The organism is Olsenella sp. AGMB03486, assembly GCF_040884255.1.
Classification (GTDB): domain Bacteria; phylum Actinomycetota; class Coriobacteriia; order Coriobacteriales; family Atopobiaceae; genus Olsenella_L; species Olsenella_L kribbiana.
The window spans coordinates 1-87574 of sequence record NZ_JBEVTM010000010.1; the positions used below are offsets into that span (position 1 = coordinate 1).

The 87574-nt window shown below is 60.7% G+C and carries 84 protein-coding genes, 1 tRNA gene and 3 pseudogenes; 60 read left to right on the plus strand and 28 right to left on the minus strand.

Features of this window, described 5'->3' with window-relative positions:
* Positions 1–148: 148 nt before the first annotated feature.
* Positions 149–1144 (plus strand): annotated as a pseudogene (locus tag ABVS03_RS06330) (IS5 family transposase).
* A 217-nt stretch (positions 1145–1361) separates the two neighbouring features.
* Here ABVS03_RS06330 and ABVS03_RS06335 read toward each other — a convergent pair.
* The 3 genes from ABVS03_RS06335 to ABVS03_RS06345 form a co-directional block, all read right to left on the minus strand.
* Positions 1362–3191, minus strand: a complete 1830-nt coding sequence (locus ABVS03_RS06335) for an elongator complex protein 3 (RefSeq protein WP_368018455.1) — start codon at positions 3189–3191, stop codon at positions 1362–1364.
* Positions 3192–3264: 73 nt separating this feature from the next.
* Complete coding sequence (locus tag ABVS03_RS06340) at positions 3265–3597, minus strand: hypothetical protein (protein ID WP_368018456.1); 333 nt, start codon at positions 3595–3597, stop codon at positions 3265–3267.
* Between the two features lie 114 nt (positions 3598–3711).
* Positions 3712–5079, minus strand: a complete 1368-nt coding sequence (locus ABVS03_RS06345) for a dicarboxylate/amino acid:cation symporter (RefSeq protein ID WP_368018457.1) — start codon at positions 5077–5079, stop codon at positions 3712–3714.
* 354 nt (positions 5080–5433) lie between these two features.
* Between ABVS03_RS06345 and ABVS03_RS06350 the strand changes: the two genes are divergently transcribed.
* The gene (locus ABVS03_RS06350; RefSeq protein WP_368018458.1) at positions 5434–5850 is read left to right on the plus strand and encodes a family 43 glycosylhydrolase; all 417 of its coding nucleotides are present in this window, start codon (positions 5434–5436) and stop codon (positions 5848–5850) included.
* Positions 5843–6130: a hypothetical protein gene (locus ABVS03_RS06355; protein WP_368018459.1), complete on the plus strand. Its 288-nt coding sequence runs from the start codon at positions 5843–5845 to the stop codon at positions 6128–6130. Before ABVS03_RS06350 ends, ABVS03_RS06355 begins: the two co-directional genes overlap by 8 nt.
* Here the strand turns inward: ABVS03_RS06355 and ABVS03_RS06360 are convergent.
* On the minus strand, positions 6066–6494 hold the full coding sequence (locus ABVS03_RS06360) for an iron chaperone (protein WP_368018460.1): 429 nt from the start codon (positions 6492–6494) through the stop codon (positions 6066–6068). The two genes, ABVS03_RS06355 and ABVS03_RS06360, sit on opposite strands and share 65 nt — an antisense overlap.
* Positions 6495–6542: 48 nt before the next feature.
* Positions 6543–7055 carry a nitroreductase family protein gene (locus ABVS03_RS06365; RefSeq protein ID WP_368018461.1) on the minus strand — a complete coding sequence of 171 codons (513 nt, stop codon included), beginning with the start codon at positions 7053–7055 and terminating at the stop codon, positions 6543–6545.
* Between the two features lie 216 nt (positions 7056–7271).
* Between ABVS03_RS06365 and ABVS03_RS06370 the strand changes: the two genes are divergently transcribed.
* Complete coding sequence (locus ABVS03_RS06370) at positions 7272–7610, plus strand: hypothetical protein (RefSeq protein WP_368018462.1); 339 nt, start codon at positions 7272–7274, stop codon at positions 7608–7610.
* Positions 7607–8410: a class I SAM-dependent methyltransferase gene (locus ABVS03_RS06375; protein WP_368018463.1), complete on the plus strand. Its 804-nt coding sequence runs from the start codon at positions 7607–7609 to the stop codon at positions 8408–8410. The genes ABVS03_RS06370 and ABVS03_RS06375 overlap by 4 nt, the downstream gene beginning before the upstream one ends.
* A 125-nt stretch (positions 8411–8535) precedes the next feature.
* On the opposite strand, the gene ABVS03_RS06380 is transcribed toward ABVS03_RS06375, so the two are convergent.
* The gene (locus tag ABVS03_RS06380; protein WP_368018464.1) at positions 8536–9750 is read right to left on the minus strand and encodes an NADP-dependent isocitrate dehydrogenase; all 1215 of its coding nucleotides are present in this window, start codon (positions 9748–9750) and stop codon (positions 8536–8538) included.
* A 162-nt stretch (positions 9751–9912) separates the two neighbouring features.
* Here ABVS03_RS06380 and ABVS03_RS06385 point away from each other — a divergent pair, with 162 nt between their 5' ends.
* Positions 9913–10389 (plus strand): hypothetical protein, encoded by a 477-nt coding sequence (locus ABVS03_RS06385; protein ID WP_368018465.1) that lies wholly within the window; start codon positions 9913–9915, stop codon positions 10387–10389.
* Between the two features lie 30 nt (positions 10390–10419).
* Positions 10420–12324 (plus strand): hypothetical protein, encoded by a 1905-nt coding sequence (locus tag ABVS03_RS06390; protein WP_368018466.1) that lies wholly within the window; start codon positions 10420–10422, stop codon positions 12322–12324.
* Between the two features lie 70 nt (positions 12325–12394).
* Here the strand turns inward: ABVS03_RS06390 and ABVS03_RS06395 are convergent, their stop codons facing one another.
* Positions 12395–12706 carry a hypothetical protein gene (locus ABVS03_RS06395; RefSeq protein WP_368018467.1) on the minus strand — a complete coding sequence of 104 codons (312 nt, stop codon included), beginning with the start codon at positions 12704–12706 and terminating at the stop codon, positions 12395–12397.
* A 551-nt stretch (positions 12707–13257) separates the two neighbouring features.
* On the opposite strand from ABVS03_RS06395, the gene ABVS03_RS06400 reads away from it, so the two are divergent.
* On the plus strand, positions 13258–15240 hold the full coding sequence (locus tag ABVS03_RS06400) for a heavy metal translocating P-type ATPase (RefSeq protein WP_368018468.1): 1983 nt from the start codon (positions 13258–13260) through the stop codon (positions 15238–15240).
* 844 nt (positions 15241–16084) lie between these two features.
* Here ABVS03_RS06400 and ABVS03_RS06405 read toward each other — a convergent pair.
* The 4 genes from ABVS03_RS06405 to ABVS03_RS06420 form a co-directional block, all read right to left on the minus strand.
* On the minus strand, positions 16085–17338 hold the full coding sequence (locus ABVS03_RS06405) for an ATP-binding protein (protein WP_368018469.1): 1254 nt from the start codon (positions 17336–17338) through the stop codon (positions 16085–16087).
* A 231-nt stretch (positions 17339–17569) separates the two neighbouring features.
* Positions 17570–18421, minus strand: coding sequence for a tRNA (guanosine(46)-N(7))-methyltransferase TrmB (locus tag ABVS03_RS06410; RefSeq protein WP_368018470.1), 852 nt, complete (start codon positions 18419–18421; stop codon positions 17570–17572).
* Between the two features lie 143 nt (positions 18422–18564).
* Entirely contained in the window at positions 18565–20241 is a 1677-nt protein-coding gene (locus ABVS03_RS06415) for a putative manganese-dependent inorganic diphosphatase (protein ID WP_368018471.1), read from the minus strand.
* A gap of 223 nt (positions 20242–20464) precedes the next feature.
* Positions 20465–21475, minus strand: a complete 1011-nt coding sequence (locus ABVS03_RS06420; RefSeq protein WP_368018472.1) for an asparaginase — start codon at positions 21473–21475, stop codon at positions 20465–20467.
* 177 nt (positions 21476–21652) lie between these two features.
* Here ABVS03_RS06420 and ettA point away from each other — a divergent pair, with 177 nt between their 5' ends.
* Positions 21653–23332, plus strand: coding sequence for an energy-dependent translational throttle protein EttA (ettA, locus tag ABVS03_RS06425; protein ID WP_368018473.1), 1680 nt, complete (start codon positions 21653–21655; stop codon positions 23330–23332).
* A 77-nt stretch (positions 23333–23409) separates the two neighbouring features.
* On the opposite strand, the gene ABVS03_RS06430 is transcribed toward ettA, so the two are convergent.
* Positions 23410–24840 (minus strand): glycoside hydrolase family 32 protein, encoded by a 1431-nt coding sequence (locus ABVS03_RS06430; RefSeq protein ID WP_368018474.1) that lies wholly within the window; start codon positions 24838–24840, stop codon positions 23410–23412.
* Between the two features lie 169 nt (positions 24841–25009).
* On the opposite strand from ABVS03_RS06430, the gene ABVS03_RS06435 reads away from it, so the two are divergent.
* Together ABVS03_RS06435 and ABVS03_RS06440 are read left to right on the plus strand one after the other, a co-directional pair.
* Entirely contained in the window at positions 25010–25996 is a 987-nt protein-coding gene (locus tag ABVS03_RS06435) for a LacI family DNA-binding transcriptional regulator (RefSeq protein WP_368018475.1), read from the plus strand.
* A gap of 215 nt (positions 25997–26211) precedes the next feature.
* Positions 26212–27630 (plus strand): PTS transporter subunit EIIC, encoded by a 1419-nt coding sequence (locus ABVS03_RS06440; RefSeq protein WP_368018476.1) that lies wholly within the window; start codon positions 26212–26214, stop codon positions 27628–27630.
* 100 nt (positions 27631–27730) lie between these two features.
* Here ABVS03_RS06440 and ABVS03_RS06445 read toward each other — a convergent pair whose 3' ends face one another.
* The 3 genes from ABVS03_RS06445 to larA form a co-directional block, all read right to left on the minus strand.
* Positions 27731–30319, minus strand: a complete 2589-nt coding sequence (locus ABVS03_RS06445; protein WP_368018477.1) for a DEAD/DEAH box helicase — start codon at positions 30317–30319, stop codon at positions 27731–27733.
* A gap of 85 nt (positions 30320–30404) precedes the next feature.
* Positions 30405–30812 carry a helix-turn-helix transcriptional regulator gene (locus tag ABVS03_RS06450; RefSeq protein WP_330971679.1) on the minus strand — a complete coding sequence of 136 codons (408 nt, stop codon included), beginning with the start codon at positions 30810–30812 and terminating at the stop codon, positions 30405–30407.
* Positions 30813–31038: 226 nt separating this feature from the next.
* Positions 31039–32292 (minus strand): nickel-dependent lactate racemase, encoded by a 1254-nt coding sequence (gene larA / locus ABVS03_RS06455; protein ID WP_368018478.1) that lies wholly within the window; start codon positions 32290–32292, stop codon positions 31039–31041.
* 174 nt (positions 32293–32466) lie between these two features.
* On the opposite strand from larA, the gene ABVS03_RS06460 reads away from it, so the two are divergent.
* Positions 32467–33330, plus strand: a complete 864-nt coding sequence (locus ABVS03_RS06460; RefSeq protein ID WP_368018479.1) for an HAD family hydrolase — start codon at positions 32467–32469, stop codon at positions 33328–33330.
* A 16-nt stretch (positions 33331–33346) separates the two neighbouring features.
* On the opposite strand, the gene ABVS03_RS06465 is transcribed toward ABVS03_RS06460, so the two are convergent.
* Positions 33347–33832 (minus strand): N-acetyltransferase family protein, encoded by a 486-nt coding sequence (locus ABVS03_RS06465; protein WP_368018480.1) that lies wholly within the window; start codon positions 33830–33832, stop codon positions 33347–33349.
* A 9-nt stretch (positions 33833–33841) separates the two neighbouring features.
* Positions 33842–34303, minus strand: coding sequence for a PH domain-containing protein (locus tag ABVS03_RS06470; RefSeq protein WP_368018481.1), 462 nt, complete (start codon positions 34301–34303; stop codon positions 33842–33844).
* A gap of 150 nt (positions 34304–34453) precedes the next feature.
* Here ABVS03_RS06470 and ABVS03_RS06475 point away from each other — a divergent pair, with 150 nt between their 5' ends.
* The 4 genes from ABVS03_RS06475 to ABVS03_RS06490 are packed head-to-tail and all read left to right on the plus strand — an operon-like array spanning position 34454 to position 39108.
* Positions 34454–35638 carry a hypothetical protein gene (locus tag ABVS03_RS06475; protein ID WP_368018482.1) on the plus strand — a complete coding sequence of 395 codons (1185 nt, stop codon included), beginning with the start codon at positions 34454–34456 and terminating at the stop codon, positions 35636–35638.
* Between the two features lie 6 nt (positions 35639–35644).
* Positions 35645–37255: a VWA-like domain-containing protein gene (locus ABVS03_RS06480; protein WP_368018483.1), complete on the plus strand. Its 1611-nt coding sequence runs from the start codon at positions 35645–35647 to the stop codon at positions 37253–37255.
* Positions 37256–37261: 6 nt separating this feature from the next.
* A complete protein-coding gene (locus ABVS03_RS06485) occupies positions 37262–38788 on the plus strand; it encodes an AAA family ATPase (RefSeq protein ID WP_368018484.1) in 1527 nt (508 codons plus the stop codon).
* The gene (locus ABVS03_RS06490; protein ID WP_368018485.1) at positions 38785–39108 is read left to right on the plus strand and encodes a hypothetical protein; all 324 of its coding nucleotides are present in this window, start codon (positions 38785–38787) and stop codon (positions 39106–39108) included. Before ABVS03_RS06485 ends, ABVS03_RS06490 begins: the two co-directional genes overlap by 4 nt.
* A gap of 103 nt (positions 39109–39211) precedes the next feature.
* On the opposite strand, the gene pyrE is transcribed toward ABVS03_RS06490, so the two are convergent.
* Positions 39212–39877, minus strand: a complete 666-nt coding sequence (gene pyrE / locus ABVS03_RS06495; protein WP_330971670.1) for an orotate phosphoribosyltransferase — start codon at positions 39875–39877, stop codon at positions 39212–39214.
* A 74-nt stretch (positions 39878–39951) separates the two neighbouring features.
* A complete protein-coding gene (locus tag ABVS03_RS06500; protein WP_368018486.1) occupies positions 39952–40833 on the minus strand; it encodes a DegV family protein in 882 nt (293 codons plus the stop codon).
* Between the two features lie 212 nt (positions 40834–41045).
* Here ABVS03_RS06500 and nhaA point away from each other — a divergent pair, with 212 nt between their 5' ends.
* A complete protein-coding gene (nhaA, locus tag ABVS03_RS06505) occupies positions 41046–42506 on the plus strand; it encodes a Na+/H+ antiporter NhaA (RefSeq protein WP_330971668.1) in 1461 nt (486 codons plus the stop codon).
* 89 nt (positions 42507–42595) lie between these two features.
* Here nhaA and ABVS03_RS06510 read toward each other — a convergent pair whose 3' ends face one another.
* The gene (locus tag ABVS03_RS06510) at positions 42596–42904 is read right to left on the minus strand and encodes a hypothetical protein (RefSeq protein ID WP_330971667.1); all 309 of its coding nucleotides are present in this window, start codon (positions 42902–42904) and stop codon (positions 42596–42598) included.
* 119 nt (positions 42905–43023) lie between these two features.
* Between ABVS03_RS06510 and ABVS03_RS06515 the strand changes: the two genes are divergently transcribed.
* The 27 genes from ABVS03_RS06515 to ABVS03_RS06645 all read left to right on the plus strand — a co-directional run bounded on the left by ABVS03_RS06515 (position 43024) and on the right by ABVS03_RS06645 (position 70841).
* Entirely contained in the window at positions 43024–44310 is a 1287-nt protein-coding gene (locus tag ABVS03_RS06515; RefSeq protein WP_368018487.1) for an aminotransferase class I/II-fold pyridoxal phosphate-dependent enzyme, read from the plus strand.
* Positions 44311–44480: 170 nt separating this feature from the next.
* Positions 44481–45407 (plus strand): tetratricopeptide repeat protein, encoded by a 927-nt coding sequence (locus tag ABVS03_RS06520; protein WP_368018488.1) that lies wholly within the window; start codon positions 44481–44483, stop codon positions 45405–45407.
* A 30-nt stretch (positions 45408–45437) separates the two neighbouring features.
* Positions 45438–45749, plus strand: coding sequence for an STAS domain-containing protein (locus ABVS03_RS06525; protein WP_368018489.1), 312 nt, complete (start codon positions 45438–45440; stop codon positions 45747–45749).
* A 43-nt stretch (positions 45750–45792) separates the two neighbouring features.
* On the plus strand, positions 45793–46431 hold the full coding sequence (locus ABVS03_RS06530) for a twin-arginine translocase TatA/TatE family subunit (RefSeq protein ID WP_368018490.1): 639 nt from the start codon (positions 45793–45795) through the stop codon (positions 46429–46431).
* 2 nt (positions 46432–46433) lie between these two features.
* Positions 46434–47225 (plus strand): twin-arginine translocase subunit TatC, encoded by a 792-nt coding sequence (gene tatC, locus ABVS03_RS06535; RefSeq protein WP_330971662.1) that lies wholly within the window; start codon positions 46434–46436, stop codon positions 47223–47225.
* A gap of 9 nt (positions 47226–47234) precedes the next feature.
* Positions 47235–49811 carry a DNA topoisomerase I gene (locus ABVS03_RS06540; protein ID WP_368018517.1) on the plus strand — a complete coding sequence of 859 codons (2577 nt, stop codon included), beginning with the start codon at positions 47235–47237 and terminating at the stop codon, positions 49809–49811.
* A 1-nt stretch (position 49812) separates the two neighbouring features.
* Positions 49813–50454, plus strand: a complete 642-nt coding sequence (gene tmk, locus ABVS03_RS06545; RefSeq protein WP_330971661.1) for a dTMP kinase — start codon at positions 49813–49815, stop codon at positions 50452–50454.
* Positions 50447–51571 carry an ATP-binding protein gene (locus tag ABVS03_RS06550; RefSeq protein ID WP_368018491.1) on the plus strand — a complete coding sequence of 375 codons (1125 nt, stop codon included), beginning with the start codon at positions 50447–50449 and terminating at the stop codon, positions 51569–51571. Before tmk ends, ABVS03_RS06550 begins: the two co-directional genes overlap by 8 nt.
* Complete coding sequence (gene ricT / locus ABVS03_RS06555) at positions 51568–53154, plus strand: regulatory iron-sulfur-containing complex subunit RicT (RefSeq protein WP_368018492.1); 1587 nt, start codon at positions 51568–51570, stop codon at positions 53152–53154. Before ABVS03_RS06550 ends, ricT begins: the two co-directional genes overlap by 4 nt.
* A gap of 129 nt (positions 53155–53283) precedes the next feature.
* On the plus strand, positions 53284–54612 hold the full coding sequence (gene dinB / locus ABVS03_RS06560) for a DNA polymerase IV (protein WP_368018493.1): 1329 nt from the start codon (positions 53284–53286) through the stop codon (positions 54610–54612).
* Between the two features lie 15 nt (positions 54613–54627).
* The gene (locus ABVS03_RS06565; RefSeq protein WP_330971657.1) at positions 54628–54894 is read left to right on the plus strand and encodes a hypothetical protein; all 267 of its coding nucleotides are present in this window, start codon (positions 54628–54630) and stop codon (positions 54892–54894) included.
* A gap of 37 nt (positions 54895–54931) precedes the next feature.
* Complete coding sequence (locus tag ABVS03_RS06570) at positions 54932–55357, plus strand: 6-carboxytetrahydropterin synthase (protein ID WP_330971656.1); 426 nt, start codon at positions 54932–54934, stop codon at positions 55355–55357.
* Positions 55358–55458: 101 nt separating this feature from the next.
* Complete coding sequence (locus ABVS03_RS06575; protein ID WP_368018494.1) at positions 55459–56511, plus strand: glycoside hydrolase family 5 protein; 1053 nt, start codon at positions 55459–55461, stop codon at positions 56509–56511.
* Entirely contained in the window at positions 56511–57374 is an 864-nt protein-coding gene (gene rsmI / locus ABVS03_RS06580; RefSeq protein ID WP_368018495.1) for a 16S rRNA (cytidine(1402)-2'-O)-methyltransferase, read from the plus strand. Before ABVS03_RS06575 ends, rsmI begins: the two co-directional genes overlap by 1 nt.
* 231 nt (positions 57375–57605) lie before the next feature.
* Positions 57606–58625: a hypothetical protein gene (locus ABVS03_RS06585; protein ID WP_368018496.1), complete on the plus strand. Its 1020-nt coding sequence runs from the start codon at positions 57606–57608 to the stop codon at positions 58623–58625.
* Between the two features lie 36 nt (positions 58626–58661).
* Positions 58662–60344 carry a methionine--tRNA ligase gene (metG, locus tag ABVS03_RS06590; RefSeq protein ID WP_368018497.1) on the plus strand — a complete coding sequence of 561 codons (1683 nt, stop codon included), beginning with the start codon at positions 58662–58664 and terminating at the stop codon, positions 60342–60344.
* Between the two features lie 4 nt (positions 60345–60348).
* Positions 60349–61281, plus strand: a complete 933-nt coding sequence (gene rsmA, locus ABVS03_RS06595) for a 16S rRNA (adenine(1518)-N(6)/adenine(1519)-N(6))-dimethyltransferase RsmA (protein WP_330971651.1) — start codon at positions 60349–60351, stop codon at positions 61279–61281.
* Positions 61268–62275 (plus strand): TatD family hydrolase, encoded by a 1008-nt coding sequence (locus ABVS03_RS06600; RefSeq protein WP_368018498.1) that lies wholly within the window; start codon positions 61268–61270, stop codon positions 62273–62275. The genes rsmA and ABVS03_RS06600 overlap by 14 nt, the downstream gene beginning before the upstream one ends.
* Positions 62276–62341: 66 nt before the next feature.
* Positions 62342–63109, plus strand: a complete 768-nt coding sequence (locus ABVS03_RS06605; RefSeq protein WP_368018499.1) for a ComF family protein — start codon at positions 62342–62344, stop codon at positions 63107–63109.
* A 36-nt stretch (positions 63110–63145) separates the two neighbouring features.
* On the plus strand, positions 63146–63811 hold the full coding sequence (locus ABVS03_RS06610; RefSeq protein ID WP_330971648.1) for an aspartate/glutamate racemase family protein: 666 nt from the start codon (positions 63146–63148) through the stop codon (positions 63809–63811).
* Positions 63812–64260: 449 nt separating this feature from the next.
* Complete coding sequence (locus ABVS03_RS06615; RefSeq protein ID WP_368018500.1) at positions 64261–65178, plus strand: substrate-binding periplasmic protein; 918 nt, start codon at positions 64261–64263, stop codon at positions 65176–65178.
* A gap of 127 nt (positions 65179–65305) precedes the next feature.
* The gene (gene raiA / locus ABVS03_RS06620) at positions 65306–65896 is read left to right on the plus strand and encodes a ribosome-associated translation inhibitor RaiA (RefSeq protein ID WP_330971646.1); all 591 of its coding nucleotides are present in this window, start codon (positions 65306–65308) and stop codon (positions 65894–65896) included.
* Positions 65886–66962, plus strand: coding sequence for a DegV family protein (locus tag ABVS03_RS06625; RefSeq protein WP_368018501.1), 1077 nt, complete (start codon positions 65886–65888; stop codon positions 66960–66962). Before raiA ends, ABVS03_RS06625 begins: the two co-directional genes overlap by 11 nt.
* A gap of 18 nt (positions 66963–66980) precedes the next feature.
* Positions 66981–68018: an NAD(P)-dependent oxidoreductase gene (locus tag ABVS03_RS06630; RefSeq protein WP_330971644.1), complete on the plus strand. Its 1038-nt coding sequence runs from the start codon at positions 66981–66983 to the stop codon at positions 68016–68018.
* Positions 68019–68079: 61 nt separating this feature from the next.
* Entirely contained in the window at positions 68080–68655 is a 576-nt protein-coding gene (locus ABVS03_RS06635; protein ID WP_368018502.1) for a hypothetical protein, read from the plus strand.
* A 2-nt stretch (positions 68656–68657) separates the two neighbouring features.
* Positions 68658–69569 (plus strand): hypothetical protein, encoded by a 912-nt coding sequence (locus ABVS03_RS06640; protein ID WP_330971642.1) that lies wholly within the window; start codon positions 68658–68660, stop codon positions 69567–69569.
* Between the two features lie 81 nt (positions 69570–69650).
* Entirely contained in the window at positions 69651–70841 is a 1191-nt protein-coding gene (locus tag ABVS03_RS06645; RefSeq protein WP_368018503.1) for a 2-thiouracil desulfurase family protein, read from the plus strand.
* A gap of 236 nt (positions 70842–71077) precedes the next feature.
* Here the strand turns inward: ABVS03_RS06645 and ABVS03_RS06650 are convergent, their stop codons facing one another.
* Positions 71078–71416: a mannonate dehydratase gene (locus ABVS03_RS06650; protein ID WP_368018518.1), complete on the minus strand. Its 339-nt coding sequence runs from the start codon at positions 71414–71416 to the stop codon at positions 71078–71080.
* Between ABVS03_RS06650 and ABVS03_RS06655 the strand changes: the two genes are divergently transcribed.
* From ABVS03_RS06655 to ABVS03_RS06680, 6 genes are all read left to right on the plus strand, one after another.
* Positions 71318–71875, plus strand: coding sequence for a hypothetical protein (locus ABVS03_RS06655; RefSeq protein WP_368018521.1), 558 nt, complete (start codon positions 71318–71320; stop codon positions 71873–71875). The two genes, ABVS03_RS06650 and ABVS03_RS06655, sit on opposite strands and share 99 nt — an antisense overlap.
* A gap of 354 nt (positions 71876–72229) precedes the next feature.
* A tRNA-Thr gene (locus tag ABVS03_RS06660) sits at positions 72230–72305 on the plus strand.
* 240 nt (positions 72306–72545) lie between these two features.
* On the plus strand, positions 72546–73253 hold the full coding sequence (locus tag ABVS03_RS06665; RefSeq protein ID WP_368018504.1) for a YoaK family protein: 708 nt from the start codon (positions 72546–72548) through the stop codon (positions 73251–73253).
* A gap of 386 nt (positions 73254–73639) precedes the next feature.
* Positions 73640–74494: an alpha/beta hydrolase gene (locus ABVS03_RS06670; RefSeq protein WP_368018505.1), complete on the plus strand. Its 855-nt coding sequence runs from the start codon at positions 73640–73642 to the stop codon at positions 74492–74494.
* Between the two features lie 104 nt (positions 74495–74598).
* Positions 74599–74847 carry a hypothetical protein gene (locus ABVS03_RS06675; protein WP_368018506.1) on the plus strand — a complete coding sequence of 83 codons (249 nt, stop codon included), beginning with the start codon at positions 74599–74601 and terminating at the stop codon, positions 74845–74847.
* Positions 74840–74977, plus strand: a complete 138-nt coding sequence (locus tag ABVS03_RS06680) for a hypothetical protein (protein ID WP_368018507.1) — start codon at positions 74840–74842, stop codon at positions 74975–74977. Before ABVS03_RS06675 ends, ABVS03_RS06680 begins: the two co-directional genes overlap by 8 nt.
* On the opposite strand, the gene ABVS03_RS06685 is transcribed toward ABVS03_RS06680, so the two are convergent.
* Positions 74974–75534, minus strand: coding sequence for an RNA 2'-phosphotransferase (locus ABVS03_RS06685; RefSeq protein ID WP_368018508.1), 561 nt, complete (start codon positions 75532–75534; stop codon positions 74974–74976). The genes ABVS03_RS06680 and ABVS03_RS06685 overlap by 4 nt on opposite strands.
* Positions 75535–75662: 128 nt before the next feature.
* Here ABVS03_RS06685 and ABVS03_RS06690 point away from each other — a divergent pair, with 128 nt between their 5' ends.
* Positions 75663–76346: an alpha/beta hydrolase-fold protein gene (locus tag ABVS03_RS06690; RefSeq protein ID WP_368018509.1), complete on the plus strand. Its 684-nt coding sequence runs from the start codon at positions 75663–75665 to the stop codon at positions 76344–76346.
* Positions 76347–76423: 77 nt separating this feature from the next.
* Here ABVS03_RS06690 and ABVS03_RS06695 read toward each other — a convergent pair whose 3' ends face one another.
* The 3 genes from ABVS03_RS06695 to ABVS03_RS06705 form a co-directional block, all read right to left on the minus strand.
* Positions 76424–77089, minus strand: a complete 666-nt coding sequence (locus ABVS03_RS06695) for a class I SAM-dependent methyltransferase (protein ID WP_368018510.1) — start codon at positions 77087–77089, stop codon at positions 76424–76426.
* A 321-nt stretch (positions 77090–77410) separates the two neighbouring features.
* Positions 77411–78253, minus strand: a complete 843-nt coding sequence (locus tag ABVS03_RS06700) for a divalent metal cation transporter (protein ID WP_368018519.1) — start codon at positions 78251–78253, stop codon at positions 77411–77413.
* Entirely contained in the window at positions 78160–78474 is a 315-nt protein-coding gene (locus ABVS03_RS06705) for a hypothetical protein (RefSeq protein WP_330971729.1), read from the minus strand. Before ABVS03_RS06705 ends, ABVS03_RS06700 begins: the two co-directional genes overlap by 94 nt.
* 153 nt (positions 78475–78627) lie before the next feature.
* Between ABVS03_RS06705 and ABVS03_RS06710 the strand changes: the two genes are divergently transcribed.
* A complete protein-coding gene (locus ABVS03_RS06710; RefSeq protein ID WP_368018511.1) occupies positions 78628–79326 on the plus strand; it encodes a DUF3793 family protein in 699 nt (232 codons plus the stop codon).
* A 93-nt stretch (positions 79327–79419) separates the two neighbouring features.
* On the opposite strand, the gene ABVS03_RS06715 is transcribed toward ABVS03_RS06710, so the two are convergent.
* The gene (locus tag ABVS03_RS06715) at positions 79420–79626 is read right to left on the minus strand and encodes a twin-arginine translocase TatA/TatE family subunit (protein WP_330971603.1); all 207 of its coding nucleotides are present in this window, start codon (positions 79624–79626) and stop codon (positions 79420–79422) included.
* A gap of 294 nt (positions 79627–79920) precedes the next feature.
* On the opposite strand from ABVS03_RS06715, the gene ABVS03_RS06720 reads away from it, so the two are divergent.
* A complete protein-coding gene (locus ABVS03_RS06720) occupies positions 79921–80817 on the plus strand; it encodes a hypothetical protein (protein ID WP_330971602.1) in 897 nt (298 codons plus the stop codon).
* Here ABVS03_RS06720 and ABVS03_RS06725 read toward each other — a convergent pair.
* Entirely contained in the window at positions 80798–81094 is a 297-nt protein-coding gene (locus tag ABVS03_RS06725; RefSeq protein WP_368018520.1) for a M20/M25/M40 family metallo-hydrolase, read from the minus strand. The genes ABVS03_RS06720 and ABVS03_RS06725 overlap by 20 nt on opposite strands.
* Between ABVS03_RS06725 and ABVS03_RS06730 the strand changes: the two genes are divergently transcribed.
* Positions 80982–81410, plus strand: coding sequence for a hypothetical protein (locus ABVS03_RS06730; RefSeq protein ID WP_368018522.1), 429 nt, complete (start codon positions 80982–80984; stop codon positions 81408–81410). The genes ABVS03_RS06725 and ABVS03_RS06730 overlap by 113 nt on opposite strands.
* A gap of 91 nt (positions 81411–81501) precedes the next feature.
* Here the strand turns inward: ABVS03_RS06730 and ABVS03_RS06735 are convergent, their stop codons facing one another.
* The gene (locus ABVS03_RS06735) at positions 81502–82155 is read right to left on the minus strand and encodes a transcriptional regulator (protein WP_368018512.1); all 654 of its coding nucleotides are present in this window, start codon (positions 82153–82155) and stop codon (positions 81502–81504) included.
* Between the two features lie 164 nt (positions 82156–82319).
* Between ABVS03_RS06735 and ABVS03_RS06740 the strand changes: the two are divergent.
* The 6 genes and pseudogenes from ABVS03_RS06740 to ABVS03_RS06765 form a co-directional block, all read left to right on the plus strand.
* Positions 82320–84046: pseudogene (locus ABVS03_RS06740) on the plus strand (molybdopterin cofactor-binding domain-containing protein); the annotation flags it as partial.
* 223 nt (positions 84047–84269) lie between these two features.
* On the plus strand, positions 84270–85220 hold the full coding sequence (locus ABVS03_RS06745; RefSeq protein WP_368018513.1) for a 3-hydroxyacyl-CoA dehydrogenase: 951 nt from the start codon (positions 84270–84272) through the stop codon (positions 85218–85220).
* A 180-nt stretch (positions 85221–85400) separates the two neighbouring features.
* Positions 85401–86033, plus strand: a pseudogene (locus tag ABVS03_RS06750) (diaminopropionate ammonia-lyase); the annotation flags it as partial.
* Positions 86034–86155: 122 nt separating this feature from the next.
* The gene (locus ABVS03_RS06755; protein WP_368018514.1) at positions 86156–86785 is read left to right on the plus strand and encodes an AraC family transcriptional regulator ligand-binding domain-containing protein; all 630 of its coding nucleotides are present in this window, start codon (positions 86156–86158) and stop codon (positions 86783–86785) included.
* A complete protein-coding gene (locus tag ABVS03_RS06760; protein WP_368018515.1) occupies positions 86782–87012 on the plus strand; it encodes a helix-turn-helix domain-containing protein in 231 nt (76 codons plus the stop codon). The genes ABVS03_RS06755 and ABVS03_RS06760 overlap by 4 nt, the downstream gene beginning before the upstream one ends.
* 101 nt (positions 87013–87113) lie before the next feature.
* Positions 87114–87574, plus strand: a 461-nt coding sequence (locus ABVS03_RS06765) for a GAF domain-containing protein (protein ID WP_368018516.1), incomplete at its 3' end; no start/stop codon positions are given.

Here is an 87574-nt window from a genome sequence, read left to right on the forward strand (position 1 = left end):
GGAAACGATGATTAATGCAGCCCGGCCGAGACGCACCTCCCGAGCTGCACGGCGGGCGGCAGATCCGGCCCGAGCCTGCATATAAGGCCCTCTACCTGCGCATATGCTATAATAGGAGCATGCATGGCAGCGTGGCTGGGAGGCAGGCATGGGCAGCCAGATGAGCTTCGGGGACCTGGAGTCGCAGGGGCAGAGGAGGAAGACCAGGCGGGAGGAGTTCCTCGAGCGGATGGACGCGATCGTGCCATGGGACAGGTGGTGAGCCCTGGTGAAGCCCAGCTACCATTCCCAGGCGCGCGGCAGGCATGTGCGCGGCGCGGAGACGATGCTCAGGATGTACCTGCTCCAGGTGATGTTCGGCCTTTCCGACGAGGGGACAGAGGATGCCGTCCTGGATTCGCGGGCGATGCAGCGCTTCATGCGCCTCGACCTCATGCGGGAGCAGGTGCCGGACGCGACGACCCTCGCGAAGTTCCGCCATGCCCTCGAGAGGGAGGGGCTCGGCAGGGTCATGCTCCGCGATCTCGATGCCCAGCTCGAGGAGGCGGGGATCATGATGCGGGGCGGCTCCATCGTGGATGCCACCTTCATCGAGGCGCCGAGCTCCACGAAGAACAGGGGCCACGCACGCGATCCCGAGGCGCACCAGTCCAAGAAGGGCAAGAACTGGCATTTCGGATACAAGGCGCATATCGGCGTCGATGCCGGCAGCGGCCTCGTGCATACCGTGGAGACGACCGCCGCAAACGTGTCCGACGTGTCCATGGCGCATGCCCTCGTGAGGGAGGACGACGCGTCCTGCTATGCGGACTCCGGCTACACGGGCGTGGCGAAGCGCCCCGAAGTCGCCTCCGATCCCCACCTCTCCTCGATGCGCTGGACCGTCGCCAGGAAGCCCTCCACCATAAAGGGCCTGGACTGCACGCTTTCGGCAGAGAAGGGCATAGAGTCGAGGAAGGCGTCGGTGCGCTCCAAGGTGGAGCATCCCTTCCTCATCGTGAAGCGCCGGTTCGGGCACCTGAAGACGCGCTACAGGGGGACCGGGAAGAACTCCTGCATGCTCTGCGTATCCTTCGCCCTCGCGAACCTGGCCATGTGCATCTCCGCAGGCAGGTCCCTCGCCTCCCGGCCCGAAGCTGCCTGAGAGGCTCCGCTCCGTCTGGCTGCATGCACGGCGCCGGCAGGGCGGCCGGGGAAAGGCGGCCTCTGCCCGGGCCGGACGGGGGCCCTGCCCCCATGCCCGGCAGCGTCAGCGTTGGCAGCCGGGCTGCTGCGGCGCCGGAAGGGCATTAATCATCGTTTCCCTAGCAGAAATGGTCCCCGCAGCGTGCATGCTGTGGGGACCTTGCTTTGGATGGATGCTATTCCACAGAGATTCTCTGGTAGAGCCCTGCATCGTCGAAGCCGAGCATGCGGTAGTATTCACGGGTGCCAACAGCGCTCACGACATTGAGCCACTCATATCCGGCGTCATGTGCAATCTCTTCGGCGCGTTTCACAAGGGCACGGCCCAGACCTTGGTGCTGGGCTGCGGCATCGGTCCTGCCGAGATGCGCCGCCTGTCCATAGACATGCACCTCGCGGATCATGGCTTCGCCTGGACCAGTTGGCAGAGCTGCTGCATCTGTTCCGAGGATGCCTTCTTTGAGTCTCTTCCATTTCGGAAGCGACAGGCGCAGGAATCCCGCAATGTGCCCATCGGGCGTGACCCACTGGAGGAAGTGCTCTTCGGTGCCAAGCGTCTCGTAGGCAACATCGTCCAGGGAAAGCGTCGAGAGGTCTACCTCGCGCCCAGCAATCTCGCGGAAGCGGATATCGTGCACAAGTCCCGCCTCGCCTGCAGAGATGATTTTCTGCTCTACCATCTGGCGCAGATTCGTCTTCTTGTTGCCGGCCATGATATCGTCTGCTGAGATGTCGCGAATCATGCGGCTGATGCGCACATAGGGAGGGGTCGCGAGCGTGTCTGCGACCAGCACATGCAGAAGCTCCTCTTCGGTGTAGGGACGCCATCTGCCTTCTTCGTATTCCTTCACAAGGGCAGTTCCTGCCACAAGGGCGCAGGGGTAGAGCTTGATCTCATCGGGCAGGAAGAGCGGATCTTCGACAAAGGCCCTAAAGTCCTCGATGTCTTCTTGAGGTGTCGATCCTTCGAGGTTCACCATCAGGTGCGTATGGATCTTGAAGCCGAAGAGGCGGATCAGGAGCATCGCGCGGGCGATCTCTTCGGTCGTCGTTGCACGGCGATTGATATCGAGGATGTCCTGGCGGGTGGACTGGATGCCAATCTGCACCTTCGTGCAGCCAAGCGCACGGAAGGAGTGCAGGGCCTCTGGCGTGATGGTATCGGGCCTTGTCTCGATCACAAGGCCGACCATGCGGTGCGCGGCGTGCTCGTTTGCCTTCTGGACAGCATGCAGCTCGCCTTCAGTGGCAGACATCCAGGAGAGCTGGGCTTCCTTTGTCCCATAGAGCTTCTGCCAGGCTGTGTTGTAGGTCTCCTCTCCCTGCCAGACACGCTCCTGCTCAGGTGCGACGAAGCGCTCGAGGGCGGCGTCCGAGTTCATATAGCCGAGGTTACGGTAGCGCTGGTAGCGGCGGCGGAGCGCCTCTTCGGGTGCGGGCCATTCGTTCAGAGCACGGAAGAGCTCGCACACGAACCAGAGCTGGTAAGCCTTGGGATAGTCGCTCCAGGTGCCGCCGAGGACGATGAGCTCGACCTTGTCGGTCGCATGCCCCATCTGCTCCAGGGCCTTGAGGCGCAGTGCCACCTGAAGATACGGGTCGAAGAAGTTCTGCTCTGCCCTCTGGCAGGCCGGCTCGTGGCAGAGATAGCTTTTCGGCATCCTCAGGTCTGCCGGACAGTAGAGGCAGTTCGAGGAACAGGGCCAGGGACGGGTGATCACGGTGATTGTGGCGACACCCGACGCGGTGCGCCTTGGCTTCATCTGGAGGCTTGCATGGAGGCGTGCCTTGAGGGCAGTGTCAACCTGCCAGCTTGCCCAGAGCTCGGGCCTCTCTTCCTCGATCCTGATGCAGGCAGGAAGAAGGCTCCTCTTGCTGAAGCGCTGGCTCCCAGGAAGCTCCCTGCTGTGGCGGCGCATGATGCGGTCCAGCTCGGCCGGGGATAAGGGGCGCTCGCCGGGAATGGCACGCAGGTGCTCGATTATGTCATGTATCAGCTCTTCCATGGCTCTGCATTATAGAGGGGAAGAGGGGAGCAGAAGGGAGCGGCTGTGTGCTTCCATCCTGAAAGCGGATGAGCTATCGCCCGAAGAGCGAGCCGTTGTACTTCACGATGGCACGGCAAGCAAGAACGATTGCGACAAGCATGGCTGCGACAAGGACGAAGCCGGAGATGTCGGCGAGAGGTGCCGGCAGCATGAGGGCAGGGCCCAGGAGCATGACCAAGATGCCTGTGGCGGCAAGCCAGCGTCCGCTCTCGAGCGCAAGCGCCGGACGTGCTTCTTCAGGCACGTTCACCGTATGGTAGCTGTGGAGCAGACGTACCGATCCTGTCTTCATCTGCCAGAGAGCCATGCCCAGGATGAGGGCCCCGACGATGATGCTGACGATGCATCCTGCTGTGACTTCCATCGCGGCCTCCCTGAGCAGACGTCTGAATGGAGAAGATTCTAACGGAAAAAGCGCACAGGGGCAGATGCCTCTGTGCGCCTCAGGAGAGGAGACAAAGATCCGAGTCGCTGGACCTTATGCGGCAGCCTCTGCCTTCTTGTTCGAAGGAAGGCTGTAGGCTTCGCCGCCGTTGTAGACCCCTTCGTCGACGAGGCTTTCGGTGCGGGCAACGATTAGCGATGCCTCGGCAGCGCCGACGACGTTCGTGGCGGTACGGCCCATATCGACGATGGAGGAGATGGGGGCGACGAGGGCAATCGTCTCGACGGGAAGGCCGAGGGCGGCAAGCAGGGCGGTCGCCGTGATCGTGGCAGTGCCCGGCACGCCGACCGTGCCGATGGAAACGACGAGGGTGAGCAGGACAAGCAGGACGTACTGGCCCGGCGTGAAGGCGGTGCCAGTGGCGTTCAGGGCAAAGAGGGCGACGAGCGTCGGCCACATGCCAGCGCAGCCGGGCATGCCGAGGTTGGCACCAAGGCCGGCCGTAAAGGAAGCCACGTCCTCATCCACGCCGAGGTTCTTGGTAAGCGAGGAGACGGTGACAGGAATCGTGCCGACAGAGCTCTGCGTCGTAAAGGCGGTCACGGCCGCAGGGGCGATGCCACGAAAGAAGCGGGCGGGATTGAGCTTGCCGATGAAGGCGACGAAGGCAGATTCGACGCCGAAGAACTGGATTGCGAGGATCACATAGGCGACGACAAGGACGCCGACCAGGGGCAGGAGCGTCGCGACATCGGCACGGCCCACGGCACGGCCGATGAGGGAGACGACAGCGTACGGCGTGAAGGAGACGATCCAGCTCACGGCGTTGCCGAGGACGGAGTTCGTGGCATCGACGAAGGCCTTGAACGGCTTCACGTCCACTGCCTTCTCGGACGGCGCCTCCTTCTGCTTCTGAACGAGGCGGTTGTAGGCGGCAGCGACGATCAGAGCAAAGACGATGATGGGGACGACGGCGTTGTTCGTCCAGGAAGTGGCGAGGTTCTGCGGGAAGAGGCCGACGATCGTGTCTGTGACGGACGGCACGGTCTTTGCGTCGTAGCTCACAGCGTCAAGCGAGAAGCCCTGGCCGATGTGGAGCGGCAGCGCGATGAGGAGCGTGAGCAGCGTTGCCGTCAGCGTGTTGAGGAGCAGGAACAGGACGGACTTCCAGCCGATGGCCTTGATGTGCACAAGGTCGGAGAGGTTCGTGATCGACGCGATGATCGAGAAGAAGAGCAGCGGCACGACCATTGCGGAGATAACGTTCGCATAGATGGTGCCGACGAGGGCGTAGTAGGTGTAGGATCCGCCGAAGACAAGGCCGAGCACGACGCCCAGGCCGGTTGCCAGAAGGACGCGTGCGCCGAAGCCCCACTGGAAGCGCCGTTTCAGGACAGCAAGCAGCGCGAAGAAGGCTGCGGCGACAATGAGGGCGGCAAAGGCCGATGCATCGAATTCCATATCAGGTTCCTTTCTGCGTCAATAAAAAAATGGGCAGGTCCATAAGGGCCTGCCCGAAAGAGCCAATCTGTGTATGCCAGCAGCTAGCGCCGACATCGCACAGAGGTCCCGGACAGGCACCTGTCACAGCACATGCACATCGAGCTCTTCATGATGCTACGTGCGTTAAGCATGGTGTGTCTCCTCTCCGGATCTCTCAATTCCTACTGAACTGCTTAGTGTTACACAGTAAAGCGCTTCTGCCCATGGATTGCAAGAACAAATTCCGAGCAGCGTGATAGGAATTGCAGAGGGCCAGGAATCTCCATTTCTGATGGCGGGAGGTGTCCGCTGCCTTGACGGCGACCGGGCTGTGTGGCGCCAGAAAGAGCTGCTCTCTCGGCGCATGCGAAAAGTAGACAGACGTCAGTCGTCTCATGGCCGGAACCAGGCCAAGCAGAAACGGCCAGCGTTGGCTGTGCGCCCGATATCCGCTCTATCGATGGCTTCTTCTATCTGTGTGCCTCGTCCGTTCGGAAGGACGGCGATTTCTGCCGCACGGAAGATCCGCTGACGAAGCCCTTCGAGCGCATTGCCGGAAGCTTCAAGTTCTGGGATCCCGACCTTTTCCAGGATGATGACGGGAAGCTGTATCTCTATTGGGTCAGCTCGAACCATGAGCCAATTTATGGGGTGGAACTCGACCCTGATGCCATGCAGCCGGTCTGCGAGAAGCAGGGCCTGATCTTTCCGGACTCGGTCGAGGGCCGTACCTGCTGCGCTTGTGCGTAGCCATGGGCCTCTCACATGGGGCGCCGATGCTGCCCAGGCAGGCTGCCATGCTGTGGCAATCGAAGAGGCTGCCGGCGTGGCACGCGACACGGAGCTTCTCTCTGCGCCCCAGTATCTGCTCGACAAGCACTATCTGCGCAAGCATGGACCGAACGCATGCTATGGGCAGGGCGGCCGGAGCTGGGCAGCGGGCCTCAAGGCGGTGCCGATCTCCTCTAAGCCTTTTCTTCGGGCCCGGCCTGCCGCTCTTCTTCGAGGCACCAGAGGGCAATGCGTGTGACAAGGTCGGCATCGATTGCGCCGTAGGGAATCCGGATGCTGCCTTTGCTCGAGGCATATCTGCCGTCCAGCTCGTCCTTGAAGTGACGGACGGCAGCATCCCCCGGATAGAGCCCGATATGGTGCTTGGCGGCGGCGAAGTGGATGAGATTGTGTTCCTGCCATAAGGTGGGCATGCTCCAGGAGATCCTCTCCTCGGCGTCGGGCAGCGCCCTTCTCAGAATGCCGCGCATCTGCTCGAGCTCCGGACGTATGTCCTCTGGCTGCCGGGCAAGGTATTCATCGACGCTCAGGGGCTTTTCGCCGCACCAGTGGGACTGGTTCGTGCGGGCGAATGTCCGTCCGCATTTCGGGCATGTCCACATCGGCTGCTCCTTTCACATGCTCGATGCCGGCGTCAGCACCGGATTTCCCTAGAGCCGCGTGACGGTCTCGGAGAGCTCCTTGCGCGCGCTGTGGTTGGGAAGCGGGCGCGTGCCCTCGGCGGCATAGCCCAGATCGATTGCGCAGAGGACCTTCTCGTTCTCCGGCAGTCCGAAGATACGCGCGGCCTCTTCGGGATTGAGGCGGTTCACCCAGCAGGAGTCGACGCCCTCGGCTGCAGCCGCAAGAATCATGTGTGTCGCCACGATGCTCGCATCCTCTACGCCTGAGGTGCGCTCGCTTCCGGGGTAGGTATAGACATTGCTGCTGTCGAACGCGACGAGAAGGACGGTCGGCGCTCCATAGCGGCAGGGGGTGAGGCTATCGAGCTTCTCGAGGGCCTCTTTGGATTGCAGCACGTAGATGTGCTGCTCCTGCAGGTTCTTTGCGGTCGGCGCCACGCGTCCTGCTTCGAGGATCTGCGTGAGCTTGTCCTCCTCAACGGTGCGGCTGCTGTACTTCTTGCAGGAATAGCGGTTCTTGATCGTGTCAGTGAATTCCATGGGCAATCCTTTTCGTGCTGGGCGGGCCCGTGCGGGCGCTTATGCCCAGTGTAGCGGCATTCCAGGTGTGCAGCAGGAAGCGTGCGGCAGGAGCGCAGAAGATGCCGCCTACAGTGCCAGGCCATGAGACAGCACGTTCTTTGCAGTTCTTGGAAGTCCGCCTCGGGGCGGGCTGGCATAATGGAGCAGGCCAGAAACCAGAAAGGGGCCAGGCATATGGATCTTGAAGAGGTCGAGGAGCGCTCCTGCGCTCTGAGAAGGCGCTATCACGAGCTCGAGAGGGAGCTCCACGGCTCGGTGTGGAGCATCGAGGAGGATACGCTTGCCTTCCTGACCGATGCCGGCATCGTCGGACGCCTTGCGATGGACCATGAAGGGCGCTGGCCCAGCGCCGAGGCAGACAGGCTCCCTGCCAAGATAGGCGAGTGTGTCTGGTGGCTTGCCGTGCTGGCAGAGCGCATGGACCTCGATTTCGAAGACTGTGTCGACGGCTTTCTGGCAGAGCGGGAAGAGGCGCTGCTGAACGCATCGGACAGAAGCGGCCGGGACGTATGAGCGAAGGCTCTCCCGCCCAAAGCCAAGCCGATCTGGCAACCGCCAGACGCCTGGTGGAGCTGACCGAGGCGTTCTATGCACAGGAAGCGCAGTCTTTCTCCCAGACAAGAAGGGCTGCCTGGGAAGGCTGGAGAAAGATCTTCAGCCTGCTGGCTGCCGAAGGCAAGCCGTCGCTTTCCGTGACCGATGTGGCTTCAGGCAATGGACGCTTCGGCCGTGCGCTGGCAGAGGCGCTTCCTCAGGTCCGCATCCGCTATCAGGCCATCGACTCCTGTGCGCCGCTGATGGACGAGGTGCCAGGCTGGCCTGCTTCGATCGAAGCTGCCTGCTTCGAGCGAGATCTCATCGCGCCGCTCCTCGAGGGAGCAAAAGCCCTTCCTTCTGGCATCGAGCCGGCAGACCTTCTCTGCTGCTTCGGCTTCCTGCACCATGTGCCGGATGAGAGGCTGCGCCTGCGTTTTGTGCAGGAGCTGGTGGATGCCACGGCAGCAGGCGGCATCGTCACGCTTGCCCTCTGGCGCTTTGCGGACAGCCCTGCTGGGGCACAGAAGGCGGAGGCAGCGACACGGAGAGCCTGCCAGGAGCTTGGAATTGCCCGGGATGCGCTGGAGCCGGGGGACTATCTTCTGGGCTGGCAGGGAAAGCCGGGTGTCTGGCGCTACTGCCATAGCTTTGCGGAACATGAAGCGCAGGAGCTCGTCCATGCGCTTGGAGGTCAGGCCTCTGTTGTGGCCTCATATCTGGCCGACGGGAAGACCCATGACCAGAACCGCTACCTCGTGCTCAGGAAGAGGGCGTAAGGCGCAGATGCCATGCGGGCTCTGCCAGCCTTCCCAGTGTGCGCCCGATGCATGCAGGAAGGAAACAGGTCCGCTGCAGCGGCTGCGCAGCGGACCTGTGAATGCTTGAGCTCAGGGGCAAGCCATCAGGCTTCGAGCAGCTTCTCGAGCTCCTGGCGGACAGCGACGATGAAGCCTGCCGTATCGAGCGTCTGAGGGTTCGGGAGCTTCGTGATGCGGGCGAGATCTCCTGTCATCCTGCCGGACTCGATCGTGGCGAGCGTTGCCTTCTCGAGCTTGTCTGCAAAGTCTGCAAGGGCAGGGGTGCCATCGAGCTCGGCACGCTTCCTCAGAGCGCCCGTCCAGGCAAAGATCGTGGCGACAGAGTTCGTCGAGGTCGTCTCGCCCTTGAGATACTTGTAGTAGTGGCGCTGCACCGTGCCGTGCGCTGCCTCGTACTCGAAGTAGCCATGCGGGCTCACGAGCACTGATGTCATGAGCGCCAGGCTGCCAAAGGCGCTCGAGAGCATGTCGCTCATCACGTCGCCGTCGTAGTTCTTGCAGGCCCAGACAAAGCCGCCCTCGCTCTTCATGATGCGTGCCACGACGTCGTCGATCAAGGTGTAGAAGTAGGTGAGGCCTGCCTCCTCGAAGCGCTCCTTGTACTCCTTCTCATAGACATCGGCGAAGATGTCCTTGAAGCGGTGGTCATAGGTCTTCGAGATCGTGTCCTTCGTCGCAAACCAGAGGTCCTGGTGTACTGACAGGGCATAGGAGAAGCAGGAGCGTGCGAAGCTCGTGATCGACGAGTCGAGGTTGTGCATGCCTTCGACGACGCCTGGCTCCGTGAACTCATGGACGAGCGTGCGGGTTTCGGTGCCATCTGCTGCCGTATAGACAAGCTCGACCTTGCCCGGTCCCGGGATGCGCATTTCGGCGTCGCGGTAGACATCGCCGTAGGCGTGACGGGCAATCGTGATCGGCTTCTTCCAGTTGGAAACGACAGGCTCGATGCCCTTCACGATGATGGGGGCACGGAAGACCGTGCCGTCGAGCATGGCGCGGATCGTGCCGTTCGGGCTTTTCCACATCTTGTGGAGGTCGTACTCCTTCACGCGGGCTGCGTTCGGCGTGATTGTCGCGCACTTGACGGCGACGCCCAGGCGCTTCGTTGCTTCTGCTGCATCGATCGTGACCTGGTCTTCGGTCTCATCCCTGTGCTTCAGGCCCAGGTCGTAGTACTCAGTCTTCAGGTCCACGAACGGATCCAGGAGCTCGTCCTTGATGAGCTGCCAGATGATGCGGGTCATCTCGTCGCCGTCCATCTCGACAAGCGGCGTCTTCATCTCGATCTTTGCCATGTTCTCTCCTTCGAGGGGATGTTCAAGCCATAACTCAAGATTGCATCTCTTCCAGTCTAGATGCTCCTATCTCTTGGGCTGAAAATGGATACGCACTGTAAACGAAGGCAGCGGAGGCATCAGGTATGCTTGAAGGGTCAATGAGCAGCCAAGGAGCGCAGCATGTCGGATATCCTTTCCTATCTCGCAGAGCCTGAGACCGTCGTCGTGTTCGATATCGATGGGGTGCTTGCACCCTATGAGTTCGGCGAGCTTTCTCATGCGGCCTGCCTCGACGGAGACTGGAAGACCTATGTGCTTGAAGAGCACCCCTATGCCCATATCCGCCCTGTCCCTCAGATCCAGCGCTTCATCGAGAAGAAGGGGTGCACACGCGTCTTTGCCTGCTCGGTCGCAGAAGACTATGAGGAGGAAGGGAAGCGCGATTTCGTCGTTGCGAACTACGGTCTTCCTGCCGACCACGTGAAGCTCGTCCGGAGCAAGAGCGACAAGGTGGCGGAGCTCAGAGCCTTGGCAAAAGAGTTCTGCGCGTCCGAGCGGCGCGTCGCTCTTGTCGAGGACACCGTGAAGACGCTCGACGAGGTTGCCAGAAAGACCGGATGCACGACCGTCCATGTCTCGTCCTTCTTCTTTGCATAGAACGCTGATCCGTACGAGAAAGGTACGCCAATGATTCTCGACCGAAGCGAACTCAAGCTCTTCCATGCTGCCATGGCCCTCATCGAGTTCGAGGGGAACAAGCGGCTCCATATCGTGCCATACAGCATCAAGTACGAGCCTCCTGCACCGGATGATGAGGCAGAGCTCCTCGATGCTATCTTCCATTCGCCTGAGGTGCTCAAGGACATCGCGGAGCATCTTCCGCCCCAGACGCCGCGCAAGGTCGCAGACCTTATCCAGAGCTGGCAGCATCCGCTGACAGGCAAGTTCACGGTCGTACAGCTTGGGCCAGAACCGCTCTTCCTTGGCTTCGATCGCGCTTTCGCCGTCGCAGGCATCACCCATTCGATTGCAAGCGTGGTGGGCAAGTTCCCGGCTGCGGTCGATACGGTGCTTCTGCCTTTCGGCCGTTTCATTGTCTACGACGCCTATCTCCAGACCTACGACATGGGCTTTTCGGAACGCATGAAGGCCATGTTTGCTGATGAGGCAGCACGCTGCAAGAAGGAGGGGCTTATCGTCCGGGATGGGCGCGAGCTTGCAAAGAACGCGGAGAGCTGGATGGAAGATGCCCACCGCCATCTCGAGGAGCATGAGAGGCATCAGAAAGAGCTTGAAGAGAAAGATGAGATGCCGGAAGGCTGCCACAGAGGTGCGCTTGCCGGACTCTCTCCTGACGAGCGCGAGCGTGCTGCGAAAGCCGCAAGCGATGCTGCCTTCGACAGGGCGGATGCCTCCTCTGCTGACAAGCTGCGCATGAAGCTCCTCGGAAAGCTATCGAAGAAGGGCCAGCCGGTGCATGCCCTTGCAGAGCAGCTTTCCTGCCTCAGCAAGGCCCGCCTCCAGGAGCTTGGACGCGCACTGGACCTCACACGCCTCTCGAAGCTCAGGAAGGACGAGCTGGTGCAGCTCGTGGCAGAAGCGCTCGAGCAGAACCCGCGCTTTGATGAGGTGCTCTCCATCTGCTTTCCGGAGGAGTTCAGGGCAGTGCGCGATGCAGTGGCTGCGGGCGGCGTGAAGGAATTCGATCTCGAGGATCCCAGAGAGCTTCATGCTGCGTGCCGCATGCCGGAGCTTGTCGGTCTTGGCATGCTCTTCGTCTCGGGCACGAAGGCGAGCTTTGCCCTCTCCGACCTGTTCATGTCTCAGGCGTCATCGCTTGACTGGGATGGAATCGAAGCGCGGGTGCAGCAGGGACAGCGGATCTTCGACCATATCGGTGCTGCGGTCTATCTCAGAGGCATCATGCTGGCTCTCGATGCGAATGACGAGTTCGGCGAGGGCCTTTCCAGCAACAAGGTGATCGATATCATTGCCCGCTATATGCAGGCAGGCTACGCAGGATTTGCAATCATGTCGTTCGAAGGAGATCCAGATGAGCTCTATCTGGTGGATGGCTCCCTCTGCGACAGCTGCTATCCGCCTGATGGGGACAGCGAATGGACGGAAGGCCTTCTGCTCGACCAGGAGATGAATCCTCTGATAGAGGACATCCTGGACGGCCAGCAGGGCAAAGAGCCCCGGCCGCTTCCAGAAGGTGTCGAGAATGATGCAGATGTCGAGGAATGGATGCTCAGGATTCCTGAGGTCCAGGAGCTCAGGAGCTATCTCGACGCCCATGTGCCAGACGATGCAGATGACTATTTCTTCGCGGACGATGTGATAGAGGAGTTCCTCTACGATATGCGCTTCGGCATGCCTGGCACGAATTCCATCCAGCACTACCTGAATATCCTTGATGAATACGGATTCGTCCCGACCGAGGCGGTGCTTACGCAGCTCCTGAACAGGATCATGAAGATGATGAATGCGGTGCCGATCTGGCCGAACAATGGCTGGTCGCCGATTGAGCTGTTCCACCGCAATCCGGAAAAGGACTCAGACATTCAGATAGATACGACGCGGATCGTTTGATGGGAATGCGGGCAGGAGACAGAAGGGCTTGTCTCCTGCCCGCTCTGCCTTACTCGAGGATTGTCTCTGCCTACCGCTTCATGCGCTCTTGGAGCTCTTCGCTCATGCCGTCAAGGTCTTCGAGCGTGATCGTTCCTTCGGCAAGAAGCTCGTGGAGCACATTGTCCATGGTCGAGCGCGAGAGGGTGCATTCCACGCATGCCATCCTCCGGTCCTTCCTGATGCGCCCGTCGAGCTTCCAGAAGCGCTCGGATGCTGGCTTGGAATCATCAGACAGGATTTCCTGGTACTCATGGCAGAGCCGCCCCATTGCCTGCGCCTGCCATTGGGAAAGCAGCTTCCGGAAGAGCTTCCAGTCCGATTCCTTCACGCCTCCTGACATTATCCCTCCTCTCTTTCATCTGGTACGAGCCAGCCAAGATGCTGCTCGACCAGAAGCCTCAGCGATGCTGTGCCCTCCTCATACCCTGGCACTGTCTCATGCAGAAGTTCGGGCAGGTCTTTTCGGCCAAGGGATTTGGGCTGGCGTGTTACCGCTTCCGAGCAGGCTAGGGCTTTGCCGGAGCATGGATAAGATCACGAAGCCATCTGCCGCGGGTGCCCCTTCTTGCCAGTGCCTTGCATGCTATGGAGAAACTGTCCAGAAGAGAAGCCTTGTCTTTCTCGTGTTCCTGACCCGTATGGACGAGCTGTGGTCCTGCTGTTTCTGCAGGAATCCATGCATGGTCTGCATGAGCTCCTTGCTCGTTTCCGACCATTCGGAGCTGATGTGTCGCCAGAGCAGAAAATGTGGCTCGGCTTTCATTGACCGCTGAATCGGCATTTTCTATACTTCTTCTTGAACATATGAGCAGACATTCATATGCACAGGAAAGAGATGGTGCCAAAGGGCACTGGGCCGGGAAAGCCATGCTTTCCAGAAAGGAGAGGGCCATGGGATGCAGCTGCTGCGGACATGACGCTCACGACCACGACGAAGACGAGAAGAAGCCCTGCTCGTGCTGCGAGGCAGAAGAGGAGGACGAGGACGACGATGATGAGGACCCAGCTGTCCTCAAGAAGAAGATCCTGATTTCGGCCATCCTTCTTGTCGCTGCGGCCATCGTGACCAGGGTCTGGGAGTTCCCGCTTCTGGTCCAGTTCATCTTCTTCCTGCCGTCCTACCTTGTCGCTGGAGGGTCTGTCCTCAAGGAGGCAGGGGAGAACATCGCAGAGGGCCATCCCTTCGACGAGGACTTCCTTATGACAGTCGCTACGGTCGGAGCGCTTCTGATCGGCTTCATTCCGGGTGGCGAGCCCATGTTCGCCGAAGCCGTCTTCGTGATGCTCTTCTTCCAGGTAGGAGAGCTCTTCGAGGGGATTGCGGAAGGCAACTCGCGTCGCTCGATCTCCCAGCTCATGGATATCCGCCCCGACACGGCCAATGTCGAGAGGGATGGCGAGGTCAAGGTCGTCGACCCTGATGATGTCGAGGTCGGCGAGACCATCGTGATCCGTCCGGGCGAGAAGGTGCCGATGGACGGCGTCATCCTCGAGGGCTCCTCGAGTCTGAACACGGTTGCCATCACGGGCGAATCCGCTCCGCGTGATGTCATCCCCGGCGACGCTATCATCTCGGGCTGCGTCAATGTGTCGGGAGTCCTGCGCGTCAAGGTCACGAAGGCCTTCGGCGAGTCGACGGCGGCAAAGATCTTGGACCTCGTCGAGCATGCAGGACAGAGCAAGTCGCGCTCCGAGAACTTCATCACCCGCTTCGCGAAAGTCTATACGCCGATTGTCGTCTATGCTGCCATCGCTGTCGCGTTCCTGCCGCCCCTCTTCTCGGGCGACTTCGGCGCGAACTTCGCGACGTGGCTCCTGCGTGCCTTGACGTTCCTCGTCGTCTCCTGCCCCTGCGCGCTCGTGCTCTCCGTGCCGCTTACCTTCTTCGGCGGCATCGGCGGCGCTTCGAAGCAGGGCATCCTGATCAAGGGCTCCACCTTCATGGATGCGCTTGCGACGGCTGACACGATCGTGTTCGACAAGACGGGCACGCTCACGAAGGGCACATTCGTCGTGAGCGCCGTGCACCCTGACAAAGTGGATGAGAAGGAGCTCCTGCATCTGGCAGCGCATGTCGAGCAGTTCTCGACGCACCCCATCGCGGCAGCCCTGCGCTCTGCCTTCCCGTGCGTCGGCGACGGCTGCGAGATCAAGGACACGACCGAGATTGCCGGCCAGGGCATCGTGGCCACGGTCGCAGGCAAGAGGGTTGCGGTCGGCAATACCCGTCTCATGGACGCCGAAGGTGCGAAGTGGCATGTGTGCGAGCATGACATGGGAACGTGCATCCATGTTGCAATCGACCATAGGTATGCGGGACATATCGTGATCTCCGACGAGGTCAAGCCAGATGCAGCAGAAGCCATCCGCGACATGAAGGCAGAAGGCGTCCACAAGACCGTCATGCTCACGGGCGACCGCGAGGAAGTGGCGCATGATGTGGCTACAGAGCTCGGGCTCGATGAGTACCGGAGCGGCCTTCTTCCGCAGGACAAGGTTGCCGAGGTGGAGAAGCTCCTCTCTGCGAAGCCGGAAGGCACCTCGCTTGCCTTCGTCGGTGACGGCATCAACGACGCGCCGGTGCTTGCCCGTGCCGATGTGGGCATCGCGATGGGCGCTCTCGGCTCTGACGCTGCCATCGAGGCGGCAGATGTCGTCCTTATGGATGACAAGCCGTCGAAGGTCGCCCTTGCCATCCGCATCGCACGGCGGACCATCAAGATTGCGCGCGAAAACATCGTCTTCGCGATTGCCGTGAAGATCGCGATCCTCATCCTTGCTCTTTTCGGTCTCGCCCCGATGTGGCTTGCCGTCTTCGGCGACGTGGGCGTGATGGTGCTCTGCGTCCTCAATGCGACCAGGGCCCTGAAGTAGCACAGAGATCCTAGCCGCAAGATGCCCGCCCTGCTGCTCTGGCAGGGCGGGCATTGTCTTGCCGCTTCTCCATTTATTGAAAGTGGCATAGGTGCCGGTATCGCTCGATGGCAGACATCGGTGAATCTGCTGGCATGCGGAGCAGCTCTGGCAGCTTGGTTGCTTCTATTTCACAAAAGCAGAACAAGTGCCGCTTTCGTGAAACGAAGCCCAGAGGACACTTGCCTTCAGGCAGAAAGGTACAGGGAGGGCACAGCGGTGCATGAAGCTGGTCTTGCGTCCGTCCTGCTAGCCCACAGAGCATCCATTGCCGTAGTCTGTCCCACGAAGAGGAGCATGTGCCAGTCTATGCAGCTCGGCCTTGACGTTTCTTTCTCTTTCTTTCTCACATGGGGAAAGAAAGAGAAAGATAGAAGCATGGTGCGATTCGAGAACCAAGGCACCGAATTCAAGCAGGAATATACGCCGTCAATATAGAAGGAGGTCGTAGTCCTCATCAATGCTGCCGGTGGCACCGCAAGGACGCAGCGATGAAGACGCTTCCCCCGATGGGCGATAGCAATGGTTGTCCATCTGGTGCTGGCGGTTCTTGAGACGGTCTCGCCGCTGCCGGTGTCGGCCTGTATTGCGAGGCTGTTCAGCATGGATCCGTGCGCGTCCCTGCTCCGTCATGAACGTGCTGCGGCTATGGCAAGAACGCTGCCTCTGTTCTGAGAATCCGTTTGAAGATGGTCGATGGAAGCATATCTTGTGTCCACCCTGTCCTCTTGACGGGGCGGACACTGTTTATCTCGATGCCACTTCACGAAACTGGCACGTGTACCAGTTTCGATAAATGAAATCCCTATCTCTCAAGGCTCTTCTCATCCAGCAGGAAATCGAGCACGTTCATGAAAGTGATTCCTTGCTCATCATGCCACGTCTTGGTCGGCGTCCCTACAAGAATGATCTTGCGGAAGGAGTCCGGCACTCTTACAAGGGAAGCCTCTTCCTGATGACGTTTCTCCTCGTCAGGCAGTGCGTAGGCTGACTGAATGTAGTACTTGCTGCTGCCCCGGGTGGCGACGAAATCTATTTCAAGCTGCTTGCGTTCCAGAATGCCTGCATCATTTCGTTCGCGCACGGGAACGACGCCGACATCTACAAGCATTCCTCTCGAACGCAGTTCGTTGAAGATGATGTTTTCCATCAGATGAGTCTCTTCGACCTGTCTGAAGCCAAGGCGTGCATTGCGAAGCCCTACGTCCTCGAAATAGTATTTCTTGGGAGAACCGATATAGTGACGTCCTTTTACATCGAAGCGGACTGCCTCTTCAATCAGGAATGAATCTTCGAGATACCCGATGTATGCCTGCACGGTGCTCGGACTGAGTGTTGATCCATGGACACTCCTGAACGTCGCTGCAATCTTGGTGGGATTGGTAAGCGAGCCAACGGAAGAGGCAAGCACGTCTACAAGCTCATCGAGCTCGACGTTGTTCTTGATTCGGTTGTGGTCGAGGATGTCTTTGAGGTACGTCTCGGTGAAAAGTGCCTGCAGATAGGATGCTTTCTGCTCATCCGTCTGCATGGTAGCTGCCAGCGGCATCCCGCCGTACATGAGGTATTCCGCCCAGGCATCATATCTGTTTCCGCTATAGGTCTGCATGAACTCGGAGAAGCTCAGTGGCTGAATTCGTACTTCATCACCGCGGCCACGGAATTCGGTAATCACATCGCTTGAAAGGAACTTTGAATTGCTGCCGGTGACATATACATCGATGTTGTCGATGTGCAGCAAGGAATTGAGGACTTCCTCGAAGCTATCGAGCATCTGCACCTCATCGAGCAGAAGGTAATAGAAACCTTCTCCCTGCATCTGCTCCTTTGCCCAGGACAGGAAGTAATCAGGGTTGCGGAATGCTGCATTCTCGCGCATATCGAATGCCATCTCGACAATGTGGTCTTGAGGAATGCCTTGATCGATGAGCCAGTTCCGGAAGAGTTTGAAGACTAGGTATGATTTGCCGCATCGGCGGGCACCGGTTATCACCTTGATCATGCCGTTGTGCATGCGGACCTGCAGACGTTTGAGGTACCGGTCTCTTCTGATTTCCATCCGTGCCTTATTTCATAAAAGTGGAACATGTGCCAGTTACGATAAATATACCTCATAACAGGAACATATGGGCAAGCTGAATGCCTGACGATAACAAAGATGCCTATTTAATGAAAACGGTATATGCGCCACTATTGCAAAATGGGAATCTATGACATTGCCTGGTCAAGGCAAAGCCCGCATCGGAAGCGTTCCGGTGCGGGCTTCGGGCAATGATTGCTGCCAGTTCAGCTACCTGTTGTGCACGTAGTAGCCTTCGCCGTGCTTCTTCTTGTAGTCCTTCATGTTCCTGACCGTGTTCTCCATGCCATACGGCACGTAGTCCATATTCTCCAGGTCATGGGGCAGGTATCTCGAGAGCGAGAGCTCCGCGGTCTGCACAGGATTGGTGGGTGCCGGATCTTCCGGGATGGCGCAGAGGCCCAGGACCTTCGCGCCCTGTGCCGTGAGCCTCTCCTCATAGCCTGTCACCGGCTCGTCGGGAAGCTTGCTTCTCGTATCGTCTGTCTTCCAGACGAGGCGGTAGTTCGCAAGCGGCAACTGCGTGAGCGTGAAGTCGAAGAAGGGCTGGGAGTCGGTCTTGAGGACGATCGGGGCGCCGGGAGCAAGGACACGGCGGTAGTCCATGAGGCGGTCCAGGATCGTGAGGCGGTATTCGGCGAAGCGCTTCTTCGGGAAGGGTGTCGGGAAGTTGATGTGGATGCAGGAGAGCTCGCCTTCTCCAAAGAACTCAGGCACATCGTTTCCCATGCCAGGCACGAAGAGGGCGTTGGGGAGCTTCTCTTCCAAGGCAAGCTGCGCGGCATAGGCGATGCAGACAGGCTCGGTGTCGATGCCGATATAGAGCGTGTCAGGGTGCACCTTTGCCATCCCGCAGGCAAAGGCGCCCTTGCCGCAGCCGAGGTCGAGCTCTACCTTGCTGAAGCGCCCAAGTCCGCTCTCGTCGAGCGGATGGCAGGCTTCTGCCCATCTGCCGGCATATTTCCGGGGCTCGGTCTCGATTGCGTCGGCATATTTAGCAAGCCGTTCCTCGAGCACGAAGTGCTTGGGCATGCGGGCATGGACCTTGTGAAGCTTGTGCATGGGACTCCTTGGCTGGAACGTGATTTTCCTTCTGCATGCTAATGCATGGAGGAGTGCCTGAGCTTCTTGTTCCTGAACGTACAGAGAAAGAACCCCGCAGCGGCTGCTGCGGGGTTCTGGTGTGGCATATGGGAATGCGGCAGCTACTCGCCGTCTTCCTCCTGCATGGCCTGGAGCGTGCTCATGAGGGCAGGGATGACCTGCTTCTTGCGGGAGACGACGCCCGGAAGCGTGGCGATGCCGTCAACGGGCTTCACGTCGAAGGCACGGGAGACGATGGCCTCGGTGTTCGGGCCGGAGTAGAGGAGCTCCGTCGTCTGGGACTTCACGTCCGTGAACATGTAGAACACCATCGGGATATCGTTGGCGGAGGCGCCATCCGGCAGGTACGGTCCGACAAGGGCCTCTGCGGCCTTCCTCGATCCTTCTGTCATGAATGAGCCCTGGCCGACGCCGAAGCGGACATGGCCGCGGCTGAAGACCTTGAAGTCGGAGCCGAAGACTTCCTCTGCCGTGCGGCCCGTGAGGTCGGCACCGGCATCGAACATCTGGTCAGCATACGTGTCGATATCGACACCGGCGATCTTTGCGAGCTCCTTGCCCACATAGACGTCCCTCGGCGTGCAGGTCGGGGAGCGGAAGGCGAGCGTGTCGGAGAGGATGGCAGAGAGCATGAGGCCAGCGATGTTGGCCGGGATATCGATGCCCTTCTCCTGGTAGATGTCGTAGACGATCGTGCAGGTGCAGCCCACCGGGACATTCCTGAAGTAGGCAGGGGCCTCGGTCTCGATCGTGCCGATGCGGTGATGGTCGATGATCTCCATGATCGTGGCCTGCTCGAGGCCGTCGACCGCCTGGCTGCGCTCGTTGTGGTCGACGAGGATCACATGCTTCTTGCGCGCAGAGAGGAGGTTGGAGCTCGAGACCATGCCGGAGTAGCAGCCGTCCTCGTCGAGGACCGGGAAGTAGCGGTGGCGGGAGGAGGACATTGCCTTGCGGGCGTCATCGACGGTCGTGTTCACGCTGAAGCGCAGGACCTTGTCGGCCGGAAGCATCTTGGCGCGGACCGGGATGGACATGGAGACGAGGCGTGCGGCTGCATAGGTGTCATACGGCGTCGTGATGATGGCGCAGCTGTTTGCCGCTGCTGCCTGCTGTACGACATGGCTCACCTGGGCGCCGTTGCAGATGATGAGAAGGCCGATGCCAGATTCGACGGCGAAGCGCTGGGTCTCGTAGCGGTTCGTGACGAGCACGATGTCGCCCGGCTCGATGAGGCCTTCCATCATCTCAGGGGAGGTGCCGACGCGCACGTTGCCCTGGGTCACTTCTCCCTCGGGGTCGCCGAGCACGAGCTCGCCCTTGAGCGTTTCGACGATGTTGGCATACTTCGTCTTCGCATTGCTCACAACCTGCGTGTCGAAGATGTCCATGTTCGCGTTGGCGATATCCTTGACAGCGATGATGCCGAGCATCTTCTTCTCGTCGTCCGTGATGCAGAGGGTATCGACCTTGCCCGTGCCCATCGTGTTCCAGGCAGCGAACAGCGACATCTCGGAGTCGATGCCAGGCACCTTCTGGTAGGAGATGTCCTTGATCTGCGGACGCACGCTCGTGATCAGAGGCGGCTCCTCGAAGCCGAAGTGATCGAGCACGAAGGCGGTCTCGCGGTTTACGGCTCCGGCGCGGCGTGCTTCGTAGTACGTATCTCCGAGCTGGTTCTTGAGGTAGGCGTAGGAGATAGCGGAACAGATGCTGTCCGTATCCGGATGGAGGTGGCCGATTACATTGACCTTGCGGATGGTCTCGGGTTCGGACATGTGCGTGACTCCTTGTCATCTTGTGCGGAGCGGGTAGGCAGATGGCATATGCTCAGCCCTGCTCTGCTGCTTTCCAGAAGGCACATGATTCAAGGCTCAGTATATGTGTGTGCTCCATTGTTAGCACCAACTGCCCGCGAGCGGGTCGGCGTGCGTCCCAAATGGATGAGGAAGGACCAATTATCACAACTTGTTCATGCAGAACGTGCATCTGTTAAGGGGCTTAGGCAGCAGGCGTCCGGTCGTGGTTGATCTCCTGATAGAAGAGCTGCGCGATCTCTTCGGTCGAGGTTCCCGTGCCCAGGGCCCACATCGTCTTTGCGACAAGCGCCTCTGTCGTCATGTCCCCGCCGAGCAATATTCCTGGTCGGTCCTGGAATGCATGGCCAACCTCGTAGACGCCGAGGTCGAGCCCCTCTTCGGGTACCTGGGTCGTGAGCACGCAGGTCCTGCCGGACGCTACCCAGGAAAAGATCGCTTCCTGGAAGGCGCCTCCGTCGTAGTCGGGGATGCCGCCGATGCCGAAGGTCTCCAAGATCACAGCGTCGTAGTCGCGCTCGAGAAGATGGAAGATCGAAGGCCTGAGCTCGGGCGTGAGCTTCAAGACGAGCACACGCTCGTCGAGCGCGAAGTAGCGCCTGAGGTGGAGCCCCTCCTTCGAGGCGGGCTTTGCAAGGCCGCTCCAGATGACCCGGTTCTGCCGGATGTAGGCAAGTGTCGGATAGTTCATGCTCGTGAAGGCGTTGTAGCTCATCGTGCGCTGCTTGTGGGCACGCGTGCCGGCGATGGCCTTGCCATTGAAGACGATCGTGACCTCTCGGGCCGAGTCGTCTGTGGCAAAGAGGACGGACTGGTAGAGGTTGAGCTTTGCATCCGTGAAGGGCGCTGCCATCGGCTGCTGGGAGCCGGTGAGCACGATCGGCTTCGGCGAGTCCTCAAGCAGATAGGAGAGCGCTGCTGCCGTGTATGCCATCGTGTCGGTCCCGTGCAGCACGACGAACCCGTCATACTCCTCGTAGTGCGCAGCTATCGTGTCTGCAATCTGGAGCCAGTCGCGCGGGCGCATGTTCGTGCTGTCTATGTTCATGGGCTGCACGATATCGAGCTCTGCCAGCTCTGCGAGCTGCGGGACACGCTCGACGAGCTCTGTGCCCGTGAGTCCCGGGGCAAGTCCCGTGTCGTGGGGGAGCGAGGCGATGGTGCCGCCGGTCGCGACGATGAGTATGCGCTTCATAGCATCCTTTCTGGTAGAGCCGGGCCCATTCTAGCGGGTTTGCTTCCCTCTTGCGTGCCTTCTGCGCATTCGGGAGCAGACGCTTCGGGCTGGATGTATGGCTCCCGTACAATGAAATGGATATCGATAGACAAGGGAGCGGTGCGCTCCTCAGAACCGGAAGGACGTGATGGTCCTGTGGCAGAGTTCATCTACCAGATGCATCAGGCCCGCAAGGCATTCCAGGGTAAGGTCATCCTGGACGACGTGACGATGGGATTCTTCCCTGGCGCCAAGATCGGCGTCGTCGGCCCGAATGGCATGGGCAAGTCCACGCTCCTGAAGATCATGGCAGGGCTCGAGGACGTGTCTGCCGGCGAGGCGCGCCTGACGCCGGGCTACACGGTGGGACTTCTTGAGCAGGAGCCGCCGCTCGACGAAGACAAGACCGTGATCGAGAACATCAAGATGGCATACGGCGACCTGCTCGGAAAGATCGACCGCTTCAACCAGATCGGCGAGGAGATGGCGTCGCCTGATGCCGACTTCGATTCTCTGATGGCCGAGATGGGACGCCTCCAGGACGAGATCGACGCGGCGAATGGCTGGGACCTCGAAAGCCAGCTCTCGCAGGCTATGGATGCCCTCCAGTGCCCCGATCCAGACGAGCCGGTCACGCATCTCTCCGGCGGCGAGAGAAGGCGTGTCGCCCTCTGCAGGCTCCTTCTCGAGGCACCGGACCTGCTGCTTCTCGACGAGCCGACAAACCACCTCGATGCCGAGTCTGTCCTCTGGCTCGAGCAGTACCTCAAAAACTATCCAGGAGCAGTCCTCGCCGTCACGCATGACCGCTACTTCCTGGACGACGTCGCCGAGTGGATCTGCGAGGTCGACCGTGGCACGCTCTATCCCTACAAGGGCAACTACTCGACCTACCTCGAGACGAAGGCAGCCCGCCTCGAGATGGAAGGCAAGCAGAACGCGAAGCGCGCCAAGAAGATGAAGAGCGAGCTCCAGTGGGTGCGCTCCGGCGCGAAGGCCCGCCAGGCCAAGAGCAAGGCACGTCTTGCTGCCTACGAGCAGATGGAGGCAGAGTCCAAGAACATCCGCACCGTCGACTTCACGGAGATCCATATCCCGGCAGGCCCGCGCCTCGGCTCCAAGGTCCTCGAGGCCACGCACCTCTCGAAGTCCTTCGGCGACCGTGTGCTGATCGACGATCTTACCTTCAGCCTTCCCCGGAATGGCATTGTCGGCGTGATCGGTCCGAACGGCGTCGGCAAGTCCACGCTCTTCAAGATGATCGTCGGGCAGGAGCAGCCTACAGGGGGCTCGCTCGAGCTCGGCGAGACCGTGAAGCTCTCCTATGTCGACCAGATGCGCGCAGGCATCGATCCTGACAAGAATGTCTGGGAGGTCGTGTCCGATGGCAACGACACGATCATCGTCGGCGAGACCGAGGTGCCGAGCCGTGCCTATGTGAGCGCCTTCGGCTTCAAGGGCCAGGACCAGCAGAAGCGTGCCGGCGTCCTTTCGGGCGGCGAGAGGAACCGCCTGAATCTTGCATTGACGCTTCGCCAGGGCGGAAACCTGCTCCTGCTCGACGAGCCGACAAACGACCTCGATACGGAGACCCTGGAATCTCTCGAAGAGGCGCTCCAGGAGTTTGCTGGCTGTGCTGTCATCACGAGCCACGACCGCTGGTTCATGGACCGTGTCGCGACGCACATCCTTGCCTGGGAGGGCACGGATGAAAATCCGGGTGCCTGGTACTGGTTCGAGGGCAACTTCGAGGCCTACCAGGAGAACCGCGAGAAGAGGCTCGGGCCTGACGCCTCGCGCCCGCACCGCATCCACCGCAAGCTCACGCGCGACTAGGCGTCGAGGACAGCTTCAAGAATGAAGAAGGCCGGCATCTGGAGGGATGCCGGCCTTTGCGCGTCTCTGGACAGAATCTAGAAGGAGAGGCTCCAGAAGGTGGTCGTGACCTCGGGTGCTGCATCCACGATGAAGGAATGCTGCTTCGGATAGAAGCGCGTCGAGAACGTGTATGGGACGCCTTCGAGGAAGACCTCGACAGAAGAGGCGTCCGTGACGATGCGCAGGCCTGAGAGCTCAGGAAGCTCTTCGAAGCGCTCGCACCTCCCGGCACCGACAGAGTCCATGGCGGGATCTTCGAATGCCATCCTGAACACATGCCCGTCCCAGGAGAGCCTGAGCTCATGGGCAATGGTTGCCGTGAAGGGATGATTTGCATTCTCGATCTCGCAGTCGAAGGCAGGGGTGCCCATATCGACGAAGGAGCCCTCAGCAGACTGCTCATCGGTGCGGTGCTCTGCGAGCTCGCGGACAGGCTTCTGGACGACCTGGCCATCCTCGAAGGAAATCTCGCGGGGCAGCGTGAAGCAGTGCTGCCAGCCGTCAGCGATCGTGAGGTTCGTGATATCGGGCGTATCGGGCATGCCCATCCAGCCGATCAGGATGCGGCGTCCGTCATCTGCCGCAAACGTCTGCGGCGCATAGAAGTCGAAGCCGGCGTCCCAGAGCGTGAAGCCCGAGAACGAGGGATCTTCCTGGATGGGGGCGGAGAGCTCGAAGAAGCCGGACTGGTAGACATTGCGCCTGTCCCAGGCACCGCCGGAAAGGCCCTGCGGCGAGGTCGAGAGGATATGGTGGGTCTCGCCGGCCTTGTCTGTGAGATCGAAGTAGTCGGGGCACTCCCACATGAAGCCGAAGGGTTCAGGCGTCGTGAGGCGCGCCTCAAGCGTCCAGCGTTCGAGGTCGTCTGCGTGGAAGAGGAGGATCTCTCCGACATCGTCGGAGCGCCTTGCGCCCTGCACCATCCAGAAGCCTGAATCGTCCTGCCAGACTTTGGGGTCGCGCACATGGCAGGTGTCGTCTTCGGGGTAGTCAGAGTTTCTCATCACGACATGCTTCGGCCCGAAATGGAGGCCATCTGTCGTGACGGTGTGGATCGTGTTCGCCTCGCGGCCCGTGCGGATGTAGTCGTAGCCATCCCGGTCTTCGAGCTTCACGTTGCCGGTATAGAAGATATGGATGCCGTCAGGCTGGACAAGCGCGCTTCCCGAATAGACGCCCGAGACATCGGATGGCTGGTCGGGGTAGAGAGGGCAGCCTTCATAGTGCCACTGGAGCAGGTCGGTGCTTGTCTGGTAGCCCCAGCACTTGACGCCGCCGTTCACATCGAAGGGTGCGTACTGGAAATAGGCACGGTAGCGGCCCTGATACTGGCAGAGGCCGTTGGGGTCGTTCAGCCAGCCCACGGGAGGCATCAAGTGGAAGAGCTCGCCCCATTCGCCGTGCGTGGCGCCCTGCTCCTTCTCCTGGCGCAGCCTGTCGAGATCGCGTTCAAGTGCAGTAGACATGCGGACACTCTCCTTGCGTCGGACCAATGCTCATGACCGTTCACCCACACTATAGTGAAATCGTTCTCATATTTCTATGAAAATGTGGTACGTATCTTGCAAGCGGATTGTTCCGGCGCAGGTGCCTTCAGGACATAGAATGGACGCTCGGAACGGTGCGGGAGGACATGTGGATATCAACACGATCGCGAAGATGGCGGGGGTTTCCCGCGCCACGGTGTCGCGCTACTTCAACAATGGCTATGTCTCGGAAGAGAAGCGCCGAACGATTGCGAAGGTCGTCGAGCAGACGGGATACGTCCCTTCCCAGCAGGCGCAGACGCTGCGTACCGGCAAGACGAACCTCGTCGGCGTGATACTGCCGAAGGTGAACTCGTATGCCGTCGGCCGGATGCTGGCAGGCATTTCCCTCTCCTTTGCCGATACGCCCTACCAGATGCTTCTGGCAGACACGAACAACAACAAGGACGCCGAGGTGTCATATCTTCAGCTCTTCGCGAACAGGAACCAGGTCGACGGCCTCATCTTCATTGCTACCGTCTTCGACCAGGCCCATCTCGATGCGATAGCGGCCTTGAAGTGCCCGCTTGTCGTGCTCGGGCAGGACCTCGAGGGGCACACGTCTGTCTACAACGACGACTACCGCTCCATGTACTGGCTCGTCAGGAAGGTCCTGAAGCATGGAGAGCATCCAGCCTATATCGGCGTTCTCGAAGAGGACGAATCCGCAGGCAAGGGCCGTCACAGAGGCTTTCTCGATGCCTGCCGGGATGCCGGGGTCGAGGTGCCGCCCCAAGCGCAGACCGTGAGCGCCTTCACGCTCGATTCGGGCTATCTGTGCGCGGAGGAGATCTTCGATGCCTACCCTGAGTGCGACACGCTCGTCTGTGCCTCTGACAACATCGCATATGGCGCAATGACGTGCGCAAAGGAGTACGGGAAGCGCGTGCCGGAAGATGTGCAGATCACAGGCGTGGGCGATGGGGACCTGTCACGCGTCGTCACGCCGACGCTCACGACGATCCATCATCACTACAAGACGGCTGGCAGGGAAGCCGCCCGCATCCTGCTCCAGGCCATGCAGGGAGCCCCCGAAGTCTCGCGCGAGATTCGCATGGGCTACGACATCCAGATCCGCAATTCCACCCGCTCCTAGGGTTAACGTTCTCAGGATTCATAGGACAGATCAGGGCTCCTCACGACCGGTTTTCCGCTCAAGATGCCGTCTGCCGAAGAAAAGCTACCGTTTGCCCCCGTCATTCAAGAAGCTCTGGTGTTTTTTCTGTTTGTGCGGTTTCATATCTGTGTGAGAACGATTTCACAAACGTACTCAATCAATTGGGGATAGGGAAGAAGAGAAGGGAAGCACGCATGGCTCTTGATTACGCACAAGCTGCCAAGGAGGCCCTCGAGGCCGTCGGCGGCAAAGACAACATCGTGTCTGCCGCCCACTGTGCAACGCGTCTGCGTCTGGTCATCGCCGACAATGACAAGATCGACAAGGACAAGCTCGAGAATGCCGTCGGTGCCAAGGGCAACTTCGAGGCATCCGGCCAGCTCCAGATCATCTATGGCACGGGCACGGTCGACAAGGTCTACGACGAGTTCATCAAGCAGTCCGGCGTGAGCGCCGCTTCGAAGGCAGAGGCGAAGGAAGCGGCAGCCAAGCAGGGCAACGCCTTCCAGCGTGCCATCAAGGTCCTCTCCGACGTCTTCGTGCCGATCATCCCGGCCATCGTCGCATCCGGCATGCTCATGGGCGTGATGTCTGCCATCCAGTACATGGGTACGCCTGTCGCAGACGGCGGCGCCGGCTTCTTCGCGCTCGACACCACCTCCGTCTGGTGGCGCATCGCATCGCTGATCAACGCCTGCGCACTCGGCAACCTCCAGATCCTCCTCGGCTTCTCTGCGGCCACGGTCTTCGGCGGCAACCCCTACCTCGGAGCATCGCTCGGCGCCCTGCTCATCAGCTCCGACTTCATCAATGCCTATAGCGCCTCCACGGCAATCGCGAACGGCACGATGATCACCCTCGATGTCATCCCCGGCGTCTACTCGATCGACTGGGTCGGCTATCAGGGCCATGTCATCCCCATCCTCGTCGGCGTCTGGATCCTCTGCTTCTTCGAGAAGCGTCTCCACAAGGCCGTCCCCGAGATGTTCGACCTGTTCGTGACGCCGCTCGTCTCTGTCTCCCTTGCTGCCTACATCACGATCCTCTTCATCGGCCCGATCTTCGTCTGGCTCGAGAATGCAATCCTCGGCCTGCTCATGTGGCTGCTCTCCGTGCCTCTGGGCATCGGCTATATCGTTATCGGCCTTATCTACTCCCCGTCTGTCGTCACCGGCCTGCACCAGATGTACACCGCAATCGATGTCTCCATGCTCGCCCAGTACGGCGTCACCTACTGGCTGCCGATCGCAAGCGCTGCCAACATCTCCCAGGGCGGTGCCTGCCTGGCTGTCGCCCTGCGCACGAAGTCCGAGAAGACGAAGTCCCTCGCCGTTCCTTCCGGCATCTCCTGCCTCCTCGGCATCACCGAGCCTGCCATCTTCGGCGTCAACCTCCCGAAGATGAAGCCGTTCGTCTGCGGCATGATCGGTTCTGCATGCGGCGCTCTCTGCTGCTTCATCTTCCACCTCGCCGCATCCGGCACGGGCGTCACGGGCATCTTCGGCATCCTGCTCTGCATCACGCAGCCTGTCCAGTACATCATCATGTTCGCTGTCGCCTTCGGCGTTGCCTTCGGACTCACCTCGGCCATCTACCGGGAGGAAGAGGCCTAAGGCCAGCAGTTTCCTACCAGAACGTACGCATGGAAGAGCCGCTGTCCCAGAAGGGGCAGCGGCTCTTCTGCTGTCTTTGGGCATGCGTGCCGATGAGGGCCTATCCTTCCTGGAGCAGGTCCTCGATGAAGCCGACCTTGTAGGCCCTGAAGCGGACCTCTCCTTCCTCCTGCGTGAGGTCGAGGTCTACATCGGCGAGGATGCCGAAGTCGTGGTCGCCTTCGGTGTCGCTGAATATCTGATGGACCTGCCAGATGTGGTCGGACTTCTCCCTGTCCTCTGAGAGCTCGAAGAACTTCGAGGAGTGGGCATCTGCATCGAGGAGGATGTCCTCGTGCTGCTCGTGGTAGCTTTCGAGGATGCGTCGCCATACGACCTCGCGATAGCCGTAGTCGGCATCGAGCGCTCCCAGCGCTTCGGCGTCTCCTGCCTGGGCCAGGCGCACCCGCTGCCAGAGCGCATTGCGCACGAGCAGCGTGAGGCCGCGCCGGTCGTGGACAATCTCGTCCGGGGCCTCGGGAGCCTCCTCTTCGGGAAGTGCTCCTGATGCCTCCCATTCGTCGAAGAGGGAGGAGTCGATGGAGCGGACCATGAGACCAAGCCAGCTGATGATGTCCTTGAGATAGTCGTCGCGCTTGTCGAGCGGCACGGTGCGGTCAAGCGCACGGTAGGCCTCGGAGAGGTAGCGCAAGAGCGTGCCTTCGGAGCGGGCGATGTTGTAGCGCTGGATGTAGCTCTTGAAGTCGGAGGCAGATTCGATCATGTCGCGCAGGACGCTCTTCGGCGAGAGCTCGTAGTCGGCAGCCCAGGGGACCTTCTTGCAGTACTCGGCAAAGGCCTGGGAGAGGAGGTCTTCGAGAGGCTTCGGGTAGGTCACTTCCTGGACGCGCTCCATGCGCTCTTCGTACTCGATGCCGTCGGCCTTCATCTCGGCGATGGCGTGTGCCCTTGCTTCGCGCTCCTGGGCACGGAGAATCTGGTGCGGGTCTTCGAGCGTCGCCTCGACCATCGAGATGAGGTCCATATCGTAGGTGGGAGATTCGGGATCCAGGAGCTCGAGCGCTGCGAGCAGGAACGGCGAGAGCGGCTGGTCGAGTGCAAAGTCGTCCGGCAGGTCGACAAGCGTCGAGTAGGAATCATGGCCGTCTTCTGTGGTGCAGGTGATGACACCGGCATCGAGCAGCGTTGCGAAGATCTCGTCGGTACGCTCCGAGAGCTTCTCCTTCTGCTCTGCTGTCTGGGCAGAATCCTCGACGAGCTTGTGCATGCGCGCAAGGGCATCTCCGCCCTGCTCTATCTCTGCGAGCACCATGGAGTTCGTGATCCTGAGATGCGGCACGAGCGTCTCGGGCTCTGCGTCGATGAGACGCTTGAACGTCTGCTCGTTCCAGCCGACAAAGCCTTCAGGAGGTGTCTTCGTCTTGATCTTGCGGGCCTTCTTCGGGTCGCCTCCAGCCTTGAGGAGCGCGCGTGCCTTCTCGATGTCGTATTCGGTCGCCTCGGCGAGGACGACGCCTTCCGTATCGAAGCCGGAACGTCCGGCACGGCCTGCAATCTGGTGGAACTCGCGGGCATTGAGCCGGCGCATGCGGCGTCCATCGAACTTCGTGAGCTGTGTCAGAAGCACGGTATGGATCGGGACATTGATGCCGACACCGAGGGTGTCGGTGCCGCAGATGACAGGAAGAAGGCCCTGCTGCGCAAGCTTCTCCACAAGGAGACGGTATCTCGGGAGCATGCCGGCATGGTGGACGCCGACGCCACAGAGCAGAAGCCGCTTCAGCGCCTTGCCGAAGTTCGTCGTGAAGCGGGTGCCCTTGATAGCATCCTTCACGGCATCCCTCTGCTCCTTCGTGCTGACGCCGTAGCTCGCAAGTGCCTGGGCGCTCTTGAAGGCAGCATCCTGGGCGAAGTGCACGATATAGAGCGGCGCATCGCCGCTCTTGAGGGCAAGCTCGACGGTGGCTTCGAGTGCTGTGTCCACGAACTGGTAGTGGAGAGGCACGGGACGCGGGGCATTGGCTATAACGTCGACGGTGCGTCCGGTCAGGTCCTCGATCTTGTCGTGGATTGCCGTCACATCGCCGAGCGTCGCGCTCATGAGGAGGAAGTGGACATGGGGCAGGGTCAAGAGCGGCACCTGCCAGGCCCAGCCACGGTCGCGGTCGGCATAGAAGTGGAACTCGTCCATCGCGGCATAGCCGATATCGGCGTCCTCGCCGAAGCGCAGGGCATCCTGTGCGAGGATCTCTGCCGTGCAGCAGATGATCGGCGCCTCGGGATTGATCACGGTATCGCCCGTGATCATGCCGACATTGTCCTTCCCGAAGATATCGACCATCTGGAAGAACTTCTCAGAGACAAGCGCCTTGATAGGGGCGGTGTAGTAGCTCCGCTCTCCAGCGCATAATGCCATGAAGCACATGCCGAGTGCCACCATGGACTTGCCGGAGCCTGTGGGCGTGCCCAGGATCACATGGTCGCCTGCGGCAATATCGAGCAGGGCCTCTTCCTGGTGAGGCCAGAGCTCCATGCCACGGGATTCGACCCAGGAAAGGAAGGTCTCGAGGGATTCATCGGTCGGGATATGGGGGTCTTCTTGCGACCAGTCAGGTCCGAGCCTGCCGAGAGAGCCAGGTCCGTTCGGTCCTTCATCGGCCTCTTCGACCGGAATATTCATGTCAGACATCAGGGGTGTTGCAGCTCCTTGGATGGAATAGATTTGTTCAGCCCTTCCATTCTAAGGGGTCTGGAGTCTGCCGGTGGGGGACAGCCTAGTCCTTGTGGCGCTTCTCGAACTTCTGCGGGTGCTTGGCATGGCGGAGAAGGATGTTCTTCACATCCGCCTGCACGACAAGGTCGTTGTCGAGATAGAGGTCGATGATTTCTTCGGCCTCAGGTTTCACGACCCTCAGAATGCCCGGGAGATCCCCCTCTTTGCTGTATCCAAGGATATCGTTCGGTGTGCAGCCCAGCAGCTCGGCAGCTTTCACGAGCTGGCTTGCATTCATATCACGGCGGCCGGCTTCCCAGTGCTCCACTTCTCCTTTGGTGACACCGATATAGTCCCCGAGCTGCGTCGTGGAGAGGTTGCGAGCTTTCCTGATTTCACGCAGATTGTTCGGTTGCTTCGCCGGGGCGATCGGCTCCTTCTTGTCTTCCTGTGCCCCGCCTTCTGCCATGTCCGCTCCTGTACCGAATCTGGAATTTCAATCACAGAAGACCAGAAATGATGAGCGAACGCCAGAACAAAAGCCTACGCAGAGTAGGCAAACGCATAAATATGCTGCAAAGCCTACGCAAAGTAGGCATATGAATAGGAGAGGTGGCAAGAAAGAGCAGCCGCATGAAAAGCCGCTCCGGACTGAGAATCCAGAGCGGCCGCATTCGTTGCCTTGAATGGTGTGGCTAGAGGCGCATGAGCGGGAGGGTCGAGCCTCCGTGAGGCATAACGAGGATGCGGGGTGCGCGTCCAAGCTCACGGAGCGTCTTTGCACGCGCTGCATCGAGCGCCTCCTGTGCTGTTGCAAATGGTGTCATGAACGCAGCTCTGACCTCGGCATCCGGCATGTCGGAGACAAGATAGATGTTGCAGCGCTCCTCTATCTGGGCCACGGCTGCTGCCTTGTGGCCACCGAGCACGAACGTATTCTTGAGGCGCTCCACCACCTCATGAGGAGTCGCTGCTTCACGCATCCACTGCTCGAAGGTCGGCTGGCCGAAGCCTTCCTGACAGGAACCCACGAGCACGATCGTCCCGCCGTCGCGCACCGGGTGCTTCGCGTTGTCGAGCGCCTTCTGGAGCTGGTAGAGATTGAGATCCTTCGGAGACCCTCCCTGGGAGACGACCACGATGTCTGCCTCCTCGTGGAGTTCGCACCCGTAGAGATCGTCGAGATGGTGGCAGGCATCGCGCTGGGCAGCCACGAAGTCTCCTGCTGCGGCATAGACGATGTGCCTGTCCTCGTCGAGGACGACATTCACGATGAAATCGAGGCCGACCATGCGGCAGGCTTCCTCGAGATCGAGCCTTACGGGGCTCTCCATGTTGCCAGCGTGGGCTTCTGGGCTAAGCATCAAGGAATGGTTTGCCTGGATGGCTTCGAAGGTGGAGCAGCCCGGCATGATGGCCTTGGCGCCGCCCGAGTAGCCGGCAAAGTAGTGGTACTCCACATTGCCGAGGCCGACCCTCACATCGGCGTCTGCGACCTCTTCGATAATGTCGACCGGGGTGCCCGCCTTGGTCGTGCCGAAGTGCCTGAAGGACGTGCTGCCGTTCACGACAGCGAGCTTTCCCTTCCAGGGACCCATGATGTGGGCAAGCTCTTCCTCGGTCTGGGGCCTGTGGGAGCCAAGCGCTATTGCGACAAAGACATCCTTGTCGGGGATGCCTGCCTCGTGGAGCTCCTGCATGACGGGAGTGAGGAGCTCGGGCGTGGGGCAGGGGCGGGTGCAGTCGCTTGCGATGAGGCAGACCTTCTGTCCTGGATGGACGATGTCCTTGAGGCGAGCTGTGCCGACAGGGGAGGAAAGGGCGTCTCTCACAAGCCCTTCGCCGGGCTTTTCTGCCTCGACCGCATTGGCATGCATCACCTCGATGAGCTCTGCATCATCTATCTCTATGGTCTGGCTGCGCGTGCCGATTCCGAGCTCCGTCCTCATGCCTCATCCCTTCTGTCCTGTTTCGACCAGCATACAGGCCGATCCTGAGGCTGTCCTGGTGGATGCGCTGTGAGTTTACAGAATGCTTGCCAGGCCCTGCGTGAAACGGGGCCTGTGGCCTCGCTACAATGCAGGAAGAACAAGACCATAAGAAGCTTTCCGAAGGAGACATCCGTGATACGCCTTGCCCTCTCCGATATGGACAACACCCTCATTCCCTTCGGGAACCCGCATGTCTCGAAGCGCACGCTCGAGGCGATTGCGGATGCACGGGCGGCAGGCGTCGAGTTCGGCCCTTCCACGGGACGCGACTATCATGAGCTGCTGCGCTTTTTCCAGGGCGATGCCTCTGCCTTCCAGACAGGGGTCATGTCGAGCGGCAAGAAGGTCATGATCGACGGCGAGATCGTCTCGCTGTCCCTGATCGAACATGATCCGCTCGAGCGCATGGCCGAGATGCTCAAGAGCGTGCCGGATGTATTCCTCGTGGCCTATCCGGCAGATACCGATATGACGAATCCGGTCTGGGTCATTGCGGCAGACCCCGAGCAGGTGCCGGTATACCAGGAGCGCTTCAAGTTCACGCCGCAGATGGCTGAGCAGGTGCCGGAGGTGCCGCTCATCGCAGCGACGCTTGCCGCCACATCGGGACGCCCTGCCTGCCGCTTCATCGATACGAAGCTCAGCCCCGCCTTTCCCGAGTTCGATATCGTCTCGCCGACGCCCAACTGGTACGATATCGTGCCCCACGGCGTGAGCAAGGCATCGGGCCTCCATGTCCTGATGGACAAGCTTGGACTTTCCGACGAGGAAGTCGTCGTCTTCGGCGACGCCGCAAACGATGTGCCTGTCTTCCGCGAGGTCACGAACTCTGTCGCCGTCGCGAATGCGACGAAGGAAGTGGCAGCGCTTGCCCGCTACCATATCGGTGCCTGCGCAGATGACGGGGTAGCTGTGGCGCTCGAGGATATCGCGCAGGCTGCAGAGAGAAACACCCTCCCCGAGTTCATGCTCGAAGAGGATGCTCGCAGGAACTGAAGCTTGGCGCCTGAAGCTAGAGGATGTGCTCCATACCGATGAGGTAGGGCTTGAGGCCCAGGTGCTCGTAGAAGCCTTCTGCCTTCGGGTTGCAGGACCAGACATGGAGCGTCACGCGGTAGCAGCCCTGCTCTTTCGCGTAGGCACAGACTGCCTCCCAGAGATGCTCTCCAACATGCTGGCCGCGGCAGCGCTCGTTCACGCAGAGGTCGTCGAGGTAGAGCTCGCGGTCCTGGCGCATGTTGGGGGCGCTGGTCAGATCCTGGAGCTCGCAGAAGGCATGGCCCAGAAGCTCATGGGTGCCTTCCTGCCTGTTTTCGTCCACCGCGACGAAGATGGGATGTGCAGGGTCCTTGATAAGTGCCTTGAGCTCATCTTCCGCATACTTCCTCGTATCCGGGATGAAGAGGTCGGGACGTCCTTCTGCATGGACATTGCAGACCTGGATCAGGAGCTCCATGATTCCTTCGATATCCTCTTCGGTGGCGCGGCGTATCTGCATGTGCTTCTCCTAACGGTCTGACAGGGCAATGAGCTCGGTGTGGTCCATCACGGAATCGACGAAGGCGTCGAAGTTCGTGCTCGACTCGTGGAAGGTCCTGGGGTGCCCTCCAAGGACGAGCTCGAGCGCATGGGACTTCTCGCGTATATCATAGGCCACGATCTCGTCCCAGCTGTAGGATCTTGTGCGCTTGAGGCAGTTCGTATAGGACACACCCTCATCTCTGACTTCGAGCCTTCTGTTGAAGTAGTTGAGGACCTGGATGAGCGCCATGACCTCGAAGGCGCAGACAAGCGGGATGCCGATCCAGCGGATCCAGACAAGCCAGACCGAGCTCGAGAACAGCGGGAAGAGAAGAAGCCAGATCGTGACGGCGCCTGAGGCAGCGACACCTAGCGCCCACATGAGATTCGAGCGCACGCGCTCGGTCACGACGACAGCTGCTCCTGTGCTTTCGCTCGCTTCTGCCATGTGTCCATGCTTCCTTTCTTCGCCACTCATCCGACTCTTCCTCATGAGGATGCCCATGAGCGGGTATCACTATCCAAGGACTTTGGGATTGGCTACCATTCTACAGAAGGCAGCGTCTGCCGCACCAAGCGGCTTGAAATGGGGTTGGATATGGAACTCTCCGTGGAGAAGAGGCACTACAAGCGCCTTGCAGCAGAGCTTCGCATGGCATTGGTGTCGGGCACGGATGAGGAGGCTCTCTCTGCCATCAAGGAGCTCGTGCCGCTGCGCAGCTATGCCACGCCGAAGGAGCTTGTCGACTTTCTCGAGCGTGCCTGCGTCTGGGCGTCGCGGGAGGTTGTCGATGCAATCATCGCAGATCTCGGTCCCATCCCGTACTGCGGCTGGGCACTTGCCCTGGCCCTTCGCTGCGACCGTGAGGACATCGCCTATGACCTCAAGGCACGCCGCGTGAACCTGCTCGAAGATCCAGAGATTCCCGAGAGCCTTCCTGAGCGCTCGCTCCTGATTCACGACCTGACGCGTGGCGACATGACGGGGTCCTCTCCCAAGCTCTTCGAAGATCCGCAGGGACGCTCGGTCACCTCTGAGATCTTCCGTACCTTCGGGCCATCCGAGGAGCTGGTCGGCGCAGACTACTCGCGCGGCACTGATGTGAGACGTTCCTGCGAGCTTGTGGCGAAGCTTGCAAACGACCAGAGCTTCATTCCCGTCGTCTTCGACGATATCTTCCGCGCGGCGCTTGCCTGCGCCTCGCGTGCCTATGCCTATCCGGCCTCCTATGTGCCGGGCACGGCAGAGTCCTGCCTCGAGCTGGCAGATGCCCTGCTCGAGCTCTGGCGCCAGCATCTTGGCGGCACGGAGCGCATACCGGAGCTCCTGGGCCGCATGGTCGTCCCGAACCAGGATGAGCGCCTGATTGTCTGGATCTGCGAAAAGGCGCCGGAAGTCTTCTATGACAGGCTGTGCTCGCAGAGCTGGCTCAAGAAGAATGTCGGGCTCGTGCGCCGCATGGTAGCACACCTCACACCGGGGACGGAGTACCAGAATGGGGTGCTCCTCTCTGTGCTTGCAGGAGGCGCCTGCTTCGACCAGCTCGAAGATCTCCTTGGCTGGCAGAATACCTATACGCCCGCAAACCTCGACCGCGCCATCGATGCAGCATCCGAGGCGGGGCATGCAGAGATTGCAGCCTGGCTTCTGACGCTTCGGCAGGACCTTTCCGATACGGCCAAGTCTGTCGAGGATGCAAAGGCCGAAGAGGAGCCCGAGCAGAAAGAGGCGCCTCAGGACGACGAGGGCGATCTCGGCGACCTTTCGGATCTTCTCCTGTAGGCTGCCATGGCAGATGCGATGGAGGGGCTCACCCCGGAAGAGAAGGCAGCCTTCGAAGAGGCGGAACAGAAGACACACGAGCGCTACGAGCTTGCGCGCAAGGTCGTCGACCTGGCTGAAGGCCTCGTCGTGAGCGACAGCCATTTCCTTGCTCCTGCCATAGGCCAGCTCAAGAGCGATATCTCGCCTGCCCTCATGATCGAGCCGTTCGCGACGGATGGCCAGACGCTCTACATCGAGCCGACACGCGTGCTTGCGACGTTCGCGAAGACAAGGAAGCCTCCGATTCACGATATCGTGCATGTCCTCATGCACTGCATCCTGATGCATCCTTTCGTCGATGACCGCGTGGAGCGCTTCCCCTGGGACCTTGCCTCTGACATCATCGCCGAGAGCCTGGCCGCCGAGATCTGCGGTGCCCGTGAAGGGGACAGGGGCGAGGCCATCTCGGTCGTGCTCGAGCACCTGAAGAAGGACCTCCATGGGCCACTTTCCACAGACAGGCTCTATAGGGCGCTGCGCCGGGGCTACTACCACGACCTCATGAGTGCCTGGGGATCCATCTTCCATGTGGACAACCATGACCTCTGGTATGCAGCCCCTGCCTCATCTCCTGAAAACGGGGGACAGCAGAAGGAAGGCTCCTCCTCCCATGCACCGACAGAGTACGAGGAGCGCCATGCCCCCAACCAGGGTTCGGGAGAGGAGCGCGAAGGCAGCGCACGGAAGACCCGGCAGCAGTCACAGCAGGCTTCAGGGAATGGCGGCGAAGCGGAGAACGAGGCGCTTGTGCGCCAAGCAGGCGGCCTCGGCGAGCGTGAGCGCGAGCATGAGCGAGACAAGTGGCAGCAGGTCGCAAAGTCCATCAATGTGGACCTCCATACGCTCTCGCGCGAGCGCGGAGAGCAGCTCGGCGACCTCACGAACGAGCTCGAGATCAGGACGCACCGTCCCCAGGACTTCCGCGAGTTCCTGCGCAAGTTTGCCGTGATGCAGGAATCCCTGCATACATCGGACGACGAGTTCGACTATGTCTTCTATACGTATGGGCTTGCGCTCTACGGCAACGTCCCTCTGATCGAGCCGCTCGAATATCGCGACGAGAAGAGGATTCGGGAGTTTGCGATCGTGCTCGACACGTCGGGCTCTGTCGCAGGGGACACGATCCAGCGCTTCGTGGACACGGCCTTCGATGTGCTGCATGCCGACTCGACCTTCACGGAGCGCACGAACATCCACATCATCGAGGCGGATGCCGGCGTCGAGTCCGATACGAAGATCTCGACACCCGAAGATCTTGCGAAATGGTCAGACCATGTCACGGTCAAGGGCTTCGGCGGCACCGACTTCCGCCCTGCCTTCGACTACATCGACAGGCTCATCCGCGAAGGCGAGTTCCGCCACCTCGACGGGATGGTCTATTTCACGGATGGCTTCGGCACGTATCCGAAGAGGAAGCCTCCTTATAAATGTGCCTTCATCTTCTACGATGAGAGCTACCGCAAGGAAAGCGTTCCGCCCTGGGCCATACAGCTTGTGCTGCCGCCAGAGGAGCTCGAACGTGAATCTGACGAATCGGAAAGCTACCGTGCCCAGAAGGCCGAGAAGCGAGGATAGGGAAGCATGAACATCAAGACAGCGACAGAGCAGATCAAGGGCGCCGTGCGTGCGTATCTCGCAAAGGACGAGAACGGGCTCTATCTGATCCCGCCCCAGATGCAGCGCCCTCTCATCATGATGGGCCCTCCGGGCATCGGCAAGACCGCTATCGTCTCGGAGGTCGCAGAGGAGCTCGGCGTCAACTTCGTCTCGTACTCGATGACGCACCACACGAGGCAGTCGGCACTGGGACTTCCCTATATCGCCGATGCGACGTATGGCGGGAAGGGGTACAAAGTCTCGCGCTACACGATGTCCGAGATCATTGCAGCCACCTATGACGCAATCGAGCGCACAGGCATTCCTGAGGGCATCATCTTCCTCGACGAGGTCAACTGCGTGAGCGAGACGCTCGCTCCCGCCATGCTCCAGTTCCTGCAGTACAAGACGTTCGGCCAGCACAAGCTGCCTGTCGGCTGGGTCATCGTGACGGCCGGCAATCCGCCTGAGTACAACAGGAGCGCCCGCGAGTTCGATGCCGCCATGCTCGACCGCATGAAAAGGATCGACATCGAGCCCGACCTCGATGTCTGGATGGACTATGCGACAACGCACGGCGTGCATCCTGCCATCCTCACGTACCTCACAAACAAGCCGCAGAACTTCTACCATGTCCATGCGGGCGTGGAGAGCACAAGCATCGTGACGGCCCGTGGCTGGGAAGACCTCTCCCGCATGATCCTGGCCTACGAGCATGAGGGACTTTCTGTCGACCTCAACCTGATTGCCCAGTATCTCCAGGACCAGGAGATCGCAGAGGACTTCAGCCTCTATCTCGAGCTCTTCGAGAAGTACCAGGACGATTACCAGGTCTCCGCGATCCTTTCGGGCGCTGCTGGCGAGGAGCTGAAAGACCGTGCAAAGGAGGCACCGTTCGACGAGCGAGTCGCCCTCGTGAACCTGCTGCTCGATGTGCTCCTGGGCGATGTGCACCGCCTGGCTGCAAGGAAGAAGGCGCTCCTCGAGGTGCGCCAGATTCTGGCAAAGCTCAAGGAGGCCGATTCCGGCGTGTCGCTCCTGGCATCGCTCACAGCACAGGAGAACGAGTGCCAGCTCGAGCTCAGGCGCCTTGTCGCATCCGGCTTTGCCTCGGGTGCCCGCCAGATGGCAGAGGCGAAGAAAGGGGAGATTCTCGAGGCCATCAGGAAGGCAGTCGCCCGCGCCGTCGCACAGGCAGGAGGCTCTCTCAGCCAGGAGGATGCCTACAATGCGGCCAAGGAGAGCTTCAACGCGATGGTGCGCGACCTCGGCGCTGGCTCGAAGGAGTTCGTCTCGAAGATCGACTGTGCAATCGACTTCGTGAACGATGCCTACGGCGACTCCCAGGAGATGCTGATATTCATGACACGCCTGGCGGTGGATCCAGACTTCATGCACTTCGTGGCGGAGCACGGCTCGAAGAAGTTCGTGGAGCACAGCCGCGGCCTCATGTTCCATGACAGGAGTACGCAGCTTCTGAACGAGGTAGACAAGCTGGAGGGACTTGCGTGAGCGAAAACGAGAGCCATACCCTGGCAGACGATCTGGCAAAGTCGGGCTACAAGATGTCCGAGGCGCTCGAAGAGGCGCTTGGGAGCAGCCAGAAGGACGAAGCGTCTGAATCGTCTGTCCACACCTTTGGGAGCATGAAGGAGCCCGAAGGGAAGAAGGACGCAGACGAAGACCCGACCCAGACGGATTTCTTCTGTGCGATGAATGCCTACCGCGCAGCGAGGAAGTCAGGCGATGAGCAGGCCATGCGCGAAGCGGAGGAGCATCTGCGATCCGTCGTGCGCTCAGAGCTCACGGAGTCGGAAGGCTGCGGCTGCTAGGCAGTGCCCGTGCCGCACTGGAGATACATATGAGGAGGCGCCCCAGGAGATGCGTTCCTGGGGCGCCTTCGCTGTGGGCGCAAGGAGAAGGGAAGCTCTTCTGCTATTCCTTGGCGCCGTACTGTGCATAGTAGGCATCGAGCGCCTTGTCGAGCTCGGGCGTGATGAGGGTGCCGGTCAGCGCCTCGCGGACATCTTTCATGCTCACGATGCTGGCGACAGGGAAGCCATAGCGTTCCTGGATCTCGTCCTGGGCGCTCTTGACGCCGCCCTTGCCGACCTCCATGCGGTTCAGGGAGACGATGAGGCCCTTCACATCCACATCGGCAGCAGCCTTGAGCTTCGGGTAGGTCTCGTCGATGGACTTGCCGGAGGTCGTGACATCCTCGACGATCACGACACGGTCGCCGTCCTTCAGGGATGCTCCGAGGAAGTTGCCCTTGTCGGCACCATGGTCCTTGGCCTCCTTGCGGTCAGCGCAGTAGGCGACCTCCTTGCCATACAGCTCGTCCAAGGCGATGGCGGTGACGACGGCCAGAGGAATGCCCTTGTAGGCGGGACCGAACACGACATCGAAGTCGAGGCCGAAGTTGTCGTGGATGGCCTTCGCATAGAAGCGTCCCAGCTCATGGAGCTGGGCGCCTGTCACATAGGCACCGGCATTCATGAAGAAGGGGGATTGGCGCCCGCTCTTCAGGGTGAAGCTGCCGAACTTGAGCACGTGGCTGTCTACCATAAAGTCGATGAATTCGCGCTGATAGTCTTCCATGAATGCCTTCCTCGCTTGCACTTCCTGCCATGTCCTGTCCATTGTCTCACATATGGAGCTCTGTGCATCCTGTGCTACCGGGCAGGGTCCTCCTCCGTTGCCGGTATCACGGAGACGCCGACAAGCTCAGGTCCGGTGTGGATCAGAAGGTCGGGGGAGATGAGCGTGCGCTGGATGTCAGGAAGCGCGTTGGGGACAGCTGCTCTGAGCTTCTCCTCCATTTCGTCGAAGACATCGAGGGCATTCGTGCAGCAGATGCCGAGACGGACCTTCTCGAAGAAGACGGACCATTCGCGGGCAAGCTTCACCTCTGTCGCAAGAGCCTTCTCCCAGCCGCGGGCCTTCTTGACCGCGAAGTAGTAGCCCTGCTTGTCGCAGCTGATGACAGGCTTGATGTTGAGCATCGAGCCAAGACGGTAGGTCGCCTCGTTGATGCGGCCGCCCTTGCGCAGATACTCGAGCGTCTTGCAGCTGAAGAAGACACGGGTGTTCTCGGCGGCTTTCGTGAGGCGCGCTTCGAGCTCTTCGAAGGGCACGCCTGACTCGATGAGCTCGACCGCACGCTGCACGACCATGCCGGCAGCAAGGCCGATGTTCTTCGTGTCGATGCAGACGATCGGGAAATCGTCCATCATATGGGCTACGAGCTCGGCCGTCTGGAAGGTTGCAGAAAGGCCCGAGGAGATCGTCACGATCACAGCCTTCTCGTAGCCGTCCGCCTTCGCCTGCTCGAGCGCCTGGCGTATTGCCTCGGGTGTCGGAAGCGACGTCGTCGGTATCTCGTCTTTGAAGCGCTCGATCACCTCGTCCGCCGTGATATCGACACCGCTCTGGTAGCTTGTGCCATCGGAATAGTTGATGCGCAGCGGCACGACCCTCACGTCGTGTGCATGCACGAATGCTTCGGGAGTATCGGTTCCACTGTCGCACAGGACCGCAATACGCTGGTCGTTCACGGATGCCTCCGATGATTGCAGGTTATTGCTTGGTTCCTACCCGTTCCTGGGACGCGCTTGCCTGGCAGCTGCATCGCATGGAGCTGCTATGAAATGTACACCTTATGGACAGGCTAGCCTGCACCGACACCTGTCCCTTTCTTCAAGCGGTTCCGGTAAGGTATATATGTGTATATGACAATCAGTATCGGATACCGCATATGGAGGCGAACATGGCCGAAGAGAAGCTGGATCAGACACGGCAGAACGAATCAACTGCTTTTTCCCAGGATGGGTCCCTGCCCGAGGCGCTGTCTCCTGTCATAGAGGAAGAGCAGGTCCTGCGCCGCCTCGGCGTCAGGAGCGCATTCCGGGAGATCACGTCGAACAGCACGATTGCCGCTGGCGCCATGGTCATCTGTGCCCTTCTGGCCGTGCTCGTTGCGAATACGCCTGCCTACGAGGTGGTGGAGTCGGCGCTCAGGTGGCCGGTCGAGATACGTCTCGGCAGCTTCGTGGGCGAGCTCTCGCTCGAAGGCTTCGTGAACGACTTTCTGATGGCAATATTCTTCCTCGAGGTCGGCATCGAGCTCAAATACGAGATGACGGTAGGGGAGCTTGCAAATCCCCGTCAGGCTGCCGTGCCGATGCTTGCAGCGGTTGGCGGCGTCGCCTGCCCTGCGCTCATCTATCTTGCCTTCAATGCGCAGGGCGGCGCTCCCCATGGCTGGGCTGTGCCGATCGCAACCGACATTGCCTTCGCGCTCGGCGTCATGTCTCTTGCAGGAGATCGCATCGCTGTCTCGACGAAGGTCTTCTTCCAGACGCTTGCTATTGCAGACGATATCCTCGCAATCGTCGTGATTGCCCTCTTCTATGGGCAGTCGCCCGATATTGCCTGGTGCGCAGCTTCCGCTATCGTCGTGCTGGTCCTCATGGCACTCAACCATGCAAAGGTCTACTCGGTGAAGCCCTACCTGATTGTCGGCCTCGTGCTGTGGTTTTGCATGTACAACTCCGGCATCCATGCCACCCTTGCTGGCGTCATCCTTGCCTTCACGCTTCCCGGCAAGAGTGACATCCGCCTCTCGAGTCTGGGAGACTGGCTCTCGCAGGAGTCGGCAGCGCTTGATGATGTATACGACGATGAGTCCCACATCCTTGGCCAGCATGACTTCACGGAGCATGCCTACATCGCAGAGCGCGTCCTCCATCATGCGACGCCGCCCCTGCGCCGTGTCGAGCGCTACTTCTCCGTCTTCACGAACTTCTTCATCCTGCCGGTCTTCGCGTTCGTGAATGCCCAGGTGCGTCTTGTCGGTGTCGATATGGCAGCCGTGCTTGCAGGCTCGGTCACGCGCGGCGCCTACTTCGGTGCGGTCCTCGGGAAGCCCTTGGGCATCATCCTCGTGACGCTCGTGCTCGTGAAGCTCGGCTTCGCGAAGCTTCCCCGCGGCATGGATGTGAAGCAGGCCATCACGATGGGACTTATGGGCGGCGTCGGCTTCACGATGTCGATTCTGATCTCCGGCCTTGCCTTCGCAGATGCACAGGAGCAGCTCGAGGCCAAGTGCGCCATCCTTGCCGCTTCCGTGACATCGGCGCTTCTGGGTCTTGCCTTCATCCACATCGCCGATGCGGTCACGAAGGGAAGGAAGAAGGAGCCCGACAAGGCCTCCGAGAGAGCCTCATAGATAGAGATGCTCATGCAGAAGGGGCGCACCGGTACAGCCGGATGCGCCCTTCGCTTTCTCTTCTGATGGCAAGAGATATATATGCAGGCCTACTCCACGGTGCCGTACGTGTAGCCCCAGCCATGTGCCGTGATGATGGAGTTCAGCTGGTCGCAGAGGCGTGCCCGCTTGTAGGAGCCCGAAGGCAGGAGCTCCAAGACCTCCATGAGGTCGGGGCCAAGGTCGTCCACCTCGCCTCGCGTGATCACATCGATGCTCGAGACGGAGCCGCTCATGTTGCCCTGGTAGAGCTCGTCTACCAGGTGCTGCAGCTCGCCGTATTCATCCGAGCGCTCGTTCGTGCGGAGCGTCTTGTGTGTGCTGTGGCCCCTGTGCGGGGCAGATGCATGGTTTCTCATATGTGACATGATAGCAAGGAGGATGCATCTGTCATCCAGAATGCACCTATACTTGAAAAGCATGCATCACGTGCAGGGAGGTGCAGGACTCCCTGTGCAGCAACGATGAGGGAGGCCTCATGGGCAACGTATATGAAAGCATGGAGACCGAAGAGCTCGACCGCACCATCGCGGAGCTCGAGCAGGAGGTTGAAGATCTCAAGGCGCAGGGGCTTGCGCTCGATATGACGCGTGGCAAGCCGTCGCCCGAGCAGACTGACCTCTCCCGTCCGATGCTCGACCTCGTGAATTCCCATTCCGATCTGATGGATGGCACGCTCCAGGTGAACAACTACGGAGGTCCGGATGGCCTGCCGTCGGCACGTCGCCTTGCGGCCGACTACCTTGGCGTCGATCCTGCCAATGTCGTCGTTATCGGCTCTTCGAGCCTGAACCTCATGCACGACGTTGTCTGCCACGCCTATACGCACGGCATCGCAGGGAACAAGCCTTGGTGCGAGCAGGGCAAGGTCAAGTTCCTCTGCCCGTCTCCGGGATATGACCGCCACTTCAAGGTCACGGCTTACTACGGAATCGAGAACGTGCCGGTTCCCCTGAAGGAAGACGGCCCCGACATGGACATGGTGCGCCGCCTCGTCGAGGGCGACCCGACGGTCAAGGGCATCTGGTGCGTGCCGAAGTACGAGAACCCGACCGGCATCACGTACTCGGACGAGGTTGTCCGTGCCTTCGCGAACCTCCATCCGGCGGCACCCGACTTCCGCATCTTCTGGGACAATGCCTATGCCGTGCACGACTTCTACGAGGAGGGGGACCATCTCCTCAACATCTTCGAGGCCATGGCAGAGGCAGGCACGACCGACCTCGTCTACGAGTTCGGCTCCACGGCCAAGATCACGTTCCCGTCGAATGGCATCGCCTTCATGACAGCATCTCCTGCCGACATGGCAGAGATCCGCGAGGCCTTCTCCGTCATGCGCGTCTCGCCGGAGAAGATCTCCCAGTATGCCCACGTGCTGTTCCTGAAGGACATGAAGACCATCCACGAGCACATGATGAAGCATGCTGCCATCGTCCGTCCGCGCTTCGAGCTCGTCGAGTCGAAGCTCACGGAGGGCCTCTCCGACCTCGGCGTCGCGACATGGACCCATCCGCGTGGCGGCTACTTCGTCTCCTTCGATGGCCCCAAGGGCTCGGCCACAAGGATCGTGTCGCTCTGCGCAGAGATCGGCGTGAAGCTCACGGCAGCTGGTGCCACCTGGCCGTATGGACACGACCCCTATGACACGAACATCCGCATCGCCCCGACGTTCCCGAAGATCGAGGACCTCGGCCGTGCGCTCGATGTCTTTGTCGTTGCCGTGAAGCTCGTCTCGGCACGCCTTGCCCGCGAAGCGCGCGCATAGCTCTCCGGAGAATCTTCACACTCTTTGGCACCTCCCGCACAACCTGCGGGAGGTGTTACTTTAATATGGGTGTTCCATCAACAATTGCTGGATGGCAGCAAACATAGTATGTATGGCGGACGTATGATGGCTGTCTTGGACAGCGTCGTATGATGCTTGGGAGCCATGCAATGAAGAAGGAGCTCGTCGCAATGCCGAAGAAGACACAGGGAAGCGCACGCAAGGCCAAGGGTGCTGCTACGTCTGCCACGCAGAAGACGTCGCAGAAGAGCGCTCCGGCCGCAAAGAGCGCGAAGAAGTCGAAGGGCGCGCACTGGAAGCCCGGAGAGCCTGTGAGCCTGCCGGTCCGCATTGTCCTCATCGTCTTCATCGTCCTCATGGCGCTCTCCATGATGCTGCCGTCGCTCACCTATCTGGCAGCGGGAAATTCGAGCGCAGACTCCCAGGACAGCTCCCAGACGTCCGATACATCTTCCGACAGCTCGGACTCCTCGTCTGACGACAGCTCCGCCGACGCAATCGATTCACGCTACCAGGCGCTTGTCGACGCGCAGCAGAAGAAGCTCGATTCCGACCCCAATAATCTTGCTGCTCTTCTCAACATGGGCAATGACTATATGAAGTGGGGTGTCGCGCTCCTGCAGGCGAGCTCGGCAGATGCCGACACGAGCCATGCCTACGACGTGCTCGACAATGCTGTCGCCACCTATGACAAGTATCTGGCACTCAACGACTCCTCTGCCGTGAAGGTCGACCGGGCGCTCTGCCAGTACTATGCAGGCGACACGGACGATGCGATCTCCTCGCTCGAGGCACTCACGCAGGAAGATCCGAACTATGGTCCCGCCTGGGCGAATCTCGGCATGCTCTATCAGGTGAAAGGCAGCACGGACTCCGCGAAGAACGCCTACAACAAGGCGATTGCCGTCGAGCCGAATGACGAGTACGGCTCGAAGTCGTTCGCGCAGCAGCAGCTCTCGTCCATCGCCGCCTCCGAATCCTCGTCGTCTTCGAGCTCGAGCTCCACATCTTCGTCTTCGTCGACGTCGACGGGCCTCTCGAACACGCTCTCGAACGAGTCGGGCACCGGCCTCTAAGGAATTCATCCAGGAGAAAGGAAATCTCTCATGGCACTCTCTATAGAAACATCCACGCAGGAAGGCGTGGCCAAGGTCAGCGTGACGGGCGAAGTCGACGTCTCGAATGCACCTGAGCTCAGGCAGGCCCTCGAGGCCGCCCTTGCTTCCGGCGCCAAAGAGGTCGCTGTCGCAATGGAGAACGTCCCCTATATCGACTCCACCGGCATCGGCGTGCTTGTGGGAGCGGCACACGCTGCAAAGGATGCAGACGTGCGCTTCACGATCGTCCGCCCGCAGCGCAATGTCTCGCGCGTGCTTGCGCTTCTCGGCGTGAACGGCGAGCTCAATGTCACGGAGTAGGTCTGTTCTCTTGTTCGATCCGGCGTTTATGGAGGTATGACGCGTGTTTGGCATAAGTGAAACCGAGCTTGCGCTGATCTTGATCTTCGCATTCCTCATCTTCGGGCCTGACAAGCTGCCGGGCATGGGACGCACGGTCGGCCGTGCGATCCGCCAGTTCCGCGATGCTCAGGACAGCGTGACGAAGGTCGTGCAGTCCGAGATCGTCGACCCGATCAACTCGGGCATGAACGAGCCGGCCGCGAAGAAGCGTGCCGAGCAGGCAAAGGCTGCCCAGGCCGAGGATGCAGATATCGAAGGTGCCGAGGGTGCAGAAGCCGTTGCTTCTGCAAAGAAGCCCGAGACCTTTGCCGAGCGCAAGGCTCGTCTCGAGGCAGAGCGCAAGGCCAAGGAGTCTGCTGCTGCCGACGAGAAGAAGCAGGCTGCCTTCGACGAGAACGAGAAGGACGAGGTCGGCGAGTCCTTTGCTGGCGCCGATTCCGACGAGGATCTGCCTGAAGGCGAGGATGAGGCTCCGAAGGAGCCCGATCTCGCTGCGCTCTATGCCATGACGCCCAAAGACCATAAGGCAGAGAAGGCCGAGACGCCTTCCGAGCCTGCCAAGGCCGATGAGGCTCCTGCTTCCGCAACTGCAGAGGCAGCGCCTGCTGCATCTGCCGCCGATTCTGGAAAGGAGGAGTAGGGATGCCTATCGGACCAGCGCGCATGCCGCTCTTCGACCATCTCGGAGAGCTTCGCCGCCGTCTCACCATCATCGTCGTATCCGTGCTTGCCACGGCCGTCATCATCTATTTCGCGACGCCGACCTTGATTGAGTTCATGCTCGATCCTCTGCGCGACATCCTCGGCGACGACGCGAAGCTCCAGGTCCTCACGGTCCTCGGCGGCTTCACGATCCGCTTCAAGGTCGCGTTCTTCTTCGGCACGATCATCTGCACGCCGATCATCATCTGGGAGCTCATGGCATTCTTCCTCCCGGCACTGAAGGAGAAGGAGCGCAAGTGGGTCATCCCGACCGTCGCAGCACTTGTGATCCTCTTCTTCCTCGGCATGATCTTCTGCTACTTCGTGATCGAGAAGGCGGCCTTCGGCTGGCTCATCCAGCAGACCAATGACTTCGCCTCGGCTATCTACAACGCAGAGGACTATCTCGACATCTTCATGAAGCTCGAGATCGGCTTCGGCATCGCCTTCGAGATTCCACTGGTGATCTTCTATCTGTCCATCCTGCACATCGTGCCGTACGCGACGTTCCGCGCCCAGTGGCGCTACATCTACGTCGGCCTCATGACGCTCTCCGGCATCGTCACGCCGGATGCAAGCCCGGTCACGATGCTGCTCATGTTCGCAGCGCTCATCGGCCTCTACGAGATCGCTCTGGCCATCGCCCGCCAGGTCATCACTGCACGCGATGGCAAGGAAGCCCTCAAGTGGACACGCGAGGACTATGAGGAGCACGAGTTCGACAAGGAATAGGTGAAGAGCTTGAAACTCGTTATCACCGAGAAGAATGATGCAGCCACGCAGATTGCGCGGCTGCTTTCCGAATCTGGCAAGCCCAAGGCAGACAAGGTGTATTCGACGCCTATCTATCGCTTCCAGCATGACGGGGAGGAGTGGGTGACCATAGGCCTGCGTGGCCACATCATGGCTCCCGACTTCCCGCCTGAGCTCAAATACAGCAAGAAGGAGGGCTGGTACGGTCTCACCGAAGACGGCGAGCACCTGCCGGCCCATCTGCCTGATACGCTTGCCAAGCCGCCTTTCAAGAAGAAGAAGCCGTTTTTGGAGGACGGCGTGGACGTGAAGGGCTGGAAGATTCCGGCCCTGCCATATCTTGTCTGGTCGCCGATCGAGAAGAAGCCGGCAGAGAAGGAGATCATCCGCTCGCTCAAGAACCTCGCGAAGAAGGCCGACTCCATCGTGATCGCCACGGACTTCGACCGCGAGGGCGAGCTCATCGGCTCCGATGCCCTGCGCCAGGTGCGCCAGGTCGCCCCTGATACGCCGGCGCTTCGCGCCCGCTATTCTGCCTTCACGAAGGCAGAGATCGACCATGCCTTCACGCATCTCGTCGAGCTTGACCAGGATCTGGCCGACGCCGGCGAGAGCCGCCAGTATATCGACCTCATCTGGGGCGCAGCTCTCACGCGCTACCTCACGGTCGCACGCTTCGGCGGCCTCGGCAACACCCGCTCGGCCGGACGTGTCCAGACGCCGACCTTGGCGCTCGTCGTCGAGCGCGAACGGGAGCGCCAGGCCTTCGTGCCGAAGGACTACTGGGTCATCTCGGGCGAGCTGTCGAAGGACAAGGATTCCTTCAAGGTCGTGCATACGACGTCGCGCTTCTGGGACAAGGACAAGGCCGATGCTGCCTTTGCCGCCGTGAAGGATGCCAAGCACGCAACGGTCACGAGCATCGAGAAGAAGTCGCGCACCGTGCATGCGCCGGCCCCCTTCAATACCACCTCCATGCAGGCGGCTGCTGCCGCAGAGGGCATAGCGCCCGGACGTGCGATGAGGATTGCCGAGTCGCTCTACATGAAGGGCCTCATCTCGTATCCGCGTGTCGATAATACGGTCTATCCGAAGTCGCTCGATCTCAAGGAATGCGTGAGGACCTTGAAGGCTGTGCCGCAGTATGCACCGGTCTGCGACAGGCTCCTCGCACAGCCGAAGCTCGTCGCGACCCGCGGCAAGCAGGAGACAACGGACCACCCGCCCATCTATCCGACAGCCGCTGCAGACCCAGGAGACCTCCAGCCTGCCGACTGGAAGCTCTACAACCTGATTGCACGCCGCTTCCTCGCCACCCTCATGCAGCCGGCCACGATCGAAGGCACGAAGCTTGTGTTCTCGATCGAGGGAGAGCCGTTCCAGGCAACGGGAGACGTGCTCGTGAAGCCGGGCTTCCGTGCCATCTATCCTTACGGCATGAAGAAGGACGAGCAGCTCCCGCAGCTTCAAGAAGGCGATGTCTGCGACGTCGAGTCGCTCTCTATGGACGCAAAGCAGACGGAGCCGCCTGCCCGCTACAGCCAGGGCAAGCTCATCCAGGAGATGGAGAAGGCAGGTCTCGGCACGAAGTCGACACGTGCCTCCATCATCGACCGCCTCTTCGAGGTCAAGTATCTCAAGAACAACCCGATCGAGCCCTCCCAGCTCGGCATGGCCGTCATCGAGGCCCTGCACACCTATGCGCCGCACATCACGACGCCGGAGATGACAAGCGAGCTCGAGCAGGACATGAACGAGGTTGCCGAGGGCCGCGAGACCCAGCGCGAGGTTGTGGACCATTCCCGTGCCCTGCTCTCGGGCATGCTCGATGCCCTGATCGATCATACGGAAGACCTCGGCAATGCAATCGCCGATGCGGTCACAGCCGATGCGAAGATCGGCGTCTGCCCGAAGTGCGGACACGACCTCGTCGTGAAGACGTCTGCCAAGACGCGTTCGAGCTTCGTCGGCTGCACGAACTGGCCGGACTGCGATGTCACCTACCCTCTGCCGAAGGGAAGGATCGAGCCGATCGAGGGCGAGGCAGGCGTGTGCCCTGAGTGCGGCGCTCCCCGCATCAAGGTGCATCCATTCAGGAGTCGTGCCTACGAGATGTGCGTGAACCCGAAGTGCCCGACGAACTTCGAGCCGGATGTCGTCGTCGGCGAGTGTCCGGCCTGCAAGGCAGCAGGCAAGGATGCCAAGCTCATCGCACACAAGTCGGAGAAGACCGGCAAGCGCTTCATCCGCTGCGAGAACTACGACGAGTGCGGGACGAGCTATCCGCTCCCTGCCCGTGGCAAGCTCGAGGCGACAGGCGAGACCTGCCTTGCCTGCGGAGCGCCGCTTGTCGTCGTGCATACTGCCCGTGGTCCCTGGAAGCTCTGCCCGAATCCTGCCTGCCCGGAAAACGAGAAGAAGGCAGCGGCGAGAACGGCTGGAAGGGGCGGCAGCAGGACAAGGAGCGCCTCTGCGAGAAGCACTGCCTCGAAGTCCTCTGCCAAGAAGGCGCCGGCCAGAAAGACGGCTGCCAAGAAGGCCACCCGCAAGAAGGCGGCAGAGTAGCATGGGCGCATTCATCAGCTTCGAAGGCATCGACGGCTGCGGCAAGTCGACGCAGGCGCAGATTCTCGCACATACGCTCGAGGCAGCAGGCTTCGAGGTCGTGCTCACGCGCGAGCCGGGCGGAACGAAGATTTCCGAGAAGATCCGCCAGATCCTCCTCGATCCGGAGAACGGCGAGATGGCAGATGGCTGCGAGCTCATGCTCTACGAGGCATCGAGGGCGCAGCTCGTGTCCGAGTGCCTCCGTCCTGCCCTTGCACGCGGTGCCTGGGTCATCTGCGACCGCTATGCGGACTCGACCTTTGCCTACCAGTCAGCCGGCAGGAAGATCGCTCCCGAGACTGTGAAGCGTGCCAATGAGCTCGGCACGCTCGGGCTTCAGCCCGACCTCACGATCCTGCTCGATATGGACCCGGTGCATGCGCTTGCCCGCGCCACGAAGGGCGGTGCCGACCGCCTTGAGGCTGAAGGCATCGCATTCCAGCAGAAGGTCCGCGAGGGCTATCTGGCCCTGGCGAAGGAGGAGCCGGAGCGCATCCGGTGGGTGGATGCTGAAGGGACAGAGGATGCCTGCGCAGAGAGATGCCGGGCAGTGCTTCTGCACGCCTTCCCCGAGCTTGGAAGACGTGGCCTCCATGTCTGAGAAGCTGAGCACGCCTGCAGCGCTTGCTGCGCTCGAGATGCAGGATGCGGTCAGGGACTTCCTTGCACGCTCCGTCACAGAGGGCCATATCACGCATGCCTACCTCTTCTGCGGAGCCCCGGGCTGCGGCATGGAGGAGGCAGCCACGGCGCTTGCCGAGTGCCTTGTCTGCCCGAACGGAGGAGACGGTGCCTGCGATGAGTGCATCAGGGTACGCCACCGCACGCATCCCGATGTCCACTGGCTGCATCCCGGCTCTTCCCAGGGATACCTCGTCTCGGAGATCCGTGATCTTATCGCAGATGTGCAGCTTGCACCGGTGCGTGCAAAGACGAAGCTCTATATCCTCGAGAGCGCGGCGCTCCTCAAGGGTGCCGCTGCCAATGCCCTTCTGAAGACGCTCGAGGAGCCGCCCGAGCATACGGTCTTCATCCTGCTTGCACGCTCTTCGGAGGCGGTGCTTTCGACCATCGTGTCGAGGTGCCAGATCGTGCCGTTCCGTGCCATCCCCGAGAAGGCGGCCGTCGCCCGCGTTGTCCAGAAGACCGGCGTCTCTGCCCAGGATGCAAGGATCGCGCTCTCTGTTGCAGGGACGCCCGATGCAGCCTCTGCCTATCTCGGCGAGCCCTCGAAGCGGGAGCTCCGTGCCCGCACGATCCAGTGCCTGGACGGCCTTGCCGAGGATGACATGTGGGACGTGCTCGTGGCAGCGCGGGGACTCTCGGAGCTTGTGCGCGAGCCTCTGAAGGACGTGAAGAAGGACCAGAAGAAGGAGCGCGACCGGGTTTCCGACTACCTTTCCGCCTCTGCCATCCACTCGCTCGAGGACGCACAGAAGCGCGAGCTTTCCGCCCGTGAGCGTTCGGGTATGATGGAGGTGTTCGCAGTCACGGAATCCGTGCTCCGCGATGCCCTGCTCATTGCGGATGGGTGCGCGGAAGATGCCGTGAATGCCGATATTCCCGGGCTTCAGGAGCGCATTGCCGATGCCGGCACCCCTGCCATCATGGCAGGATTTGCCGCAGTCGGCGAGGCACGCCAGAGCCTTGCCCATAATGTCTCATCCCAGCTGACCCTGGAGGTCATGCTGTGTGCCATCAAGGAGGCACTTACGTGACCACCATCATCCCTGTCAAGTTCAAGTACTCGCTGCGCGAGCTCTGGTTCGATCCGAAGGAGACGGGTGCCCGCGAAGCCGACCATGTGATTGTCACGACGGAGCGCGGCACCGAGATCGGCCTTGCGGTTGGCGACCCGTGCGAGGTGGACGACGAGACGCTCGAAGCCACGATCGGCACGGCGCCTCTCCAGAATGTGCTCCGCATCGCGACAGAGGCCGATCTTGCCCACGCAGAGCATCTTGCCGAGCTCGGCGAGAAGGCCATGCCGATCTTCCGCAAGCATGTCCATGAGTCCGGTCTCGATATGAAGCCGGTCGGCGTCGAGTATCTCTTCGGCGGCGAGAAGGTCGTCTGCTACTTCGCGGCAGAGGACCGCGTCGATTTCCGCCAGCTCGTCCGCGAGCTCTCCCATGAGCTGCATGCCCGCATCGATATGCGCCAGATCGGCGTCCGCGAGGAGGCTGCCATTGTCGGCGGCTATGGCCACTGCGGCCAGGAGCTGTGCTGCCGCCGCTTCGGCCATGAGTTCCAGCCGGTATCGATAAGGATGGCAAAGGAGCAGGACCTGCCGCTCAACTCCTCGAAGATCTCCGGCGCCTGCGGGCGCCTCATGTGCTGCCTGCGCTATGAGTTCGAGGCCTACCGCGACTTCAAGAGCAGGGCGCCGAAGAGGAATGCCGTGATTGACACGCCGCTCGGCAAGGCAAAGATCGTCGAGTACGATACGCCGAAGGAAGAGCTGCTGCTCCGTGTCGAGAACGGCAAGTCGTTCCGCGTGCCCCTGAAGGACATGACGGCAAGCGAGGCTGCCTGCAAGAAGTCCGAAGAGCTCGGATGTGCCTGCCGTCCCGATACGGTGACGCGCGCCGTCCTCGACAAGCTCGATTCTCCCGATATCCAGATGGCGCTGGCAGAGCTCGACCGCGAGCACGGCGTGCTGCCGCCTGAGCCGACGCTTCCCGAGGCAGACATCCTGCCCGAGACGAAGAGGAGACGTCGCCGCGCCGAGAGCAAGACGCAGGGCCAGGACAGCGCACATATGGTGAAGGTCGAGATTCCGGATGGAAGCCCGGCTCCCGCCACGCCGAAGCCGCGCCGCCGCCGCAAGGTCCGCATGGACGCGCCGCAGCAGGCATCAGAAGCCGCATCCCAGGAGCGTACGTCTGCGGGAGAGGCACCTTCCCGTACCCGTCGCCGCCATCATCACGTCGAAGGCGCTCCTGAGGCTTCCCAGGAGCAGCAGAAGCAGCCGAAACAGAAGACAGAGCAGCCGCATCCCCAGCGTCGCCGCCATGCCGCACCGGAGCAGGGAGAGGGTGCAGCTGCTGGCAATGGCCCTCGCCGTACCCGCCGCCGTCCCGGCGACAGGGGAGGCCAGGCGCAGGATGCGCAGAAGGGCAGAGGCTCCCGCCAGGAGGCATCTTCCCAGAAGGGCTCCGGCAAGGATGGAGCCTCCCGTCCGAAGCATCTGCGTCCTGAAGGGCAGAAGGGCGGCGAGCGTCCCCGCCGTCGCCATCGTTCCGGCGGCAAGGGGCAGGGTGGCGCCGAGCCGTCCTCTGGCGCTCCTTCCGCCGAGTGATTCCCGGATTCGAACGTAATATAAAGAACTTGTGTTCGGCCTTTCCGCTATGATGGAGAGGCCGAATTTCTGTCGTTCCCCTCTGGCATACTACGAACAGATGTTCCATACTGGATGCGAGGAGGAGCGATGGAAGAAAAGCATGCATGCGCCCGCGCGGCGCACATCGCCTTCGGCGGTGCGATCGATGCGAGCCGTGTCATCATCCACAGCGACATGAATGCCTTCTACGCAAGCGTCGAGCAGGCAGAGCACCCCGAGCTGAGAGGCCTTCCTGTCATCGTCGGCGGCGACGAAGAAGCCCGCCACGGCATCGTCCTCACGGCAAGCTACGAGGCGAAAAGGCGAGGCGTGAAGACAGCCATGGCGCTCTGGGAGGCGCGCAGGGCCTGTCCCGAAGCGATCGTCGTGCCGCCACACTACAGGCTCTATCAGCGCTATTCGCAGCTGGCCCGCAAGATCTACTACGACTACACCGACCTCGTGGAGCCGTTCGGACCGGATGAGGCCTGGCTCGATATCACGGAGTCGGCCCATCTTGCAGGAGGCGATGCGACCCTCATCGCCCAGGAGATCTCGGAGCGCATCCTCTCCGAGCTCGGGCTCACGGTCTCGGTCGGCCTTTCCTGGAACAAGATATTCGCGAAGTTCGGCTCGGACCACGACAAGCCGAATGGGTTCATGGAGATCAGGCCGGAGAATGCCGGGCGTCTCGTCTGGCCCTATCCGGTGGAAGACCTCCTCTATGTCGGGCCTGCGACAGCGCGCAAGCTCTCCTGTCTCGGCATCCGCACGATAGGCGAGCTTGCGGCATCGGATGAGGAGCTCATACGCCGCACGCTCGGCCGGATGGGCCTTGTCGTGCGCTCGTTTGCCCAGGGACGCGACAGGGATCCGGTGCGGCCGTTCGTGCCGACCGCCTCCGATATCGCACGCGAGATCAAGAGCGTAGGGAATGGCATAACGGCACCGTTCGATGTTGCAGACGAGAGATGCGCCCGCCAGATCGTCTGGCTCATGGGCGAGTCGGTCGCACAGCGGCTCCGCGCGCTCGGGTTCGCAGCGCAAGGCGTTGCCGTCTCCATGAGGGACGCGAGCACGCTCATGCAGGAGACACGGCAGGTCCGCCTGACCCGTCCTTCCTGCCTTACGCAGGAGCTCTGCAGCACGGCAGCCGATCTCTTCTGTGCGAGCTGGGATGTCGAGAGCCGTCCAGCACGCGGCATCGGGGTGCGCGCGATCGGCCTTGTGCCGGCAGAGGGGCCAATCCAGCTTGATCTTGCCGGCACGGAGCTCTCGAGGATACGCCTCAAGGCGCTCGACGACGCAATCGACGGGCTCAGGTCGCGCTTCGGCAACCACGCCGTGCGCAGGCTCTCGGAGCTCGCCGATTCGAGGCTTTCCGCTCTCGATCCCGAGAAGGACAACACCGTTCATCCGGTATCGTATTTCGCGTAAGGGAGGCAGCACTCCATGAGGGGCGTGGTAGAGCGCCAGAAGCGCTATGTCACAGTCATATCGAAGACCGATGAGGATGGCAGGGTGACGCCACTCACCGTCGTGTGGGAGGACGGAGTGCGCTACGATGTCGACCGTGTGCTCGACGTGCGGCAGGCCTGCTCGCTCAAGACCGGCGGGTGCGGCGTACGCTACACCGTAAAGGTGGGAGGGCATCCGACCTACCTCTTCTTCGAGGGGCCGCGCTGGTTCGTGGAGGCAAAGGTCGTGCCTCTGCCATGACTCTGGCGGGCAGATGCTGCCCGGGAAAGGCAATGCCATGTATCAGCTCAAGACCGAAGCAAGCTTCGACGGTGCCCATTTCCTGACCGACTATAACGGGAAATGCGAGAACCTCCATGGACACCGCTGGCGTGTCGTCGTCTATATCAGGCAGGAGGAGCTTGGGAAAGAGGGCACCATGAAGGATATGGTCGTGGACTTCGGCGTCTTCAAGAAGAAGGTGCGCGACGTCGTGAACAGCTTCGACCACATGTTCCTCGTCGAGGAGGGCTCGCTTGCTCCTGCCACGATCGAGGCGCTCGAAGGCGAAGGCTTCGTCCTCAAGATGCTGCCGTTCCGCACGACCGCCGAGAACCTTGCGCACCACTTCGCAGACCTGCTCCAGGCCGAGGGGCTTCCCATATATGAGGTCGACGTGTATGAGACGCCGCTCAACTGCGCAAGCTACTTCCCTGAGGGCTGAAGGCTGCGTTCCGTTCGGACGATGCAGCTGTTCATAAGGGGCAGCTCTCCAGCTTGAGGGTATAATTTCAGGAAAGCGCAACCGGAGATGAGGTGGCAGGCATGACAGAGGAGACCAGGTACCACGGGGTGAATCTGACCGGGTGGCTCACGCTCGAGTCATGGGTGACGCCCGAGCTGTTCGCCGATTCCGGAACGCTCACCGAGAGAGATCTGGCACGGGTGCTGGGACCTGTCCACTACAAGGACCTGATTGGCGCACACAGACGCTCCTTCATCACGGAAGACGACTTCAGGAACATCGCCGACCGCGGCTACAATGCCGTGCGTCTGCCGGTGCCCTGGTATGTCCTCGGAGCGGATGGTCCTGCCGCTGGTCCCTATATCGGCTGCCTTTCCCAGGTCGACGATGCGATAGGCTGGGGAAACAGGTGCGGCCTCAAGGTGCTGCTGTCCCTGGCCATATCTCCGGGAGCTTCAGAGTTCCGTGACGACCCGATCTCTGCGGCTGCCATGTCGCAGGACCGCAGGAGCGAGGTCATCGATCTTCTGGTCGAGCTGGTCCGGCGCTACGCCGTGGAGGACTCGTTTCTGGGCATCGAGCTTGCAGACGATCCGGTGCCGCAGAAGCGCCAGGGGCTCTGGCAGATGTCGGACGGCGTGCCGCTCCATATGCTCAGGAACTACTACCGCATGGCATACGAGGCAATCCGGAACGAGGCAGGGGATGCCCCTGTGATCGTGCTGCCCGACGCCGGCATGCCGGCGTCGTGGGACTTCTTCCTTGCCCGCAGCCATGACGGGAACGTGTGGCTCGACTGCCACCTCTACCAGTATCTCGACGATCTCAGCAGAGCATCGACGGCTGTCGATGTGCGGGCGCTCGCGAAGCGCTCGGCGAAGACTCTGGCGCGCGAACGCCGCTCGAAGCTTCCTGTCATGGTCGGCAAGTGGTCGGCAGCGCTGCCGTATTCCGATTCTGTCACGACACCCGAAGGGCGCATCGCCCTCGAGCGTGTCTATGTTTCGGAGCAGCTTGCTGCCTACAAGGACTGTCCGGCCTGGTTCTTCCAGACCTGGAAGACATCGGGCAGGCTCCCGAACTGGGATGCACGGATTGCGCTTTCGAGCTTCGAGAGGAGGCTCCTCGATTGATGGCAGGCATGCTCTCCATGGTGGGGACGCCCATCGGCAACCTCCAGGACGTCTCGGCGCGTGTCCGGGAGACCCTTGAGGGCGCTGATGCCATCTTCTGCGAGGATACGCGCGTCACAGGGAAGCTCCTCGCTGTGCTCGGCATCCATGTGCGGCTCGAGCGCGCAGACGAGAACATCATCGCCCAGAAGATCGCTCCGACGCTCGAGCGGCTGGAGAGCGGCGAGCGCATCGCCTTCGTCTCGGATGCCGGCATGCCGGGCATCTCCGATCCTGGCCAGCGTCTCGTCGATGCGGCACTCGATGCGGCGCTGCCCGTCGAAGTGATACCGGGGCCATCAGCGGTCATCTGTGCACTCGTGGCATCGGGGCTCTCGTCTGACCACTTCTTCTTCGAAGGATTCCTGCCCAGGAAGGCCGGCGACCAGAAAAGGCGCCTCGCGGAGCTTGCACAGATTCCTGGCTCTCTTGTCATCTACGAATCTCCCAGGCGCGCGCTCCAGACAGCAGAAGCGCTCGCCGAGGCGTTCCCTGAGCGCAGGTGTGCCCTTGTGCGCGAGCTCACGAAGATCCACGAAGAATGCGTGCGCGGGCAGGCGCCCGAGCTAGCGGAGAAGCTTGCGGCACGTCCGGAGATCAAGGGCGAATGCGTCTTTGTGGTCGAGGCTCCGACACAAGAAGAGCTCACGGCGCGGCGTGAGGCAGAAGGCACGCGGCTGCCGCTCGACAAGGCGATTGCCGCGGGACTTGCCGAGGGGGAGCCGAAGAGCGCTCTTGCGAAGCGCCTCGCAAAGGAATACGAGGCCTCCCGGCAGGACATCTATGCACAGATTCTTGCTGCTGCACAGGAGGATGCAGGCTGAGGGGCTCACTGCCGCACCGATTCTTTCAGGTTCAGAGAATGCAGAGCCGCCCGCAGACAGTTTCCTGCCGTCTGCGAGCGGCGATTTTCTTGTGCTCTCCCGCTGCCAGACGCCTGAGCTGTATATCGATGCGGTCCTGTGAGGTCTGTGCCAGAATGCTGTAGGAACATATGTTCCTGTTTCCTGCTATCCTCCTCCCAGCATTGCAGGCGCCATCCAGAAGGAGGAAGGATGGACAGGAGCCCCATCTATGATTCCGTCTTCAAGACCATGGCAGAGAAAATGTCAGAGCTTCTTGTGCCGCTCGTGAACGAGGCTTTCGGGACTGCGTATCCGGAAGATGCTCCCGTGACGCGGCTGGGGGAGGAACATGCCGGAAAGCGGAAGAGGATTGTCGATGCGGCCTTTCGCATAGAGGGCAGGACCTTCCACATCGAGTGCCAGAGCTCGTGGGACCCGCATATGGCCATGAGAATGGATGAGTACGACCACGAGATTGCACATGAGGAGGCAGAAGCCAGAGGCGAAGACCGGCTGCTCGTGCTTCCGGCCTCTTGTGTCGTCTTCCTGAGAGATGCAAGGAGCACGCCGGACTTCATCTCGGTTGAGGCCATGGAATTCGATGGGACGATATTCGAGCATAGGTCTCGTGCCATATGGACAAAGCAGCTATCGGCAGACGAGATGTTCGCAAAGCATCTCCTGATCCTTCTGCCATTCTGGCTCATGCGCTATGAGGGAGGGTTCGCAGCAATCGCGCGGGACAGCGCACTCGAGGAGGAGCTGCTCGCCGAGTGCCGAGATATCCAGGAACGCCTGGCGGAAGCTGCGGCAGATAATGTGCCGGTCAGGAAGCGTTCTGCGGGCGCTGCAGAGGGCGGCTCCATATTCTGGAAGCGCATGACCGAGCTTATAATCGAGGTATCAGACCATCTGCTCCGGGACTATGTGCCCCTGCAGGGAGAGGTGAGGGAAGCCATGGGCGGAAAGATCCTGAAGTTTGCGGACGAACGGTATGCAGAAGCGGCAGAGCGGCATGCCGAGGAGATGCGCGAGGCCGAAGAGCGCTGTGCCAGGGCAGAAGAGCGATATGCCGAAGCAGAGGAGCGGCATGCAGAGGAGATGCGCAGAGAGAGTGAGCGCATTGCCAAAGGGCTCGCCGCACATGGCGTCGACCAGTCCATCATTGATGAGATATTCGGTGCCGATTGGAAGGACGAGAGCGGTGAAGGGTCTTCTGAGCAGACCTGATCTCGCCCTGTCCTGAGCAATGCATCGGGACTTTGGATGGATGGCAAGAGGTGGCAGTATAATGGCTTGGTTCTGCCGGCACATCAGGCCTTTGCCTTCCGTCATGAGGAGAGATCCATGGCACAGAAGCCTTCATTCTTCATCACCACGCCCATCTACTATGTGAACGCCGCTCCGCATCTGGGAACTGCCTACTGCACGATGCTCTGCGATGTGCAGGCACGCTTCCGCAGGGCTGCCGGCTACAACGTGAAGTTCCTGACGGGCATGGACGAGCACGGCGAGAAGGTGGCCGAGGCAGCAGCCAAGCACGGGATGACGCCGCAGGAGTGGTGCGATTCCCAGGCGCCGCTCTTCAAGGACCTCTGGCGCGAGCTCGAGATTTCGAACGACGACTTCATCCGCACGACGGAGGAGCGCCAGTACCATGCCGTGCAGTACCTCTGGAACCGCATGAAGGAGTCCGGCTATCTCTACAAGGGCTCCTATGACGGCTGGTACTGCGTGCCGGAGGAGACCTACTTCACCGAAAACCAGGTCAGGAAGGCCGACGAGGAGAACCACACCGAGGGACAGCACCTCTGCCCTGACTGTGGCCGTCCCCTCGAGCGTGTCCAGGAGGAGTCCTACTTCTTCAAGCTTTCCGCCTTCCAGGATCGTCTCTTGAAGCTCTACGACGAGCATCCTGACTTCGTGCAGCCGTCCTTCCGCATGAACGAGGTGCGCTCGTTCGTTGCAGGAGGCCTCCAAGACCTCTCTGTCAGCCGTACGAGCTTCGACTGGGGCATCCCGGTACCGTTCGATGACAAGCATGTCACCTATGTCTGGTTCGATGCCCTCCTGAACTATATGACGGCTGTGGGCTACGGCGTCGACACCCCTGAAGCCAAGGCCGAGCTTGCCTACCGCTGGCCGGCACAGTACCACGTCGTCGGCAAGGACATCATCCGCTTCCACTGCGTGATCTGGCCTGCCATGCTCATGGCGCTGGGCGAGCCTCTGCCTGAGCATGTCTTTGCCCATGGATTCCTGACGGTCAGGAATGCCGAGACCGGCAAGGCCGAGAAGATGTCCAAGAGCCGTGGCAATGCTATCGCCCCGCAGGATGTCGTGGACCTTCTAGGAGTCGAAGGCTACCGCTATTACTTCATGACCGACGTGATTCACGGCGAAGACTCTGCCATCTCGTTCGAGCGCATGGAGCAGGTCTACAATGCAGATCTCGCGAACAGCTGGGGCAACCTCGTGTCACGCTCCCTCAACATGAGCGCGAAGTACTTCGACGGCAAGACCCCGGTCCTCGCAGATGGCTGGGAGAAGAAGGACAATCCGCTCAAGGCAATCGCCGAGGGCATCTGCGGGCGCTACTCCGAGGCAATGGAGCGCTTCGACTATGTGGGCGCAAAGGATGTCGTGATGGAGCTCGTGCATGCGGCAAACCACTACATCGAGGATTCCGCCCCCTGGGCTGTCGCAAAGGATCCTGCCCGTGCCGGCGAGCTCACGGGCATTATCGTCAGCCTCCTCGAGTCCATCCGCATCGCGGCGCACCTCTTCGAGCCGTTCATGCCCGAGACGTCGCGCGAGGTCCTGCGCCGTCTTTCCATGGAGGACGAGGCAGATGTCGAGCTCGAGGAAGCCTGCCAGTGGGGACGCCTCGCAAGCGATGTGCCGGTGACGAAGGGCGAGGCGCTCTTCCCGCGTCTCCAGCACAAGTAGGCCCATGCATTCCTATCTCGCAAAGCCCTCGGCCACCAAGGACGTGCTTGCCTGCTTCGGCCTCCAGACGAAGCATCGCCTGGGGCAGAACTTCCTTGTGAACGACGATGTTATCGGCCACATCCTGGACCTCGCCGAGCTCGATGGGCATGATGCGGCCCTCGAGGTGGGGCCGGGCATCGGCACGCTGACGGTCGCGATGTTGCCGCTCGCAGGAGCGGTCTGTGCGCTCGAGGCAGACCGGAGCCTGCCCAAGGTCCTGGCCGAGACCTGCGGAGACTGGTCCGAGCGCTTTGCCCTCATCGAAGGCGATGCGCTCAAGATCTCTCCTGCCGAGATCTCTGAGGCCATTGCCGCTCTCGGGCGCGAAGGTGTCCCGTCAGAGCCGACCAAGCTCGTCTCGAACCTGCCCTACCAGGTGGCGGCGACGATCATCCTGCGGACGCTCGAGACGATGCCGTCAATCACGCGTCTTGTCGTAATGGTCCAGAAGGAAGTGGCAGACCGCATCTCTGCCGCTCCCGGCTCGAAGGAATATGGCGCCTACACGGCAAAGCTCCAGATCTTTGGCCGTGTTACAGGCCGCTTCGAGGTTGGCCCTGGCAACTTCATGCCGCCTCCGCACGTGGATTCGGCGGTCGTGCGCATCGACCGGAGCCCCCTTGTCGATCCCATGACAGGCGCTCCCTGCATGCCGGAGAAGATCTCTCGCCTCGAGTCTGTGATCGATGCAGCATTCTCGCAGCGCAGAAAGACGCTCAGGAATGCGATGGGGAAGAGCGGATTTGCGAAGGAGACGCTCGCAAGCGCCTTCGAAGCTTCCGGCATAGACCCTGCCGCCCGGGCAGAGACACTTTCTGTCGAGCGCTTCTGTGCGCTCGAAGAGGCGCTCGAGGCAGCCGGTGCCTTCAGCGAGGAGCCCCATGGAGCGCGCTGAGGAAGACCAGTGGACGCTGACGCTCGAAGACGGCGTCCTCTTCCACGACAAGAAGGGGAGGCCGAAGGATTATCCGCGCCCTCCCTATCCTCTGATGGATACGCATGGCCATCTCACGGCCTTCTGGGAGGCTCAGCCGGCGCACGCCGTCGCTCGCGCGGCGTTTGCAGGCGTCTGCCGCCTTGTCGTGCCGCTCGACCCTGCAGACGATGCACATGACGCAGAGCCGACGCTTGCCTCGCTTGAAGGCTGGCTCGCTGAAGCGGAGAGCCTGATCGGCGAGCTTGGCAGCAGGTGGCAGATTCCTGCGTTCGAGGAGCCGGGCATCTCTGCCGCCACGCTTCCCGCCGAGACCAGGATCGTCGCAGGCGCACATCCTTATGGGGCCGCCGATTACCTCGAAGACCCGTCTGTGAAGGCGGCGCTCGGGGTCCTGCTCAGGAGCCCCCGCTGTGTCGGTATCGGCGAGATCGGCCTCGACTATACCTGCGATGTGGACCATGGGCAGCAGAAGGAGGCATTCCGCCAGCAGCTCGTGCTTGCAGGCGAGCTCGGCCTTCCGGTGGAGCTCCATATCCGCGATGCAAAGGGCGATGGGTGCGCAGAGGCGCACCGCGATGCGCTTCAGGTGCTCGAAGAGGCAGGCGTGCCCGAAGCGGGGGCAGACCTTCACTGCTATACGGGAGACAGGGAAATCCTCGCGCCCTATCTGGCGCTTGGCTGCTCTGTCGCCTTCGGCGGCGCTCTCACATTCAGGAAGTCTGACGATATCCGCGATGCCGCACTGAGCGCCCCCAGAGAGCGTCTCCTCTCCGAGACCGACTGCCCGTACATGGCGCCGGTGCCGATGAGGGGACGGGAAGGCGAGCCTGCCCTGGTAGGATTTACGGCAGCAGCGCTTGCCGACCTTCGCTTTGCTGCGGGCCTGGCGAAGACCAAAGAAGAGACCTATCAGGCACTCTGGGAGAACGGTTCCCGGCTCTTCTATCGGTAGCTATCAGATTGGCCTTGATGCTACGCTTGGATATGTCGGATGATGCAGCGTGGCTTGGAGAGCGCAATGGAGGCAGGGCACATCGAGGCAGAGGGCTGGAAGGCGAAGGCTGCTTCGGCTCTCCGCTTCATGCGGGATGCGGCAGAAGAGACGCTCTGGCCGACCCGCTGCGTCGGCTGCGGCAGGCCCGAGACCCTGCTCTGCGACGAGTGCCGGCTCTCGCTTCCCTGGATATCACAGAGAGATGCCTGCCCGGTCTGCGGGGCACCCTATGGAGCGACACTCTGCACGGAATGCAAGGGCGACTGGTGCGTGCGCACGACCATCTGTGCCATGAGCTTCGAAGGCACGGCAGCACGGCTCGTCAGGATCTACAAGGATCAGCATGAGACGAGGCTTGCCCGCATCATGGCAGCAGCGATAGCGACAGCGCTCGACGAGGCGGAAGGCTGCGTCCTGCCAGACGGCGAGCCGCGCTTCGATCCGGATGATATCGATGCGATCTGCTTCGTGCCGGCAACACCCGATGCGCTCCGCACGCGTGGCTTCGACCATATGGAGCTTGTTGCGAAGCATCTGACCTACGAGCTCGGGCTTCCCCTCGCAGATGTCTTGGTGAAGGATTCCGTGAAGGACCAGAGAGACCTCGGGCGTGAAGCGAGAAGGGAAAACCTCGAAGGCACCGTCGAGGCGATCGAAGATGTCTCGGACATGCATCTTCTGCTTGTGGACGACGTCGTGACGACAGGAGCCTCGATCGAGGCCTCAGCAGAGGCGCTCCTGCGGCGCGGCGCCCGTGCTGTCACAGCTGCAGCATTTGCCCGGGTCTGGTAGGCTCTGCTGGATACGGTCTGGCAGAAAAGAGGGCATATGGCACGTCTAGGCATCATCTCTTCCGGAGGTCCAAAAGATGCATTCGTGGAGCGGCTGGAGCAGCTCCTGGGAGAGGATGTGGCAGATATCGCTGCTGCCGAGGCAGGCGTGCCTATGCACCAGCTTGCCTTCGAAGGCAGGGACGAGGAGCTCGTGCGCGAGCTTGCCTCACCGCTCGAAGATCTGGCGCAAGCTGGAGCAGATTGTGCGCTTCTGGCATCGGTGAGCGCGCACTGCGTGCAGAAGGCTCTGGCAGATGCAGGCACGCTTCCACTACTGGGCCTCGCCGAGGCGCTCAGGCAGGATGTCCTCGCCCAGGGCTGGAGAAGCGTATTTCTTCTTGGAAGCTACCGGACCATGAAGGATGGCTTCCTGAAGCGTCCGCTCATCCTCTCGCACACGATCGTGATCACACCGAACGAGGAAGAGAAGCTGTGGCTCCAGCATGCTGTGGATGCTGTGCAGGGCGGAACTGGCGAAAGAGAGGAGATGCAGGAGCATCTTCTGGAGATCGTCTCGAAGGGCAGGGAAGAGGGCGCCCAGGGGCTCCTGCTCGCGAGCACGGCGCTCGAGACGCTTGCGGAGGGCCTCGAGCTTCCGCTTCCGGCAGTCATGCCCTCTGTGGCTGCAGCGCATGCATTCACGGCGTTCCGACATGTGTAAGTTCCTGCCCGATGCTGCTGCAATATGCAGCAAATTACGGCTAAGTGCCGGCTATTCATTCAGGCGGCTGCATAGTTTATTGCCAGACATGGACATTTCTGCAGCGTAGAGCCTATTTCTCGCGTGAATCGAGAGTGGAAGCCGTATAATCTCTCTGTCTCTTCCAGGTCTGTGGTTGCGGAGGCACCGATCTGCCTCCTAGTCCATGACAGACGAGGTCAAAGGGATCCACGTAAGCCAGCGTGTGGGCATGCTGGCGATCATGGCTCGTCCTAGAAGCAAGTCGCACTGCCTGATTGGCTTTGGGGCAAAGAGCCCCACAGGCAAGAGGGCTTTGAGTGGGGGTGCCTGAGCATCCGAAGCGGAGGCCCCGGTGCGCGGGTGTGGGGCCAAAGACCAGGTCAGCTGGAAGAGACGGCCATATTGTCGGCTGAGCGAAGGATGGACCCATGAAGCTACGTATCGCGATCTGCGCTGCCGTTGCAGCGCTCGCATGTGCCGTTCTGGCAGCTGCTTCTGGATTGCCCTTCGTCTCCTCCCTGGAGCATGCCTTCGGCAGCGATGAGGAGTCGGTGGCTGAGGCTACGTCTTCTGCCCAGGCGAAGATGGAGCCCAAGGTCAGCGCCTCTGCCCTCCACGAGGAAGGCACGCTCACGGTCGGCATCAAGCAGGACGTGCAGCTGCCCATGAGCACCGTGGACGATTCGGGCAGCTTCCAGGGCCTCGATATCGATCTTGCCGCAGATATCGCAGAGCATCTCGGCCTCAAGATCCGCTTTATGAGCGTCGAGGATGCAGCTGATGGCTTTTCCCAGGGCTGCGATATCGTGATGGACATGACAGACGGCGAAGAGGACGGCATCACGATCGTCGGCACGTATGCGGAGTCGGCACTTGGCGTCTTCGGCAGGAATGTTGATGGCACGGTCACAGCCGACGATATGAGCGGCAGGCGGGTGGCAGTCCAGATGGGCTCCGAGGCGCATTCCGAGCTCTCCCGTGTCACGCCTTCGGTCACCTTTGCCTATGCGACGAATCTGAACGACTGCTTCCACATGCTCGAGGCGGGAGAGGCGGACTATGCAGTCTGCTCGGCCTATCAGGGAGCCCTCCTCTCTCGCTATATCCAGAAGATCTCCTACTGCGGGACGATTGGCGACATCTCGAAGATCGGCATCGGCGTGGAAGCTGCGAACACCGAGCTTGCCGCAGCTGTGGGTGACGCCGAGGCGGAGGCCGAGCAGGATGGGACCTATGAGCTCATCCGCGACAAGTGGCTTGACGGCCTGCCCCATCTCGATGGAACCACCGCCATCTCAGGCTTTGCGGCAAAGCAGTCCCCGCCTGCCCTTGCAGATGCTGCCTAGGAATGCGCCTCCTTTGCGTCCATTCGCAGATATGAACGGCACGAGCGTCGGCTCGGGCCGACGAATGGGTATGAGTCCTGTACAAGCGGAGCGTGGAGCGCGCTCCGGGTTCTGATGGGAGGCATTTATGGTCGATATCAAGCTTTCGGGCCGCAAGATCCAGATTACCGATGCCCTCAGGAGCTACGTGGACGAAAAGATCGGGAATGCCCTCAAGGTATTCGATATCCAGCCCATGAACTGCGACGTCGTGCTCAGGGTAGACTACAACCGCTCCAATCCTGACCGCAGGACCTGCGAGGTTACGGTCTTCGTGCGCGATTCTGTCGTGCGTGTCTCCGAGAGCGCCGATGACATGTATGCGGCAATCGATCTTGCTGCAGACAAGGTGGAGCGTCAGCTCAGGAAGTACAAGACGCGCATCGTCGACAAGAGGCAGCATGCCCAGAAGGCAGCCCCTCCTGCCCAGACCGCAGAAGAGCTCGAAAAGCTGCTCGAGCCCCTGCCGGAAGAGGATGACGACCTCCTGGTGCGCGAGAAGTATATCGACCTCAAGCCTATGACAGAAGAGCAGGCGCTCGTCGAGACCGACCTCCTCGGCCATGATTTCTATGTGTTCCTGAATGCGGAGACCGGCCTGGTGAATGTCATCTACCATAGAAAGAATGGCGGGTATGGCATCATCAAACCGAAGATAGAGGAGCTGGATGAGCAGTAAGCGCGCACAGCAGCCGAAAGACGATGCAGAAGCTGCATCTCTCCAGACAGATACAGACACCGTCGCGACGCCAGTCCCCAATGTGACCGGCGCCGCGGCGCTTAATTCTTACGTCAAGGCCTATCAGAAGCGTCTCGGCGTCACGATCGTGGCCGATACGGCAGCCGACTTCAATCCGTCCGTAGCCCACCAGCTCGGCATCGAGGTCATTCCGTTCCACTACGTGGGACCGGACGGCGAGCATGCAGACGACATGTGGCAGAGCCGGACGCCCCACGAGTTCTACGAATACATGCGCAAGAACCCGGAAGCCCGCTTCAGGACGATGGCGGTGACGCCGGGCACCTACATGGAGGTCTTCGAGCGGCTCTTCGAGGAACGCCACCAGCCGATCATCTATCTCGGGCTCACCGGCGGCCTCTCCTCCTCTATCGATGCGGCAGAGCAGGGCGCCCAGCTCGTGCGTGACGAGCATCCCGATGCAGAGATCTATGTGATCGACAATCTGTGCCCGTCTGCGGCAGCAGAGCTTCTTGCAATCGAGGTCGTGCGCCAGGCAGCAAATGGCCTCGCAGCAGAGGAGCTCGTTGCCTGGGCCAAGGATGCCCGCTACTTCATCCAGGGCTATTTTACGCTCGATTCCCTCCACTGGCTTGCAGCAGGAGGACGCATCCCTCCGACAGCAGCGCAGGTAGGTGGCAAGCTCGATGTGAAGCCGGAGCTTTCCTACGACCTCAACGGGTCGCTCACGCTCAAGGGCATGTGCCGTGGCCGCAAGAAGGCGCTGCGTGCGATCCTCCAGGAGTTCAAGGACAACTACGCCCACGATACGTCTCTTCCTATCGGCATCATGGACGCTGACGCGCCGAAGGACGCCGAGTGGCTCGAGAAGGAGATCCGCAAGATGGATGGCTGCGAGGACCTGACGGTCATCCACAGCTCCATCTCGCCGGTCATTGGCTCCCACGTCGGCCCGGGCATGGCCGCACTCGTATTCTGGGGCTCTGACCGCCGCGAGAAGCTCTCGCTCACGGATCGCATCGCACGCAAGGTGCGCAGCAGGTAAGACAGAAAGGCAAGGTATATGGCCTTGGGAACAATTCGCTCGGTCGCCTTCATCGGCACGGGCATCATGGGAGCGCCGATTGCAGCGCATATCCTCGAGGCGGGCTATCGCCTCACGGTCTATACGCGCACGAAGTCGAAGGCAGAAGACCTTCTGGCAAAGGGCGCGAAGTGGGCGAAGTCTCCGTCCGATGCTGCGCGTGACGCCGATGTCGTGTTCACGATGCTCGGCTATCCCGACGAGGTGGAAGAGGTCTACCTCACGACCGACGGCCTCATCCGTGCCACGAAGAAGGGCGCCTACCTCATCGACCTCACGACGTCGTCGCCCCAGCTGGCGCGCGACCTGCATGACTCTGCCGAGATCGAGGACAAGCATGCCTTCGATATCCCGGTGACAGGCGGCCAGGCTGGTGCCCAGGCAGGCACCTTGACGCTCATTGCCGGCGCGACGGAGAAGGATATCGCGCCGATCCGTCCTGTCCTCGAGACATTCTCGAGCAAGATCTACTGCTTCGGCGGTGCCGGCAAGGGCCAGATTGCAAAGCTTGCAAACCAGGTCGCGCTGGCATCGGCGCTTCTTGGTGCAAGCGAGGCCATGGCGCTGGCAGAGCAGGGCGAGCTCGACCGCAATGAGGTCCTCGATATGATCTCTCATGGCATGGGGTCTTCCCGCCAGCTCGAGGAGCTTACGCCGAAGGCGCTTGCCGGAGACTTCAAGCCGGGCTTCAAGGCCGTGCATCTGAGGAAGGACCTCGCGCTTGCGCTCAGGCTTGCCGAGGAGGAGGACCTGACGCTTCCGGGCACGGATACCGTCTTCAACCTCTTCGACGTGCTCTGCAACATCGGCGGCGCGCAGATGGGCACGCAGGCCCTGCAGCTGCTCTTCGAGGATGATACGCAGACGCAGAAGGCAGGCCTCGACTGGTCGCTTCTTGACCAGGCCGACGATTCGGGAGATCCAGACGATGAGGCTGCCGTGCATGCAGCGCCCGAAGTCTCGAAGAAGGATGTCGAGGCGGCAGAGGAAAGCCCGTACCTGAGGTCCCACCACTGACAGGCATGTCCGCGGCAGGCGGATTCTTGACACAGCACAGATATATACATGGAGGTAGTCGATGGATAGCTCTCTGGCAAGCGCCCTGCCTGCGCTCGTAGGCGGCCTTGCTGCCCATTCACGCCGCCAGCGCCAGGCTGCGGCACAGAAGGTCTACAGCGTCGCAAAGGAGGATCCTTCTGCGATCCTGTCGTATCTGAACGACCTTCTCGATGCCCTGGGACGTCCCGAGGCGCAGACGCGCTGGGAAGTGCTCGATACGCTGACGCTTGTCGCCCAGGCACATCCCCAGGAGGTGCAGCCGGGCATCGATGCAGCGGAGACGTCGCTCTTTGATGAGGATTCCGCTCCGGTGCGCCTGGCGGCCTTCAGATTCCTCGCAGCATATGGGTCGACTTCTGAAGCTCGCTCGGATGAGGTGTGGCCTCTCTTGGACGAAGCCATACAGTGCTACCATGGGGATGCCGAATACAGGGACATGCTTGTTGCCCTCTATGATATGGCACAGGGTCCGATATCGGAGAAGTGCGCTCATGAGCTTCTCGACCGGATTGCCTTCGATACGAAGAGTGGAGCCAGCTACATCCAGGCGCTCTCCGAAAATATTGCAAAGGAACTCAAAGGAAAGGTTCATTGAGCATGGCAGAAAAGAAGCCGGAAACCGAACTGGACACGAAGAAGGCCGATGCTGCAAAGGATGAGAAGGCCGAGAAGAAGCCTTCCAAGCCTGCACGCACGGTGCCGCTTGTCGCAACCATCGTCGCGGCTGTCGTCTGCCTCGTCCTGGGCGGTGTCGTAGGACACTTCTGCTTCAATGGCACGAGCTCGCTCGGCTCCCAGACCCTGCAGGAAGCCGATCTCGACACGGTTGTCGCACGCTATACGTACAACGGCCAGACCTATGAGATCACGGCCAAGGACGTGATCACGCAGTCCTCCTCGCTCGACAGCGCAGCAAACGACGATGGCAGCTACACGGTGCCGACCGCTGACAACATCATCGACCTTGCCCGCAACCAGATCATGCAGAAGGTCGTCGATGCCCAGGGTATCACGGTCTCCGACGACGATATGGATGCCTACGCGCAGCAGTATCTCGGCTCCACCGACTACGCGACAATCGCTTCGAACTACAACATGGACGAGGACTCCGTGAGGAACCTTGTCCGCCAGTCCTGCGCTCTTTCCAAGCTCCGCAGCCAGGTCGTGACGGCCGAGATTCCGTCCCAGCCGACGGCTCCTTCGAAGCCTGCTGACGGCGCCGAGGATACGCCGACGGCCGACTACGCGACCTACATCATCAACCTCGCAGGCGATGAGTGGGACTCCGAGACCGGCACCTGGAAGGACTCCTCCTCGACCTACGCCTCCGCTCTTGCCGACTACCAGATCACGAACGACTCTGCGACCTACGCTGCAGCACAGGCTGCCTACTATGTGGCCTACCAGCAGTACTCCACGGCTTCCCAGACTGCATCGCAGCAGTGGACGAACTACGTGAATGACCGGCTCTCGAAGGCAAGCATCGAGATCTACACGATGGAAGCCTAAGAGGCAGATACAAGCGCTACGATGGACGGACGGGCATCTTTGCCTGTCCGTCCTTTTCTATAGCGGAAAGAGGTGTCCCTCATGCATATTGCGGTGAGCGCATGCCTTCTGGGGGAGCGGTGCAGATACGACGGCGGCACGAAGCCGGATGAGGCCGTCATCCGGCTCTCAGGCAAGACGGAGCCTGTGCCCATCTGCCCGGAGAGGCTCTCGGGACTGCCCATACCGCGCCCTCCTGCAGAGATCAGGGATGGGCATGTCTATCTCAGGGACGGGCGGGATGTGACCGAAGAGTTCGAGACAGGGGCGAAGTGTGCGCTTGCCCGCGTGAGGGAGCAGCCCGTGCCGCTTGCCGTCCTGAAGGCAAAGAGCCCATCATGTGGCGCCGGTCTCATCTACGATGGTAGCTATAGCGGAAGGACCATAGAGGGGGACGGGGTCTTTGCCCGCCTCCTCGAAGAGGAAGGAATCACCGTGGTAAGCGAAACGACTGTCGAATCCGTGCATCCGTCTGTAGAGCATCCTGTGGCAATCATCCTGGGCACCGGTCTGGGACATCTCAAAAGCCTCGTGCATCCGGTGCGCCGCATCGACTATCACGATATCGAGGGATTCCCGGATGAGGCACAGCCGATGCCGGGCCACACGTTCGAGGCAACGATCGGCACGATCGACAATGTCCCGGTGATCGTCTATCCGGGCCGCATCCATCTCTATCAGGGCTACAGCGCCTCCGAGATCTGCGCCCTTGTCCGCCATGTCCACCGCCTCGGCTGCCGCGATATCGTCTTTGCCTGCGCAACGGGTGCCGTCTCCGGCATGGCAAACATCGGCCTCGGCATCATCACGGACCAGATCAACCTCACGGGCAGAAATCCGCTTGCCGAGGATGAAGGACTCCGCGATGTGGAGTCTCCCTTCGTCGATATGGCGGATGCCTATACGCCCTACCTCAGGACCCTTGCAAGGGGCGTCGCAGACGATCTCGGCATTGCGGTCGAGGAGGGCGTCCTTGCAGGTGTCATCGGTCCCTGCACAGAGACGCCTGCAGAGGTGCAGATGATGAGGACGATGGGCGTGTCCTATGTCGGCATGTCGACCGTGAACGAGGTCATCATGGCGCACGCTCTGGGCATGAATGTCTTGGGCCTCACGCTTGCTGCCAACCAGAGCGGAAGCGCAGGCTTCGGCCACGACAAGGTCCTCGAAGAGGCAAAGCTCCATGCAGACGACTTCGAGCGTCTCGTGAGGGGCGTGCTGCGCCTGCTGTAGATACAGACAGCTGTATAGTGCACTGATGCTGGGGCCTGGGATGAAGCTGCATTCCAGGCCCCTTTCCTGATGCAAAGATAAGATGCTGAGGAGAGAACAGATGGAATAGCGCCCTGCCAAGGCGCAGGGGCACAAAGAGGCTGCCAGAGGCAGCGGGAAGCGTCTTGCTGCAGCGAAGGCCTGGGCAGAAAGCCTCTCCGAGATAGAGATCGCAAAGGAGATGGAGGGGCTCACGCTCAAGGAGACAAAGGATATGAGGCCGCGCGAAAAGGGGCTGCTTGATTGAGGCTGATGGACAGCCATCCATCGAAGCTTTCCTGGAATAGCCGATATATCAGGAGGAGGATTCCGGCTTCGGGAGATACGAAGAGCGCCCGGCACATGCGCCAGACATCGAGCGAGCCTTCGCGGGACAGGTGCGGCGCCTCGTAGAAGTCCTTGCTCTTTCCCGGCTCGAGATAGCGGATGTTGCGCATGTGGACGAAGTGTATCCTGCCGCGCCTCGAGAACTCGTCGAGGATCGCATAGACGTCGTTTGCGGGCTCCTCCGCGATCGACCCGCAGCAGAGCGTGATGCCGTTCGCGGGGGAATCGACCGCGCGGCAGAGCCAGTCGAGGTCATCGCAATCACTGACATGAGCGCCTACTCGAAGTTCATGGATACGCCTGATGGCCTCCTTGCTGGCACCGACCTCTGGGACAGCATGATGTTCAACAAGGTCCGTGGTCCCGAGCTCAAGAAGTACGCCGACGATCCTGCCATCGTCTCCGCCATGCGCGAAGCATCGCACCGCATCCTGTACTCTGTCGTGAACTCCAACGCCATGAACGGCATCGCACCTGATGCCAAGGTCGGGAGCAGCATGACGTGGTACTACAAGATCGTCTACGGCGTGGCAGCAGTCTTCGTCCTGCTCTCTGCCCTCAACATCCGTCGCCTTGTCAAGGGCGTGAAGATGAAGAAGGCAGCACGTCTTGAGGCTGCACCGGCCGCATCCAATGATTCCTCTGTGGATGGCCCTGCCAAGAAGTAGCGGCCAGAGCAGATAAGGCTGGCAGTGTCCTCCCATCCCCACTGCCAGCCGAAACTGCCAATCCACCTGTCTCTGCCCATTTCCATCTTTCCCCTTCCCGTCTCGAGGGGCATGGCGCGTATACGCTGTGCCCCTCTGCTCGTATGGAGGGAGGGGATAGACGAGAGCATGGCGGAAGCCACAAGAGATTGGCTGAGTACCGTTCTCGTAAAGCGGGGGTCGCTTGATGTGGATGGACAAGCAGCGCCTGAAACGAGGAAATTTGAAAATGGACAAAATAATGCTTGCATCTTCGTGCCTGCATCCGTACTATTAAAAAGCACGCGCTGAGACAACGTCTTGCGTGTCAAAGAGGCCAGCTTAGCTCAGTTGGTAGAGCACCGCTCTCGTAAAGCGGGGGTCATCAGTTCGAGTCTGATAGCTGGCTCCATTGAATGTTTACAGCTCAGAGGCTATAAAGGCTTCTGAGCTGTTTTCATATCTGATGTCTCTTATAGCCTTTCGCATACGATGTGCATACGAATCCTCATCTGTTCTGCCTCGTGGCCTCAGCAATCTGTCGGAGGCGTGAAGGTGTGGCATCGAGTGGGTTACAGATTCTGACAGATTGCTCTCGTACGCGTAAGGTGCTTTCGCGTGGAGAGCTAGTACCTGGGCAGAAAGAGGCGACGTGAAGGCAGGATATCTTGAATGCGAACGCAGGTGGACGTTCTGGCTTCTGATCTTTGTGGCAGGCTGGTATGGCGCCTACACGTTCTTTCTGCGTGGTGGCGTCTTCTGCAATGCACAGACGGCAAATGTCGTCCTCTTCGCGATGGCGCTTGGCAGGCAGCAGTGGCTCTCGGCAGCCTATCTTCTGCTTCCTATCGGTGCCTATTTCTTCGGCTCCTTCCTCTCCGAATGGATGGGCAAGACCATCAAGCGCATGCACTTCCTGCGCTGGGATACGCTCCTCATCGCCCTCGAGATGTGTGCTGTCGTCTTCCTTGCTCTCATGCCGGCTGCGTGGCCTGACCAGATCTGCCAGGTGACGCTGAACTTCGTTTGCGCGATGCAGTTCAATACGTATCGCCAGATGGAAGGCGTGCCTGCCGCCACGACATTCGTAACGAACCATATCCGCCAGATCGGCTCGAATCTCGCGAAGCTCATCAGGCATCCTGAAGACCATGGACTGCGTCGCAAGGTCAAGGCACATACGTCGCTTCTGCTCTGCTTCACGGCAGGCGCTGTCGTCTCCACGATGCTCTGCGAAGCATGCTCGTACAGTTCGCTTCTGGGCGCGCTCATCCCTTTGGGATGCACCCTCATCCGTCTTGTCCATGCCGATCTTGTGCTCGAGCGCGGACAGCTCGATATCGTGCCGCACGGCCATTAGGGGAGCATCTGTTTTCGGACAGCAGCCTTGCTGCTTATGGCTTCCGGCCAGCATCGGCCCTTTTCTGTATACAGGATGGATGCAACGAGGGGATTGGTCCTGTGCTGCCGGATGCTTTGGCTATAGGCCCATCATTGCCAGTGCGGCTGTGTCTGCCATCTCTTCTGCTTAAGCCTTCGCACCCAGCCTCGATGAAGCAGGCAGGGCCTGAAGGTTTCCGGACGGCTTTCTTTTCGAAGACGCTGCCTCGTGCTGCGGTCCGAAGGCGGCTCCTTTCAGCTTTGTCCTTGTCAGGCTTCAGGGAACATCACAGGACAGCAATGGCAGAGGCTTACAATGCCTGAATATATGGCATGCACAGGCAGCGATGTAGGAGGCAGATTCCCGTGCTCCATGTGACGATAGCGGCAGAAGGCGAAGGCAAGGCGGTGCCTGAGGTGCCGCATGCAGACCAGATTGCGCTTCCCGAGGCGGGGGAGCCGGCACGCATCGAGACCTATTTCCCCGATGTCCTCGACAAGGTCGACCCTGATGTGAAGCGTCCCTGCGTCGCAATCATTCCGGGTGGTGCCTATGCACGGGTGTCGGCCAGGGAAGCAGAGCCGGTAGCGCTCCAGATGGTGGCACGTGGCTTTGCTGCCTGCGTCATCTCCTATAGCTGTGCGCCTGCCCGCTATCCTGTGGCGCTCGTCCAGGTGGCAGGAGCGATTGCCTATCTCAAGCGCCATGCAGAGGCGTTCCATATCGACCCTGGCCATATCTTCCTGATGGGGTTCTCTGCGGGAGCACATCTGGCCCTGGATCTTGGCTGCGAGTGGATGGAGCCCTGGCTTTCTGGGCGTGTGGGTGCCGCTGCAGAGGAGATGCGCCCCTCCGGCCTCGTCCTCGGCTATCCCGTCGTTACGTCAGGTGCATATGCGCACAGAGGTTCCTTCGATAACCTCTGCGGCGACGACGAAGAGCTGAAGCAGAAGCTCGCGCTCGAGAACAGGGTCACGAAGGATACGCCTCCTGCCTTCATCTTCCATACGCTCGAGGACACATCTGTTCCGGTCGAGAACAGCCTCCTTCTGGCTGAAGCGTATAGGCATGCCGGCGTCTCGTTCACGCTCCATATCTTCCCGTACGGAGGGCACGGACTCTCTCTTGCGACGGCAGAGGTCGTGCAGAAGGGAAAGCAGCCCCAGCCGCTCATGCAGTGCTGGCCCGATCTTGCAGCCGCCTGGATGCGGACATTGTAGCCCTGTGCAGATGCTTCACTTCAGCGCATGGATACGCAGGACGTGCGCTCGGCCTTCTGGGAGAATGGGATGAAGCCAGATGCACTCTGCCAGAGAGGACAAGGATGCTCGGTGCCCAGGCGCTCGATGTGATGGTCTGCTGCGACGATGTGGAGGCGTGCAGGGTCTGCTGGGCGGAAAAGCTTGAATTCGAGGAGGTCGGGGTGCGTCCCGGTCCTGCAGGGACAGATGTTCCCGTGCTCTCGTTCGGGCCCGAAGATGCCCATATCGTCCTTATGGACCGTGCCCTCGTCGAGAGATTCTCTCCCGAAGTGAGCACTGCCACGCCGTCGCTTCTTTTTCCATGTGGCTGATATCGAAGCGGTGCATGAGAAGATGGAGAAGGGCGGCGCTACGGTATCGGCGCTTGTGGACATGGGCGGCATGCGGAGCTTCGGCTTCTCAGACGACGAAGGACACTGGATAGCGGCAGCCGAGAGCTAGCTTTCATCCTTAGCCAGAGCGAGATATTCGGGCGGTATCGGGTCTGCAAGCCAGACGGATCCGTTTCCCTCATAGAAGCCTATGCCGGAAGCAGAGGCCCGCTTCGCATCGACAATCAGGAGGGCAGGTTTCGCATCTCTTCTTCTGCCTACTTCGAGTGCCGTCGGGATATCTGCCGAGAGGTGCACATACTGCCTTTCCATAGGAAGAAGGCCCTGGTCGAAGATCGAGGGAAGAAACCTTCTGGCAGTGCCGTGGTAGAGGACAGAAGGGGGCACCGCCTGCTCGTGCACGACCTTCTCCTTGCATGAGTGTCCATAGAGCGCACGGATGCGGGTGCCGGAGATTTCGTGCCGCTTCTTTTCGGAGGTGGCGACGATCTCCTCGAGGTCGGATGGGGTCACAGGACGCCTGCCGGGATGCTTCGCATTGACCGCAGCCAGAAGGTCGGCAATCTCGACAAAGCCTTGGGCGTCGAGCGCAAGGCCATACTCTTCGGGATGATGCCGAAGGGCATAGGAGATCTCCTTGCTGATATGCGTAAGCCTGGAATTCATGGCGCTCCCGGAATGGTAGGACTGCAGCTCTTTCCATCATAGGCTGTGCTGGCGGGCGACCCAGCTGTTTCTGGCAGGACGCACGCGTGATACGCTGGGGTCTTGAAAGCGCTCAGGAAAGGAGATCCATGCCAGAAACGGCTATCGTGCAGAGCGATATGGCAGCTGTGCATGGGGGAGAGGACATGGCGGCCCCCATCATCTATGCAATCGATGCTCCCGAATTCCCGTTCTCGATCGAGCCTGCCTGCGAAGGAATCAGGGCTCGGGTCGTGAAGGTGCCGGTAGCGTCGTGGGATGAGAACCTGACGCCCTGGACAGCTGAGTCGCCCTTCCGGGGACGTCCGGACTATGCGGGGAAGGCGGATGAGACCGCGGCCGAGCTGATTGGCTGCTGCCATGCATTCGAGGCTGAAAAGGGGCTGGCGCCCTCACGGCGTGCGCTTGCCGGCTATTCGCTGGGCGGCCTCTTTGCCCTCCATGCCTTCCTGCACGAACCCTTCTGGGATGCCTGCGCTTCGCTTTCGGGTTCGCTCTGGTATCCCGGCTGGGCAGAGGCGATGGAGCATCTGGCGCTTGTGCGGGATGCGGACTTTGCAGGGCGCTCTGCCTTTCTCTCTGTCGGTGCCCGCGAAGCAAAGGCGCCGCAGCCTCAGCTCCGCCATGTCGTGGAGGGGATGGCAATGACGGCACTGGCGCTCGAGGTGCACAGGTGCACTGTCAGGTGCGAGATAGGGCCCGGTGCCCATACACAGCATGAGGAGGATCGCTGGAGAAAGGGCATGGCAGCGCTTGATAGCTTCCTGGCATAAAGGAGGCACAGGAAAGAGAGGCCGCTCCTGGAGCTTCCTCCGGGAGCGGCCGGGATGCATCCTGATGCGAAGAGCCGCTATTTCACGCCTTCGACGGCAATCCAGGTGGTGCCCGCCTTCAGATGTGTCTCTGCGCGGGAGAAGCCTGCTCCAAGGAGCAGCTTCTCGTACTCTTCGGGCGTGAGCACCGTGAGGTGGTAGTGCTCGATGTTTTCGAGCGTGCTCTTGGCAAGGCCAGGCGTGCGGTAGACATCTGCTACCAGGAGAAAGTGTCCGCCTGGCTTCACGACGCGGGCAACCTCCTTGAGCGATGCTTCAGGGTCGGGCCAGAAATAGAAGCTCTCGACCGTCGTCACGATATCGAACGAATCGTCCGGGAAGGGCAGCGATTCGACGGAGGCACAGGTCACATCCATCTGTCCTGCTTCGATGGCATCCTTGTTGTAGTGCCTCGATGCTTCGCAGGACACTTCCGAGTGGTCGATGCCGCTGACATGCCCTGCGCCTCCCGCTGCCGCGATGCGCCGTGCGAGCCTTTCCATCGTGGCTCCGCCGCCGCAGCCTATATCGAGGGCGCGCTCTTGTGCCTTGTGGGCGAGCTGGTCCAGTGCCCACATCGTGACATCGGCGTGGCTTCTGTTCATGCGCTCCAGCATCTTCTCGCCGTATGCGCCCTGCGGATTGCCGGGATTTCCGGCTTCGGTCACCGCACGTTCGTCCATATGCCTGTCCGAGTCTGCCATGGCAGCCTCCTTTGCTTGGTATGAAAGATGTCGTGTCTCCTGAGTCCTGGCTCCTCTTGGGGGACGAGATGATTCTATGCTGTGGGGAGATGCCCGGGTGCCGGGACCGATTGTCTTTGTCTCTGGATTGCGGCGTCTGGCTCGCATTTCCTGATTGCGGCGAGGCGGTCCCTGCGCACGGACGCCTTGGCAGGAAGGAGCGGTCCGGAAAGGATGCATCTCTCTTGGGTGGCTGCATCGAAAGGCTGCGCAGCCGGATGCCGGAATATCTCTCTGCGGAAGGCCCTGACCCGTGCCGGCTGGGCTCTTCTGCACCCGATTTCATAGCATGAGCAGCACGTCGAGCACGGTCACGAAGATGCCGATAGCGAGAAGGCAGAGCTTCAGAGGCAGGCTGTTCGCATAGGCGCCCATGATCTCAGAAGAGCTTGTGAGATAGATCTGCAGGAACACCGCAATCGGAAGCTGGAGGCTCAGAAGCGCCTGGCTGATCAGCAGGCCCTGGAAGGAATCCTCGACGAGCAGACAGGCGACGAGCGCGAAGACGAAGCAGGGAGCGATGCCTCCTGTCGAGTGGCGGTCATGGATGTCGTATTCCTCTCCGAAGGCGCCGGCCGAGATCGTGCCTGCTGCCATGCCTGCCGTGATGCTGCTCGAGAGGCCGGCGAAGAGGAGCGCCAGCGCGAAGATGAGCCGTGCTCCCGGGCCGAGGATGGGGGAGAACGTGTCAGCTGCGGCGAGGTCGTCCACGACGATGCCCTGCTGGAAAAAGGTCATTGCAGCAAGGATGACCATCTCGGAGTTGATGGCCCAGCCCACGATCATGGAGAAGAGGGTATCGGCAAACTCGTACCTGAGCCTCTCCTGTATAGCTGCCTCGCCCTTTCCTTTGAAGTGCTGGCTCTGGATGACCTCGGAGCGCAGGAAGAGGCTGTGGAGCATAACGACAGCACTGAGGACGCTCATGACAATGGGGCCGGAACTAGCGGGAAGCGAAGGCGCAATCCAGCTCTGGGTGGCCTGAGGCCACGCCGCCGCGATGAGTGCAAGCTCTGCCAGGAAGGCGAGGCCTATGAGCGAGACGAAGCCGATGACCAGCGCTCGATATGCCGGTAGGAATTCGTGGCAAGAAGGGCGAGCGAGACGGTGGCAACAAGGATGCAGCCGACCTTGAGCATGAGCGTCGGGAGCGTCACGACCCAGAGGAGCGCATAGCCGAACTTGGATCCTGCTGCCATGTTGGATGCCCAGTTGCCTGGGCCGATGAAGCCGCCGGTCACGAGAAGGCCAGGACCGATATGCCTGAGTATTTCGAGGCCGCCATGGCCTCCGGTATGCGCGCCCCAGCATCCCCGGACAAGCTCTTCTGTGTGCCGATGTCTCATAGCATGCTCCAAGGGGCAGGCAGGCTCCTGCCTGGGCGATTCAATAAGTAAACCATAGGCAACACATTGCTGAGCTATACCATGCTGCTTGCCTATAAGTTAACCAGAGCATACTATTTTAAGCAACAGAGAGAGTCGGAAGGGATGGTGTGCATGTGCGGTGTAGAAGCGATGGAAGCAGGCGCACGCTATGCGGAGATTCCGGGATGCAGCACGGCGGAGAGCATCCTCTGCCATGACTTCGCCGCAACGCTCGTGACGTGTGCAGCCGGCGTGCTCGAAGGGACGAAACCTCTGGCGCTGTTCTCGTTTGCGCCGAAGCTCTGCTGGAGCGCAGATGACAGGAAGCTCAGAAGCCAGATGATCCGCTGCATCGTGAGCGCCTACCGCGAGGGCCTGGCAGCTGCCGGCATCGGCTTGGCTGTCGTCCAGGATCTCTCATGCCGCACCATGCTGCTTGCCTGGCGCGCGGACCTTGTCCAGGACATTCTGGCAGATGCCGAGAAGCGGCGCTTCCTCGAGCATTCCGGCTTCTGCGTGCAGGATGCAGCTGCACTGGTGCGCTCTGTGCGCCAGAAGCTTGCCCGGTATTTCAATGGCATGCATGGTCCAGGGAGCGGCGGGCCTGCCTCCAGCTGCCGCTTTCCGCATGAGATGGGCATCCTTTTCGGCTATCCGCTCGAAGATGTCGAAGGATTCTGCACAGGACAGGTCCCTACCTGCCGTGGCGCCTGGCTGGCGTACGGCGACGAGAAGGCAGCGCGCAGACGCTTCGAGGAAGTGCATGCTGTAGAAGAGATCTGCCGCACGCACTTCCGAGATGGCGCGACCCTGGCGGAGCTTGTCGCATAGGGCAGTTCTCTGGACGGGCCTGTGGAAGGGAATCTGCCTGGTTCGCGCTTCCCCCTGCGGGCCGAACGGGGCAGGGCAGCACGCGGTGCTGTCCTATGCGGCCTTGTTGCCGGTGTCCTGCTTCTCGTCCTCGGCATCTTCTATTTCAGGCTCTGCTGCCTCTTCGCTAGTGCCTTCCATGCCATCACGGACATTCTTGACGGTCTTGCCCAGAGCGCTTCCGAGCTGCGGGAGCTTGTTCGGACCATAGATGAGAAGGAGTGCGACGAGGGCTGCAATGAGCAGATGTTCAGGATTCATGGGGTGCCTGCCTTTCTTGGAGCTTGGCCTATCTTCTGCCGGCATCCTGAGCATAGGTTCGTCCGAGTAGCGATGAAAATATATGTTCATCGTTCCCGCCATACAGGCCTTATATAAGGCTGCCATCACCTGCTGCTTCCCTTCGTCCCCCTCTGCTCCTGTCATTGACTGGGCGCGTGCTGTTCACGGTGTGAGACCCATGCTGCAATGGCACGGAAATGGCAGTTGGGAATGATGGAGCAGAAGATGGACGGGAATGCGCTTCCTGTCCGCAATCCGGAAAGGGGGCCCACCATGGGATCTCTGCTTGTAAGGGATGGCGTTGTGGTCGACGGCACGGGGGAGCCGCGCTACTGCGCCGATGTCCGCATCGAAGGCGGCAGGATTGCGGATGTGGGCTATGGCCTTGCATCGCATCCTGGAGATGCCGCGCTCGATGCCCATGGCCTCATCGTGTCGCCGGGATTCGTTGCGGCACCGGTCTTTGCCGATGCGGGGCAGACGCGCGAGGAGCGGCTCCTGCAGGGCATCACGACAGAGATAACAGCGATGTCCGAGGATGTGGCAGCAGGGGTGCTTGCCAAGCGTCTCATCAACAAGGGCCTCCTCATTCCGCTCGCATCGCTCGAGATGCAGGCGCGGACACGGGAGAGCATGACAGATGGCAGCGTCCTTGCTGCAATGGCAGGCCTCCTTGCGCAGGAGCTGGAGCAGGGCGCCTTCGGGCTGGCAGCCTCTGTCACAGCTGGCATCGACGAGGTGAGCGCAGAGGCGCTCTGCCAGGTGCTCGAGAAGTATGGCGGGATGCTTGCGCTCTGCACCGATGGCACGGACGATATGGCACCAGGAGTCCTCGAGATGGCAGCGGATGCGGCAGGCGTGCAGATCGACCGGGCGCCTTTGGACTGCACAGGCGTGTCCGATATGGAAGAGTGCCTCGGCGACAGAACGAAGCTGCCGCTCGAGGAGGGCATCTGCCGGCTTTCTGGCGAGCCCTGCCAGCGCTATCAGATCAGAGGCCGTGGCAGGCTCCGTCCGGGATACCGTGCCGATGTCTGCATCTTCGAGAAGCCGAAGAGCGGCTCGGGCACGAATATGCGCTATGTGCTTGTCGGTGGTGTGCTCGAGGTGGCAGAAGGCCAGATGCTGAAGTCCCGGGGAGGACAGGCGCTCAGCAGCCGCAGCGCATAGAGGAGGCTTTCAGGAGCTCCGAGAGCGCGGCACGGACACGGGCCAGGTCTTCTGTCGGCACATATTCGTTCGGCTTGTGGGCAAGCTCAAGTGAGCCTGGTCCATAGGACATGCAGTTCTTGTTATAGCAGAGCCCTGCCACGATGGCAGAATCCGTATAGCCGGTGAAGATGCCCATTTGCGGTGCTGTCCCGGTGGCAGTCTCGATGGCCTGGCTCAGGGCGGCGAGGAGGGGAGAGCCAGGATGCGTTTCGAGAGGGGGCCTGACGCCGCGCAATGCCTCGATTGTTGGCCTCTCGGTCGCTCTTGGCATGGGCATCGCCCTCACGAGCGGCTGCCTTGCTGGTCCTGGCATGCCTGAGTGGATCTCTGAGGTCTTCGGCGACTCTGCCGTGATCATCACCGCTATCGTCGCTATCATCCTGAACCTCGTCCTGCCGAAGGGCGGCCCGGATTCCGATGTCGTGGAGGCCGTCAAGGGTGCTCAGCAGATTGCCCAGGAAGGCATCTCTGCCCTCTACGAGAGCGCAGCCAAGGGCACGCCTGCCGTCGAGCTCCAGCAGGAGAAGATGGAGAAGCAGAATAAGGAATAGGCGGCATCCTTCATAGTGCATGTCATGAGAAAGGGGACGGCTTCGGCCGTCCCCTTCGTCGTAGAGCTGATGTGAAACAGGAAGGATGTGCCTACTGGTCGCCCTTCTGGCTCTTCGCCTCGTCCATGTAGCTGTAGAGCGTGTACTTGGAGATGCCGAAATACGTGCAGACCTTCTGGCCTGCCTTCGTGACGAGGAAGGCGCCGGAGTCATTGAGGAAGCCTATAGCCTTGACCTTGTCTTCCTTTGTCATGAGCGCCACGGGCTTGCCGACGATGCGGACGCTCTGCTCGATGAGCTCGTCAAGCAGGTCGGTCACGCTGTGGGGGATGGTCTCAGGCTCCTGCGGCATGCTGCTCGAGAGCGCCGTGAAGTCCTCCAGGAAGTCCTTCATTGCCATGAACAGCGTCATGTCGAAGTTGATCGCGAAGATGGCTTCGGGCTCGCCGTTCTCGTCGCGGAAGAAGATCGTCGAGGAGCGCAGCACCTTGCCGTTCTCCGTCTTCGTCAGGTAGGCGAGGTGGTCATGGAGCTTCGAGGGGTCGCTTCTGAGTGCCTTCAGGACGACATTCGACGGGCCGTCTCCGACCTTCCTGCCCGAGATCTGGCCATTCTCGATCGCGACAATCGTGCTTGTCGGGTCGGGTGACTTCAGATCGTGGACGACGACCTCGCAGTTCTTGCCGAACTGGGCTGCAATGCCCTTCGCGAGACGCTTCAGGAATTCGATGTCGTTTGCATGCATGGGAGATGCTCCTCGATCTGCCTGCCGAGCTCCTCAGGCTTGAAACAAACAGAAAGTTTGTTAGACAAACATAGTGTTATTGAATTATAGCAGAAAGATTCAGAAAGGAATCTCGTCCGAAAGGGATAGACAGGAAGCTCCGTGCGTCTGCGGCTGGGCATTGACCGTTCACGGAGCATGCATTCCTCGAGCCTGAGTGCGCAGTCGCCTTCCCGTACAAGGGTGGCGTCAAGATCATGAGCACCGACCAGGGTGCCTACGATACGCGCAAGGAAGTCACCCACATGTTCGGCTGGGACAAGATGCCTGAGAAGGTCGTCGTCGAGACCATGCTCGTCGGCGTCGGCTTCGGAGGCAAGGAGGATGTCTCGGCGCAGCACCTTGCTGCTCTTGCAGCTGTGCATTTCTAGCGCGCCATCAAGTGCCGCTTCACGCGCCAGGAGTCGATCGACTTCCATCCGAAGCGCCACTGCATGTATGTGACGTTCACGCTCGGCTGCGACAAGGATGGCATGCTGACGGGACTCGACTGCGAAGCGAACTTCGACATAGGTGCCTATGCAAGCCTGTGCGGCCCGGTCCTCGAGCGTGCCTGCACGCATGCGGTCGGTCCCTACACCTACCAGAACACGGATATCAGGGGCTTTGGCTATTACACGAACAACCCGCCTGCAGGAGCGTTTCGCGGCTTCGGCGTCTGCCAGACGGAGTTCGCGCTCGTGACCTGCATCGACCTTCTCACCGAGAAGGCAGGCATCAGCCCCTGGGAGATGCGCTACCGCAATGCTATCGAGCCGGGCAAGGCCCTGCCGAACGGCCAGATTGCAGACTGCTCGACAGCCCTGAAGGAGACGCTTCTCGCCGTGAAGGATGTCTATGAGAAGAACGAGGAGCATGCCGGCATTGCCTGCGCGATGAAGAACCTGGGCGTCGGCCTGCCCGATGCGGCCGTGCCAACATCAAGGTCGAGCATGGCCGTGCGGTCGTCTACTCGGTGACCTCCGATATCGGTCAGGGCTGCAACACGGTGTTTCTGCAGGATGTGGCAGAGGCGACAGGGCTTCCGCTCTCGGCGCTCGCGAACGGCGAATGCTCGACCGAGATGGCGCCCGACTCCGGCACAACGTCGGGCTCGCGCCAGACGGTCGTCACGGGCGAGGCAGCCCGTGGCGTCGCGCTCCTGCTGCGTGATGCGATGCTTGCAGTCGAAGCAGGAAAGCCTGTCGCGGAAGGCCCGGTACGTGCCCACGGCGACGGCAAGACGATCGAGTACGACGACGGCACAACGTATGACGGGGTCGGCTATGCAGACGGAACTGTGTTTGTCGCAGGGCACGGCATCCATCCGAAGGAACCGGTCGCCGCGCTTGCTGCCCTCGAAGGCCACGAGTTCGGCTATGTCTACTTCGAGCTGACGGACAAGCTCGGTGCCGACAAGACGAATCCGAAGAGCCATATCTGCTAGGGCTTCTCCTCGACGGTCGTCATGCTCGAGGACAAGGGCAAGAACCGGGGCCGCATCAAGGAGATCTGGGCTGCGCATGATCATGGCAAGGTCGTGAATCCCATCGCGATCCAGGGCCAGATTGAGGGCGCCGTCCTCATGAGCATGGGCTATGCCCTGACAGAGCGCTTCCCCTTGAAGGACGGCGTGCCCCAGGTCAAGTACAAGTACGGCACGCTCGGCCTTTTGCATGCAACCGATATCCTTGACATCCATGCCATCTACGTCGAGAAGGAGCACCTCCTGCCGGTAAGCTACGGCGGCAAGGGCATCGGCGAGATCGCGACAATCGGCACCGCGCCTGCGGTCGCAAATGCCCATCACCAGCTCGACGGCGAGCTCCGCTGGCGGCTGCCGCTTGAGGACACGCCCTACGCAAGAGGGCAGATCGCAGGCGACGAGCGCCTGTCGCTTCTCCAGGAGGAAGCAGCTGAGGATGCATCCGAGACTTTTTAATAAACGATACTAACTATTGTTAGAATGATATCATTTGCGGGTATGCTCCGCTCAAGGCAGGGAGGCACGGCCTCCCTGCCGCTGATTCCAGCCGCATCAATTGGGAAGCCAGGCAAGCACGCTGTGGCGCCAATCGGAAGAAAAGAGGTCAGACATGGATATCAAGGACGTGAAGAAGGTCACGGTCGCCGGTGGCGGCGTGCTCGGAAGCCAGATCGCTTTCCAGAGCGCCTATCGGGGCTACGACGTGACGATCTGGCTGCGCTCGGAGGGCTCCATCGGCCGCTGCCAGCCGAAGATCGACCGCCTGCATGAGACATATCTCGCATCGCTCGAAGCATTGAGGACCGACCCTTCGGTCTACGCCTATGGATTCATGGGGAAAGACGAAGTGTCGCCAGAGAAGATCGACGAGGCGAAGGCTGCCGTCGAGCATGCCTACAAGAATCTCAAGCTCACGACCGACTGGGATGAAGCCTTCGGGGATGCCGACCTCGTGATCGAGGCCGTCGCAGAGGACCCGGCACAGAAGACAGCCTTCTACGAGGAGCTCAAGAAGCACCTGCCCGAGCGTACCGTCGTGGCAACAAACTCCTCGACGCTTCTGCCAAGCCAGTTTGCCGAGGCGACAGGGCGGCCTGAGAAGTATCTGGCCCTTCACTTCGCAAACGAGATCTGGAAGAACCCTTCTGCCGAAGTCATGGCACAGAGCAAGACCGACCCTGCGAACTTCGAGCTCGTCTGTGCCTTTGCTGCCTCGATCCGCATGGTCCCCTTGAAGGTCATGAAGGAGCAGCCGGGATATCTTCTGAACAGCATGCTTGTGCCGTTCCTCAATGCTGCGGAGAAGCTCTGGGCGACAGGCGTCGGCTCGCCAGAGGATATCGATCTTGCCTGGAGGCTCGGCACGGGCGCTCCTGCCGGCCCCTTCCGCATCCTCGATATCGTGGGTCTCGTCACGGCCTACAACATCGGCCGGATGAATCCGGCAGCCCAGCAGGAGGGGACGCCCGAGAACAGGATCGTCTCGCTCCTGAAGGAGAAGATCGATGCCGGCGAGACCGGTGTCGCTGCGGGCAAGGGCTTCTACGACTACACGAAGTAGCCTTTTCGCCGGCTCTGGATGCTCCGGAGCCGGCTTTTCCATCTGCACCCCTGATTTTGCCGTTCGCGGATGAAACTAAATGTGTGTCAGATATGCTTACAAATAGTTAGTACTCTGCTTTAATGAGAAGAGACAAACAAAAAGTATTGTTGCAAGACAATATGTATGGAATGATGCATGATGGAGCCTGAAATCAAGTGGGTTGCCAATAGGATGCCGAAGAGCGGGGACAGAAATCTCGAGATCATGTCGCTCGAGAATGTCTCGAAGGCCAGCGCCTTCCACCAGAGCTTCCCGCAGTAGTCTGTGACGCCGCTTGCCAATCTTTCCGGCATGGCAGAGCGCCTGGGCCTGGGCGGCCTCTTCGTAAAGGACGAGTCCTACCGCTTTGGCCTCAATGCCTTCAAGGCGCTCGGCGGCTCCTTTGCAATGGCACGCTATATCGCAGAGGAGACGGGCAAGGATGTCTCCGAGATGAGCTTCGACTATCTGACGAGCGAGCAGCTCGAGCATGACTTCGGCCAGGCCACGTTCTTCACGGCAACAGATGGCAACCATGGCCGCGGCGTCGCCTGGGCAGCGAAGCGCCTGCACCAGAAGGTGGTCGTGTATATGCCGAAGGGCACAACGAAGACGCGCTACGACAACATCGCGAAGGAAGGTGCCCAGGTCACGATCGAGGACCTGAACTACGACGACTGCGTGCGTCTCGCCGCGAAAGAAGCTTCCGAGGCCGAGCACGGTGTGATTGTGCAGGATACGGCCTGGGAGGGCTACGAGAAGATTCTGAGCTGGATCATGCAGGGCTATGGCTGAAGCGCTATATCCTGGACAGGGAATATCCGCGCATGCCTGCCTCTTTCGGTATCAATGCAGAGGAAGCCCTGAGGGGCTGCAGGAGTCCCCAAGGATACGTTTTCGCGTAGACGCCGAGCATGACAGTGTCAGGGTACTTTGCCTTCATGGAGGCTGTCGACAGGCTGGCAGATGATGAGGACGCTGCCGTGAAGATGGCATCGGCGGAAGGGATCGAGCAGTCCAGCCCTCCGATATGTGCAGCCTACTGCTCGCACGATGGAAGGGCATGCATCGGGCGCCTTGCCCGCTGCAAGCGACTCATCGGACCTATGGAGTTCATCGTGCATGAAGGGGAAGGCACGCTCTCGGTCGAGATGATCTGCGGGGATGCAGAGCTCAGGATGCCAGCATTCCTTGTCGAGGTGGAATTCGCCTTCCTCGTGAACCTCATCGGCAAGGCCACGAAGCAGGATATCTCGCCTGTCGCAGCCGAGATGCAGGAAGTGCCCGAAGACAGCTCGTCTGCAGCCTATCTGGGATGCGCCGTTGAGGTGGGACCGAGGAATATCCTGTCCTTTGCCTCGTCCGACAGGGATATGCCGTTCGTGAGCGCAGACGATGCGATGTGGAGCTATTTCGAGCCCGAGCTCGGACGCAGGCTTGCAGAGCTCGAGACGGACGAGTCGTTCTCGTCACATGTCAGGAGTGCCCTCATCGAGGCCTTGCCGGGTGCGGCGCGGACGATAGCGCGCGCCGTCTCGGCGTGAGCAGGCACACGCTTCAGCGCAGGCTCTCAGACGAAGGCACGACGTTCCAGAAGCAGCTCAACCATGCACGCGAGCTTCTTGCAAAGCACTATCTGTCTGCTGCCGCCTTGGACACTGGAGAGATTGCCTATCTTCTGGGCTATCTCGAGCTCAGCAGCTTCCTCAGGGCCTCTGCATCCTGGCGCGGCAGGAGTCTGCCGGAATGGCGGAAGGGGCACGCGGAATAGGGGGTCCAGGAACCAGCCAGTTATGGTCCTTTGCTCCTGCGATGGACAATGCAGCCTCATGGCAGCATACTGGCGAAAACCCGCAATACCAAGGAGCTGGCATGATCGACTATGAACTGCTGTGCGAACAGATCTCATCCATTGCCGAGGCAGATCCTGCCTGGTACTGCTTCCTTCCGAATGCCTCTGCACTCATCTTCGAGGCAATGGAGCGTATCAGCTGGGCAGGCTTCTATCTGATAAAGGATGGCCAGCTCGTGCTTGGCCCCTTCCAGGGCAAGGTGGCCTGCGTGCATATCCCTATCGGCAAAGGCGTCTGCGGCACGGCAGCTCAGACAGACAAGATCCAGCTCGTGCCTGATGTTCATGCCTTCCCGGGACATATCGCCTGCGACAGCGCATCCCAGTCTGAGATCGTTGTGCCGATTCACAGCAAAGGACAGCTTGTCGGCGTGCTCGATATCGACAGCACATTCAAGAACCGCTTCTCGGCTGCCGATGCCGAAGGCCTCGAGAAGGTTGCTCGGACAATCGGCGCGGTCTGCGATTTCGGGGCGCAGGG

Coding starts and splice junctions, on each gene's coding strand:
- ABVS03_RS06485 (WP_368018484.1), top strand. CDS start 37,262: ATGAACATCAAGACAGCGACAGAGCAGATCAAGGGCGCCGTGCGTGCG.
- ABVS03_RS06380 (WP_368018464.1), bottom strand. CDS start 9,750: ATGGCAAAGATCGAGATGAAGACGCCGCTTGTCGAGATGGACGGCGAC.
- ABVS03_RS06480 (WP_368018483.1), top strand. CDS start 35,645: ATGGCAGATGCGATGGAGGGGCTCACCCCGGAAGAGAAGGCAGCCTTC.
- ABVS03_RS06630 (WP_330971644.1), top strand. CDS start 66,981: ATGGCCTTGGGAACAATTCGCTCGGTCGCCTTCATCGGCACGGGCATC.
- ABVS03_RS06565 (WP_330971657.1), top strand. CDS start 54,628: ATGAGGGGCGTGGTAGAGCGCCAGAAGCGCTATGTCACAGTCATATCG.
- metG (WP_368018497.1), top strand. CDS start 58,662: ATGGATGGCAAGAGGTGGCAGTATAATGGCTTGGTTCTGCCGGCACAT.
- ABVS03_RS06410 (WP_368018470.1), bottom strand. CDS start 18,421: ATGCACAAGCTTCACAAGGTCCATGCCCGCATGCCCAAGCACTTCGTG.
- ABVS03_RS06405 (WP_368018469.1), bottom strand. CDS start 17,338: ATGGAAATCAGAAGAGACCGGTACCTCAAACGTCTGCAGGTCCGCATG.
- ABVS03_RS06635 (WP_368018502.1), top strand. CDS start 68,080: ATGGATAGCTCTCTGGCAAGCGCCCTGCCTGCGCTCGTAGGCGGCCTT.
- ABVS03_RS06475 (WP_368018482.1), top strand. CDS start 34,454: ATGGAACTCTCCGTGGAGAAGAGGCACTACAAGCGCCTTGCAGCAGAG.
- ABVS03_RS06430 (WP_368018474.1), bottom strand. CDS start 24,840: ATGTCTACTGCACTTGAACGCGATCTCGACAGGCTGCGCCAGGAGAAG.
- ABVS03_RS06685 (WP_368018508.1), bottom strand. CDS start 75,534: ATGAATTCCAGGCTTACGCATATCAGCAAGGAGATCTCCTATGCCCTT.
- pyrE (WP_330971670.1), bottom strand. CDS start 39,877: ATGGAAGACTATCAGCGCGAATTCATCGACTTTATGGTAGACAGCCAC.
- ABVS03_RS06570 (WP_330971656.1), top strand. CDS start 54,932: ATGTATCAGCTCAAGACCGAAGCAAGCTTCGACGGTGCCCATTTCCTG.
- ABVS03_RS06360 (WP_368018460.1), bottom strand. CDS start 6,494: ATGTGGACATGCCCGAAATGCGGACGGACATTCGCCCGCACGAACCAG.
- ABVS03_RS06575 (WP_368018494.1), top strand. CDS start 55,459: ATGACAGAGGAGACCAGGTACCACGGGGTGAATCTGACCGGGTGGCTC.
- ABVS03_RS06720 (WP_330971602.1), top strand. CDS start 79,921: ATGGGATCTCTGCTTGTAAGGGATGGCGTTGTGGTCGACGGCACGGGG.
- ABVS03_RS06450 (WP_330971679.1), bottom strand. CDS start 30,812: ATGGCAGAAGGCGGGGCACAGGAAGACAAGAAGGAGCCGATCGCCCCG.
- ABVS03_RS06335 (WP_368018455.1), bottom strand. CDS start 3,191: ATGGAAGAGCTGATACATGACATAATCGAGCACCTGCGTGCCATTCCC.
- larA (WP_368018478.1), bottom strand. CDS start 32,292: ATGAGGACGGAGCTCGGAATCGGCACGCGCAGCCAGACCATAGAGATA.
- ABVS03_RS06390 (WP_368018466.1), top strand. CDS start 10,420: ATGATTCTCGACCGAAGCGAACTCAAGCTCTTCCATGCTGCCATGGCC.
- ABVS03_RS06745 (WP_368018513.1), top strand. CDS start 84,270: ATGGATATCAAGGACGTGAAGAAGGTCACGGTCGCCGGTGGCGGCGTG.
- ABVS03_RS06705 (WP_330971729.1), bottom strand. CDS start 78,474: ATGAGACATCGGCACACAGAAGAGCTTGTCCGGGGATGCTGGGGCGCG.
- nhaA (WP_330971668.1), top strand. CDS start 41,046: ATGGCCGAAGAGAAGCTGGATCAGACACGGCAGAACGAATCAACTGCT.
- ABVS03_RS06710 (WP_368018511.1), top strand. CDS start 78,628: ATGTGCGGTGTAGAAGCGATGGAAGCAGGCGCACGCTATGCGGAGATT.
- ABVS03_RS06600 (WP_368018498.1), top strand. CDS start 61,268: ATGGAGCGCGCTGAGGAAGACCAGTGGACGCTGACGCTCGAAGACGGC.
- ABVS03_RS06525 (WP_368018489.1), top strand. CDS start 45,438: ATGGCACTCTCTATAGAAACATCCACGCAGGAAGGCGTGGCCAAGGTC.
- ABVS03_RS06625 (WP_368018501.1), top strand. CDS start 65,886: ATGAGCAGTAAGCGCGCACAGCAGCCGAAAGACGATGCAGAAGCTGCA.
- dinB (WP_368018493.1), top strand. CDS start 53,284: ATGGAAGAAAAGCATGCATGCGCCCGCGCGGCGCACATCGCCTTCGGC.
- ABVS03_RS06470 (WP_368018481.1), bottom strand. CDS start 34,303: ATGGCAGAAGCGAGCGAAAGCACAGGAGCAGCTGTCGTCGTGACCGAG.
- ABVS03_RS06375 (WP_368018463.1), top strand. CDS start 7,607: ATGAGCGAAGGCTCTCCCGCCCAAAGCCAAGCCGATCTGGCAACCGCC.
- rsmI (WP_368018495.1), top strand. CDS start 56,511: ATGGCAGGCATGCTCTCCATGGTGGGGACGCCCATCGGCAACCTCCAG.
- ABVS03_RS06370 (WP_368018462.1), top strand. CDS start 7,272: ATGGATCTTGAAGAGGTCGAGGAGCGCTCCTGCGCTCTGAGAAGGCGC.
- ABVS03_RS06645 (WP_368018503.1), top strand. CDS start 69,651: ATGCATATTGCGGTGAGCGCATGCCTTCTGGGGGAGCGGTGCAGATAC.
- ABVS03_RS06520 (WP_368018488.1), top strand. CDS start 44,481: ATGAAGAAGGAGCTCGTCGCAATGCCGAAGAAGACACAGGGAAGCGCA.
- ABVS03_RS06755 (WP_368018514.1), top strand. CDS start 86,156: ATGACAGTGTCAGGGTACTTTGCCTTCATGGAGGCTGTCGACAGGCTG.
- ABVS03_RS06695 (WP_368018510.1), bottom strand. CDS start 77,089: ATGGCAGACTCGGACAGGCATATGGACGAACGTGCGGTGACCGAAGCC.
- ABVS03_RS06465 (WP_368018480.1), bottom strand. CDS start 33,832: ATGCAGATACGCCGCGCCACCGAAGAGGATATCGAAGGAATCATGGAG.
- ABVS03_RS06440 (WP_368018476.1), top strand. CDS start 26,212: ATGGCTCTTGATTACGCACAAGCTGCCAAGGAGGCCCTCGAGGCCGTC.
- ABVS03_RS06550 (WP_368018491.1), top strand. CDS start 50,447: ATGTCTGAGAAGCTGAGCACGCCTGCAGCGCTTGCTGCGCTCGAGATG.
- ABVS03_RS06340 (WP_368018456.1), bottom strand. CDS start 3,597: ATGGAAGTCACAGCAGGATGCATCGTCAGCATCATCGTCGGGGCCCTC.
- ABVS03_RS06510 (WP_330971667.1), bottom strand. CDS start 42,904: ATGAGAAACCATGCATCTGCCCCGCACAGGGGCCACAGCACACACAAG.
- ABVS03_RS06515 (WP_368018487.1), top strand. CDS start 43,024: ATGGGCAACGTATATGAAAGCATGGAGACCGAAGAGCTCGACCGCACC.
- ABVS03_RS06675 (WP_368018506.1), top strand. CDS start 74,599: ATGCTCGGTGCCCAGGCGCTCGATGTGATGGTCTGCTGCGACGATGTG.
- ABVS03_RS06585 (WP_368018496.1), top strand. CDS start 57,606: ATGGACAGGAGCCCCATCTATGATTCCGTCTTCAAGACCATGGCAGAG.
- ABVS03_RS06365 (WP_368018461.1), bottom strand. CDS start 7,055: ATGGAATTCACTGACACGATCAAGAACCGCTATTCCTGCAAGAAGTAC.
- ABVS03_RS06735 (WP_368018512.1), bottom strand. CDS start 82,155: ATGCATGCAAACGACATCGAATTCCTGAAGCGTCTCGCGAAGGGCATT.
- tmk (WP_330971661.1), top strand. CDS start 49,813: ATGGGCGCATTCATCAGCTTCGAAGGCATCGACGGCTGCGGCAAGTCG.
- ABVS03_RS06615 (WP_368018500.1), top strand. CDS start 64,261: ATGAAGCTACGTATCGCGATCTGCGCTGCCGTTGCAGCGCTCGCATGT.
- ABVS03_RS06415 (WP_368018471.1), bottom strand. CDS start 20,241: ATGTCCGAACCCGAGACCATCCGCAAGGTCAATGTAATCGGCCACCTC.
- ABVS03_RS06345 (WP_368018457.1), bottom strand. CDS start 5,079: ATGGAATTCGATGCATCGGCCTTTGCCGCCCTCATTGTCGCCGCAGCC.
- ABVS03_RS06610 (WP_330971648.1), top strand. CDS start 63,146: ATGGCACGTCTAGGCATCATCTCTTCCGGAGGTCCAAAAGATGCATTC.
- raiA (WP_330971646.1), top strand. CDS start 65,306: ATGGTCGATATCAAGCTTTCGGGCCGCAAGATCCAGATTACCGATGCC.
- ABVS03_RS06640 (WP_330971642.1), top strand. CDS start 68,658: ATGGCAGAAAAGAAGCCGGAAACCGAACTGGACACGAAGAAGGCCGAT.
- ABVS03_RS06395 (WP_368018467.1), bottom strand. CDS start 12,706: ATGTCAGGAGGCGTGAAGGAATCGGACTGGAAGCTCTTCCGGAAGCTG.
- ABVS03_RS06400 (WP_368018468.1), top strand. CDS start 13,258: ATGGGATGCAGCTGCTGCGGACATGACGCTCACGACCACGACGAAGAC.
- rsmA (WP_330971651.1), top strand. CDS start 60,349: ATGCATTCCTATCTCGCAAAGCCCTCGGCCACCAAGGACGTGCTTGCC.
- ABVS03_RS06445 (WP_368018477.1), bottom strand. CDS start 30,319: ATGTCTGACATGAATATTCCGGTCGAAGAGGCCGATGAAGGACCGAAC.
- ABVS03_RS06715 (WP_330971603.1), bottom strand. CDS start 79,626: ATGAATCCTGAACATCTGCTCATTGCAGCCCTCGTCGCACTCCTTCTC.
- tatC (WP_330971662.1), top strand. CDS start 46,434: ATGCCTATCGGACCAGCGCGCATGCCGCTCTTCGACCATCTCGGAGAG.
- ABVS03_RS06605 (WP_368018499.1), top strand. CDS start 62,342: ATGGAGGCAGGGCACATCGAGGCAGAGGGCTGGAAGGCGAAGGCTGCT.
- ABVS03_RS06420 (WP_368018472.1), bottom strand. CDS start 21,475: ATGAAGCGCATACTCATCGTCGCGACCGGCGGCACCATCGCCTCGCTC.
- ABVS03_RS06385 (WP_368018465.1), top strand. CDS start 9,913: ATGTCGGATATCCTTTCCTATCTCGCAGAGCCTGAGACCGTCGTCGTG.
- ABVS03_RS06690 (WP_368018509.1), top strand. CDS start 75,663: ATGCCAGAAACGGCTATCGTGCAGAGCGATATGGCAGCTGTGCATGGG.